At 65.2% G+C, this 113,483-nt stretch carries 118 protein-coding genes and 3 pseudogenes (2 of these 121 cut by a window edge); 33 read left to right on the forward strand and 88 right to left on the reverse strand.

The window, feature by feature from the left end; all coding sequences use genetic code 11:
- From B4383_RS13855 to B4383_RS13965, 23 genes are all read right to left on the reverse strand, one after another.
- Positions 1–308, reverse strand: the 5' portion of a protein-coding gene (locus tag B4383_RS13855; RefSeq protein WP_078291261.1) for a glycine--tRNA ligase. Its footprint begins 1,099 nt before the window's first position; only the first 308 of its 1,407 coding nucleotides appear in the window; the start codon lies at positions 306–308; its stop codon lies beyond the left edge, outside the window.
- 94 nt (positions 309–402) lie between these two features.
- On the reverse strand, positions 403–1,299 hold the full coding sequence (locus tag B4383_RS13860; RefSeq protein ID WP_078290986.1) for a metal-dependent hydrolase: 897 nt from the start codon (positions 1,297–1,299) through the stop codon (positions 403–405).
- 3 nt (positions 1,300–1,302) lie between these two features.
- Positions 1,303–2,502: an MlaD family protein gene (locus B4383_RS13865; RefSeq protein WP_078290989.1), complete on the reverse strand. Its 1,200-nt coding sequence runs from the start codon at positions 2,500–2,502 to the stop codon at positions 1,303–1,305.
- Positions 2,499–3,617 carry an MCE family protein gene (locus B4383_RS13870; protein WP_078290991.1) on the reverse strand — a complete coding sequence of 373 codons (1,119 nt, stop codon included), beginning with the start codon at positions 3,615–3,617 and terminating at the stop codon, positions 2,499–2,501. The genes B4383_RS13865 and B4383_RS13870 overlap by 4 nt, the downstream gene beginning before the upstream one ends.
- Positions 3,617–4,729: an MCE family protein gene (locus B4383_RS13875; RefSeq protein WP_078290993.1), complete on the reverse strand. Its 1,113-nt coding sequence runs from the start codon at positions 4,727–4,729 to the stop codon at positions 3,617–3,619. The genes B4383_RS13870 and B4383_RS13875 overlap by 1 nt, the downstream gene beginning before the upstream one ends.
- On the reverse strand, positions 4,726–5,766 hold the full coding sequence (locus tag B4383_RS13880) for an MlaD family protein (RefSeq protein WP_139360780.1): 1,041 nt from the start codon (positions 5,764–5,766) through the stop codon (positions 4,726–4,728). Before B4383_RS13880 ends, B4383_RS13875 begins: the two co-directional genes overlap by 4 nt.
- Before the next feature lie 4 nt (positions 5,767–5,770).
- Positions 5,771–6,847 carry an MCE family protein gene (locus B4383_RS13885; RefSeq protein WP_078290996.1) on the reverse strand — a complete coding sequence of 359 codons (1,077 nt, stop codon included), beginning with the start codon at positions 6,845–6,847 and terminating at the stop codon, positions 5,771–5,773.
- Positions 6,844–8,286 carry an MCE family protein gene (locus B4383_RS13890; protein ID WP_139360782.1) on the reverse strand — a complete coding sequence of 481 codons (1,443 nt, stop codon included), beginning with the start codon at positions 8,284–8,286 and terminating at the stop codon, positions 6,844–6,846. Before B4383_RS13890 ends, B4383_RS13885 begins: the two co-directional genes overlap by 4 nt.
- A gap of 67 nt (positions 8,287–8,353) precedes the next feature.
- A complete protein-coding gene (locus B4383_RS13895; RefSeq protein ID WP_078291001.1) occupies positions 8,354–9,214 on the reverse strand; it encodes an ABC transporter permease in 861 nt (286 codons plus the stop codon).
- A complete protein-coding gene (locus B4383_RS13900; RefSeq protein WP_134063798.1) occupies positions 9,211–10,080 on the reverse strand; it encodes an ABC transporter permease in 870 nt (289 codons plus the stop codon). Before B4383_RS13900 ends, B4383_RS13895 begins: the two co-directional genes overlap by 4 nt.
- Entirely contained in the window at positions 10,077–11,759 is a 1,683-nt protein-coding gene (locus tag B4383_RS13905) for a fatty acyl-AMP ligase (RefSeq protein WP_176138400.1), read from the reverse strand. Before B4383_RS13905 ends, B4383_RS13900 begins: the two co-directional genes overlap by 4 nt.
- Positions 11,756–11,998, reverse strand: a complete 243-nt coding sequence (locus tag B4383_RS13910; RefSeq protein ID WP_030095215.1) for a phosphopantetheine-binding protein — start codon at positions 11,996–11,998, stop codon at positions 11,756–11,758. Before B4383_RS13910 ends, B4383_RS13905 begins: the two co-directional genes overlap by 4 nt.
- Positions 11,999–12,014: 16 nt before the next feature.
- On the reverse strand, positions 12,015–12,785 hold the full coding sequence (locus tag B4383_RS13915; protein ID WP_078291007.1) for an ABC transporter permease: 771 nt from the start codon (positions 12,783–12,785) through the stop codon (positions 12,015–12,017).
- Positions 12,782–13,720: an ABC transporter ATP-binding protein gene (locus B4383_RS13920; RefSeq protein ID WP_078291010.1), complete on the reverse strand. Its 939-nt coding sequence runs from the start codon at positions 13,718–13,720 to the stop codon at positions 12,782–12,784. Before B4383_RS13920 ends, B4383_RS13915 begins: the two co-directional genes overlap by 4 nt.
- 2 nt (positions 13,721–13,722) lie before the next feature.
- Positions 13,723–14,475 (reverse strand): hypothetical protein, encoded by a 753-nt coding sequence (locus tag B4383_RS13925; protein WP_078291012.1) that lies wholly within the window; start codon positions 14,473–14,475, stop codon positions 13,723–13,725.
- A complete protein-coding gene (locus tag B4383_RS13930; RefSeq protein ID WP_078291014.1) occupies positions 14,472–14,990 on the reverse strand; it encodes a hypothetical protein in 519 nt (172 codons plus the stop codon). The genes B4383_RS13925 and B4383_RS13930 overlap by 4 nt, the downstream gene beginning before the upstream one ends.
- A complete protein-coding gene (locus tag B4383_RS13935) occupies positions 14,987–15,697 on the reverse strand; it encodes a hypothetical protein (protein WP_078291017.1) in 711 nt (236 codons plus the stop codon). The genes B4383_RS13930 and B4383_RS13935 overlap by 4 nt, the downstream gene beginning before the upstream one ends.
- Entirely contained in the window at positions 15,694–17,202 is a 1,509-nt protein-coding gene (locus tag B4383_RS13940; protein WP_078291019.1) for a pyridoxal-dependent decarboxylase, read from the reverse strand. Before B4383_RS13940 ends, B4383_RS13935 begins: the two co-directional genes overlap by 4 nt.
- Positions 17,199–18,554: an aminotransferase class III-fold pyridoxal phosphate-dependent enzyme gene (locus tag B4383_RS13945; protein WP_078291022.1), complete on the reverse strand. Its 1,356-nt coding sequence runs from the start codon at positions 18,552–18,554 to the stop codon at positions 17,199–17,201. Before B4383_RS13945 ends, B4383_RS13940 begins: the two co-directional genes overlap by 4 nt.
- Positions 18,551–19,609 (reverse strand): fatty acid desaturase, encoded by a 1,059-nt coding sequence (locus B4383_RS13950; protein WP_078291024.1) that lies wholly within the window; start codon positions 19,607–19,609, stop codon positions 18,551–18,553. Before B4383_RS13950 ends, B4383_RS13945 begins: the two co-directional genes overlap by 4 nt.
- Entirely contained in the window at positions 19,606–20,586 is a 981-nt protein-coding gene (locus tag B4383_RS13955) for an SDR family NAD(P)-dependent oxidoreductase (protein WP_078291027.1), read from the reverse strand. The genes B4383_RS13950 and B4383_RS13955 overlap by 4 nt, the downstream gene beginning before the upstream one ends.
- Positions 20,586–21,752, reverse strand: coding sequence for an N-acetyltransferase (locus B4383_RS13960; RefSeq protein WP_353615627.1), 1,167 nt, complete (start codon positions 21,750–21,752; stop codon positions 20,586–20,588). The genes B4383_RS13955 and B4383_RS13960 overlap by 1 nt, the downstream gene beginning before the upstream one ends.
- The gene (locus tag B4383_RS13965) at positions 21,742–22,824 is read right to left on the reverse strand and encodes a hypothetical protein (protein WP_078291266.1); all 1,083 of its coding nucleotides are present in this window, start codon (positions 22,822–22,824) and stop codon (positions 21,742–21,744) included. Before B4383_RS13965 ends, B4383_RS13960 begins: the two co-directional genes overlap by 11 nt.
- Before the next feature lie 501 nt (positions 22,825–23,325).
- On the opposite strand from B4383_RS13965, the gene B4383_RS13970 reads away from it, so the two are divergent.
- Entirely contained in the window at positions 23,326–23,673 is a 348-nt protein-coding gene (locus B4383_RS13970; RefSeq protein WP_043075889.1) for a metalloregulator ArsR/SmtB family transcription factor, read from the forward strand.
- A 35-nt stretch (positions 23,674–23,708) separates the two neighbouring features.
- Entirely contained in the window at positions 23,709–24,101 is a 393-nt protein-coding gene (locus B4383_RS13975) for a Fur family transcriptional regulator (RefSeq protein ID WP_286144012.1), read from the forward strand.
- Here the strand turns inward: B4383_RS13975 and B4383_RS13980 are convergent.
- The 3 genes from B4383_RS13980 to recO form a co-directional block, all read right to left on the reverse strand.
- Complete coding sequence (locus B4383_RS13980) at positions 24,098–24,505, reverse strand: hypothetical protein (protein ID WP_078291033.1); 408 nt, start codon at positions 24,503–24,505, stop codon at positions 24,098–24,100. The two genes, B4383_RS13975 and B4383_RS13980, sit on opposite strands and share 4 nt — an antisense overlap.
- Positions 24,505–25,290, reverse strand: coding sequence for an isoprenyl transferase (locus B4383_RS13985; RefSeq protein ID WP_353615629.1), 786 nt, complete (start codon positions 25,288–25,290; stop codon positions 24,505–24,507). Before B4383_RS13985 ends, B4383_RS13980 begins: the two co-directional genes overlap by 1 nt.
- Before the next feature lie 85 nt (positions 25,291–25,375).
- Positions 25,376–26,161, reverse strand: coding sequence for a DNA repair protein RecO (gene recO / locus B4383_RS13990; protein ID WP_078291039.1), 786 nt, complete (start codon positions 26,159–26,161; stop codon positions 25,376–25,378).
- A 73-nt stretch (positions 26,162–26,234) separates the two neighbouring features.
- On the opposite strand from recO, the gene B4383_RS13995 reads away from it, so the two are divergent.
- A complete protein-coding gene (locus tag B4383_RS13995) occupies positions 26,235–27,635 on the forward strand; it encodes an amidase (RefSeq protein ID WP_078291041.1) in 1,401 nt (466 codons plus the stop codon).
- Positions 27,636–27,711: 76 nt separating this feature from the next.
- On the opposite strand, the gene B4383_RS14000 is transcribed toward B4383_RS13995, so the two are convergent.
- From B4383_RS14000 to hrcA, 9 genes are all read right to left on the reverse strand, one after another.
- Positions 27,712–28,560, reverse strand: a complete 849-nt coding sequence (locus B4383_RS14000; RefSeq protein ID WP_078291044.1) for a DUF559 domain-containing protein — start codon at positions 28,558–28,560, stop codon at positions 27,712–27,714.
- A gap of 127 nt (positions 28,561–28,687) precedes the next feature.
- Positions 28,688–29,608, reverse strand: coding sequence for a GTPase Era (era, locus tag B4383_RS14005; protein WP_078291046.1), 921 nt, complete (start codon positions 29,606–29,608; stop codon positions 28,688–28,690).
- Complete coding sequence (locus tag B4383_RS14010) at positions 29,605–29,943, reverse strand: cytidine deaminase (RefSeq protein WP_078291048.1); 339 nt, start codon at positions 29,941–29,943, stop codon at positions 29,605–29,607. The genes era and B4383_RS14010 overlap by 4 nt, the downstream gene beginning before the upstream one ends.
- Positions 29,936–31,252 carry a hemolysin family protein gene (locus B4383_RS14015; RefSeq protein ID WP_078291051.1) on the reverse strand — a complete coding sequence of 439 codons (1,317 nt, stop codon included), beginning with the start codon at positions 31,250–31,252 and terminating at the stop codon, positions 29,936–29,938. The genes B4383_RS14010 and B4383_RS14015 overlap by 8 nt, the downstream gene beginning before the upstream one ends.
- Complete coding sequence (ybeY, locus tag B4383_RS14020) at positions 31,252–31,764, reverse strand: rRNA maturation RNase YbeY (RefSeq protein WP_078291054.1); 513 nt, start codon at positions 31,762–31,764, stop codon at positions 31,252–31,254. Before ybeY ends, B4383_RS14015 begins: the two co-directional genes overlap by 1 nt.
- On the reverse strand, positions 31,761–32,726 hold the full coding sequence (locus B4383_RS14025) for a PhoH family protein (protein WP_286144011.1): 966 nt from the start codon (positions 32,724–32,726) through the stop codon (positions 31,761–31,763). The genes ybeY and B4383_RS14025 overlap by 4 nt, the downstream gene beginning before the upstream one ends.
- 184 nt (positions 32,727–32,910) lie before the next feature.
- Positions 32,911–33,699 carry a 16S rRNA (uracil(1498)-N(3))-methyltransferase gene (locus B4383_RS14030; RefSeq protein WP_078291059.1) on the reverse strand — a complete coding sequence of 263 codons (789 nt, stop codon included), beginning with the start codon at positions 33,697–33,699 and terminating at the stop codon, positions 32,911–32,913.
- Between the two features lie 6 nt (positions 33,700–33,705).
- Positions 33,706–34,854 (reverse strand): molecular chaperone DnaJ, encoded by a 1,149-nt coding sequence (gene dnaJ, locus B4383_RS14035; RefSeq protein WP_078291061.1) that lies wholly within the window; start codon positions 34,852–34,854, stop codon positions 33,706–33,708.
- A 45-nt stretch (positions 34,855–34,899) separates the two neighbouring features.
- Complete coding sequence (hrcA, locus tag B4383_RS14040; RefSeq protein WP_078291063.1) at positions 34,900–35,925, reverse strand: heat-inducible transcriptional repressor HrcA; 1,026 nt, start codon at positions 35,923–35,925, stop codon at positions 34,900–34,902.
- A 121-nt stretch (positions 35,926–36,046) separates the two neighbouring features.
- Between hrcA and B4383_RS14045 the strand changes: the two genes are divergently transcribed.
- A complete protein-coding gene (locus B4383_RS14045) occupies positions 36,047–36,355 on the forward strand; it encodes a type II toxin-antitoxin system VapB family antitoxin (protein WP_078291065.1) in 309 nt (102 codons plus the stop codon).
- 6 nt (positions 36,356–36,361) lie between these two features.
- Here the strand turns inward: B4383_RS14045 and hemW are convergent, their stop codons facing one another.
- Positions 36,362–37,537 (reverse strand): radical SAM family heme chaperone HemW, encoded by a 1,176-nt coding sequence (gene hemW / locus B4383_RS14050; protein WP_078291067.1) that lies wholly within the window; start codon positions 37,535–37,537, stop codon positions 36,362–36,364.
- A gap of 89 nt (positions 37,538–37,626) precedes the next feature.
- Between hemW and B4383_RS27420 the strand changes: the two genes are divergently transcribed.
- The 7 genes from B4383_RS27420 (at position 37,627) to B4383_RS14080 (ending at position 43,403) form a co-directional block, all read left to right on the forward strand.
- Positions 37,627–37,770 (forward strand): Ms4527A family Cys-rich leader peptide, encoded by a 144-nt coding sequence (locus B4383_RS27420; protein WP_353615241.1) that lies wholly within the window; start codon positions 37,627–37,629, stop codon positions 37,768–37,770.
- A gap of 103 nt (positions 37,771–37,873) precedes the next feature.
- Positions 37,874–39,556, forward strand: coding sequence for a nitrite/sulfite reductase (locus B4383_RS14055; RefSeq protein WP_078291069.1), 1,683 nt, complete (start codon positions 37,874–37,876; stop codon positions 39,554–39,556).
- On the forward strand, positions 39,553–40,275 hold the full coding sequence (locus B4383_RS14060) for a phosphoadenylyl-sulfate reductase (RefSeq protein ID WP_078291071.1): 723 nt from the start codon (positions 39,553–39,555) through the stop codon (positions 40,273–40,275). The genes B4383_RS14055 and B4383_RS14060 overlap by 4 nt, the downstream gene beginning before the upstream one ends.
- Positions 40,272–41,210, forward strand: a complete 939-nt coding sequence (gene cysD / locus B4383_RS14065) for a sulfate adenylyltransferase subunit CysD (protein ID WP_078291073.1) — start codon at positions 40,272–40,274, stop codon at positions 41,208–41,210. Before B4383_RS14060 ends, cysD begins: the two co-directional genes overlap by 4 nt.
- Positions 41,211–41,212: 2 nt before the next feature.
- Entirely contained in the window at positions 41,213–42,493 is a 1,281-nt protein-coding gene (locus B4383_RS14070; protein ID WP_078291076.1) for a GTP-binding protein, read from the forward strand.
- Positions 42,486–43,175, forward strand: a complete 690-nt coding sequence (locus tag B4383_RS14075) for a sirohydrochlorin chelatase (RefSeq protein ID WP_078291079.1) — start codon at positions 42,486–42,488, stop codon at positions 43,173–43,175. The genes B4383_RS14070 and B4383_RS14075 overlap by 8 nt, the downstream gene beginning before the upstream one ends.
- A gap of 75 nt (positions 43,176–43,250) precedes the next feature.
- Complete coding sequence (locus B4383_RS14080; RefSeq protein WP_078291081.1) at positions 43,251–43,403, forward strand: zinc transporter permease; 153 nt, start codon at positions 43,251–43,253, stop codon at positions 43,401–43,403.
- 57 nt (positions 43,404–43,460) lie between these two features.
- Here the strand turns inward: B4383_RS14080 and B4383_RS27425 are convergent.
- From B4383_RS27425 to B4383_RS14110, 7 genes and pseudogenes are all read right to left on the reverse strand, one after another.
- Positions 43,461–43,743 (reverse strand): annotated as a pseudogene (locus B4383_RS27425) (hypothetical protein).
- Between the two features lie 91 nt (positions 43,744–43,834).
- On the reverse strand, positions 43,835–44,854 hold the full coding sequence (locus B4383_RS14090) for a TOBE-like domain-containing protein (protein ID WP_078291083.1): 1,020 nt from the start codon (positions 44,852–44,854) through the stop codon (positions 43,835–43,837).
- A 14-nt stretch (positions 44,855–44,868) separates the two neighbouring features.
- A complete protein-coding gene (gene cysW / locus B4383_RS14095) occupies positions 44,869–45,684 on the reverse strand; it encodes a sulfate ABC transporter permease subunit CysW (RefSeq protein WP_078291086.1) in 816 nt (271 codons plus the stop codon).
- Positions 45,681–46,580 (reverse strand): sulfate ABC transporter permease subunit CysT, encoded by a 900-nt coding sequence (gene cysT / locus B4383_RS14100; protein WP_078291089.1) that lies wholly within the window; start codon positions 46,578–46,580, stop codon positions 45,681–45,683. Before cysT ends, cysW begins: the two co-directional genes overlap by 4 nt.
- Positions 46,577–47,632 (reverse strand): sulfate ABC transporter substrate-binding protein, encoded by a 1,056-nt coding sequence (locus B4383_RS14105; RefSeq protein ID WP_078291091.1) that lies wholly within the window; start codon positions 47,630–47,632, stop codon positions 46,577–46,579. Before B4383_RS14105 ends, cysT begins: the two co-directional genes overlap by 4 nt.
- Before the next feature lie 133 nt (positions 47,633–47,765).
- Complete coding sequence (locus B4383_RS27430; protein WP_353615242.1) at positions 47,766–47,924, reverse strand: Ms4533A family Cys-rich leader peptide; 159 nt, start codon at positions 47,922–47,924, stop codon at positions 47,766–47,768.
- Positions 47,925–48,028: 104 nt separating this feature from the next.
- The gene (locus B4383_RS14110; protein ID WP_353615628.1) at positions 48,029–48,310 is read right to left on the reverse strand and encodes a hypothetical protein; all 282 of its coding nucleotides are present in this window, start codon (positions 48,308–48,310) and stop codon (positions 48,029–48,031) included.
- Between the two features lie 37 nt (positions 48,311–48,347).
- On the opposite strand from B4383_RS14110, the gene B4383_RS14115 reads away from it, so the two are divergent.
- The 5 genes from B4383_RS14115 (at position 48,348) to B4383_RS14135 (ending at position 53,224) form a co-directional block, all read left to right on the forward strand.
- Complete coding sequence (locus tag B4383_RS14115; protein ID WP_078291093.1) at positions 48,348–49,898, forward strand: hypothetical protein; 1,551 nt, start codon at positions 48,348–48,350, stop codon at positions 49,896–49,898.
- Complete coding sequence (locus B4383_RS14120) at positions 49,895–50,308, forward strand: hypothetical protein (RefSeq protein WP_078291096.1); 414 nt, start codon at positions 49,895–49,897, stop codon at positions 50,306–50,308. The genes B4383_RS14115 and B4383_RS14120 overlap by 4 nt, the downstream gene beginning before the upstream one ends.
- A 99-nt stretch (positions 50,309–50,407) precedes the next feature.
- On the forward strand, positions 50,408–51,466 hold the full coding sequence (locus tag B4383_RS14125; RefSeq protein WP_139360768.1) for a hypothetical protein: 1,059 nt from the start codon (positions 50,408–50,410) through the stop codon (positions 51,464–51,466).
- Positions 51,463–51,984 (forward strand): hypothetical protein, encoded by a 522-nt coding sequence (locus B4383_RS14130; protein ID WP_139360769.1) that lies wholly within the window; start codon positions 51,463–51,465, stop codon positions 51,982–51,984. The genes B4383_RS14125 and B4383_RS14130 overlap by 4 nt, the downstream gene beginning before the upstream one ends.
- Positions 51,971–53,224 carry an FAD-dependent oxidoreductase gene (locus B4383_RS14135; protein ID WP_078291098.1) on the forward strand — a complete coding sequence of 418 codons (1,254 nt, stop codon included), beginning with the start codon at positions 51,971–51,973 and terminating at the stop codon, positions 53,222–53,224. Before B4383_RS14130 ends, B4383_RS14135 begins: the two co-directional genes overlap by 14 nt.
- Here the strand turns inward: B4383_RS14135 and B4383_RS14140 are convergent.
- The 5 genes from B4383_RS14140 to B4383_RS14160 form a co-directional block, all read right to left on the reverse strand.
- Positions 53,214–54,002: a hypothetical protein gene (locus tag B4383_RS14140; RefSeq protein WP_078291275.1), complete on the reverse strand. Its 789-nt coding sequence runs from the start codon at positions 54,000–54,002 to the stop codon at positions 53,214–53,216. The genes B4383_RS14135 and B4383_RS14140 overlap by 11 nt on opposite strands.
- A 15-nt stretch (positions 54,003–54,017) precedes the next feature.
- Positions 54,018–54,785, reverse strand: a complete 768-nt coding sequence (locus B4383_RS14145) for a hypothetical protein (protein ID WP_139360771.1) — start codon at positions 54,783–54,785, stop codon at positions 54,018–54,020.
- The gene (locus B4383_RS14150) at positions 54,782–56,710 is read right to left on the reverse strand and encodes a glycoside hydrolase family 15 protein (protein WP_176126599.1); all 1,929 of its coding nucleotides are present in this window, start codon (positions 56,708–56,710) and stop codon (positions 54,782–54,784) included. The genes B4383_RS14145 and B4383_RS14150 overlap by 4 nt, the downstream gene beginning before the upstream one ends.
- 81 nt (positions 56,711–56,791) lie before the next feature.
- Positions 56,792–56,974 (reverse strand): hypothetical protein, encoded by a 183-nt coding sequence (locus B4383_RS14155; RefSeq protein ID WP_078291103.1) that lies wholly within the window; start codon positions 56,972–56,974, stop codon positions 56,792–56,794.
- A complete protein-coding gene (locus tag B4383_RS14160; protein WP_078291106.1) occupies positions 56,971–57,981 on the reverse strand; it encodes a nitronate monooxygenase in 1,011 nt (336 codons plus the stop codon). The genes B4383_RS14155 and B4383_RS14160 overlap by 4 nt, the downstream gene beginning before the upstream one ends.
- A 55-nt stretch (positions 57,982–58,036) precedes the next feature.
- Here B4383_RS14160 and B4383_RS14165 point away from each other — a divergent pair, with 55 nt between their 5' ends.
- Entirely contained in the window at positions 58,037–58,801 is a 765-nt protein-coding gene (locus B4383_RS14165; protein WP_286150630.1) for a DUF899 domain-containing protein, read from the forward strand.
- Positions 58,802–58,900: 99 nt separating this feature from the next.
- On the opposite strand, the gene lepA is transcribed toward B4383_RS14165, so the two are convergent.
- Entirely contained in the window at positions 58,901–60,811 is a 1,911-nt protein-coding gene (lepA, locus tag B4383_RS14170; protein WP_176126592.1) for a translation elongation factor 4, read from the reverse strand.
- Between the two features lie 32 nt (positions 60,812–60,843).
- On the opposite strand from lepA, the gene B4383_RS14175 reads away from it, so the two are divergent.
- On the forward strand, positions 60,844–61,431 hold the full coding sequence (locus tag B4383_RS14175) for a type II toxin-antitoxin system PemK/MazF family toxin (protein ID WP_078291111.1): 588 nt from the start codon (positions 60,844–60,846) through the stop codon (positions 61,429–61,431).
- A gap of 20 nt (positions 61,432–61,451) precedes the next feature.
- Here the strand turns inward: B4383_RS14175 and B4383_RS14180 are convergent, their stop codons facing one another.
- The 4 genes from B4383_RS14180 to B4383_RS14195 all read right to left on the reverse strand — a co-directional run bounded on the left by B4383_RS14180 (position 61,452) and on the right by B4383_RS14195 (position 65,729).
- Complete coding sequence (locus B4383_RS14180) at positions 61,452–62,117, reverse strand: TetR/AcrR family transcriptional regulator (protein WP_078291113.1); 666 nt, start codon at positions 62,115–62,117, stop codon at positions 61,452–61,454.
- Positions 62,118–62,179: 62 nt separating this feature from the next.
- Positions 62,180–63,019: a transglutaminase family protein gene (locus tag B4383_RS14185; RefSeq protein ID WP_078291115.1), complete on the reverse strand. Its 840-nt coding sequence runs from the start codon at positions 63,017–63,019 to the stop codon at positions 62,180–62,182.
- A 56-nt stretch (positions 63,020–63,075) separates the two neighbouring features.
- Complete coding sequence (locus B4383_RS14190) at positions 63,076–64,053, reverse strand: alpha-E domain-containing protein (RefSeq protein WP_078291117.1); 978 nt, start codon at positions 64,051–64,053, stop codon at positions 63,076–63,078.
- A complete protein-coding gene (locus B4383_RS14195; protein ID WP_078291119.1) occupies positions 64,053–65,729 on the reverse strand; it encodes a circularly permuted type 2 ATP-grasp protein in 1,677 nt (558 codons plus the stop codon). Before B4383_RS14195 ends, B4383_RS14190 begins: the two co-directional genes overlap by 1 nt.
- A 247-nt stretch (positions 65,730–65,976) precedes the next feature.
- Here B4383_RS14195 and rpsT point away from each other — a divergent pair, with 247 nt between their 5' ends.
- Complete coding sequence (gene rpsT, locus B4383_RS14200) at positions 65,977–66,237, forward strand: 30S ribosomal protein S20 (RefSeq protein ID WP_078291125.1); 261 nt, start codon at positions 65,977–65,979, stop codon at positions 66,235–66,237.
- Between the two features lie 73 nt (positions 66,238–66,310).
- Here the strand turns inward: rpsT and holA are convergent, their stop codons facing one another.
- Entirely contained in the window at positions 66,311–67,261 is a 951-nt protein-coding gene (gene holA / locus B4383_RS14205; RefSeq protein ID WP_078291127.1) for a DNA polymerase III subunit delta, read from the reverse strand.
- Positions 67,262–67,414: 153 nt separating this feature from the next.
- Between holA and B4383_RS14210 the strand changes: the two are divergent.
- From B4383_RS14210 to B4383_RS14220, 3 genes and pseudogenes are all read left to right on the forward strand, one after another.
- Positions 67,415–67,951, forward strand: a pseudogene (locus B4383_RS14210) (hypothetical protein); the annotation flags it as partial.
- 75 nt (positions 67,952–68,026) lie between these two features.
- Positions 68,027–69,442: an FAD-dependent monooxygenase gene (locus B4383_RS14215; protein WP_078291128.1), complete on the forward strand. Its 1,416-nt coding sequence runs from the start codon at positions 68,027–68,029 to the stop codon at positions 69,440–69,442.
- Positions 69,443–69,448: 6 nt separating this feature from the next.
- The gene (locus B4383_RS14220; protein ID WP_078291130.1) at positions 69,449–70,183 is read left to right on the forward strand and encodes a maleylpyruvate isomerase N-terminal domain-containing protein; all 735 of its coding nucleotides are present in this window, start codon (positions 69,449–69,451) and stop codon (positions 70,181–70,183) included.
- Positions 70,184–70,190: 7 nt separating this feature from the next.
- Here the strand turns inward: B4383_RS14220 and B4383_RS14225 are convergent, their stop codons facing one another.
- The 10 genes from B4383_RS14225 to B4383_RS14270 all read right to left on the reverse strand — a co-directional run bounded on the left by B4383_RS14225 (position 70,191) and on the right by B4383_RS14270 (position 79,543).
- Positions 70,191–71,708, reverse strand: coding sequence for a ComEC/Rec2 family competence protein (locus tag B4383_RS14225; protein ID WP_078291281.1), 1,518 nt, complete (start codon positions 71,706–71,708; stop codon positions 70,191–70,193).
- 14 nt (positions 71,709–71,722) lie between these two features.
- Positions 71,723–72,517 (reverse strand): ComEA family DNA-binding protein, encoded by a 795-nt coding sequence (locus tag B4383_RS14230; protein WP_078291133.1) that lies wholly within the window; start codon positions 72,515–72,517, stop codon positions 71,723–71,725.
- Positions 72,518–72,611: 94 nt separating this feature from the next.
- On the reverse strand, positions 72,612–73,448 hold the full coding sequence (locus tag B4383_RS14235; protein WP_078291135.1) for a DegV family protein: 837 nt from the start codon (positions 73,446–73,448) through the stop codon (positions 72,612–72,614).
- A 3-nt stretch (positions 73,449–73,451) separates the two neighbouring features.
- Positions 73,452–74,195: a diglucosylglycerate octanoyltransferase gene (octT, locus tag B4383_RS14240; RefSeq protein WP_078291137.1), complete on the reverse strand. Its 744-nt coding sequence runs from the start codon at positions 74,193–74,195 to the stop codon at positions 73,452–73,454.
- Positions 74,182–74,847, reverse strand: a complete 666-nt coding sequence (gene gpgP / locus B4383_RS14245; RefSeq protein ID WP_078291139.1) for a glucosyl-3-phosphoglycerate phosphatase — start codon at positions 74,845–74,847, stop codon at positions 74,182–74,184. The genes octT and gpgP overlap by 14 nt, the downstream gene beginning before the upstream one ends.
- Complete coding sequence (rsfS, locus tag B4383_RS14250; protein WP_078291141.1) at positions 74,844–75,245, reverse strand: ribosome silencing factor; 402 nt, start codon at positions 75,243–75,245, stop codon at positions 74,844–74,846. The genes gpgP and rsfS overlap by 4 nt, the downstream gene beginning before the upstream one ends.
- Positions 75,242–75,901, reverse strand: coding sequence for a nicotinate-nucleotide adenylyltransferase (nadD, locus tag B4383_RS14255; RefSeq protein WP_170914941.1), 660 nt, complete (start codon positions 75,899–75,901; stop codon positions 75,242–75,244). The genes rsfS and nadD overlap by 4 nt, the downstream gene beginning before the upstream one ends.
- Positions 75,902–75,933: 32 nt before the next feature.
- Positions 75,934–77,352 (reverse strand): VWA domain-containing protein, encoded by a 1,419-nt coding sequence (locus B4383_RS14260; protein WP_078291146.1) that lies wholly within the window; start codon positions 77,350–77,352, stop codon positions 75,934–75,936.
- Positions 77,352–78,200: a MoxR family ATPase gene (locus B4383_RS14265; protein WP_078291282.1), complete on the reverse strand. Its 849-nt coding sequence runs from the start codon at positions 78,198–78,200 to the stop codon at positions 77,352–77,354. Before B4383_RS14265 ends, B4383_RS14260 begins: the two co-directional genes overlap by 1 nt.
- A gap of 38 nt (positions 78,201–78,238) precedes the next feature.
- On the reverse strand, positions 78,239–79,543 hold the full coding sequence (locus tag B4383_RS14270; RefSeq protein ID WP_078291148.1) for a glutamate-5-semialdehyde dehydrogenase: 1,305 nt from the start codon (positions 79,541–79,543) through the stop codon (positions 78,239–78,241).
- A gap of 56 nt (positions 79,544–79,599) precedes the next feature.
- On the opposite strand from B4383_RS14270, the gene B4383_RS14275 reads away from it, so the two are divergent.
- The gene (locus B4383_RS14275; RefSeq protein ID WP_078291150.1) at positions 79,600–80,466 is read left to right on the forward strand and encodes a ribokinase; all 867 of its coding nucleotides are present in this window, start codon (positions 79,600–79,602) and stop codon (positions 80,464–80,466) included.
- A gap of 1 nt (position 80,467) precedes the next feature.
- Here B4383_RS14275 and B4383_RS14280 read toward each other — a convergent pair whose 3' ends face one another.
- The 8 genes from B4383_RS14280 to rplU form a co-directional block, all read right to left on the reverse strand.
- Entirely contained in the window at positions 80,468–80,971 is a 504-nt protein-coding gene (locus B4383_RS14280) for a hypothetical protein (RefSeq protein WP_286144061.1), read from the reverse strand.
- Positions 80,972–81,078: 107 nt separating this feature from the next.
- Entirely contained in the window at positions 81,079–81,672 is a 594-nt protein-coding gene (locus B4383_RS14285) for a hypothetical protein (protein WP_078291154.1), read from the reverse strand.
- A gap of 172 nt (positions 81,673–81,844) precedes the next feature.
- Positions 81,845–82,462: a hypothetical protein gene (locus tag B4383_RS14290; protein WP_139360772.1), complete on the reverse strand. Its 618-nt coding sequence runs from the start codon at positions 82,460–82,462 to the stop codon at positions 81,845–81,847.
- A gap of 34 nt (positions 82,463–82,496) precedes the next feature.
- Positions 82,497–83,135, reverse strand: coding sequence for a hypothetical protein (locus B4383_RS14295; RefSeq protein ID WP_139360773.1), 639 nt, complete (start codon positions 83,133–83,135; stop codon positions 82,497–82,499).
- Between the two features lie 139 nt (positions 83,136–83,274).
- Positions 83,275–84,381: a glutamate 5-kinase gene (gene proB / locus B4383_RS14300; protein WP_078291163.1), complete on the reverse strand. Its 1,107-nt coding sequence runs from the start codon at positions 84,379–84,381 to the stop codon at positions 83,275–83,277.
- A complete protein-coding gene (gene obgE, locus B4383_RS14305; protein WP_078291165.1) occupies positions 84,378–85,826 on the reverse strand; it encodes a GTPase ObgE in 1,449 nt (482 codons plus the stop codon). Before obgE ends, proB begins: the two co-directional genes overlap by 4 nt.
- Positions 85,827–85,879: 53 nt before the next feature.
- The gene (gene rpmA / locus B4383_RS14310) at positions 85,880–86,137 is read right to left on the reverse strand and encodes a 50S ribosomal protein L27 (protein ID WP_030095129.1); all 258 of its coding nucleotides are present in this window, start codon (positions 86,135–86,137) and stop codon (positions 85,880–85,882) included.
- A gap of 13 nt (positions 86,138–86,150) precedes the next feature.
- A complete protein-coding gene (gene rplU / locus B4383_RS14315; protein ID WP_078291167.1) occupies positions 86,151–86,462 on the reverse strand; it encodes a 50S ribosomal protein L21 in 312 nt (103 codons plus the stop codon).
- A 310-nt stretch (positions 86,463–86,772) separates the two neighbouring features.
- Between rplU and B4383_RS14320 the strand changes: the two genes are divergently transcribed.
- Both B4383_RS14320 and B4383_RS14325 read left to right on the forward strand, forming a co-directional pair.
- Positions 86,773–87,114 carry a hypothetical protein gene (locus B4383_RS14320; protein ID WP_078291169.1) on the forward strand — a complete coding sequence of 114 codons (342 nt, stop codon included), beginning with the start codon at positions 86,773–86,775 and terminating at the stop codon, positions 87,112–87,114.
- Between the two features lie 46 nt (positions 87,115–87,160).
- Positions 87,161–87,493 carry a heme-binding protein gene (locus B4383_RS14325; RefSeq protein WP_078291285.1) on the forward strand — a complete coding sequence of 111 codons (333 nt, stop codon included), beginning with the start codon at positions 87,161–87,163 and terminating at the stop codon, positions 87,491–87,493.
- A gap of 7 nt (positions 87,494–87,500) precedes the next feature.
- Here the strand turns inward: B4383_RS14325 and B4383_RS14330 are convergent, their stop codons facing one another.
- The 6 genes from B4383_RS14330 to B4383_RS14355 all read right to left on the reverse strand — a co-directional run bounded on the left by B4383_RS14330 (position 87,501) and on the right by B4383_RS14355 (position 96,464).
- Positions 87,501–90,203 carry an Rne/Rng family ribonuclease gene (locus B4383_RS14330; protein WP_286150631.1) on the reverse strand — a complete coding sequence of 901 codons (2,703 nt, stop codon included), beginning with the start codon at positions 90,201–90,203 and terminating at the stop codon, positions 87,501–87,503.
- A gap of 531 nt (positions 90,204–90,734) precedes the next feature.
- A complete protein-coding gene (ndk, locus tag B4383_RS14335; protein ID WP_078291174.1) occupies positions 90,735–91,145 on the reverse strand; it encodes a nucleoside-diphosphate kinase in 411 nt (136 codons plus the stop codon).
- Between the two features lie 10 nt (positions 91,146–91,155).
- A complete protein-coding gene (locus B4383_RS14340; RefSeq protein ID WP_078291177.1) occupies positions 91,156–91,596 on the reverse strand; it encodes a DUF4233 domain-containing protein in 441 nt (146 codons plus the stop codon).
- The gene (locus B4383_RS14345; RefSeq protein ID WP_078291180.1) at positions 91,593–93,029 is read right to left on the reverse strand and encodes a folylpolyglutamate synthase/dihydrofolate synthase family protein; all 1,437 of its coding nucleotides are present in this window, start codon (positions 93,027–93,029) and stop codon (positions 91,593–91,595) included. The genes B4383_RS14340 and B4383_RS14345 overlap by 4 nt, the downstream gene beginning before the upstream one ends.
- Positions 93,026–95,674, reverse strand: a complete 2,649-nt coding sequence (locus B4383_RS14350) for a valine--tRNA ligase (protein WP_078291183.1) — start codon at positions 95,672–95,674, stop codon at positions 93,026–93,028. Before B4383_RS14350 ends, B4383_RS14345 begins: the two co-directional genes overlap by 4 nt.
- 175 nt (positions 95,675–95,849) lie before the next feature.
- Positions 95,850–96,464 carry a DUF937 domain-containing protein gene (locus B4383_RS14355; protein WP_078291187.1) on the reverse strand — a complete coding sequence of 205 codons (615 nt, stop codon included), beginning with the start codon at positions 96,462–96,464 and terminating at the stop codon, positions 95,850–95,852.
- A 127-nt stretch (positions 96,465–96,591) separates the two neighbouring features.
- Between B4383_RS14355 and B4383_RS14360 the strand changes: the two genes are divergently transcribed.
- Together B4383_RS14360 and B4383_RS14365 are read left to right on the forward strand one after the other, a co-directional pair.
- Positions 96,592–97,746, forward strand: coding sequence for an FAD-dependent monooxygenase (locus tag B4383_RS14360; RefSeq protein WP_078291190.1), 1,155 nt, complete (start codon positions 96,592–96,594; stop codon positions 97,744–97,746).
- A gap of 9 nt (positions 97,747–97,755) precedes the next feature.
- Positions 97,756–98,448, forward strand: coding sequence for a VOC family protein (locus tag B4383_RS14365; protein WP_078291193.1), 693 nt, complete (start codon positions 97,756–97,758; stop codon positions 98,446–98,448).
- Here the strand turns inward: B4383_RS14365 and B4383_RS14370 are convergent.
- The 6 genes and pseudogenes from B4383_RS14370 to B4383_RS14395 all read right to left on the reverse strand — a co-directional run bounded on the left by B4383_RS14370 (position 98,445) and on the right by B4383_RS14395 (position 104,953).
- Positions 98,445–99,704 (reverse strand): YibE/F family protein, encoded by a 1,260-nt coding sequence (locus B4383_RS14370; protein WP_176126594.1) that lies wholly within the window; start codon positions 99,702–99,704, stop codon positions 98,445–98,447. The two genes, B4383_RS14365 and B4383_RS14370, sit on opposite strands and share 4 nt — an antisense overlap.
- A gap of 5 nt (positions 99,705–99,709) precedes the next feature.
- Positions 99,710–100,276: a molybdenum cofactor guanylyltransferase gene (gene mobA / locus B4383_RS14375; protein WP_078291198.1), complete on the reverse strand. Its 567-nt coding sequence runs from the start codon at positions 100,274–100,276 to the stop codon at positions 99,710–99,712.
- 93 nt (positions 100,277–100,369) lie between these two features.
- Positions 100,370–100,594, reverse strand: a pseudogene (locus tag B4383_RS14380) (transglycosylase family protein); the annotation flags it as partial.
- 860 nt (positions 100,595–101,454) lie between these two features.
- Positions 101,455–101,763, reverse strand: coding sequence for a hypothetical protein (locus B4383_RS14385; protein ID WP_078291203.1), 309 nt, complete (start codon positions 101,761–101,763; stop codon positions 101,455–101,457).
- A 143-nt stretch (positions 101,764–101,906) separates the two neighbouring features.
- Positions 101,907–102,995, reverse strand: a complete 1,089-nt coding sequence (locus B4383_RS14390; RefSeq protein WP_078291205.1) for a 2-oxoacid:ferredoxin oxidoreductase subunit beta — start codon at positions 102,993–102,995, stop codon at positions 101,907–101,909.
- A complete protein-coding gene (locus B4383_RS14395) occupies positions 102,992–104,953 on the reverse strand; it encodes a 2-oxoacid:acceptor oxidoreductase subunit alpha (RefSeq protein WP_078291208.1) in 1,962 nt (653 codons plus the stop codon). Before B4383_RS14395 ends, B4383_RS14390 begins: the two co-directional genes overlap by 4 nt.
- Before the next feature lie 275 nt (positions 104,954–105,228).
- Between B4383_RS14395 and B4383_RS14400 the strand changes: the two genes are divergently transcribed.
- Positions 105,229–107,565, forward strand: a complete 2,337-nt coding sequence (locus B4383_RS14400) for an FdhF/YdeP family oxidoreductase (protein ID WP_078291210.1) — start codon at positions 105,229–105,231, stop codon at positions 107,563–107,565.
- Positions 107,558–108,379, forward strand: a complete 822-nt coding sequence (fdhD, locus tag B4383_RS14405) for a formate dehydrogenase accessory sulfurtransferase FdhD (RefSeq protein ID WP_078291212.1) — start codon at positions 107,558–107,560, stop codon at positions 108,377–108,379. The genes B4383_RS14400 and fdhD overlap by 8 nt, the downstream gene beginning before the upstream one ends.
- Here the strand turns inward: fdhD and B4383_RS14410 are convergent.
- A complete protein-coding gene (locus B4383_RS14410) occupies positions 108,376–109,062 on the reverse strand; it encodes a guanylate cyclase (RefSeq protein ID WP_176126601.1) in 687 nt (228 codons plus the stop codon). The two genes, fdhD and B4383_RS14410, sit on opposite strands and share 4 nt — an antisense overlap.
- Before the next feature lie 52 nt (positions 109,063–109,114).
- Between B4383_RS14410 and B4383_RS26345 the strand changes: the two genes are divergently transcribed.
- Positions 109,115–109,276 (forward strand): hypothetical protein, encoded by a 162-nt coding sequence (locus tag B4383_RS26345; RefSeq protein WP_139360775.1) that lies wholly within the window; start codon positions 109,115–109,117, stop codon positions 109,274–109,276.
- A 7-nt stretch (positions 109,277–109,283) separates the two neighbouring features.
- Here the strand turns inward: B4383_RS26345 and B4383_RS14415 are convergent, their stop codons facing one another.
- Positions 109,284–109,940, reverse strand: a complete 657-nt coding sequence (locus B4383_RS14415) for a TetR family transcriptional regulator (RefSeq protein WP_176126595.1) — start codon at positions 109,938–109,940, stop codon at positions 109,284–109,286.
- A 104-nt stretch (positions 109,941–110,044) separates the two neighbouring features.
- On the opposite strand from B4383_RS14415, the gene B4383_RS14420 reads away from it, so the two are divergent.
- The 3 genes from B4383_RS14420 to B4383_RS14430 are packed head-to-tail and all read left to right on the forward strand — an operon-like array spanning position 110,045 to position 112,558.
- Positions 110,045–111,136 (forward strand): ferredoxin reductase, encoded by a 1,092-nt coding sequence (locus B4383_RS14420; RefSeq protein WP_078291217.1) that lies wholly within the window; start codon positions 110,045–110,047, stop codon positions 111,134–111,136.
- A gap of 23 nt (positions 111,137–111,159) precedes the next feature.
- Positions 111,160–112,317, forward strand: a complete 1,158-nt coding sequence (locus B4383_RS14425) for an acyl-CoA desaturase (protein WP_078291219.1) — start codon at positions 111,160–111,162, stop codon at positions 112,315–112,317.
- 10 nt (positions 112,318–112,327) lie between these two features.
- The gene (locus B4383_RS14430) at positions 112,328–112,558 is read left to right on the forward strand and encodes a hypothetical protein (RefSeq protein WP_078291221.1); all 231 of its coding nucleotides are present in this window, start codon (positions 112,328–112,330) and stop codon (positions 112,556–112,558) included.
- A 48-nt stretch (positions 112,559–112,606) separates the two neighbouring features.
- On the opposite strand, the gene B4383_RS14435 is transcribed toward B4383_RS14430, so the two are convergent.
- Positions 112,607–113,146 (reverse strand): GNAT family protein, encoded by a 540-nt coding sequence (locus B4383_RS14435; protein ID WP_078291223.1) that lies wholly within the window; start codon positions 113,144–113,146, stop codon positions 112,607–112,609.
- A gap of 20 nt (positions 113,147–113,166) precedes the next feature.
- A protein-coding gene (locus B4383_RS14440; protein WP_078291225.1) for a maleylpyruvate isomerase family mycothiol-dependent enzyme crosses the window boundary here: on the reverse strand, positions 113,167–113,483 show its 3' portion. It continues 304 nt past the right edge of the window; only the last 317 of its 621 coding nucleotides appear in the window; the start codon falls outside the window, past its right edge — the gene reads right to left on this strand; the stop codon is at positions 113,167–113,169.

Below are 113,483 nucleotides of genomic sequence, written 5' to 3' on the forward strand. Positions count from 1 at the left end.
CGCTTGTGACAGTTCAGGCATTCGACCAGCGGGTCGTTGAACACCTCGACGTGACCGGAGGCGACCCAGACCTGACGGGGCAGAATCACCGAGGAGTCCAGGCCCACGACGTCGTCGCGGCTGGTGACGACGGAGCGCCACCACTGCTTCTTGATGTTCTCCTTGAGCTCCACACCGAGCGGCCCGTAATCCCACGCCGACTTGGTGCCGCCGTAGATCTCGCCGCACGGGTACACCAGTCCCCGGCGCTTGGCGAGGTTGACGACAGCCTCGATCTTCTTACCGGCGGCGTTCGGCTTGGCGGCCACGATCTGCTCAGGCTCCTCTTGCAAGACTGCAGTAATTGACCTGAACAGCCTAAGGGCCGCGCAAAGCGCCTTTTACCTCGGTGGCTGCTAGCAGCTACTTCAGATGGTCCAGCAGGATGCCTTCGGGACCGAAGTACTCGTCGCGCCACTTCTCCAGCAAGGGGCCGTGGTCGATGTCATCGGGATGAAAGCCGGAGCGCAGGTAGCACCGGATCTTGGCCCCGAGCCCGGCGAACAGCGGTGTGCGCGGCAGCGTAACGATGCTGCGCAGGGTCGCCGCGGGATGGCGCCATGCCCACGGGTCGGTGAGGATCGAGGCCAGCAGGATCAGCGTCCGGCTCAGGAAAAGAGCCAGCGTGAGGGCCATCGCCGCGATCCTCATGCGCTCGGTGCCCCCTACGTGGCGGTACACATCGAAGGCGACGGACTTGTGTTCCATCTCCTCGATGGCATGCCAGTTGAGCATCGCGCGCACCTCCGGATCGGTCAGCTGTTGCTGTATCCACGGGACGCTGAGCACCTGCTCCCCGAGGATGGCCGTGAGATGTTCGACCGCGGCCGTCACCGCGAGTGCGGACCTGGCCACCCGATCCGGTAGCCGGTCTCTGTTCTGCTTCATCCGCTTGACCAGCCGCGTGCCCACCCGGTCCATGAGCCCGGTGGCCCAGTAGCCGCGCTGAACCAGCTGTGTGTTGAGCTCGCGGTGCTGGATGCCGTGCGTCATCTCCTGCCCGATGAACCCGGCGACCTGCTTCCTGAGCACGGGATCAACGATCTGACCGTCGTAGCGCCGCACCGACTGGATGAAGAACTCCTCCCCCGAGGGGAAGAAGCCGGACAGCAGGGCGACCAGGTGACTCATCGCGATATCGCCGGCCACGAAATGCCGCCGCGCCGGTGAGGCCCCGTCAAAGGTGAACGCGATCCGGCGGGTGTTCACCGCCCGCGTAGCCGCGGACTGTGGACGGTCGTGCGCACTGTTGGCCGGCATCGGTTACCTCGGTGGCTCGATGGGCAGCGCGGGGCCGCCGTAGGGCGTCGGGATGGTGTACCGCCCCGGCGGCGTCGGGTCGGAGGTGGCGCCCAGATCCGCACCCGCGGGCGGGCCCGCCGTGTCGTCGCCCGCCGGGCGCGGAGCGTTCCTGGCGCCGCGTATCAAGACCGCGGGATCGTCGTCGTGGCAATAGGTGTGCAGGAACGGCTCCGGGTAGTCGGCCGAGGAAGGCGGATGCCGCGGGACTCCGTAATCGCAGGCGTAGCGCGGATACAGATCGGCGGTCACCCATAGCCCGTGCTCGTGCATGGTGGTGCTGAACGCCTCCAGCGCCGAACCGCGGTAGTCGGGGAACAGCGCGTTGAGCGCCGGTACCCGCACATACGACAACCGGGCGTTGGCGGCCAGGTTGGCCAGCAGCTGCACCATGGTGTCCGAGTTGTCGGTGAACAGATTGTCCGTGGCCCCCAACACGCGTGGCGATTGATCGATGAGTTTCCGGTAGCCGCCGTCCATCCTGTTGATGCCCGCCAGGGTGCCGCGCAGATTGCGCGCGGTGGCCGCGATACCGCCGTTGACGTCGATCGCCGCCGACAGCACCGTCCGGCTGTCTCTTATGGCGCTGACCGTCTCGGGCAACACCGAGTCGAGGGTGGCGAGCAGGAACACCCCGCCGTCAACGATCGCCGTAAGCTTCTGTGGCCCTTCGGCACTCAGGCTCAGTTCCCTCTTGATGCGTTCGATCTTGGACGGATCCACCTGGGCGAGCACACCATCGGCGTGAACCAGCAGCTGTGCCGGAGTGACCGGGATGGCGGTACGGTCCCGGGTGATCACGGCCCCGGCGGACAGGAACGGACCCGCGTCCGATCCCGCCGAGAAGTCCAGGTACTGCTCACCGGCCGGGGACAGCCCGGACACCCGCACCGAGGCGGAGGCGGGAACGCGCACACCGCCGTCCACCCTGACCGTCGCGTTCACACCCTGGCCGGTGAAGGTCAGCGAATCGACCGCACCGATGCGCACCCCATGCAGCGTCACGTCTTGATTGGGCAGCAGGCCACCGGATTCGGCGAGCTCGATGGTCACCGGGTAGCTCGACGCCAGCGGCCGCACGTGCAGCACCCCGACAAGCAAATAGGTCACCGAGACCGTCAACATGAGCAGCAGTGACAGGCCGCTGACCCAGGCGCGGGTCATCGGGGGGCCTCCTGCGCGGCGGGTCCCTGACCTACCACGCGCTCCTGCAGTCGCCATAGCGTGTATTTGAAGGTCCCGACGAGCTTGGCCCAGTCGTACCGCTTGGGTCCGTGAAAACCCTGGTCTCCCCCGAATCCGGCATCCGGTATCGCCCCCAACACGAGGCGATCGATACCGGCGCTGCCGGAAATGGCCGAGCCCGCAGTGATTTTGATGAACGGTGCGTACAACCGGTTCAGCGCGAGCAGGCTCGTCTCGGGATCCAGCACCACGTCATTCCAGGACCGGGAGATGGCGTTCGCGTCGGCGACGACGCTGCGCCCGCTGGCGTCGGTACCCGCGATGGACGGGAACTTGCCCAGCTCGCTGGCGGTATCGCCCAGCAACAGCAACAGATTCGAGATCTGGTCGGCATTGTCGCGCAAAGTCGCGGTCGCTGGGCCGGCCGCGTGCAGCACCTCGGCGAGTTTGTCGCTCTTGCCGTCGAGCGCCTCGGCCAGCTGAGCCGTCTCGGTCATCGCGGCGTCCAGCTGTCCCGAGCGCGCGTTGAGCTTGCCCAGCAGCTCATTCGACTTCCCGATCATGCGCCCGAAGGCCTGACCGTCCGGCCCGGCGGCCCTGCCGGTGCCGTTGATGACGTTGGTGAGGTTATGCACCGCACCGCCGTTCACGAGGATGGCCGCCGAGCTGAGCACCGATTCCACGGTGGCGGCCGCCCCGGTCCGGTCGATCGGGATGGTGTCTCCGTCGGCCAGCATGCCGCCGGCGGATTGCTCCGGGGGCGCAATGGCCACGAACACATCGCCCAGCGGTGTGGCCGTGCGCAACTGCGCCGTGCTGCCCACGGGAAGCGTGACGTCATGCCGGATGCGCAGGGTGGTCACCGCGCTGAAATCACGGGCCGCCATGGATTCCACCTCGCCGATATCGGCACCGGCGAGTTTCACCTTGGCGCGCTCGGGCAGATTCAGCGCATTCGCGAAGATGGCTGTCAGCCGGTATCCCCCGGCGCCCAATCCGGGCGCCGGCAGCGGCAGGTCGGCCAGGCCGCTGGTGGAACATCCTGCGCACAGAAACACCACCGTCAGGGCTACCGCCGACAGCCTGCGCCTCATCACTTCTGCCCCATCGCCGCGAGACCGTCGAGCATGTATGTCAATCCGAAGTCGGGACCGTAGTCCTGCAATGTCCCTGTGCTGCAGCCAAGCTGGCGCAGACCCAGCAGATTGCAGATCTCCTTGGCCATCTGACCGTCGAAGACCATGCGGTCGGCCAGGAAGTGCGCGCGGATCGCGCCGTTGCGCTGGTCGATGGCGTTGTACAAGTTGTCGGCCATCAGGGGCAGCACGTCGAAGAACTCAGCCAGTTCGCGCTGGCGGTCGTACACCGTCTGGATGCTCTTGTTGCCGTTGGCAATACCTCGGCCAATGGCGTCCCGGTTGGACTGCAGGATGTTCCCGGTCTGCTCGATCACCTCATTGAACTGCCGGCCAGTGCTCCCCGAACCGAAGCTCTCGCGGGCGAGGATGTCGCTGAGCTGACGCACCGTGGAACCGAACTGCCGCAGGCTCGTATCGTTGCGGGCTGCCGCATCCAGCAATCCGCTGACATTCTTGACGATGGCGGTCATCTGCTCACGGGTGCGCGCCCCACCATCGGCACCGAGACGCAATGCCCGGGACAGCTCGTCCAACGCCGTCTTGATGCGATCGCCGTTCCCCGCCGCGACGCCGTCACCGGCATTGAGCACCGCGGCGATGGGACCGCCGCCGGCGCCATCGCCATGCAGGGAACCGGATAGCTTGTCGAGCATGCCAAGCACCCGGTCGAATTCGACGGGAGTCTTGGTCCGGTTCAGGCCGATGGTGTCGCGATCATGCAGCACCGGCCCGCCGCGGTATGGCGGCGACAGCTCGATCTGGCGGTCGGTCAGAATCGACGTCGAAAGGGTGACCGCCTGGACATCGGCCGGGATCTTGACCTGCCTGTCGACGGTGAACTCCACCTCCGCATATCCGCCCCTCGCGGTGATCTTAGAGACCTGTCCCACCGGCATACCGAGCACGGCGACCACATTTCCGGGATAAAGACCAGCGGCACTGTCGAATTGAGCCGTCACGGTGATGGTCCTACCGCCTCCTGCGACGGACCAGGCCGCGCCCACCGTGGTCGCGGTGACGACTATCAGCCCCAGCCCGACCAGGAGCAGATGGCGAATCTTGGTCATTGGCAGTCCTTCAAGTACTCGATCATCCCGAATTGCTTGGCGCGCCCACTGATCGCGCACATCCACGAGTCAATGAGGGCGCCCCCGGGCGGGTTGCCCTCGACCGCGTTGCCAAATCCGGTGGCGTTGGCGATCTCCCGGACAGTCACGGGCGCGATTTGGAGCAGATTGCGCAACAAGGCGTCCTGCTCAGCGAGCTTGCCGCTGAGCTCGTCCATGGTGTGGATGACGCCGTCGAGTACCCGGTGGTCATCGACCACGATGCTGCGCAGCGAGTCCACGATGCTCTGCAGTGAGCGCATCATCGCGTGGAAGGCCGCCGAGCGTGCCACGAACTCCCCCACCAGCTCGTGTCCCTGGCGGATGAACGTCCCGATATCGGACTGCTGGCGGCGCAGCATGCCGGTGACCTTCTCGGTACTGGCCAGCAGCGTGCCCAGCTGATCACGCCGCTGCGCGATGACCGAAGACAACGCACGTACGTTCTCCATGGCCTGTGGCACCACATTCGGCAGTCCGTCGAGTTGCGTGCCCAGGACGTTCAGCGAGGAGGCGATGCGGTCGGCATCCACTTGTTCGAAGGTGCGGGTGGAGTCGGCCAGGGCCGCCTGCAGGTCATACGGAACCTCGGTGTGCTGCAAGCTGATCTGCCGCCCCGCCGGTGTACCGGTGCCCGCGGGGTGCAGGTCGAGATACCGGGAACCGAACAGCGTGGTGATCTTGATCGCCGCTCGCGTATCGCTGCCCACCGGGATGTGGTCACGGACCCGGAAGGTGGCCTCGACGCGGTCTCCAGCCAGCCTGACACCGGTTACCGACCCGACCTGTACCCCCGCGACGGTGACGATGTTTCCCGGCCGCAGCGCGGCGGCCTGCAGGAACTCGGCGGTGAACTGCCGGTATCCGATCCCCAGCTCCTTCACCAGCAGCAGTGCGGCGATGAGCACCGCGATAACCGCCACAGCGATGACACCGAGCCAGGTCTTGTTGTAGGAGTCCAGCGGCCTGCGAAGAGAGGAAAGCCCGTGCGGCCTCATCGTGTCAGCCGCCATCGCCGGCATTCCTGCATCGCGCTGTGTGCTTGGCCTTGCCGCCCGGAGTGGCCGCGTTGACGATGATCGGGACGACATCGTTGAGACCGGGGAAGAATCCGTATGCGTTCACGTCACAGGCATAGGCGTTCATGTACGCGCCCTCCCCGAACATGCGCGCCAGGCCCTTGAGAAACAGTGGTGTGTTGAGACCCGTGTAGGCGATCTGCGGCTCGATATCGAGCATGTGCCGGGTGTAACCGGGCTCGCGCGTGAGTAATTCATGCAGCGGCGGGTCCACGTCATGGGCAATCCGCGACAGGTTTTTGACCACCGCGTTCATCTTGCCCACGGAGGACACCAGCTCGGGTCTGCGGCCGTCGAACTGACCGACCACCGCACGGGTCGCGGCGATCGCCTCCTCGAAGTCCCGGTTCTGCGCCGCCAGACTGCCCACCACCCGGTCCAGGCTCCCGATCACATGATCCAGGGCGTCATCGCGCCCCGTGAATGTCTTGGTCAACGTCGATGTCTGGTCCACGAGCGTCGCGAACGCGCCGGTGTCCCCCTGCAGGGAGCCGATGACCGCCTGCGTGAGGTTGTTCACCTGGGCGGGGTCCAGCACCGCGAAAAGAGGCTCGTACCCATTGAGCAGAATGCCGATATCGAAGGAGGGCTCGGTGCGTTCGACGGGGATGACGCCGCCCGGGGCCAGCAGGCCGCCGCGCCCCGAGTGTCCCTGCGCCAGTGCGAGATACCGCTGGCCGACGATGTTCTGGTAAGTCACCGACGCGGTGGTGCTGTCGGGAAGCCGCTGGCCGTCCTGGACCTCGAAGCTCACCTTCGCAAGTGTCCCGTTGAGCTCGATGCCCTGGACTCTGCCCACGCGGACCCCCGCGATCCGCACATCGTCGCCCTCGCGCAGCCCGAAGACATCGGTGAACATCGCGCCGTAGGAGACTGTCGTGCCCTTGACGTCGCGCCGCAACGTGACGTAGACCAGCCAGGTCAGTACGGTCGCGATCACCAGGAAGATGACGAGGCCAATCACGGGGCCACGCACGCTCCCGGCTGCCGAGCGCCTCATCGTGTGCCTTCCTCGTTGTGTGCGTCCTGGTTTCGGGTCACCGCGGTGCCGCGGGCAATGGGCCCGAGCATGAGCTGATCGGCTGCCGTCGCGGGCTGTCCGAGGATTCGGTCCAGCTGACCCCGTTCCTCGGCACTGCCGACGGGTCCCACATTCCCACCGAATGATGCTGGTGCGATGGCTGTTTCGCCCGGTACTGCGCTTCCGGGTACCGGTGGAGCCGGACTGAGCCACGACGGCACCGGCGGGTTGGGATCACGTAGATCTGGGTTGGGGTTGACCAGTGGCGGCCCGACCGCGACGAGGTTGCCATTGGGGCCCACCACCGTGCCGCGCGGCGGAGCCAGGTTGGCCGGGGGGTGGTAATTCTGCGGCAGCAGCACCTCGGGAAGATCGGGCCGTACCGCGATCTGCGGAGCGGTAAAACAGCTGGGCGCCTTCAGTTCTCCGTATCGGGGACAGTCGGCGCGGGTGTATGTGTACGACGGGGTGAACGACAGATTGACCCGTCCGCGGGCGGTGGCAAGTTCCGGGTCCCACACCTCCTGGAAGAAGGTGTCCGAGAACTTGGTGATGCGCCGGGTGATCGGCACGAAGTGCTCGGCGTTATCGGCCAGCACGCCCAGCACCGGCGTCAGATCGGTGGTGATCTGGATGAGCTGATCGGTGTGGTTGCGCAGCGACTCCACGGTGGTGCCGGTGGTGTGCACCCCGGCGCCGATGAACGTGCGCAACTGGTCCCGTTTCTCGGCGAGGGTGCGCATGGGCCCCACGGCTTGGTGCAGGGCATCCACCAGGTCGGGTGCGGTCTGCGAGAGCCCACGCGCCGCATCCACCAGTACCGACACCGTAGAGGGCCCCTGGTCCGTCGCCACGATGGCGTTCAGCTGGTCCAGGATACGGTCGAGTTGTGCTGCGCTGGTGAGTAGTTCGGCGCGGCGGTGATCGGTGGCCGCACCAACCGCCGCCAGGACGCCGACGGTGTTGTCCTCGCGGCCGCGGCCCGTCGCGGAGAGGATCTGGCGCAGCTTGTTCACCGTGGTCTGGAACAGGACGGTCGGTAGCCGGGTGTCCTCGGCAATACGCCCGCCGTTGCGAACCGGTGCACCGGCACCGTGGTCGACGAGTTGCAGGGCCGAGACCGCGAAGACATTGCTGGGCACCACGCGCGCGGTGACAGTCCCCGGGATTGAGTTGGCGTACAAAGGCTTGAGCCGCAGATGCACCCGATTGGGTTGTGCGCCGGCGGCGGGGGTGACGCTGTCCACGACTCCGACGAGCACACCCCGGTACTTCACATCCGAGCGCGGCGGCAGCCCGTCGCCGACGTTGTGCAGCTCGGCGACCACGTTGACGTACCTGTCCAGCACCCCCGTCGATTTGATCAACAACGCCGATGTGATGAGGGCGACCGCGACCAACGCGGCACTCCCGCGCATCAGCAGCTGCCGACGGGAGAAGCGCGCGCCGTCCAGGTCGTAATGAATGCCAAGCTGATTCGTCACCTCATCCCCCGAACCTGGCGCCGGAGTCGACGCTCCACAGCGCCATGGTGAGCAGCATGTTGACGACGATCACTGCGGTGATGCTGGCACGCATCGCGTGCCCCGCCGCGATACCGACACCCTCCGGACCGCCGTCGGCGCAGAACCCGTAATAGCACTGCACGGCCGAGGCTATCCAGACGAAGACGATGGCCTTGAGGATCGAGTAGAGGATATCTGTGCCGCTGGACAGCAGCGTGAAGTAGTGCAGGTAGGGGCCCTGCGAGCCGCCGCTGACAATGCCGACCATGACCTGGCAGGACAGATAGCTGATCGTCAGACATGCCACGTACAGCGGGACGATGGCGACCACAGAGGCCAGCAGGCGTGTCGTCACGAGGTAGGGAATCGGCCGGATGGCAAGGGAATCCATCGCGTCCACTTCTTCGGAGATGCGCATCGATCCGAGCTGGGTGGTGAAGCGGCATCCCGCCTGCACGGCGAAGGCCAGCGCGGCCATGATCGGGGCGAGCTCGCGGGTGGTCACCAACGAAGAGATGACGCCCGTCGCCGGGCCCAGGCCCATCAGTTCCAGGAAGTTGTAGCCCTCGATCGCCACCAGCGCACCGGTGGTAACGCCGAGCACCAGCACCACACCTGCGGTCCCCCCACCGACCACGATCGACCCGTTGCCCCAGGTGATATCGGAAAGCAGCCGCAGGAACTCACGCCGATACCGGCGCAGCACGATCGGGATCGCCAGGAAAGCATGCAGGAAGAAGGTGACCATATGACCGAACCGCGCCAATGGCCTCATCGCGGCGTCGGCCCGGAATACCCTGGGCTGCAGCAGCACCCGACGCGCCGGAAGTATGGCGGTCATAGCACCCCCCGCGGGAACAACATGGTATAGACCTGGCTGACCACGACATTGACGACCATCAGCAGCAGCACAGATTCCACGACGGCCGCGTTGACCGAATTGGCCACCCCGGTCGGTCCGCCGTGCGCGGCCAGCCCCTTCTGGCAGGCGATCACCGCCACGATGGCTCCGTACACCGCGGCCTTCAACAAGGCCAGCAGCAGGTCTCCCGTCGTCGCAAACGATGCGAAGGTGGCGACGAAACTTCCTGGGGCACCGCCCTGTACATATACGTTGAACAGATAACTCGCCAGGAACCCGACAAAGCAGACCACACCGGTCAGGGCGATACCGACGACGATGGCCGCCGCGAAGCGCGGCACCACCAGACGCCGCACCACCGACACCCCCATGACCTCCATGGCCGCGGTCTCCTCCCGCATGGTCCGGCAGCCCAGATCGGCGGTCATCGCCGAGCCCACCGCCGAGGCGAGCAATATGGCCGCCACCAACGAGGCGGCCTGCCGCACCACGGCCAGTCCACTGGCCGCACCGGCCAGTGAGGTAGCACCGACCTGACCTGACAGCAGCGCGAACTGGATGGAGAGCGTTACCCCGATGGGCAGTGCCACCAGCACCGTCGGCATCACGGCGGTTCCTGCCATGAACGCCGCCTGCCGCACGAACTCCGCCCACTGGAACCTGCCCGTCACCAGATCGGTCGCGAAGTACCGCAGCGTGTGCGCACCGAGGACGAACTGTTCGCCGACGGTGGTGAGCGCGGCGATCGGATGGTGCCGCAGATAGCGTGCACCGCGATCACCAAGTGTGCGAAGCCCTTCGGGCATCCAGGTGCGGACACGGAGAAGTTGTTCCCGTGTCGTCATCGGGTCGGTTCACACCTCTTCAGCCGGTCACTGGTCGCTCTCCTGCGCAGCTTTCCCGAGGATGTCTTGGGAATCCACCCGGCGGGGACCACGTGGACATCGCGTGGACTCACCCCCAGGCTGCGGTAGACACGGTCCGCCACCTCGGCACGGATGCGTGCACTCTCAGCGCTATCGGCATGCAGCGCCGATTCGGCCACCATCGCGAACCCCTCGCCTGCCGCAGCGGTGGACAGACGTACCGCGGCGATACCGCCCGACTTCACTCCCGAGACGCCCGCGACCGACCGCTCGATGTCCTCGGGGTGCACGTTGCGACCCGAGATGATCAAGATGTCCTTCTTGCGGCCGCAGATCACCGGCTGCCCGTCCTCGGTGAGGTACCCGATATCGCCGGTGGACAGCCAGCCCTGCGCGTCGAGCATCGACTCGAACCCCGCCGCCGTGCGGTATCCGGCGGTGACGTTCTCCCCACGGATCTCGAGCTCGCCGATCGCCTCCGCGGGCAGCACCGAGCGGTCCTCGGACACCACCCGCACCTCGCAGCCGGGCAAGGGAAGGCCCAGTGCCACACGGGAACTGGCCTCTTCTCCCTGGGCGGCGACGAGATCAGGATGCGGCGGGCACACCCGGTAGCCCTCACCGCGCCGCACAAACGAGACCGCCAAGGTGGCCTCGGCCATGCCATAGGCGGGAACGACGGCGTCGGCGCGCATCCCGAACCGGGCGCCCTCGGTGACGAATCGTTCCAGGGTCGCCACATCGATGGCCTCGGCGCCGCTGAGCGCGAACCGCAGCGAGGACAGGTCGTAGGCACCGTCGGGTGCCTTGCGCAGCCGACGGGCCAGCAGTGAGTACGCGAAATTGGGACCCGCCGTCATACTGCCGCGGTACCTGCTGATCAGCTCCGCCCACAGCAGCGGATCACCGAGGAAGTCCATCGGGGTCACGCTGACGGTGTTCATCCCCCGGCACATCGGGACGATCAGGTAACCCATCATGCCCATGTCGTGGAACAGTGGCAGCCAGCTCACCACCACATCGGATTCGGGATCGGCACCCGAAGCGCTCACCATTGCCCGCAGATTGGCCTCGATATTGCGATAAGTGATGCTGACCGCCTTCGGTGTCCCGGTGGACCCGGAGGTCAACTGCAGGAAGGCGATAGCGTCTTGGTCGGTATCGACGATCTCCCCCGGCGCGCCGGTCAGCAGGCCCGGGAGCTCCAGGGCGCGGGCACCGACCGATGCGAACTGCCCGGCGGCCGCGAGGAAAGGATCCCCCACCACCACCGTCGAGGAACCCACCGCAGCCAGTGCCTTGCGGGTGTCCTCGATCCACACCTGCATATCGGACCGGTGCGTGGGCTGGTGCAGCATGGTCACGGAGGCACCGGACATCCAGATGCCCTGCACCAACGGCGCGATTTCACCGGGGGTACCGGCCAATACGGTCACCGCCTCACCAGGGCGCACACCCGCCGCCTGCAGGGCGCCCGCGATACGCAGACCCTGCTGGTGCACATCGGCCCATGGTGTGGTGTGCAGCTCGGTCAACCGTGATGTGCCGTCGGCTCCCATCGGCGCCGAGGTGAGGCCACGGTCGGTGACGGCGCTGCCGCGCAGTCTGTCGAGCACCGGGTTCATCAACGGACGTTCTTCGCGCAAGCGGCTCATCACAAACGGCTCTCGACCAGTTCGATCAACGCTCCGAGCGTCTTGCACTCGAAGACATCATCCTTGGTCAGCTGAATACCGAAGCGGCCCTTAATTTCCGAGACCCCGACCGCGAACGACAGTGAATCGAATCCCAGATCACCCACCAGTTCGGAGAAGTCGTTGACATCTCCGGTGGGCATCTCGAGTTCCTCGGCGATGAACTCGATGAGGAACTCGCGAACTTCTGAAGTAGTTTCCATTTTCTTTGTAAGCCTTCTACTTGCCTATTTTTCGGCGGATCACCAGATGGATGGGGATTTGCAGCAGCGCGAACATGCCGATGGCCACCAGGGCACCCTTGACAACGAGCATCACATCGAACTCGCCGTACATGATCGTCGAGGCGGCGGACACAATGTGTGAGAAGGGGTTCGCGTTGATGCTGATCCTGAGCCAGTCGGACAGGAAGACCGAGGGCATGAGCGCCTGGCTGACGAACAGCACCGGCAACGCTAGCGGCAACATCGCCACCGGCGCTTGTGGATTGAGAGTGCGCAGCGCCACCAGGTAGAACAGCGAGCTGTAGGCCGCCGACCACAGGAACATCACCAGCACAAGAAACACCCCGGTCAACAAGCCCGCCCGCAGTGGTGCGTCGAGGAAGGCAAGCAGCCCGATGACGATGACCGCGGCGGGCAGGATGCGGAACATCTCGAAGCCGATCTTGGCCGCCATGATCTGCCCGGTGGAGACGCCGTACAGCCGCAGCCGATCGGTGAATCCCGATCTGATCTCGTCGATGAGCGTCCCGGCCCCGTACCCCGCGCCAAGCATCGGAATGAGCATGATCAGCCCGGGCGCGATGTACGCGGTGTACGAGGAGAGCGGGAATCCGGGTAGATCGGCCACGCGCTGGAACATCGACCGCACGAAGATCACGAGCACGACGGGGAACACGATCGGGAAGATGAATCCGAAGACCGGCTGCCGCAGGCCCACCACGACGTAGCGACGGAACAACCGTGCGGTATTGGACAAGGCGGTCACTGGGTTACCTCCAGGAATGCGTCGCGCAGCGAGGTGGATCGCACTTCGATACTGGCCGTGCCCAAGCCGACCCGGCCCAGTTCGGCGCTCAGCGCCCTCAGATCCGATGCCGACGCGGAATCCAAAGTCCCGGATAAGGTCCCGGTCTCCGTGCGTTGTACGGCGTAACCCGCCGCCACCAACTCCTTGGCCGTATCTTCCGATACGCCACCGTCGGCCGCGATTTCGACCGCATAACCGTGGCTGCGGGTGAACTCCTGAGTGGAGCCCGAGGCGACAAGTTGACCGCTCTTGACGATGCCGACCTCGTCGGCAAGCGACACCGCCTCGTCCATATCGTGAGTCGTCAGCACGACGGTGCGTCCTTCGGAGCGCAGCAGCCGGATGGCATTCCATACCTCCTGTTTGCCTTCGATATCCAGCCCGCTGGACGGCTCATCGAGGAACAACATCTGTGGGTTGTGGGCGACCGCCAGCGCGACATCGACGCGGCGGCGCATGCCGCCGGAGAGTGCACCCACCTTCCGGTTCAGGTAGCTGCCCAGCCCGAACTGCTCGACGAGCTCTTCCTCACGCGCCTTGCGCTGTCCCTTGGGCCAGCCGGCGATGGCCAGGCTCATCCGGATCTGCTCGACCGGTGACATCCACAGATCCAGCGCCACCTCTTGCAGGGCCACGCCGATCAGAGGGCGCAATTCCTTGGTCTTGTCGACGGGAATTCCGAGCACCTCAAGCTCCCCGCTGGTGGGGGCCAGCAGCGTCGTCGCCATCCGGATGGTGGTGGTCTTCCCGGCACCGTTCCGGCCGAGCAGGCAGTAGACAATGCCTTGCGGAATAGTCAGATTCAGTCCGTCGACGGCGCGAGTCTCCGCGCCCGGGTAGGCCTTGACCAGATCTGCCGCACGCAATGCCGGGGTCTTCTCATCGGTGGTCATGCTCAGCCCTTCACTTTCGGGAGGACGTGGCGTTCCAGCTTCTCGGCCAGGCTGATGCCCTGTGCCGTCATGTTCACGTCGATCGATGTGAACAGGGGGAAGCTGCCGACCGTGCTGTCCCTGGGTACCTCGTTGATCTGATGGATCTGGCCACTGCTGGCTCCGGTGACGGTGAGATCCATGACGGTGCGCACCAGCTCGACGGGTTTGTCGCGCCAGGTCGCCTTGCGACTGCCGTCGGGCCTGATGTGACCGTGCGCCTTGGCTCCGCCGCCACACGTGCCGTTGAGTTCACGCTCACTGTCGATGTCCGCCAGGGATATTCCGCCGTCGATGGTGCACTGCAGCGTCACCCGCGAGTCCAGCGGGTTGACGATGGTGATGGCATCCAGGGTGCTGGGCTTGCCCTCGCCGCCGGAGACGATCCCGGTCTCGTACGGGAATCGGTCTCCCTGGTAGTACTGCTCGATCTTCAGCTCGCCGCGTCGGGGGCCGGGGCCGATCGTCATGACACCGGCACCAGGTAGCGCGCTGGTCTCCCCGAGGTAGGTCACCGAGCCGGAGACCTCCTGGGCATAGTCCCCGAAGGGCGATTTTCCTTGCGGCTCGGAGGCCGGTTCCCCTTGTGCTGCTGGGTACTTCAAGAGCGCGAAGGCATGACCGACGGGCTTCCCGGCCTCCTCGTTCACCGGTGCGCAGGCCGCTGCCGCCACGACCGAGAGCACCGCGGCGGCACCCGCACCGAGACGTCTCATCGCGGAGCTCCGGTGACGGACAGGGTCCGGCTCAGCCGCCGGTGTCGATGCGCGAAGAAGGCCGCCAAAATCCTGCTCATCAGCCTGCCCCACCCGGGGATGAGACCCAGCGGCGCCTGCGGGGCCAACGTGATCTCGTCGGTCACCCTGGTCTTTTCGCCCGTCTCGGACGCCACCGGCTCCAGGGTGCGGTGGTGTACCCACACCCGCATACCAGTCATAAGCGACTCCTCGCGGAACATCCGGCCGGGCTCGAGCCGCGCCACCGTGATGTCGTCGAACCCGAACGGCAGGACACCGAACAACAGCAGGAAGCTCTTGCCGATCCGGGTGCCCGGAGTGACGTCAGCGATGGACCTGCCACGGAACTGCTTGGGCATGGTCATCTTCATGTAGGGGCCCATCTCGTCGTTGATGCCCTCTTGCGAAGTGACTCGCTCCCACACTTTGTCTACGGGACAGTCGATCTCGCTGACCTTGCGGAACACATGCTCTTCGGTGTGAATCGATCTCATCTGGTTCTTTCCTTATCGGGGGACGGAAGTGCGGTGGTGGCGGTCAGCAGCGAGCCGTCACGCACGGCCTCGGCGGCGTCGGGGACGAAGGAGCCGCTGATGTCGAGGACGGCCGGCACGCTGTCCGCACCGATGTAGTTGGGCAGGATGTCGCCGATCTGATGCAGCCGCAGTGGCAGCAGGTGGTGATACCAGTCGAACAACGGCACCACCAGTGCCACCGTCACGAACTGGACGCCGTCGGCGGCCAGGCTGCCGAAGAATGCCTGCCAGATCTGCTCGATCATTCCGGCGCGCCGGTACTTCTTGCGCACCCCTTGGGTGGCGAGCTCGGCGACGCGCTCCGGCGCCACCTCGCCGAAGAACGAATCCCAGCGCGGATAGAGATAATTGCGCGCCGGTCCACCGCCTTCCCGGAAGTTCCGCGCGTCTCGCAGGGTGCTGAAACTGTCGAACCCAAGCTCGGGATCGTGTCGCAGGGAACGCAATACGCCCACGGGATGCTCACGCGACTCTTCGGTAAACCCGACGTAGATCTCCGACGACCGTTCCCAGGGGCGGTAGTGCACCATCTCCCCCGCCGCAATATCCACGTCGTCGGCGAAATCGTTCTCCAGGCCGAAAATCGTGAACTCGACATTTTTCGCCCAGGCAAAACGGGCGTCGGAGGCCGGAACGCGTTCGACGCGCACTACGGGATTGTTCATACGGCACTGCCCTCCGGGATACGGGCACACCAGATCCGGTTGCCGTGGGCCGCTATCTCGGAGACCATCGCGGCCGCCATCGACGCCGTCACCAAGGGGTTGACGAAGGTGAGCTTGATCACCTGTCCCCCAGCCGCACTGGACCGGCCCACAATCGCCCTGCCGGAGTGAGCCAGCTCGGCGCGAACCGTGTCGTTGATCCCGTCGCACGCCTCGGCCGCCAACCCCGGCCGCCGCCAGCGCAACACCACGGTGTTGGTGCATACCGGCGCCGCCAGTTCCAGGTCCGGGTGTTCGGCCGCTGCGTGGCCCGCTGAGTGCGCCGCCGCACAGGTGGCATCGATCATCGCCGCGACATGACGCTGGCCCACCGCCCGCAGCGTGACCAGTACCTTGAGCGCATCGAAACGGCGTGTGGTCTGTAGCGATTTGCCCACCAGATTGAGTACGTCGTGCTCCGAGTCACTCTCCGGGTTGAGGTAATCGGCATGTGCGGCAAGCACATCGAAGCTCGCACGACTGCGGACCAGCAGCGCGCTGCAACTGATCGCCTGGAACAGCAGCTTGTGGAAGTCGAGGGCAACCGAGTCCGCCAGCTCGATACCGTGCAGTAGGTTCCGGTGCTGCTCGCTGAACATCAGGCACCCACCCGCACAGGCATCCACATGGCTCCAGATCCCGCGCGCACGGGCCATCGCGATGGATGCTTCCAGCGGGTCGATCGCCCCGAAATCTGTGGTCCCGGCGGTAAGCACAAGCGCGAATACGGGCGTCCCCACGCGGTCCGCCTCGTCCAGGATTCCCGCGAGCTCCTCGACGCGCAGGCGCCCGGCCTCATCGGTGGGTGCTTCGATGACGGCGGCAGTCCCCAGCCCGAGCAGCCGGAGTGCCTGTTGCACCGAAAAATGCGTCTGCCGGGTGCACAGCACACGCCACGAACTGGCCTGCGGCGGCAAGCCCCGTGCCGCGATATCCCAGCCGTAGGTGTTGTGGGCGAACAGGTCCCGTGCGAGCAGCAGTGCCTGCAGGTTCGACTGAGTGCCCCCACTGGTGAAGGTCCCATCCGAGCCGGGTGCGTACCCCATTCTGGCGCAAAGATATTCGACAACCTGCTGCTCGATCGCGGTGGCGGCCGGCGCCTGATCGAAGGAGTCCATCGACTGATTGAACGCACTGATCAGCACCTCGGCAGCCAGCGACGGCAGCGCCGGCGGGCAGTGCAGATGTGCCAGATATGCCGGGTGGGTGACCACCACGGATTTCTCCGCGAGCAGCCCGGCCGCTTCGTCCAAGGCCCGGCTCAGTCCGACGCCCTCGGGATCGTCGAGATCGAGCCGCCCGGCGTCACTCTTCAGCGCCGCGTAACCATCCACCAGGCCCGGCCTGGTGGCGCCACCCAGCGCAGCGCTCGCTCGGTCCGCCGCCAGCCCGACGGCTTCGCGATACGCGGTTGTGCTTTGCCCCGTGAGGAAGTCACTCACGAAGGGACTCGGGTTGGGCGTCACCAGGATTCTGCCCCTGCGCGCTCGCTGGTGGACCGCGTGCGCTCCACCGCCACGAGAGCCGATTCGAATGCGTTGAGCGCCGCGGCGATATCGGGTTCCTCGATAGTCAACGGTGGCAAGAATCGCACCACGTTGCCGTACTGGCCGCCGGTCTCGACGATGAGGCCGTAGTGCAGGCACGCACGCTGAATGTCGGCGGCGAGTTCGGGCGCAGGCGCTCCGGCATCATGCGGCCACGGCAGATCGGGGTCCACGATCTCCACGCCCAGCATGAGCCCGACCCCGCGCACATCACCGATCAGATTCGAGCGGGATGCGATGGCGTTCAAGCCATCCAGGAAAACCTTGCCGCGGGCGGTAACCTGCCCGCGCAGTCCGTTCTCGCGCGCGAAGCGCATCACGGCGCTGGCGGCGGCGAAGGCCATGGCGTTCCCGCGGAAGGTCCCGGTGAACGCGCCGGGCTCCCACACGTCGAATTCCTTGCGCACCACCAGGACTGCGATGGGGATGCCGGAGCCGAGCCCCTTGGAGATCACCACCATGTCGGGTTCGATGCCGCAGTGCTGAAACGCCCATGCCGGGCCCGTGCGGTACATACCGGCCTGCACTTCGTCGGCGATCAGCGGTATCCCGAGCGTCGATGCGGTCCGGCGCAATGCCTGTCCCCAGCGCGGCGGAGCGGCAATCACCCCGCCCTCACCCAGCACAAACTCGGCGATCAGTGATGCCGGCGCCGTCACGCCGCTATGTGGGCGCGCAAGCCCGTCGGCCGCTGCGATCGCCAGGTCGATACCCTCTTCCCCGCCCACCCCAAACGGGCTGCGGTACTCCTGCGGGTATGGCAGGAAGCTCGCGTGCGGAGCCAGCACCACCGGCTGCTGGCGCAGGCCACCTCCGGAGCTCGCCGCGCGTGCGGCCCGCGTGCAGCCGTGGAATCCGCCTTGCACGCCCACGTGTTCGCGTCCGCCGGTGGCCACCTCGGCGAGCATGAGCGCCGCCTCCACCGCGCTCGCCCCACTCGGTGAACACAAGTGAATGCTGGCGTCGGCGGCAAGCCGCACCGGCAGGATGGCGAGCAGCTCCTCGACGAAACGGTCCCGGGACGGCGTGTGGAAGTCCAGTGACAGCAATGGCTCTCCGGAGGAAACCGTCTTCATGACGGCCTCACTGACGACGGGGTGATTCCAGCCCAAGGACATGGCCCCGGCAGCGGCCAGGCAGTCGACATACCAGCGGCCGTCATCGGCGCGCACCCGCGCACCCCGCGCCTCCACCGGCCGTATCGGCAGGCGGCGGGAGTAGGTGGCGGCTCCGGATTCTCTTGCCATGGCGGTCAATTGGGTGGTGTTCATACCGTGTCCTTACGCGGGTGGGCGAGTAGACGCCGCAGCGATGAGGCGAGTGAACGGTCTTCGGTGCACCAGTACCCGGCATCGGGCGGGATCGCCGCCATGAGCCGGCGGCGCGCCTCACCTAGCTGGTGGTAGGGCAATTGGGGAAAGAAGTGGTGCACCGCATGGAAACGCAACCCCACCGGCGCCCATAGTGAACCCAGTACCGGGACCGACGGATGGTCGATGGAATCGAGAACTTGTTCCGGGAAGGTCATCCGCTCGGTCGTGCCCTCGTACCGGTGCGCCGCGAGCACCCGCAGCCAGTTCACGAACAACGCCATGGCGACCACCAGGTGCGCCTCCAGCAGCCGGTACGGCGAGTAGGCGCCCAGGAGCAGCAGCACCAGCAGGGCCAATGTGTAGGCGAAACAAGCGATTTCCTGCACCAGCCAGGAGCGGGGCGTGCCTTCCGGCGGCAACGGCCGCTCAAAATCGGCGTCGATCATGAGCGATGACGCACGGGTGAGCACGACGGGCCTGATCGCGGGAATCAGCCAGCTCAGCGGGGCCAGCACCAGGAACCGGAAGACAAATGCCAACGGCCCGCCTAGCGCGGTGAACGGCAAGAGGATGATGCGCCAGCGCGGCTCATTGCTGTAGGCCACATACTCGCCGTCCTCGGCGGTGCCATAGGTGCGCGAAGCGTGGTGTTCATGATGGAACTCGAAGGTGAACTTCGGTGTCAACAGCGGGATCCCGCAGATCGCGTGCCACACCATCGAGAACCAGCGCAGGTCGCGCTCGGCGTGCACGAGCTCGTGGACGAACAACACGGCGCGATAGAACGCGAAGGCCGCCACCACCATGCAGGCCGCCGCGGGCACCGACAGCAGATCATCGGCCGGGCACAACAGGAATGCCGTGTATCCGATTGCCACGCAGGCGGCCAGGTCCAGCCAGTAGATCCATTGGCGGCGTGCGGTCAGGTCTGCCACCAGTGCCCGCGCATCGGCCATCGAGATGCCGAGCGCTTCCTTGGAGCCACCCTGCGTCTGCCGCGCCTCGACCGTCATCGCACAAACTCCGCTATCAATTCGTGGGTAGACACCTGGGGAATTCCCAGCTCTCGCACTGCTCTATCGGGCGAGTAATACACCTCACGGGCCATCAGTTCCACGTTCTCGGGAATCAGCGCATCGTCGGGGTCGAAGCGCATGGAGACATCACGCACCAGCCTGTTGCCCTTGCCCACCGCGCGGAACAGCCCCATGGGCGCGGACCGCACCGGGTGATCGCGCCCCACCGCAGCCACGAGCAGCTCCCCGATCTGCCGGTAGGACAGATTCACGGTGCTCAGGATGTACCGGCGCCCGGTGTCGCCCTTGGCCATCGCCGCGGTGATACCCACGACGAAATCCCGCGCCGAGCACACCGCGGTGCCGCCGGGCGGCACCACGCGCAGCAGACCCTTGCGGGCAGCGACCAACAGCCCCTGCCAGGACCGGGCGGGCCCCGCGCCCGGCGCGAATACGGCGGCGGGGTTCACGACGACAACGTCCAGGCCACGCTCGGCGAAGTCCAGCATCAGCCGCTCCCCCGCGCGCTTGGACTCCGAATACACGTTGTCCAGCACCGAATCCCGCAGATCAAAGTCTTCGTCGGCCACCACACCGTTGGGCGGGTAGCCGACGGCAGCGGTAGATGAAACGTGTACCACGCGCTGGACATCGTGCTTCAGGGCGGCACGCGCCACCTGGTAGGTACCGAGCACATTGGTCTGCCAAATCTTGTGCCCAAGCCGGGTATTCGGTGACGCGATACCGGCGAGGTGATACACGTGGGAGACACCGCGCATCGCGTCATCGATACTCTGCGCATCGGTGATGTCGGCGCAGACCGTGTCGACGTGCGCACGCAGCTCGCCGCCGAGAACGGCGGAGTCGTGCGGGTTCGTCAGGACGGTGACCCGCTCGCCCGCCTGTACCAAAGACGCGACGAGGGTGGAACCCAGGTACCCGGTGGCCCCGGTGACCAGTATCCGGCTGCCCATCACAGCGCCTTCTGGTAGACCCGATGGATTTTCTCCGGGTCCGTCTTCATTTGGGAGGTAAGCGAATTCGACCACACGTTGTCCTCATGCACCCAGGTGGTGGCAACCGAGGAGTAGCCGCTGCCAGTGATCGTCCGGACGATCTCCCCCGCCAGGATCCTTCCGATCCCTGCACCGAACTGGGTCTGCACCGCGCCGATGAGCACCACGACGGCGGTGTCGATTCCGCGGATGCGCCCGTCGCGCCGGGCCGCGAGCCGTGCCAGCAGCGCCGGCGTGAGTCGGCCCGAGCGTCCGACGACCTCGTGGACGTCGGGGAGCATCAACAGGAATCCCACTGGGTTGCCAGCGGATTCGACTATGCGGACGATGTTCGGGTCGATCAGGGGCCGCATCTCCGCGGCCATCCCCGAGAACACCTCACGGCTGAGCGGGACATTCTCGGGGTGGTGTGCAAAGGAGTCGTTGTAGAGCCCGCGCAACATCTCCAGCTCGTCGCCGTAGTCGCGCATCCGCACCGAGCGCACCGTCACCCCCTGGTCGCGCATGACCGCGTCAGCCCGCTTGAGCAGGCGCTGCTGGACCTCCCGGCTGCCGTCGACATGCCAGCGGAAGGAGGCGGTATCGAACTTCTTGCGATATCCGGCCGCCTCTACCAGCGCCGGGTAGTACCGGGGGTTGTAGGGCTGCATGACCGCCGGCGGCCTGTCGTACCCGGCGATCAGGAGGCCGACTTCCTCGCGAGAGGTATAGCTGAACGGGCCGACCATCTTGGTGATGCCCCGGCGTACGGCCCATTGCTCGGCCGCCCCGAGCAGGGCGCCCGCGACCGCGTCGTCATCCTCGCTCTCGAAGAACCCGAAGAATGCGCACTCGCCGTAGCGCTGCACGTATGCCGAGTCGATGCTGGCGGAGATGCGGCCCACGGGGCAGTCGCCGCGGTAGGCGACAAAGTTCTCGATCTGCACCTCGCGGTGCAGCGGGTTGTGCTTGGAGTTCATCTTCGCGTGTATGACGCGGCGCAGCGTGGGACGCCAGTTGGGGTCGTCACCATAGATGCGCCAGGGCATCGCGACGAATTGCTTGGCCTCGCGGTGCGACTCGACGCGCCGCACCGACACCGGCAGGCGAGCCTGTCGCTGCTCGATCAGTCCGCTATCCAGCACGAACGATTCCCAGGTCGTAGGCCAGTTCGGGATTGCCCTTACTCTTCCACAGCGCACCGTCCATGTAGAAGTGGTGCAGCACGAAGGTCAGCGGGACCGCGAAGATGACCGTGTCGAGCTGCCCCGCGAGGATGCCCAGCCCCCCGAAGAATGCGATGTACAGCGGCAGCGCCTTACGCGTCGAGAGCCGTGCCAGCAGCAGCTTCTTCTCGCCCGGGTCCTCGGTGCGCGCGAAGCGGGTGTTGTTCCGCGTCCAGTTGATCAGGTGGTACTGCAGGCTGTGCGTTGTCGTCGCGATCAGGATGAGCGCGAAAAGGTCCGAGACCAGCAGATAGGACAGGTTGTAGGACAGCGCCGCGATGACGAAGGTTGCCACCGACATGGCCGGCAGTGTGCGCTGCCCGGCTCGCTTCAGCTGTACCTGCTCCCAGACGGCGATACCCAACATGACTGCGGCGCAGACGAATCCGCCGATAACCAAGAATCCGGGAATGGGCGGCACCGGCACGCTCAGGTTCGAGAAGGGCAGTCGGTGACCGAAGACCACGTACTCGGAGAAGTTCAGGCCCTGGCTCGCCCGGTACAGCACCGGGGCCAGGCAGACGGCGTACAGCGCGTACTTGATCCGGTTACGCGGGCCCTTGTAACCATTCTTCGCGGCGTAGATGTTGATGATGCCGAAGTGCTGTTTGAGAACGTGGAACACCTGCCAATAGGCCCAGACGGCCAGCAGCGGCACCATCCAGCCGCCGAACCACAGCGTGCCGACGATCGCGGCGACCACGGCGAAGCTGATCATGTAGTGCGCCCAGAACCGGGACCGCTCGCGAGGATCCATCCACACGCGCGCCGTGGTGGTCAGCACATGCGGGAGGTCGGAAAGCAGGGAGAAGGCCACCGCACCGACGAGGAATACCCCCTTGTGCCCGTCGGCCGCGAAGAGCACTGCCGACAACAACGCGCCCAAACCGAAGACGAAGAGGACGTCGACGCGTCTGCTGACAAACCACCCCGGCCGGTTCACACCGTCGGTGTTCTTCAGCTCGTCGGTGCCGGTAGCAAAGGTGGCCATGGCGATCATCCTCAAGTAGACGTCACAACTTTAATTGATAATGATTATCGTTTTCATAACGTAGAGACGTAGCGGCCGCGTGTCAACGCCGGGACCTGTGAGCAGGCTGTGACGCTTCTCACCCACAATTGGCCGGTTAAGGTGCATAAATTACGATGCGGCAGATCAGAAACTCGACTGCGCCAACATCGAGTGAACACCGGGCCACCATGGTCAAGTCACCGATTGTGGCCAGACTTGCAGGCCCTTCCACTCCACTCGCCACCCACCACGTCGGCAAATCGAGGCACTACAGCAAACTTTCTGAGCGCCGGGGGTGGCGCCCTTCCGTGACCCGAGTCCACACTGATCCCCAGCCGCCACAACAACACCCTGATAACCAGATCGGCAATCGGCCACTACCCTCAAGAGATGGGCCCGGTTTGTCGCCGGACCGTATGTTGGGTCTCCGGACAGGCCGGGGCGTGATTCAGGTTGAGGTGAAGCGCCGTGGTGAACACCGTGCTTAGTTCCGCACATGACGAACCACCGCATGCTCCACTCACGCCGCCCGGCCCGCTGCCCCCGCGCGAGATCCTCGAACAGTCCGGTGAGCTGCTCCGTGCACTTGCCGCTCCGGTGCGCATCGCCATCGTGCTACAGCTGCGCGAATCGCAACGCTGCGTCCACGAGTTGGTCGACGCGGTCGGTGTCGCCCAGCCGCTCATCAGTCAGCACCTACGGGTGCTCAAGGCTGCCGGCGTGGTTTCCGGAGAGCGCCAGGGGCGCGAGGTGATGTACCGCCTCGTCGACGATCACCTTTCTCATATCGTCGTCGACGCCGTTGCGCACACCGAGGAACAGCGATGAGCGTCCGCGAGGAGCGGCCGGTCTTGCCGGGAACCGTGCGTTCCACCCGCCAGCGCGCGGCCATTACCGCCCTGCTGAAACGGACCGACGAATTCAGGTCCGCACAAGAACTGCATGACGAACTCAAGCGCACCGGGGAAGGCATTGGCCTGACCACCGTTTATCGGACCCTGCAGTCGATGTCGACCTCGGGCGAGGTCGATGTGCTGCGCAATGACACGGGCGAGTCGGTTTACCGGCGCTGTTCGGACGGCCACCACCACCACTTGGTCTGCCAGAGTTGCGGTTTCGCGGTCGAGGTACAGGCAGGTGCGGTCGAGGCGTGGGCCGCCGACATCGCCGTGGAGCATGGCTTCACCGAAGTCCACCACACGGTGGAAGTCTTCGGTCTGTGCAGTCGCTGCAGCGCCGCCAACCCGCTCCCCTAGTTACCCAACGCCTTTCTCGCGTCAGCGCCCGTCGAAAACACCATCAGCAGCAGTGTCACCAATGCCTCATCCGTTATTTCGGTGGCGGGAAAGTTGTAACGCAACAACACATCCGCCTTGCGCCCCTTGGCGATCAACAGAATGTTCCCAAACAGGGACTTCTGCGCGAGCCCGTCGACCAGATGCCGCGATTTCGCATTGACGGCCACGTCCCAGGCCAGCACCTGCGACAGCGACACCACATCCAGACCCGGTGCGATGGTGACAGCGCGGATCGAGGTGAGCGTGCCCTCGTAATCGGCGGTCAGCGCACCATCGGCTTCCCTGGTGACCGGCAGCACCGGGTGCAGCACACGGTGCACCCGGTCCAGAATCTCGTCGGCTCCGTTATCGGGGTCGGTCACTACGCCGTACCGAATCGCCGGTCGCGCTGCGCATACTCCAGGCAAGCCGCCCAGAGGTCGCGGCGATCGAAATCGGGGTACATCTTTTCCTGGAACACGAACTCGGCGTATGCCGACTGCCACATCATGAAGTTGCTAGACCGAAACTCACCCGAGGGCCGCAGAAACAGATCGACGTCAGGCATATCCGGCTCGTCGAGGTATTTGGCAACGGTCTCCTCGGTGATGCGGTCCGGCTTGAGCTGCCCGGACTCCACCAGCCGCGCGATTCTCCTTGTCGCTTCGGCGATTTCGGCCCGGCCACCGTAGTTGATGCATGTGGTCAATGTCAGCGTGCTGTTGTTCTTGGTAAGCTCCTCGGTGATCTCGAGCTCCTTGTAGACGCTGCTCCACAACCGCGTCTTCTGCCCGGCCCAGCGGAACCGCACCCCCATGTTGTTCAGGTCGTGGCGGCGCCGTTTGACCACGTCGCGGTTGAAGCCCATGAGAAATCGAACCTCGTCCGCGGGCCTTCTCCAGTTCTCCGTCGAGAACGCGTAGGTGGTGAGCCACGGGATGCCCATCTCGATGGCACCGCAGACCATGTCCATCATGGTGGCCTCGCCCATCTTGTGCCCCTCGGTGCGTGGCAACCCGCGGGCGCGCGCCCAGCGCCCGTTGCCGTCCATCACCACCGCGACGTGCCGGGGAATCAGCTCCTTGGGGATCACCGGCGGTATCGCCCCCGACGGATGCTTCGGCGCGGGATGTGGACGGGTGCCATCAGGGCCCGAACCGGGCAGCAGCTTGGGGAAAACGGCAGGAAAAACCGTCTTGTCCGGGAACGTCGGGGCGTAGCCGGGCGGGACGTCGGCCCAATCCGTGAAGTACTTATCCTGCTGCGGATCGGGCTGGCTGCTCTTCACCATGGGTCATATTTAACCTGGTCCCGCGTTCGACCAGCGGGAGTGTCCGCAGCTTGCGCTCCAGATGCCACTGCAAATGCGCCGCGATCAATCCGCTGGCCTGGGTGCGCTGGGTCTGCGGCACGTCATCGGTGGCCGCCCAGTCGCCGTCATGAAGTGCGGCCATCAGCTCCAGCACACCCGGTGGTGGAGTCGCCGCACCCGCGGGACGGCAGTGCACACAAACGCTGCCACCCGCCCCCACATGGAAGGCCCGGTGCGGGCCCGGGGTGGCGCAGCGCGCGCACTCGTTGATGGCGGGTGCCCACCCGGCAATGCTCATGGCGCGCAACAGATACGCATCCAGAACCAACTCGCGGGAGCGCTGCTGATCGGCGATGGCCCTGAGCGCACCAACGGTGAGGCGGTGCAGAGCGAGGGCCGGGGCGCGCTCTTCACCGGCGATCCGCTCAGCGGTCTCCAGGACGGCGCAGGCGGTGGTGTACCGGCCGTAATCGCTGACGATGTCCGACGCGAAGGCGTCGATGGCCTGCACCTGCGTGACGATGTCGAGATTGCGTCCCGGATGCAGCTGCACATCGATATGCGCGAACGGTTCCAGCCGCGACCCAAACTTACTGCGGGTGCGGCGCACCCCCTTGGCTACCGCGCGGACCAAGCCATGCTGGCGGGTCAACAGGGTCACGATGCGGTCGGCCTCACCGAGCTTGTGCTGCCGCAGCACGACAGCACGATCCCGATAAAGCCGCATGCGAACAGTTTTCCATCTGGTACCGACGAATCCCCGCATTGACGCACTATTTCGACGGCCTACCCTTCTGGTCATGTCGGGCTTTCCTACGCTCACCTCGCAGGCCTCCGCACTGGTAGAGGGTTCGGCCAGCTCCATTTCGCTGACCCTCGCGGCGCTCAACGCGATCAAATCCAGCCAGTCGACCCTCAACGCGTTCCGGGTGGTGTGCACCAAGAGCGCCCTCGCCGATGCCGCCGAGGCCGACAAGCGATTAGCCGCCGGTGAGCGGCTGCCGTTGCTCGGGGTTCCCATTGCCATCAAGGACGACACCGACTTGGCGGGCACCCCCACCGCCTTCGGTACCGCCGGGGCGGTTGGCTCAGAATCCGAGGACGCCGAACTGGTGCGACGGCTTCGGGCAGCGGGCGCGATCATCGTCGGCAAGACCAATACCTGTGAGCTCGGTCAGTGGGGCTTCACCAGCGGTCCCGGCTTCGGACACACCCGCAACCCGTGGAGCCGTGCTCACACCCCCGGCGGATCGTCGGGAGGTAGCGCGGCCGCGGTGGCGGCCGGCCTCGTCGCCGGGGCAATCGGTTCGGATGGGGCCGGGAGCATCCGGATTCCGGCCGCATGGACGCACCTGGTCGGCATCAAGCCGCAGCGTGGACGGATCTCCACCTGGCCACTGGCGGAGGCGTTCAACGGGATAACGGTGCACGGGCCCCTGGCGCGCACCGTCGCCGATGCCGCGCTGTTGTTGGACGCCGTCTCAGGGAACGCCCCCGGGGATCTGCACAAGCCACCCCATGTGCGGGTGTTCGACGCCGTCCAGGAGGACCCGGGGCAGCTGCGTATCGCGCTGTCGCTCAAGGTTCCGTTCTCAGGGTTTCCCGCGCACATTCATCCGACGATCGAAGCCGCGACCCGCTATGTGGGCCATCAGCTGCGTTCCCTCGGGCACATGGTGTCCGAGGGCGATCCGGATTACGGCGTCGGGCTCGGCCTGAACTTCCTGCCGCGGGCGACCGCCGGGCTGCTGCCCTGGCAGGACCGGCTCGATGCCGGCGCGCATTGGGATCACCGCACAGTGACCAACATGCGCACGGGCCGACGCCTGGCGGGCTGGGCGCTGCGGCGTGCGCGTGCCGCGGAGCCGAGGTTGCAGGCACGCGTCGGCAAAATCTTCGGCAGCTTCAACGTCGTGCTGGCGCCAACGACAGCCCAACCGCCAACGGGTATCTACGATTTCGACGATATCGGCAGCATCGCAACGGATCGCGGACAAATCGGCGCCTGCCCCATGACCTGGCCATGGAATGTACTCGGGTGGCCATCGGTCAACGTCCCCGCCGGTTTCACCGAAGACGGGTTGCCGGTCGGCGTACAGCTGATGGGTCCGGCAAACAGCGAGCCACTGCTGATTTCCCTTGCGGCACAGCTCGAATCGATCAACAATTGGGCATCGGAGACCCCCGATCCCTGGTGGTGACGGTCCCTTTGCATCGACACGCCCCCTTACGGCGTATTCGTATCGCACGTTCTCGCCACTAACGGGCGTGTCGAGATTAGGCTGCCTGTGCTCTGACCCGGTAGGCGGACCTGACCCGTGCGACAACCGAACCCGGGTCATTGACCAGCTGGTCGCGGCTGACGCGGATGAGCTTCCAGCCCATCGCCGAGATGAACTCCTGTCGCTCGATGTCCCGACGATGCTGAGCGGAATCGCCCCAGTGCTGTGCACCATCGAACTCAGCAGCCAACCGCTCAGTTCGCCAGCCCATGTCGAGGCGTACCACCCGCCCACTCGGCCCCTTGAGCTCAATCTGTGTCTCAGGACGCGGCAGCCCACCACCGACAAGACAGAGTCGCAACCTGGTCTCCTGCACCGATTCGGCGCCCGGGTCTGCCAGCAAGAGCACGTTCTGTAGACGGCGCAGGCCGCGAGCGCCGGGATGTCGTGCGATTAGCGAATCCACCTCGGTGACATCGCAATCACGGAGCAGCACATCCGTCAGCTCAATAGCCCTCCCCGACTGCACTCGTCGACCGATATCAAATATCGTCCTCGCCGGGGTAGTCACCGCAACGTCACCGACGATCGTGCATTCGTCAGTTACGAGGCGATCGCCGCGAATGACGATTCCCTCCGGGGCATTTCGTCGCGATCGATTCAGCTCCACCACACGTTCGGCGGAGATGTACGGATTGCCCAGTAATGCCGCCGCCGACACCCCGCACACCACCGCCTGGCGGCCCGCCCACAGGTACGCCGCCTTCGCCCGCACGCTCGCCGTGAGTTCAGCGCCCGCCGGGAGGTACACATCACGGAAGACCGCGTCGTAGTGCTGACGAAGCTCATGTCGTGTGAGCACACCCGCAGCGATGGCCTCGCTGCCCACAATGAGTTTGTCCATGGCCGGACCTTGCCACGCACCACCGACAAAGCGAACGCTGTTACCGACACGCCTGTTAGTGGCGAGAACGTGCGATACGAATACGCCACAACACGGCGTGTCGGCGCAGAGGGGCGCGAGGGGCGAGCTAGAACCCCAGCTTGCCGAGCTGCTTGGGGTCGCGCTGCCAGTTCTTGGCTACCTTGACCCGCAAATCCAGGAAAACCTTAGTGCCAAGTAGCTTTTCGATCTGCTTGCGCGCGTTGGTCCCGACTTCGCGCAGCCGTGATCCACCCTTGCCGATGACGATGCCCTTTTGGCTGTCCCGCTCGACGTAGAGGATCGCGTGCACATCGATCAGCTCTGAGCCCTCGGGCCGACCCTCGCGTTCGTTCACCTCGTCGATCACCACCGCCAGCGAGTGCGGCAGCTCATCACGCACACCTTCGAGCGCCGCCTCACGGATCAGCTCTGCCATGAGCACCTCTTCGGGCTCATCGGTCAGCTCACCATCAGGGTAGAACGCGGGCCCGGGCTGCAGCTTGGACGCCAAAACCTCTGTCAGCACCTCAACTTGGGATCCTGAGACCGCAGACACCGGAACAATATCCGCATCCGGCCCGACGAGCTCGGACACCGACAGCAGCTGCTCGGCCACCCGCTCCTTGCTCACCTTGTCGATCTTGGTGACGATCGCGATCAGCGTGGTGCGCGGCGCGATGAGCTTGATCTGCTCGTAGATCCACTTGTCGCCCGGCCCGATGCCCTCATCGGCCGGAATGCAGAGGCCGATCACGTCAACCTCGGAATACGTATCGCGCACAAGGTCGTTGAGCCGTTGCCCAAGAAGCGTGCGCGGCCGGTGCAGCCCCGGAGTGTCGACGAGGACGATCTGGTAATTCTCGCGGTGCACGATCCCGCGAATCGTGTGCCGCGTGGTCTGCGGCCGGTTTGAGGTGATGGCGACCTTCTGCCCCACCAGCGCATTGGTCAGCGTCGACTTACCGGTGTTCGGCCGCCCGACGAAACAGACGAAGCCAGAACGGAACTCCTCATCGGATCCGCTCACAACTGCCCCGCAGGCACACCGGTGCGGTCGGTCACGACGACCGTCGCCGACGGCGACAGCTCTCGCACCGCGGCGATACCCGGATCCTCATGGGAGCCACCGGCCAGCACCGCAGCCTCGATGGCCGACGCTCCACTGGAGACCGCCGCTGCCACCGCCGCCTGCAGCGCCGTCAGCGACAGTGCCGAAAGCGACACCGGCGCACCCGCATAGGTGCGGCCGTCGCCATCGCGCACCGCCGCTCCCGATTTCGCCTCGGCACGCCCCATCGCTCCACGGGCCAACACGACGAGCTTGTTATCTTCATCGTTCAGACTGGCGTCTGATTCACTCATCTCTTTCCTCCGCTTTCTCGTCATCTGCCACCGCGGCCCCTTCGGGGTCGGGTTGCACCAGGATCGTGCCGATGCGCACCCGGCCCCGCGTGTCCGGGCCACCCTCAGCCTGCAACAAAAGTCCGTGCGAGGCGGCCGTGGACCCCGGCAGCGGAACGCGCCCCAGCTCCAGCGCCAGTAGTCCGCCGACGGTCTCGACGTCCAGGTCCTCGTCGAATTCAACGCCGTACAGCTCCCCCAGGGCCTCGATGGGCAACCTGGCAGAGACACGAAATGTCTTGTGCTTCAAGTCCTCCACCGGAGCGACCTCGTCGTGGTCGTACTCGTCGGCGATCTCCCCGACAATCTCCTCCAGTACGTCCTCGATGGTCACCAACCCGGCGATCGCTCCATACTCGTCGACGAGCAGCGCCATGTGCTTGCGGTGCTGCTGCATCTCACGCAGCAGCGCATCCAGCGGCTTGGAGTCCGGAACGAACACCGCCGGCCTCATCACCTGCGCCACGGTGACATCGCGGCCACCGTTCACCGAGTAGTAGGTCTGCTGCACAAGGTCCTTGAGAAAGACCACCCCGACGACGTCGTCGACGTTCTCCCCGACTACCGGGATGCGGGAGTGCCCGCTGCGCACCGCCAACGAGGTGGCTTGCCCGGCCGTCTTGTCAGATTCGATCCACACCATCTCGGTGCGCGGCACCATCACCTCGCGGGCGGGCGTATCGCCCAGCTCGAACACCGACTGGATCATTCGACGTTCGTCGTCGGCCACCACGCCGCGCTGCTGCGCCATGTCGACCACCTCGCGCAGCTCGATCTCGGAGGCAAACGGGCCGTTGCGGAAACCGCGCCCGGGCGTCACCGCGTTACCGAGCAGGATGAGCAGCCGCGAAATGGGGCCCAGCAGAACCGAAATCACCTGCAGCGGAACGGCGGCACCCAGCGCTATCGAGTACGCGTGTTGGCGCCCCAACGTACGCGGGCCCACCCCGATCGCCACGAAGCTCGTCACCACCATGACGATCGCCGAGATCGTCAGCGCGGCACCGAGGCTCATCCGTGCGGTCAGATATCCGGCCAGGCACACCGTCGACAAGATCTCGCACGTGGTACGCAGCAGCACAACCAGATTCACATAGCGTGGACGGTCTCGGATCACCACGGAAAGCCTTACCGCGCCCGGCCTTTCCTCACGAACCAGCTCGTCGATGCGCGCCGACGACACGGTGTTGATGGCCGCATCGATGGCCGCGAACGCGCCCCCCAGGCCGACGAGGACGATCGCCGCCAGCAGCAGCCCTATGCCAGACATCACTCGTCGAAGTTGCGCGACTTGTCGAGCAGGCGACTATCCCGATACAGCTGGGCTTGCTGCTCGTACCAGTCCTTCAGCAGCTGGTTCTGCAGCGCGAACATCTCGCGCTCTTCCTCTGGTTCGGCGTGGTCATAGCCGAGCAGGTGCAGCACGCCATGCACGGTCAGCAGCGCCAGCTCGTGTGCCAACGAATGCCCCGCCGCCTCAGCCTGTTCGGCCGCGAACTGCGGGCACAGCACGATATCGCCGAGCATCGAGGGCCCGGGTTCGGGTGCGTCCGGGCGGCCCCCAGGCTCCAGCTCATCCATCGGGAAGGACATCACATCGGTGGGGCCGGGCAGATCCATCCACCGCATGTGCAGGTCTGCCATGGCCGCGAGATCGACGAGCATCATGGAAAGTTCCGCTGCCGGATGGACATCCATTGCCGCGATGGCAAATCGTGCGACGCTGACCAATTCGCCCTCGGCGACGTCGACACCCGACTCGTTGACGACCTCGATGCTCATCGGTGCCGGCTCCGGTTCCCCGATGCGCGCCGCTGCGCGCGGTTGTCTGTCAGATCGGAGTCCTCAAAACGTGCATAGGCATCCACGATCTCCGACACCAATCGGTGACGAACCACATCGGCACTAGTCAACTCCGAGAAGTGAATTCCCTCGATATTGTCAAGAATCTCGACCGCGGCACGCAGCCCGGAACGGGCGCCACCCGGTAGGTCGACCTGTGTCACGTCACCGGTGACCACGATCTTGGAACCGAACCCCAGCCGGGTGAGGAACATCTTCATCTGTTCGGCGGTGGTGTTCTGCGCCTCGTCGAGAATGATGAACGCGTCGTTGAGTGTCCGGCCCCGCATATATGCCAGCGGCGCAACCTCGATGACCCCGGCCGACATCAGCTTGGGGATGAGTTCGGGGTCCATCATGTCGTGCAGCGCGTCGTACAGCGGCCGCAGGTATGGGTCGATCTTCTCGCTCAGGGTGCCGGGCAGGAAGCCCAGCCGCTCCCCCGCCTCGACCGCCGGACGGGTCAGGATGATCCGGGTGACCTGCTTGCTCTGTAACGCGTTGACCGCCTTGGCCATCGCCAGATACGTCTTGCCCGTACCGGCCGGGCCGATACCGAAAACCACGGTGTTGGCATCGATCGCGTCCACATAGCGCTTCTGGTTCAGCGTCTTCGGGCGGATGGTCTTACCGCGCCGCGACAGGATGTCCAGACTCAGCACCTCGGCGGGCGACTCATCGTCGTCGCCGGTGAGCATGGCCCCGGTATGCCGCACTGTCGAGGGCGTCAGCTGCTGGCCCCGGCGAGCGATCACGATCAGCTCGGAGACCACACGCTCGGCCAGCGCCACGTCGCCGGGCTCGCCGGTAAAGGTGATGGTGTTTCCGCGGGCGTGGACATCGGCGGTCAACATGTCCTCAAGCTCGCGCAGGTTTTCATCAGCAGAACCCAGCAGGCCCATGATGAGATCGTTCGGAATCTCGACGCTGCTGCGTACTTCCCTGGACTGCACAGCGGCATCTTCTTCTCGGCTCGTCACGTGGTTAAGGTCGCCTGCTTTCTTGGGTTGTGAAGTTGCCTTGAGTTTACCGCTGGCAACCGTGCGCCTCCACGCGATTAGTGTCGTTGTCTCTGCACGCGAGCGCTCACCGGTGCGTCAGCGGACCGCCGGCCCATCGGTCGGTGAGCACCCCGAGGGCGCCCAGCGCGACGGCAGCGGCACTGGATGTGCGCAACACCGTTGGCCCCAAACGCACCGCGACCGCACCCGCGTCCGCCAAAACCCCCAGCTCGTCGTCCGCGACACCGCCCTCGGGCCCGACGATGAGCACCACCGACGACGCCGCGGACAGCCGCTCGCCCCGGGCGCTGAGCCCGGAGTCCGCCGATTCATGCAGCACCAGCACGACGGCCCCGTCGGCCGCCCGCTGACGGACCAGCTCGGCCAGCTGCGCCGTCGAATGCAGTGTCGACACTGTCGGGACGAAGGCCCGGCGGGACTGTCGTGACGCCGCCCGTGCCACCGCCTCCCAGCGCCGTCGTCCCTTCGCCGCCTTGTCCGGGTCGTTCGGTGCGTCCCAGCGCGACACACATCGCTGCGCCTGCCACGGAACGATCTCGTCGGCGCCCGCCTCCACCGCCAGATCGACGGCAAGCTCGGCGCGATCGGATTTCGGAAGTGCCTGCACCACAGTCACTGTGGGAACCGCGGCAGCGACGCTCCAGCGCGCGGTCACCTCGATCGACAGGCTGGTGCGGTCGACAGAGGCGACGACACCGTCGCCGACCTCTCCCGCCCCGTCGCACACCATGACGGGCTCACCGACACGCATGCGCAGCACCCGCGTGGCGTGGTGTCCCTCGTCACCCAGCAGACTCACCTGCTCCCCGACGGCGGGGACCTGGTCAACGTAGAAGATGGTGGCAGCCGCCATCTGGATCTACCGGCCCGTGAAGGCCTCGCGCAGCCGCGAGAACACCCCGCCGGACGCGGACTCGGCCCACACCACCTCGGCGGTTTCCTTGTTCCGGGTCTTGAAGTCCTTCAGCAGCTCACGTTCCTTAGCATCCATCCGGGTCGGCACCACCACGTCCAGATGGGCGTGCAGGTTTCCGCGGACACCGGTGCGCAGGTGCGGCATGCCCTTCCCGCGCATCGTCACCACCGAACCCGGCTGCGATCCCGGCTCGACCTTGACGACGGTCGGCCCGTCGATGATGGCGTCGACCGACACACTGGTGCCCAGCGCCGCCTCCACCATCGGGACCCGGACCGTGAAATGCAGGTCATCCCCGTCACGAATGAACACGTCGTGCGGCTTCTCGTGCACTTCGACGTACAGATCACCGGCCGGTCCACCTCCGGGACCGACCTCACCCTGGGCCGCCAGCCGCACCCTCATGCCGTCGCCCACACCTGCCGGGATCTTGACCGTGATGTCTCGACGCGCGCGCACCCGGCCGTCGCCGCCGCACTTGTGGCAGGGATCGGTGATGACCTCTCCGGCCCCCTGACACGTCGGACAGGGGCGCGACGTCAGCACCTGGCCAAGCAAGGAGCGCTGCACGGTCTGCACCTCGCCACGGCCACCACAGGTCTCGCAGGCGCTCGGCGCCGAGTTTCCGTGGGTGCCCTTACCGGTACATCCATCGCACAGAATCGCGGTGTCGACGGTCACCTGCTTGCTGACGCCGGTCGCACATTCCAGCAGTTCAAGCCGCATGCGCAGCAGAGAATCGGAACCGGGCTGCACCCGGCCGCGCGGACCACGCGAGCCGCCGGCCGATCCGCCGAAGAACGCCTCGAAGACGTCGCCCAGACCGCCGAAGCCCGAACCGAAGCCACCCCCGAACCCGTTGCCACCGCCGCCGTTCTCCAGCGGGTCTCCACCCAGGTCGACGATGCGCCGCTTCTCCGGATCGGTCAGCACCTCGTAGGCGATGCTGACCTCCTTGAACTGCGTCTGGGCCTGTTCATCGGGGTTGATGTCGGGGTGCAGCTCACGGGCGAGCTTGCGGTACGCCCGCTTGAGCTCGCTGTCGCTGGCACCCTTGCTGACCCCGAGGATGCCGTAATAATCACGCGCCACTGTGTTGATCTCGCTCCGTTGGTATCTGTCTAATTCACATAGCTGCTAGCGCTTGGCTAGCACTTCGCCGATATACATGGCAACCGCCGCGACGTTCGCGATGGTTCCCGGGTAGTCCATTCGTGTGGGCCCCAGCACACCCATACCGCCGAATACCGCTCCGCCCGCACCATACGGGGTGGAGACGACCGAGGTGCCGATCATCTGCTCAGCAGCGGTTTCGTGGCCGATGTGCACCGTGACCCGGCCGGCCTCCTGCTGTGCGGCGAGCAAGCGCAACACCACCACCTGCTCCTCCAGCGCCTCCAGCACGGTGCGCAGCTGACCACCGAAATCACCGACGTTGCGGGTCAGGTTGGCCGTGCCACCGAGCAGCAGGCGATCCTCATGATGCTCGACGAGCGTTTCCACCAGGACCGTCGCCGCACGGGTGAGTGGATAGCGCAGGTCGTCGTCGGACTGTTCGGCGAGCTCGGCGACGGCCACCGAGGCCGCCGACAGCTTCTTGCCATCCAGCGCCGCGCCCAGCAGGACGCGGAGTCTGCTCAGCTGGTCATCACTGATGACGTCGCCCAGCTCGACGATCCGCTGATCGACCCGCCCGGAGTCGGTGATGACCACCAGCAGCAGCCGGGCCGGGGTCAACAGCACCACCTCGAGGTGGCGCACGCTGGACGAGGACAGCGTCGGATACTGCACGACGGCGACCTGACGAGTCATCTGCGCCAGCAGCCGCACGGCACGTCGCAGCACGTCATCGAGGTCGACGCCGCCTTCCAGGAAATTCAGGATGGCCTTGCGCTCGGCACCCGAGAGCGGTTTGACGTCCTCAAGCCGATTGACGAATTCTCGGTAGCCCTTTTCCGTCGGAATGCGTCCGGAGCTGGTGTGCGGCTGGGCGATGTAACCCTCGGCCTCCAGGACCGCCATATCGTTGCGGACGGTGGCGCTGGAAACCCCGAGGCCGTGCCTGTCGACCAGGGCCTTGGAGCCGATCGGCTCCTTGGTGGTGACGTAGTCGGCGACGATGGCCCGCAGTACCTCGAAGCGCCGGTCATCGGCACTGGCCATGGTCACCTCCCTCACGCGTGATGTGCCCCTATTTTACGGGGCCACGCTGTGCCAACCCGCCACCATGGCAGTCCACGCTAACCTCAGGTGTTATGCAGGGATCATTACGGAGTGATTTGCAGTGATCTTTAAGGGTGTTCGCGAAGGGAAGCCGTACCCAGAACATGGGCTATCGACGAGGGATTGGTCGCGCATCCCGCCCCGGCAGATCCGTCTGGACGAACTCGTCACCACCACGACGGTGCTCGCCTTGGACCGCTTGCTCAGCGAGGACTCGACGTTCTACGGGGACCTGTTCCCGCACGCCGTGAAGTGGCAGGGCGTCACCTATCTGGAGGACGGACTGCACCGAGCCGTGCGAGCCGCGTTGCGTAATCGGGTTGTGCTGCACGCCAGGGTTTTCGATATGGATCAGCTGCGCGGGGTTTAGGCGGCGTCAATCCAGGATCGTGCGCACCACGCCGTCGGCCAGCAAGCGCCCCCGATCGGTGAGCACCAGCCGATCATCCACCAGCCGCCCCAGCCCCTCGGCCACCACGGCGGGCACCCGGCCGCGTTCCTCGACGGTCAAGTCCGCCAAGGCGATTCCCGTGTTCAGCCGCACCGCGAGCAGGACATCCTCGGTGTGCCGTTCGGCGGGACTGAGGATCTCGTGCCCGCCGACGGGCAGCTGCCCCTGCCCCAGCTGCTTGGCATAGGCGTTGGGGTGCTTGACGTTCCACCACCGCACGCCGTTGACATGTCCGTGCGCACCCGGTCCGGCACCCCACCAGTCACCGCCGGCCCAGTAGCCAAGATTGTGCCGGCACTGCCCGCCGGGGCGTGCCCAGTTGGACACCTCATACCAGTCCAGCCCCACCGCCGACAGCGCCGTATCCAGCAGCTGGTACCGGTCGGCCAGGGCGTCCTCGTCGGGATTCGGCAGTTCGCCGCGCCGGACACGCCGCGCCAGGGCGGTGCCCTCCTCGACGACCAGCGCGTACGCCGACACGTGGTCTACCCCGGCGTCGAGCACTGCATCGATGGAGCGACGCAGGTCGTCATCGGTCTCCCCCGGAGTGCCATAGATGAGGTCCAGGTTCACATGCTCGAGACCGGCCGCACGCGCCTCCCGCGCCGCCGCCACCGCCCGCCCGGGCGCGTGCACGCGATCCAGCGTGGCCAGCACATGTGCAGCCGCCGACTGCATCCCCAGCGAGACCCGGGTGTATCCGGCCGCACGAATCGTCTCGAAGAACTCCGGCGAGGTGGACTCCGGATTGGCCTCGGTGGTCACCTCGGCGCCAGGCGTCAGGGTGAAGTGTGCACTGATGGCGCCGAGCACCTCTGCGAGCCCGGAACCGCCCAGCAGGGAGGGTGTCCCGCCGCCGACGAATACGGTCTCCACCGGCGGTTTTCCGTCCAGAGTCCGCGCGGCCAGGTCCAGCTCGGCACGCAGCGCCTCGAGCCAGCCCGCCGGTGAGGTGCCGTCACCGAGCTCGTCGGCGGTGTAGGTATTGAAATCGCAGTATCCGCAGCGTGTGGCACAGAACGGAACATGTACGTAGATCCCGAACGGACGGCCCACCGCTGGCACCAGGGGCGGCAGGGCGGCGGTGGTTTCGGGTCTCACCGCTCAAGTGTGTGCCAGGGTCGACGGCAGAAAAAATCTGTCCGGTCAATAGCGGGAATCCCCCACACCGAATGGAGGTTTTGCTCACAATGAGCGGAATTACGACCCGGTCGTACGGGGTGCCAGTTTCGCATGGCACAATTGGCCGGGTGAGCACACATCAGGTCCCGCTTGTCGCGCGGCGACACATCGACCTGAAGCGTGTCTGTAGCGCGTGTTGTCTCCCTTACTGACGTAGTCCTACCCGTCTGCCACCCATACGGTCGTGAGGATCTGCGCCTCCGGTCAGCCCCCGGTGTGTCGCCCACGACTGTGTCTGCCTTTCTGAGGAGCACCATGACCACCAGCGAGACCCGGCCCGCTCGCCCGAAGCAACAGCGCAGCGAGGGCCAATGGGCACTCGGCCACCACGAACCCCTCAACGCCAACGAGCAGGCAAAGAAGGACGACCACCCGCTGAACGTGCGGGAGCGCATCGAAACCATCTACGCCCACAAGGGCTTCGAAAGCATCGACAAGACCGACCTGCGTGGCCGCTTCCGCTGGTGGGGTCTGTACACCCAGCGCAAGCCTGGTTTCGACGGCAGCTGGACCGGTGATGAGAACACCGACATGCTCGAAGACGAGCACTTCATGCTGCGCGTGCGTTCGGACGGTGGCGCGTTGTCGGTCGGTGCCCTGCGCACCCTGGGTGATCTGTCCACCACGTACGCGCGGGATACGGCCGATCTCTCCGACCGTGAAAATGTGCAGTATCACTGGATCCGGGTCGAGGACATGCCGGAGATCTGGCGCCGTCTCGACGAGGTCGGGCTGCACACGACACAAGCCTGCGGCGACTGCCCCCGCGTGATCCTCGGCTCGCCGCTCGCCGGTGAGTCCCTGGATGAAGTACTCGATCCGACACCGGCCATCGACGAGATCGTGCGCCGCTACATCGGAAAGAAGGAGTACGCGAACCTTCCCCGCAAGTTCAAGACGGCCATCTCCGGCCTGCAGGACGTGGTGCACGAGATCAACGACGTCGCCTTCATCGGCGTGGTGCATCCGGAGCACGGTCCGGGTCTGGACGTGTGGGTGGGCGGCGGTCTGTCGACCAACCCGATGCTGGCGCAGCGTCTCGGGGTGTGGGTGCCGCTCGACGAAGTGCCCGACGTCTGGGAAGGCGTCGTCAGCATCTTCCGCGATTACGGCTACCGCCGTCTGCGCGCCAAGGCACGGTTGAAGTTCCTGGTCAAGGATTGGGGCGTCGAGAAGTTTCGCGAAGTTCTCGAGACTGAATACCTGAAGCGGCCTCTCATCGACGGGCCTGCTCCGGTGCAGCCGCCGCGGCCGATCGACCACGTCGGTGTGCAACGACTCAAGAACGGGCTCAACGCTGTTGGCGTCTCGCCCATTGCCGGCCGGGTGTCCGGCACCATCTTGTCGGCGGTCGCCGACCTTGCCGAGAAGGCGGGCTCGGACCGTGTCAGGTTCACGCCGTATCAGAAGCTGATTATCCTCGACGTCCCCGACGAGAAACTCGGTGAGTTGACGGAGGGGCTGGATGCGCTCGGGCTGCCCTCGCGTCCGTCGCACTGGCGCAAGAATCTGATGGCCTGCACCGGCATCGAGTTCTGCAAGCTCTCATTCACCGAAACCCGCAAGCGCGCACAGGATCTGGTGCCGGAGCTGGACAAGCGGTTGGACGATCTCAACGCACAGCTGGACACTCCGGTCACCATCAACATCAATGGATGCCCCAACTCGTGCGCGCGTTCGCAGGTCGCAGACATCGGATTCAAGGGTCAGATGGTCGACGACGGCGACGGCAACAGCGTCGAGGGCTTCCAGGTGCACCTGGGCGGAAGCCTGGGCCTGGACAGCGGATTCGGCCGCAAGCTGCGTCAGCACAAGGTGACCAGCACCGAGCTCGGCGATTACATCGACCGGGTGGTGCGCAACTTCGTCAAGCAACGCACCGACGGAGAGCGCTTCGCGCAGTGGGCCGTTCGGGCCGAGGAGGCGGATCTGCGATGAGCGTTCTGGAGGGTCAAAGGAACGCCGACCAGCTGCGTGAATTAGCTGAGCGCGGCGCCGCCGAACTGCAGGACGCCTCTGCCGAGGAGCTGCTGCGGTGGACCGATGAGAACTTCGGCAACGACCCCAAGGGGTATGTCGTCGCCTCCAACATGCAGGACGCTGTGCTCATAGACCTCGCCGTACAGGTGCGTCCGGGTGTTGACGTGTTGTTCCTGGACACCGGTTATCACTTCGCCGAGACGATCGGCACCCGCGACGCCGTGGAATCGGTGTACGACATCCACATCGTCAACGTGGCCCCCGAGCAGACGGTGGCCCAGCAGAACGAGCTGGTGGGCAAGGACCTGTTCGCGAGCAATCCCGGCGAATGCTGCCGGCTTCGTAAGGTTGTGCCGCTGCGCAAGTCGCTGTCCGGATACTCCGCATGGGTGACCGGGTTGCGCCGCGTCGACGCACCGACCCGAGCCAACGCGCCGTTGATCAGCTTCGACGAGGCGTTCGGGCTGGTGAAGATCAATGCGATTGCCGCGTGGACCGACGAGGACATGCAGAAGTACATCGATGATCACGGGACCCTGGTGAATCCGCTTGTCGACGAGGGATATCCGTCGATCGGCTGCGCCCCGTGCACGGCCAAGCCTGCACTCGGCGCCGACGCACGCAGCGGACGCTGGCAGGGTATGGCCAAAACAGAATGCGGGTTGCACGCCTCATGACGACACAAATTGGACCGGAAATCAGAACGGACGCCGTGTTGAATCAGACCGAAACGCTCACCGACCTGGAATCCGAGTCGATTCACATCATCCGCGAGGTGGCCGGCGAGTTCGAGCGACCGGTGCTGCTGTTCTCCGGCGGCAAGGATTCGACGGTGCTCCTGCACACCGCGCTCAAGGCCTTTTGGCCCGCGCCGCTGCCCTTCGCGCTGCTGCATGTCGACACCGGGCACAACCTCCCCGAGGTGCTGGCCTTCCGCGACGAGATCGTCGAACGCCACAACTTGCGCCTGGTCGTCGCGAATGTCGAGGACTACCTGGCCGACGGCCGCCTGACCGAGCGGCCCGACGGTATCCGCAACCCGTTGCAGACCATCCCGCTGCTCGAAGCCATCACCGACAACAAGTTCGACGCGGTGCTGGGTGGTGGACGTCGCGATGAGGAGCGCTCCCGCGCCAAGGAGCGCATCTTCAGTCTGCGCAACGCGTTCGGCCAGTGGGATCCCAAGAAGCAGCGTCCCGAGCTCTGGAGTCTCTACAACGGCAGGCATGCCCCGGGTGAGCACGTTCGGGTGTTCCCTATCAGCAACTGGACCGAGTTGGACGTGTGGCGTTACATCGCTCGTGAGGATGTCCAGCTGGCCAACCTCTACTACGCGCATGAGCGCGAGGTGTTCAACCGTGACGGCATGCTGCTGACGCCGGGCCCGTGGGGCGGGCCGCGTGACGGTGAAGAACTGCAAACACTTTCGGTGCGATACCGCACCGTGGGCGACGGCTCCACCACGGGCGCCGTGCTCTCCGATGCCGCCGACGTCCACGCGGTACTCGCCGAGGTGGCCGCATCGCGGATCACCGAGCGGGGCGCGACCCGCGGCGACGACCGAGTGTCCGAGGCGGCGATGGAAGACCGCAAGCGAGAGGGCTATTTCTGATCATGAGCGATCTTCTGCGTATTGCCACCGCCGGCAGCGTCGACGACGGCAAGTCCACCCTGGTGGGCCGGCTGCTGTATGACACGAAGTCGGTGCTCATCGACCAATTTGATGCCGTGACAAAGGCTTCCGAGTCACGCGGGCTCGACACTCCCGACCTGTCGCTGCTCGTCGACGGACTGCGCGCCGAACGCGAGCAGGGCATCACCATTGACGTGGCGTATCGGTACTTCGCCACCCCGAAGCGTTCGTTCATCCTCGCCGACACCCCCGGGCATGTGCAGTACACCCGAAACACCGTGTCGGGGGCCTCGACGGCACAGCTGGTGATCCTTCTCGTCGACGCACGCAAGGGTGTCATCGAACAGACCCGTCGCCACGCGGCGGTGTTGGCACTGCTGGGCGTGCCACGGCTGGTGTTGGCGGTCAACAAGATCGACCTGGTGGCCGATAGCGCGCGCATCTTCGAGGCGATCAGCGCCGAGTTCAACGAGCTCACCAGCTCGCTGGGCTGGAAGCCGGAGAGCGTGGTGGAGATCCCCGTATCAGCACTGCACGGCGACAATATCGCCACCCGCAGCGAGCGAACTGGTTTCTACGGCGGGCCGACCCTCATCGAGCATTTGGAATCGATTCCGGCACATGAGGAGTCGAGCAATGTCGGCCTGCGCTTCCCGGTCCAGTACGTGATCCGGCCTCGCACCGCCGAATACCCCGACTACCGCGGCTACGCCGGGCAGGTTGCCGCCGGTGTCGTGCGGGTGGGCGACGAGGTGGTCATCTCCCCCGCCGGGCAGCGCACCACGGTGGCGGGCATCGACACCGCCGACGGGCCACTTGAGGTCGCCGAGGCGGGCCGCAGCGTGACGCTGATCCTGGCCGACGACGTGGATGCATCGCGTGGCGATCTGATCGCATCAACCGATGTGCCAGATCCGGTTTCGGAGATTGAAGGCACGGTGTGCTGGCTGGCCGACAAGCCGTTGAAGGCGGGCGCGCGCCTGCTACTCAAGCACGGCACTCGCACCGTTCCGGCGATCGTCAGCGAACTGGTGGAGCGCTTCGACGAGCAGAACCTGTCGGCCGATCCCGCGCCGGAATCGTTGGAACTCAATGACATCGGGCAGATTTACGTTCGCTTGGCCGAGGCGATCAGTGTGGATGAATACGTCGACGACCGGACGGCGGGAAGCTTCCTGCTGATCGATCCCTCGAGCGGTAACACGTTGGCGGCGGGGTTGGTGGGCGATGCCTTGCGCGCCGTCGAACTGAATCGTGCGTAGTCCAACGCTTCTCGCCGTCGCACATGGGAGCCGTGACCCACGGTTCGCGGAGAACGCGCGCCGATTGGTCGCGCAGGTACGGATGCTCCGGCCGGAGTTGGACGTCCGCCTGGCGTTCCTTGAGTTGTCCGAGCCGAATCTCGTGGACGTGCTGGGCGATCTGAGTGGTGATGCGGTTGTCGTGCCGCTGCTGCTGTCGGATGCCTACCACGCACGGATCGATCTGCCGACCGTACTGTCCTCGGCGCTCTCGGGATCGCGGGTGACGCAAGCACCCGTACTCGGTGCCGATGACCGCCTGCTGCGGCTGGCGCGGCGTCGCGTGGCCGAACTCGGCATCGACAATCCCGGCGTGATTCTCACCGCGGTCGGGTCCTCGGATTCCACGGCCAATGCCCGCACCCGGGCGCTGGCCGCGCAGTGGTCCATCTCGACGACGGTTTTCGCCACCGGAGAGTCGACCACCATTGCCGACGCGGCAGACGCGCTGCGGTCTCGCGGTGCCACGGAAGCCGTTGTTGCACCGTGGTTCCTGTCCCCCGGACTGCTGCTGGACCAGATCCGCGCCGAAGCCGTCCATGCCGGTATCCCGGTGGCAGCACCTTTGGGCGCGGACCGGCTGGTCGCCGAGGTAGTGGTCGAGCGCTACGAAGCCGCGGTCCCGGCGCCGGTGCCGCACTGACAGACCTCCACCCGCGGGCGCCCCTCCCACATCAATATATTGTTACATGCGCATGTCTGCGATAGTGTTGGCAGCGTGACCAGCACCGAGCACAAGACCCACGACCACCCCGACCACGTCCACGGCCCCGACTGCGGCCACGAGGCAGTCACTCACGAGGATCACGTGGATTACATCCACGATGGACACCGCCACGCCCCGCACGGCGATCACTACGACGAGCACTAGAACGCAACAACAAATGGCCCCCGGCGAACCGGGGGCCATTTTCTTGTCAGGCCCGTTTCAGAAACACTCTTCGTCGTGCCCGGCTATGAGCGACAAGAGGGCCTTCTCCCGAAGAAGCATGCGGTGCTCGGTCCCGCGGGAGCCGCTCCCCGAGGCCGTAACACCCCCGGTCAACATGACTGAGCCGACCTCTGCGGACCTCCCAACGCAACGCATCGGACACGGCCTTGGATGCACGCCCATCGGTGCTAAATCCTTTGTGGTCCAACATGTTCACCAGTTCCGACACAGTCGTCGTACCGAACCGATGCACGTACAACGTCAGCAGATACCGCGTCATGACCGCACGATGGCACACGCCACCGACACAACGACATTGGTCGCTCATAACCGGGCACTTGCAGGTGCGCTCCAAAAGCGCGGAAAACGGCTTAGGACGCGACCTCCGCGAGGTCACCCAGGTCAGGAACCCGCGTGACGCGCACGTATACCTGGTCGCCCTCGTGCAGCCCGAGCGCCTCGGCGTCACCCCGGGTGATCTGCGCGGTGAACTGCTCCCCGGTGGCGGCACTGGTCAACTCCACCCGCACCTCGAAACCGAGGTGCACGACCCGCCCCACCGTCGCCTTGGTCACCCCGGTGGTCTCACCGGTGCCCTCCACGGCAGCACGGGACAGGTCGGCGTTGCGTCCCACTCGAATATCGTGCGGACGCACCAGGATTCCATTCAGCTTGGCCACCGGACCCAGGAACGACATCACAAAGCTGTTCGCCGGGCGGTCGTAGAGGTCGTCGGGAGAACCTACCTGCTCGATGCGCCCCTTGTTGAGCACCGCGATCCGGTCGGCGACGTCGAGAGCCTCGGCCTGGTCGTGGGTCACCAGCACCGTGGTGACGTGCACCTCCTCGTGCAGTCGGCGCAGCCAGGCCCGCAGGTCCTCACGCACCTTCGCATCGAGCGCGCCGAAGGGCTCATCCAGGAGCAGCACTTCCGGGTCGACGGCGAGCGCCCGCGCCAGCGCCATGCGCTGACGTTGGCCACCGGAAAGCTGGTTGGGATAGCGCGTGTGAAAACCGCTCAGCCCCACTACTTCCAGCAGATTGTCAACCTTCTCTTTGATCTCGGCCTTCGGCTTCTTGCGAATCTTGAGTCCGAACCCGACATTTTCGCGCACGGTCAGGTGCTTGAAGGCGGCGTAATGCTGGAACACGAAACCGATACCGCGCCGCTGTGGCGGTACACCGGTGACATCACGCCCGTTGATGGTGATCGTGCCGGTATCGGGCTGGTCCAGCCCGGCGATGGCCCGCAACAAGGTCGACTTGCCCGAACCACTGGGGCCCAGTAGCGCGGTCAACGAGCCTGAGGGCACCTCGAAATCAATGTTGTCCAGCGCGGCGAAGTCGCCGTAATGCTTGTTCGCGCCGCGAACGGTAATCGCGTCAGTCATTCTGTGGCTCCTTGCTATTCGCTATTGGCTTTTGCTCGTCGCGCATCAATGACCACCTGGACCACCAGGACGATCACCGCAACAGCCATCAGCAACGCTGAGATGGCATAGGCGCCGTACTCGGCGCCACGCTGATGACGATCGGACACGAGCAGGGTCAGGGTCTGCGATACCCCGGGCAGGTTCGACGACACCATGATCACCGCGCCGTACTCACCCAGTGTGCGCGCGATGGTGAGCACGATGCCGTAGGTCAACCCCCAGCGGATGGACGGCAACGTGATACGCCAGAACGTCTGCCAGGCAGTGGCTCCCAGCGTCGCGGCCGCCTCTTCCTGCTCGGTGCCCAGTTCATGCAGCACTGGCTCGACCTCGCGGATGACGAACGGAATCGTGACGAAGATGCTCGCGAGCACGATGCCCGGGAACCCGAAGATGACCTTGAGCCCGAAATCGTTCTCGACGAACCCGAACACGCCCGCAGATCCCCATAACAGGATCAGCGCCACACCCACCACAACGGGCGAGACCGCGAACGGGAGGTCGATGATCGCCTGCAGCACGGCCTTGCCGCGGAACTTGTTCCGTGCCAGTACCAACGCCGTGGGAATGCCGAAGATGACGTTCAGCGGCACCACGATCGCGACCACCAGCAGCGACAGCTGCAGGGCCGACACCGCGGCCGGCGTGGCGATCGACTCGAAGAACGCGCCGACCCCGGGCTCGAACGTGCGCCACAGGATGAGGCCCACCGGAACGATCACCAGGATGCCGATGTAGAGCAGCGCCGCGTACCGCGCCACATACTTGACCAGCGGTGACGGCGTCACTGCGCCAGCTCCTCTCGCTTGGCCGCACGCGACCCGATGGTGCGCAAGACGAACAACACGACAAACGAAATAATCAGCAGCACAATCGAGATCGCCGCAGCGCCGGTGCGATCGTCGTTCTCGATGAGCGTCCTGATCCACTGCGAAGACACTTCTGTCTCGCCGGGCACCGCACCACCGATCAGCACCACCGAACCGTATTCACCGATCGCCCGAGAGAAGGCCAGGCCCGCACCCGATAACAGTGACGGAAGCAGCGCGGGAAGGATCACCGCGCGGAAGATCGTCCAGTTATCGGCTCCCAGTGAGGCGGCGGCCTCCTCGACGGACTGGTCGAGTTCCAACAGGACAGGCTGCACGGATCGCACCACGAACGGCAGGGTGACGAACAGCAGGGCAATCCCGATACCCCACCTGGTGTGCTGGATGTGAATGCCCACCGGGCTGCCCGGGCCGTACAGCGCGAGCATCACCAGACTCGCCACAATTGTCGGCAAGGCGAACGGCAGGTCGATGACGGCGTCGACCAACCGCTTTCCGGGGAAGTCGTCACGAGTCAGCACCCAGGCCACCAACAGCCCGAAAAACAGGTTGATGACGGCCACCCCGAACGAGACGCCCAGGGTCACCCGGAACGAGCTCACCGCGGCATTCGAGGTGATCGCGTTCCAGAACGCGGTCCACCCGCCACCGGCGGACTGCCAGATGATCGCGGCCAGCGGCAGCAGCACGATGATGCTGAGCCAGATCGATGCCGCGCCGACCCGCAGCGAGGTACTGCCATACCGGCGCCTCAACAGGCCCCCCGGCTGCCCGGCACCAACCTCGCGGTCGGGCCGGGCAGTCGATTTCGGCTCGGAAGCCGGTTCCGTCGACTGTTCCGCAGAGGCTGTCATCCGGTGGCCTTCTTGTAGATCTTGGTGATGCTGCCGTTTTCCTTGTCGAACAACGCCGGGTCAACTGTCTTCCAGCCGCCCAGTTCGGCAATGGTCCACAGCTTGTCAGGCGTCGGGAAGTCCTTGGCGAATTCTGCCGTAACGGCTGGATCGACGGGACGGAAACCGGCCTCAGCCCAGAGCTTCTGCGCCTCCGGGGTGTACAGGAAGTTCTTCAGGGCGTTCACCTTGTCCAGGTGCGCGCTGCCCTTGACGACGGCAACCGGGTTCTCGATCTTGAACGTCTGCGGCGGATTGACGTGCTCGACGTCCTTGCCCTGACGCTCGACGTTGATCGCCTCGTTCTCGTAGCTGATCAGCACGTCACCGCTGCCCTGCAGGAACACGTCAGTGGCCTCGCGCCCGGAACCGGGGCGCTGCTTGATGTGCTCGCCGACGAGCTTGCTGACGTAGTCGATACCCGCCTGCTCATCGCGGCCACCGTTGCTCTTGGCCGCATACGGCGCCAACAGGTTCCACTTGGCTGAGCCCGAGCTCAACGGGCTGGGGGTGATGACCGTGACTCCCGGCTGCAGCAGGTCGTCCCAGTCCTTGATGTTCTTGGGGTTGCCCTTGCGCACGACGAGCGAGACCACCGAACCGAAGGGCACGCCCTTCGTGGCATCGGCATTCCAATCCTCGGAAACCTTGCCCGCCTTGACCAAACGGCTCAGGTCGGGCTCCACCGAGAAGTTCACGATATCGGCCGGCTTGCCGTCGACGACGGCCCTGGACTGATCGCCGGACGCGCCGTAGGAGGTAGTGACCGCGACACCCTTGCCCTCGGCGGTGTTCGCGAATGCCGGGATGATCTTCTTCCAGCCGGGCTCCGGCACGGCGTAAGCGACGAGCGTCAAGGTGGTGTCGGCATCCGAATCTGACTCGCCACCGGCGACATCACTGGATCCCCCACCGCAGGCGGCGAGAACTGTTGCCGCTGTAGCAAGAACTCCGATGTGGCGCCACCGGCGGCCACCAACCGTCTTTGCGATGTTGATCCTGGAGCCGAGCATGCGATGCCTTTCGTGGGATGACGATTACCTGGGACGGATATCTCATGGAATCCCGTGACGACAGAAAGGCAGCGAAACAGCCAGTGGGCTTCGAACTAGCCGCTACCGACACCAAACCGCGGACGGGATGGGTCTAGCGACAACAGTGAACGTCTGCGACCGCGCATGTACCGACCGCAATGAGCGCCAGGATGTGGCGCACGCGGATAACCGGGGCGGCGGAATGCATGAGCGGAAGCGTAGCAGAGCTCTTTGATGCGGTCTTTACGGCCGAACCGGCAGGTAGAAGCATTATTACGTCAACAGACAGTAACTACCGGCTCAACAGCCAGGCGACTATCACCAGAATGGCCAGCGCAATCAGCGCCAACGTGACGCGCGACTGCGGCAAACCGCTCATGAAAGGTCCACCGGGGCGCCCGCGGCTGCCCGATTTTCCATGGAGTGGCGGCGCGCCGCCTGATAGAACCGGCCGAGCCGATTCACCATGCTGAGCAGCAGAAACAAGATCTTGTCACCGGCCACGGCCATCGCGTACGCCAATACCAATACAACCGGCATCACGATGATCGTTTGAAGGATGAAGCCGCGTCCGCTGAGCCACAGCTCCACGCCATCCCACCAACTCAGGAGGCCGATCACGCTGTCGCTGTTCACGCGGGCCAGTTTACGGACCATCCCGCGGCCCGTCCGGCGCAGGGCAGACTGGACACCGATGAGCCACTTGCGCGCGATGTGCCTGTTCCTGGTGCTCGTATTCTCCGCACTGTTCAGCGGGGCCCCCGTCGCGGCGGCGGATTCGGCCGCCGCGGGCGCCGACGTGCAGGTGGCGCTGAGCCTGGGCGAGCGTGAACTCACCGTGGTGGCCCGCCGGGTGACCAGTATTCCCGGCCCGCTGCGCGTCGATGTGATCACCCACCGCGGCACCGCGGCCGGCCCGCTCCGGGCGCAGATCGTGCCCACCGGCGCCAGCACCGATGACTATCAACCCGCTCCGGGGGTCCCCATCTCGACGGCGATGGTGGTCCTCGGTGAGAAGCCCGGCCCGTACGGTGCGACGCTCGATATCGACCGCGCCGGGCCGGCCGACCTGACGATCAGCGACGGTGCACACACCGCCCGGATCCCGCTGGTCCTCATGGGTCAGGCGATGTCACCATCCGAACGAGTGGCCTATCTGGGTCTGGCCGCCACGGGCCTGCTCCTGGTCGTCTCACTCGTGGTGGCGACCCGGGTCCGTCGTGGTGTGTGGATCGCGGTGCCGGTGACCGCCACGGCGACGGCCCTCGCGGTCGCCATCACCGGCGCGGTGCTGTCGATATCGGCGCCGCCACCACCCCAGCCCGGCCTACAACGGGACCCGACCGTCGAGAACACCGCCAACCCCTACCGGCTGGACCGTCCCGCGGTCACCGACTACTCCCGGCCTTCGGCCGCGCTCATCGCCGAACAGTCCGAGCTGGATTCGGATCGCGCGACGGACATCTACTTCTCACTCATCGACACGGCAACCGGCCTGCCCGCCGACGACCTGGTCATCCACGACAGCGCGTTGATCCACCTCCTGGTGGTGGCCCCGGACGGGCGGCTATCCCATCTGCATCCGATAAGGGTTGCACCGGGCCGCTATTCGGTACCTCTCTTGCCCGCGGTCGCGGGTCGGTACGCGGTCTCGGCCGAGTTCGTGCGACGTGGCGGCGGCGTACAGACAGCGCGCTTGCCGGGTGGACTCACAGCGCGTGGCGGGAAGCCTGCACCGTCGGCACCATTCGACGGACCCGGGATGCGCATGATCGACGGGCTGCACGTGCATGTGAGCGCCACCGGCTTGCGTGCGGGGCGGCCGACGACGCTCTCCGCCACGGTCGGGGCCGACCCAGTCCTGCAGCCGTGGCTGGGCATGCTCGGTCATCTGGTGATCGCCGGCCCGATTCCCCGTGACACCTCCGCGGGCGATCTCGGCGCTGCGGTGCAGGATTCAGCGGTCTGGGCCCACGCTCATTCCATGGGCGGCCACGGCGGCACCAATATGCCCGGCATGGAACATGGTACCGATCATCAGTCTGCGCAAAATGATTCGATGCCACCCATGGTTGGAGCCCCACCACTCAACGGTGACAGTCCACCCGACGAGACGGTGGCCGCCTTCGGGCCGGACGTACCGTTCACCTTCACATTCCCCAAGCCGGGCCGGTACCTCGCCTGGATTCAGGCACAGCGTGACTATCGAGTACTGACAATCCCGGTACGACTGGATATCTCATGACACGTCAGGTGTGGGCGGGGCTCGCGGTGATAGTTGCCGCGGTCTTGGGGTTGACGTGGATCGCCTGGCCCAGCGCACCCAAAGCCGTCACCCTTTATTCCGGCACCGAGCACTACGCCATCACGGTGACCGTCGATAATCCCCGCGTTGGGATCACCGCGCTGGAGCTCGCCGTCGCCAGCAGGGAAAATGGCAACCTTCCTGAATCCGAATCGGTGTCAGTCGAATTGGTGATGCCCCTGATGGGCCACGCCATGCCACCGCTGCGCGAGGTGGTGTCCTGCCGTACGACGTTCGACCAGGTGATGCTGTCTATGGCCGGGCCCTGGGACATCGTCGTGACTGTCACGCCACCGTCGGGTGATCCCGATGAACGCACGACAATGCCACTATGGGTGAGTGGTGGTTGAGGTGAGCCCCGAGACAAGTACCGTGAGCGTCGGTGCCCAGCAGGTGCCGCGAGTTACCCGCGCCACCGTCGAGAAGTACGCACGCTGGGGGCGTACGGAGTGCTGCTGGGCAGCGTCGTGGGTGCGGTGGGGACCACCTGGGACGTGGAATGGCATGACGATGTGGGCCCCGATACGTTCTTCACGTTGCCGCACCTGTTCCTGTACTCCGGCAGCGCGATCGGTGGAATCACCAGCCTCGTCATGGTTTTGATGGTCACTGCCGCTCAGCGCGCGGGCGAAGAGGTACCGCGCTGGGTGGGTGGTGTGCCCATTCGCGTGTTCGGCGGCAGATTCACCACCCCCCTGGGCTTCCTGCTCTCCGGCTGCGGCGCCGCATCATTTCTCACGTATGGGCTGTTGGATCTGTGGTGGCACACGGTCTACGGGTTCGACGCGGTCCTGGCCTCTCCCCCTCATTTCGCACTGTTCGTATCCGGGACGCTCACCGACCTCGGCAGTGTCATCACCTTCGCGGCAGCACGCCGATTCCGCTGGGGTGCGGTGGGTTTGATGGCGCAGGCGTCTCTGGTCGCGGCGATGACCGCCATCCCGTTCACGGCACTGTTCCTCTTCAAGTTCGACTTCAACCCGATTTCTCTGGGCTCGGCGTTCATCGTTCCGCTCGTGCTGCTGCTCATCGCGGGCGTCTTGCGGTCAACGCTGGCACCGCTCGGCGTCGCGGCGATCATGGGCGCCATTCAGGCCATCTTCTGGTGGTTCTCACCCTGGGCCGCACACGAATACGCCGCAGCGGTGGGATTGCCGCTACGCGATGGCCTATGGGCAGGCCCACCCACGATCCCGGGAATGATGCCGATGTTTCTCGCGATCTTCGCCGCGCTCGCCGCGGGGCTGCTGTATCTGGCACGCGATCGCACATGGCAACGGTGGCCGATGACCGCCATCGGTGCGATTCTGGGATCGGCCGCGGGCGCGGGATATCTGCTGCAGGGAGCGATGCTGTATCGCCAGGGCTCCGAAACCGTGAGCAGCTACGTCACCGTCGGCCTGGCGGGTCTAGTGCTGGGCGCGATCGCCGGATTCCTGGCACAACGCATCGCACTGATGTTGCGGATCCCCGGAAACGACGTCGACACCACGGAGGCCGTCGCGTGAGACACGCCCGAATCGTGTTGTCACTCTTAACCGTCATCGGCATATCCCTCGGACTCAGCGCTCCCGCCCATGCCTATGCGCCGGTGAATGTGGTGCACACCGAACAGGTGACGGCAGGCCCGTATCCGCTGACTGTCGGGTTCTCGACGTGGCCGCTGCGCGCCATGCAATCACTGGATTTCACGTTCATTCCCGTCGATGGGATCACCGGAAAGTCCGGCACCCTGACCATCGTGTCGCCCGACGGTCAGCAGGGGCGTGCCGAGCCGCTGGCGCGCCACCCACGCAAGCGTGAGGTCTGGGGCTTGGACGTCCGGGCGCTGCAGGAAGAGGGGCACTACCAGTTCATCTTCGACATCTCCGGACCGCAGGGCCCCGGGAAGGGCACACTCAACCTGGACGTGCTGCCCCAGCCCGGGCCGCCGCTGGCGTTGAGTTGGACGCTGTCGTTGATACCCGTGTTCGCGTTGGCCGGGGTCGTGATCGTGGCGTGGAGGAGGACTCGTGACCAAACCTGATCTGCCGCAAAGCACCACGTGCGCCGTCGCCGGCGGAGGGCCCGCCGGAATGATGCTGGCACTACTGCTCGCACGCGCCGGCGTCAATGTCACCGTGCTGGAGAAACATCCCGACTTCCTGCGGGACTTTCGCGGGGACACCGTGCATGCCAGCACGCTGAACCTGCTCGACGAACTGGGGCTCGGTGCGAAGTTCGCGGCCATGCCACACAACCTGGTTCAGCAGGTAACCGTGGACCTGGGCGAGCAGACGTATCGGCTGGGCGACCTCAATCGGCTTCCCGGACCGCACAAACACATCGCGATGGCACCCCAATGGGACTTCCTGGAAATGCTGGCGAGTGCCGCGGAGCTCGAACCCACCTTCCGGCTGCTGCGCAGCACGGAAGTCTCCGGGCTCCTACGAGCCGGCGACCGCATCACCGGTGTTGAATACCGCACCGCCGCGGGAGAAACCGGCCAGCTCAAGGCGGACCTCACAGTCGCCTGCGATGGCCGTGGCTCGGTGCTTCGTGCCGCGGCCGGAATGCGGCCGCGGCAGTTCGGTGTTCCGATCGATGTCTGGTGGTTCCGACTCCCCAAGCATCCCGATGACCCGCAGGGGCCGCGCGCACGGGTCGGCGCCAACCGATTCATGGTGATGCTCGATCGCGGCGACTACTTTCAATGCGGCTACCTCATCGGCAAGGGCACCGACTCGCAGATGCGCAGCGGCGATGTGCAGGTGCTACGGGACAGGATCGCCGAGATGGTGCCCTGGCTGGCCGACCGCACCGATGCCATCGCCAGCTGGGATGACGTGAAACTGCTTGATGTGCAGCTCAATAGGCTCCGCAAGTGGTACCGGGAGGGGCTACTGTTCATCGGCGATGCCGCGCACGCCATGTCTCCGGTCGGCGGCGTCGGCATCAACCTCGCCATCGCCGACGCCGTGGCCACCGCACGCATCCTCGCCGAGCCGTTGCGTCAGGGAACCCTCACCACCGCCGACCTACGCACGGTACAGGTGCGCCGATGGGGACCGACCGCCCTGATCCAGCGGGTACAGCGGGCCGTCCACCGACGGGTGTTCTCGGCGGTGGACTCCACGACCACCGTCACCCCGAGCACCAGGATCGCGTCAGTGCTGTCCGTTGCCACCAAGTACCCATGGTTACAAGCGATTCCGGCCTATGGCGTGGCGATCGGACCGCTACCCGAGCACGCGCCCGATTTCGCACGCCGCTTTCCTACTGGCTGAGCACCTGCTGCATCCCGGGCGCCACCCGGTCACGAATCTTCTCCCACGGCACGGTGACCGGCACAAAATCTCCCGCGACGTGCGGGACGGAGACATAGAAGGTCAGCCCGCTGGGCACGGGTAGCCAGTGCAGGAACTGCTCGGACTTCATGTCCTCCGCAGCCTTGATGCGATCAGGCGGACCAAGCTCCAGAGCCAATTTCCGCAACTGCACTCGGGCCGCCTCCTGATCGAGGAAAACCTCGTCGAACATCACTGGCTGGGCCGTATCGGTATTGATGGTGATGGTCGCCGCCGACTGGTTGGGGTGTGCACCGCCCCCATCCCAGAGAAATACCGCGAGGCCCGCCACCACATGCGGGCCGATGAAGGAGACCCGGCTCGATTCGCGTACGGCCAGCTGCCCGTCGCCTATCGTTGCCGGTTTCGTGAGCTTCGGATCATCCAAGTCGCGAATCACATCCTGAAGTGCCGCACGCATGCCTTCGTTGAATCTGTCCCGAGCGGCGGACTTATCCCCGGTCACCTGCGGCAGCTGGACCTTGTAAGTCACTCGCCCCTGCTTTCCGGCCTCCTGCTCCAGCGTTGGATTGAAGCCAAAGGCGGGCTTCGCGGTCGGCGGCGCTTGCGCCGGGGTAAGGGACACAGCCGGTTTGGCTGGTGTTGTGCTGGTGGACGGCGGGGCTTCAGAGGGCTGCGCGGGTTGTTCCGGTGGTTTGAGACATCCGGCGACAACACCACACATCAACACCAGCATCACCACAAGACGTGACTTCACAAGCACAGCCCCCAACTATTGACTCAGTATCGGCAGAATCTCAGGCGCCACCTGATCGCGGATCCTTTCCCACGGCACGGTAATCGGAACAAAATCACCGGCGGCATGCGACACGGGCACATAGAACCGCAACCCCGTCGGCGCCGGTACCCACTGCTCAAGTCGCCCGTTGACGTTCCCCTGGCGCACCCGTCCGGTCGGATCGAGATCGGGTAACACCTGCCTCAGCCGTTCGAGGGCCGCGTACTGGTTGGGGAACAGGTTGTCATAGGTGATGGGTTGGGCGGTATCGCCATTGATCACGGTGGTCGACACCGATTGGTTGGGGTGCGCGCCGCCGGCGTACCAGAGATACACCTGGATGCCGGCGACTACGTGCGGTCCGATCATGGCGACACCGGTGGCCTCCAGGCCAGGCCCGACATCACCGTCACCGATCGACACGTGCTGGCTGTTGCCGGGACCGGGCAATGCCTCGATCAATTCCCGTAGCGCGGCGCGCGTGCCTTCGTTGAATCGATCACGAACGGCGGGAACTCCACCGGACAGCTGCGGCACCTGCACGTCGTAGGTGACCAGCCCTTCGGCACCCGTGACCGTTTCCGATAGGGGTGTGTACCCAAAGGCCGGGGCGGTGTTCACCGCAGAGCCCGACGACGTTGTCCCCGAGGAGGACTCCCTCGTGGTGGACGTCTGCTCGGCGTGGTCGGTGGTGCGGCCGCAACCAGCTGCGATCACACACATCACCACCACGACCGCGGCGGTGCCGCCCCGGGCCCTCACGTGGGTGCGTTCGCCGGCTGGAAGGTGCCGCTCACGTCCGCCTCCTCCTCGGCCCGGATGACGTGCACGACAGCGTTGATCAATGCCAGATGGGTGAAGGCCTGCGGAAAGTTGCCCAGATGCCGACCGGTGCGCGGATCGATCTCCTCGGCGTAGAGCTGCAGCGGGCTGGCGAAGGAGAGCAGCCGCTCGCACAGGTGCCGTGCCCGGCGCACCTCGCCGATCTCTACCAATGCCGAGACCAACCAGAACGAGCAGATGGTGAAGGTGCCTTCCTCGCCGGTAAGCCCGTCGTCGGTCTCCTCCACCCGATAGCGCAGGACCAGACCGTCGTGGGTCAGCTCATCGGCGATCGCCAGCACCGTCGCACGGATCCGCGGGTCGTCGGGTGGCAGGAACCGGTTGAGCACCGCGAGGAGCAGCGAGGCATCCAAAGCGGTTGAACCGTAACGCTGCACCAGCACCCCGCGCTCGTCGACGCCGCGTTCGAGAATATCGTCTTTGATCTCGTCGGCGATATCGCGCCACTGCTGGGCATAGCTCTTCTCACCGTGCAGCTCAGCGAGTTTGGCGCCGCGATCCATCGCGACCCAACACATGATCTTGGAGGAGGTGAAGTGCTGCGGCTCGCCCCGGACCTCCCAGATTCCACGGTCGGGTTCGCGCCAGTGCCGCGCGGCCTCCTCTGCCTGATTCTTCAGAATCGGCCACAGTGTCGCCGGAATCTGTTCGCGCGATTTCGCGTGCACGTACACCGAATCGAGCATGGTGCCCCAAATGTCGTGCTGGACCTGATCGAACGCACCGTTACCTATCCGCACCGGCCGGGCCCCGTCGTACCCGGACAGATGCGGCAGCTCCCCCTCCGTCAGCGTGCGTTCTCCACCCACGCCGTACATCACCTGCAACGGATGCCGCTCCCCGTTGTTCGCACCGGACGCATCGGCGATGAAGGCGAAGAAGTCGTCGGCCTCGCGATCCAGCCCGAGCGTGTAGAGACCCCACAGCGCAAAGGTCGAGTCCCGCACCCAGGAATAACGATAGTCCCAGTTGCGCACTCCCCCAGGGGTTTCCGGCAGAGACGTGGTCGATGCCGCCAACAGCGCTCCGGTCGGCGAGTACGCCAGGCCTTTGAGGACCAGTGCACTGCTCTGCAGGTACGACCGCCATGGATGATCGGGGAATTCGCCGATGTTGATCCATTGCCGCCAGGCTTCGGCGGTCTTCCACATCTTGTCGGCGGCTTCCGCATAGGTCTGCGGGACAGGGTGTTTCGACCAGCTGAGCGCGACGAAGACACTGTCACCCTCGGTGAGCCGGGTACGGGCCCGAGCCTCGCGGCCCTCCAATCCCAGCCGAAGATTCGTGGTGAGCTTGAGGGTCGGGTTGGTCTCGGGATTCTTGGCCGCCCGGGCTATCGCCTCGCCATATCCGTCACCGGAGTACTCCCAGGTGAGCCCCTCGCGGTGGTAGTCGAAGGCGGGCTCGCAGTTCATGATCACTTCGACGGTGCCGCTGACGCAGCGCACGGTGCGCAGCAGGATGTGTTCGGCATCCCAGTCGGTCGGCGTGCGCTTGTGTGTCTTCGACCGCGAATCGACGTCATGCCATGGCCCCAGCACCAGCGCATCGCGGACTGTGAGCCAGCCCGTCTTGGTCTGCCACGTGGTTTCCACCATCAGGCTGCCCGGCAGGTAACGGCGCGCGGCCGGAACGTTGTGTCCGTACGGCCCGATCCGGAAGTGGCCGGCGCCGCGATCGAGGATGGCGCCGAAGATGCTCGGCGAGTCAGGCCGCGGGACGCACATCCACTCCACTGACCCGTTGGCGGCGATCAAGCAGGTGTTCTCCCAGTCCGAGAGGAACGCGTAGTCGGCGATCGGCGGGAAGGGACCGCGGCGCTGGACGGGAGACTGAGCGGACATCAGTCCTTCAAGCGACAACTCGGGATCAAGAGACGACACCATCGGACCATCGTAGGTGCGACCCCGGAACGCACCGGTTATTTAGCGTCGGCGGCGCAGATAGATACCGAGGCCGCCGAACAACAGCAGATTGAAGACCAAAAGGGCCACCAGGACACCGGTGGAGCCTCCGCTACGCGGCCCCGCCAGATAGATGACCAGGTCGAGGCCGATCAACACGCATGCGGCGATGACCATGGTCCAGATGAGAGCGGCCGGCTTCATGTCGTCACCTCACCGGCAGCCGAGCCCAGCTCGGCAGCCAATACGGACATCAATTCCGCCACCGGCAGGGCCCGCGCACGGTGATGTTCGGTACCCGCCCACAACGACATCACGTCCGGGTCCCCGCTCGCCCGAAGCTCCTTGGTCGCCGAGTTCAGCGCCGGGAAGCTCACCGGAGCAACCGATTCCATATCCCGCTGGAATGCGTTGGAGATGCTCCGCGCCGGGCGGCCCGAGAACACCCGTGTCACCACCGTCTCGGCCGGTTGCAGCAGAGCGTCCTTGTAGACCTGTTTGGCTCCCGACTCGTCGGTCACCACCAAAGCGGTACCCAGCTGTGCGGCCGAGGCTCCGGCGGCAAGCACCCGGGCGATGTCGGTGCCGTCCATGATTCCGCCCGCGGCAACCAGCGGTAACGCGGTGACCGCCCGCACGTTCGCGATCAGGTCCACCAGCGGCTCCTCGGGAGCCCCGGCGTCGAAACTGCTGCGATGACCGCCGGCCTCCGGGCCCTGCACCACCAGCGCGTCGGCGCCGATCCCCTCGGCGATCGTGGCCTCGGCGGCACTGGTGACCGTGATCCACACCTCGGATCCAGCGGCGCGCAGCCTGTGCGCATCCTGTGCGGACGGCACCCCAAAGGTGAACGACACCACCGGGACAGGCTTGGCGACCAGATATTCGATCTTGTCGGCATACGCGTCGTCATGCCAGACCGGGTCACCGGGAGCGACCTCGAACTTGTCGGCCCACACCTTCAGCTTGTCGAGATACTCCCGCAGGTCGACACCCTGGTCGGGTGTGGGGACGAAAACGTTGAAGCCAAAGGGCAGATCGCCCATCGCCTCGCGGTCCTGATCCAACTGCGCGATGGTGCGGTACCCCGCGGGCAGCAGGCCGAAACCGCCTGCCGCACTCACGCCGCCTGCCAACGCCGGGACGCTAATACCGCCGGCCATCGGGGCACCGACGATGGGAAGACGAAGCCCGGCAAGGACGCTACTCATGCTCCTCAGCGTATCGACGCGATGAGTTTTCCGGCCGGGGCGGGTCGGTATGGATATGACAAGCTCACCCGCCTACCCCGCCGCCGTCACCCGCGAGGAATGGCTGACGGCCCGCAAGCAACTGTTGGCCCGCGAGCGCGCGGCCACGCATCTCCGCGATGCCGTCAATGCCGAACGTCGACGGCTACCCATGGTGAAGGTCGAGAAGGACTACGTATTCGAGGGCCCCGACGGACAGGCGCGGCTCCTGGACATGTTCGAGGGACGGCACACGCTCTACGTCCACCACTTCATGTGGCTGGACGATATCGACCGCGGCTGCCCCAGTTGCACGGGGGCAGCCGACATGACGTTCACCGAACGAGACCGCACCTTGTTGGCCGACAAGGGCGTCACCTTCGCTTGCGTATCCCGCGCACCGTACGCAAGCATGGCGCGTTACCGCGACGAACACGGGTGGACATTCCCGTGGTATTCCACCAATGACGGCGATTTCAGCTACGACTTCCATGTGACGCTCGACCCGTCACGCGTTCCGGTCGAGTACAACTACAGGTCGCTCGACGAGTTGCGCGCCGACGGATTCAGCGACGAGGACCTCCACGGGGACTGGCCAGGCGCCAGTGTCTTTCTGCGTCGCGAAGATGAGGTCTTTCATACCTATTCGGCCTTCGCGCGCGGGCTGGACCATTCCGCGGTCGGGTATCCGTTCCTGGACCTGACGCCGTATGGACGTCAGGAACCCTGGGAGGACTCACCCGTCGGCTGGCCGCAGGGCGGGGCGATCGTCGGCATGCCCAGTCAGGAATGCCAGCACTGAACCCGAGTGTGCGGATTCGGTCGGAACTCAGCGAAATTTCGACACTATCCGCACGCTCGACGAGGTTGGGTCACCCGCCGCGCGAAGCCGCCGCTGGGACTACTTCTTGGGCTTGTCCGCCGCGGACTCGGTGGACAACGCCGCCACGAAGGCTTCCTGTGGCACCTCGACCCGTCCGATGGTCTTCATGCGCTTCTTGCCCTCCTTCTGCTTCTCCAGCAGCTTGCGCTTACGGGTGATGTCACCGCCGTAGCACTTGGAGAGCACATCCTTACGGATAGCCCGAATATTCTCGCGCGCAATGATTCTGGATCCGACGGCAGCCTGCACCGGCACCTCGAACTGCTGACGCGGAATGAGCTCCTTGAGCTTGGCGGTCATCTTGTTGCCATACGCCGAGGCGCCGTCCTTGTGCACGATGGCGCTGAACGCATCGACCGCCTCACCCTGGAGCAGGATGTCAACCTTCACCAGGTCGGCCTCCTGCTCGCCGGCCTCTTCGTAGTCCAGGCTGGCGTAGCCGCGGGTGCGTGATTTCAGCGAGTCGAAGAAGTCAAAGATGATCTCGCCCAACGGCATTGTGTAACGCAGCTCGACACGCTCCGGCGAGAGGTAGTCCATACCGCCGAGTTCGCCGCGCCGCGACTGGCACAGCTCCATGATCGAACCGATGAACTCACTCGGCGCGATCACGGTGGTTTTCACGACGGGCTCGAACACCGACCGGATCTTGCCCTCGGGCCAGATGGACGGGTTGGTCACCATCATTCCTGGATCACCGGGCGCCGTTCCTTCAGTTATCACCCGGTACACCACGTTCGGCGCGGTCGAGATGAGGTCGAGGTTGAATTCGCGTTCCAGCCGCTCACGGGTGATCTCCATGTGCAGCAATCCCAGGAAGCCACAACGGAATCCGAAGCCCAGCGCCACCGAGGTCTCCGGCTCGTAGGTGAGTGCGGCGTCGTTGAGCTGCAGCTTGTCCAGCGCCTCACGAAGATTCGGGTAGTCGGATCCGTCCACCGGGTAGAGCCCGGAGTACACCATCGGCCGGGGTTCGCGATAACCGGTGAGCGGTTCGGTCGCACCCTTGCGTGCGGAGGTGACGGTGTCACCGACCTTCGACTGGCGCACGTCCTTCACGCCGGTGATCAGGTAGCCGACCTCACCGACCCCAAGGCCCACAGAGGGTTTGGGATCCGGCGAGACGATGCCCACCTCCAGCAGTTCGTGGGTGGCGCCCGTCGACATCATCGCGATCTTCTCGCGCGGCGTGATCTTGCCGTCGACGACGCGGACGTAGGTGACGACACCGCGGTAGATGTCGTACACGGAGTCGAAGATCATCGCGCGCGCCGGGGCGTCCGGATCGCCTTGCGGCGCAGGAATCAGCCGCACCACCTCATTGAGCAGCGCCTCGACGCCCTCACCGGTCTTGCCGGATACCCGAAGCACATCGGAGGGCTCGCAGCCGATGATGTGCGCGATCTCTTGCGCGTAGCGGTCCGGGTCGGCGGCGGGCAAATCGATCTTGTTGAGGACCGGGATGATCGTCAGGTCTTTGTCGAGCGCCAGGTACAGGTTGGCCAGTGTCTGCGCCTCGATGCCCTGCGCGGCATCGACCAGCAGCACGGCGCCCTCACAGGCCTCCAGGGCGCGCGACACCTCGTAGGTGAAGTCGACGTGCCCGGGGGTGTCGATGAGATGCAGCACGTACTCGGCGGAGTCGGCGGCGGTGCTGATTTTCCAGGGCAGCCGCACGTTCTGTGCCTTGATGGTGATGCCGCGTTCGCGTTCGATATCCATCCGGTCCAGGTACTGGGCGCGCATGGACCGCGCGTCGACCACACCGGTCAGCTGCAGCATCCGGTCGGCCAGCGTCGACTTCCCGTGGTCGATGTGGGCGATGATGCAGAAGTTACGGATACGCGCCGGGTCCGTGAACGTCGTGTCGGCAAAACTTGGCACCGCACCATGCTCCCATGCCGACAGACGTGCTCCTGACACACACATCGCCGAGGGCTACCGGTCAGTATGCTCGCTGCATGGCGTCACAGTGGCAGACGCTCGGGCGGAGGCTCGGGAAGATCGCGGAAACCATCGTGTTCCGCGAAGGCCCGAAGGTGCTGCGGCAACTACAGGGGTCCGAACTTGTCCAGCGTGGACTACAGCGTGGACTCGAGGCGATCGGTGTCGTAGAAACCGAGCCGCAGACCGCCATTCCGGGCCGTCCGGTGACCAACCGCAGTGTGCCCACGGCCCATCGCGCCCGGCGCATCGAATACGCACCCGACCTGGACGGTCGCGCCGATCCCGGCGAGATCGTGTGGACGTGGGTGGTCTACGAGGATGACCCCTCACAGGGAAAGGACCGTCCGGTGCTTGTCGTGGGACGGGACGGGGCGGTCCTGCTGGGCCTGATGCTGTCGAGCCAGGAGCGCCACGAAAGCGATCTGGATTGGGTGGGGCTCGGCAGTGGTAGCTGGGATTACGACGGACGCCCCAGCTGGGTGCGCCTCGATCGAGTGCTTGACGTTCCCGAAGAGGGAATTCGGCGCGAGGGCGCCATTCTGGACGTGGAGCGATTCAACATTGTCGCCATGCATCTGCGCGCGCGGTTCTCCTGGAGCTGATCCAATCGCTCCGCGCGGCCTCAGTGTTCGACTGAGTTGCGCAGTTCGACGGAGTTACGCACCGGCGACGGCGTGAACATGGCCTGATTGATGAACTGGGCGGTGTACTCGGCCAGCTCCTCACGCTCCAGACGCAGCCGTCCGTCGAGCCAGGCCAAGACGGTGCCGGCGACACCCGCAGCCAGGGCTTCGGCCTGCACCGCGGTGTAGTTCGGATCGGCATCCGGATCGAACTCGGCGCGAGCGGCACCGAGCATCAACGCCATGTAGTGCGTCAACCGCATGCGACGACGAGTCAGTCGCTGGCTTCCCATCGCCTCGGTGGCGATCACACGGGCGCGCCGGGGGTCGGCGGTCAGTGCGGTCACCGCACCCACAACGCCGGCATGCACCTGCGAGCGTGAGTCCTTGTCAGCGGCGGCCATCGCCGAACCTGCCGTGGCGATGCTGTCTTCGATGATCCAGTCGAAGACAGCGACGAGCAGCTCGTCGAGGCCGTCGAAGCACTCGTAGAAGTAACGCGTGTTCAGTCCGGCGGTCTTGCAGATCTCCCGAACCGTTGTCGCTGCCCAGCCTGAGCTGGCCATAACCTCGAGCCCCGCCTCAAGGAGGCGTCGCCGCCGCTCCGCGCGGCGCTCGTCTGCCGTTCGTCCGCCGTATAGCCCGGTAGCTTGTTTGGTCACCATGGTCTACGCATTATTACTCTTCTTGCCAGACACCTGTGCAATAACCGGCTTTTCTGCGGTGTTTAGGCGAGTCGTGTGACTTCGACCACGACGTCCAGATCGGTCGAGCCGCCCCCCGAATAGATGCCCTTGAGCGGGCTGACGTCCGAGTAGTCCCGGCCGACGCCGATGGTGATGTACTGCTCGTTGATCTCGCTGTCATTGGTGGGGTCGTAATCCCACCAACTGCCGGCCCAGCCCTGGATCCACGCGTGACTCTGTCCATCCACCGTCTCGCCCACGGCCGCGTCACCCTTGGGGTGCAAATAGCCCGACACGTAGCGCGCCGGGATCCCCATACTGCGCAGCAGAACCAGGGTGAGATGCGCGTAGTCCTGGCATACGCCCTTTCTTTCGCGCAGCGCGTCCAGCGCCGACGAGTGCACGCCGGTGGTTCCGGGTACATAGTCGAGCTCCGAATGCACCCATTTCGATGCCGCGACAATAGCTTCGGCGGGAGTGGCCGCCCTGCTGATCCGCTTGCCCACTGACTGCACTTTCTTGCTGTGTGGGACGTATGCACTGGGCGACAGATACTCGTCGAATCGGTCGATGACGGCCGTGGCGTGGATGTCATCCCAGCCCACGGATTCCTCCGGCCTTTCCGCGATGTCGGTCTCCACCACCGACAGCCCCGTCACCTCCAGCTCGGTATGCGGTGCGTGTAGGTCGAATGTCGTGACGGCAGTACCCCAGTAGTCGACATACCGGTACGAGCGGGTGGCCGGGACCGTCTCCACACGGTTGAGGATGACGTTCTGGCGACCGTCACTACGCGGCGTCAACCGCGCCTCGTTGTAGGAAGCGGTCACCGGCGTCTTGTAGGCGTAACCGGTCGCGTGGACGACTCGCAGGCGCCACATCTACTTCTCCTCTTCGCGCAAGCTGGGGGTACCTCCCGCTGGTGGGGGCCTCATCGTCAGATCTCGCCTTCCTCGATGGGATCCACATCGTGGCGACCACCGGCATCGCTCCACGCCACCCATGGTGCGGCGTGGAAATACTGCAGCGCCACCGCCTCGCCCAATTCCCGGCAGGTCTGTTGCAGGCCGGCCAGACGGGTCGGCAGGTCCTCCAGCAGCACCCCTGGGCGCATGAACTCCAACTCACTGCGGGCCCGCCCCAAGAGCCGCTGCGCCTCGGCACGCGCACCAACCCGGCTATGCGGCTGGTGATCCAGTTCCTCAAGGCTCAGCTCGGCCTGGCGCAGTGAGTGGAACACCGAACGCGGGAACAGCCGGTCCAGCAGCATGAACTCAACGACCCGGCTGGCATCCAACACCCCACGGTAGGTACGCAGGTATGTGTCGTGGGCGCCCGCGCTGCGCAATAGGGTCACCCAGGCTGGCGAGGACGCACGGTCACCAACGCGCGAAAGCAGCAGCCGCACCGTCATATCCACCCGCTCGATGGACCGTCCCAACACCAGGAATCGGTAACCGTCATCACGGCTGAGCGTGGAGTCGGCGAGCCCCGCGAATTGCGCGGCACGCCCCTCCACATAGGTGAAAAACTCGTGCGGGCCGAGTCTGCGGGCGGCGCGCTCACGATCGGCCAGCGCGTTGTAGGTGGTGTTGAGGCACTCCCACATCTCGGTAGATGTCACTTCGCGTGCGCCGCGGGCATTCTCACGCGCTTCAGAAATGGAGTCGACGATCGACCCGCCCTGCACTCCCCGGCTGAATGCGACAAGTTCGGTGAGTGACCACACGTCGAGCACGATGTCCGGTGCGTCGATGCCCAGCACGCGCAGCAGCACGCGGGAGGCGTGGTCGGGATCGACACTCGCGTCCTCGAGCAGCTGGTGCACCGTGACATCCAGGATGCGCGCCGTGTCATCGGCCCGTTCGACGTATCGGCCGATCCAGTAGAGCGACTCCGCGTTTCGCGCCAGCATTAGGACATCACCTGCTGTTGTTGCTGTTGTTGCTGTTGTTGCTGTTGTTGCTGTTGCACCTGCAGACCTGCGGTGGCTGCCTCAGGTCCTTGTTCGACCTCCGCCGCCTGCGGCAGTTCGGGGACCACTTCAGCCCCCGACAGCTCACGATCGGCGACAGAGGCCCGCGAGGCCAGTACCCAGGTGTCCTTGGATCCGCCACCCTGGCTCGAGTTCACCACCAGCGAGCCCTCCGGCAGCGCCACCCGGGTGAGGCCACCGGGCAGCACCCACACGTCATCACCGTCGTTGACCGCAAACGGGCGCAGATCCACATGCCGAGGCACCAGCTGATCGCCGACTTTCGTGGGCACCGTGGACAACTGGACCACGGGCTGAGCCACCCACCCCCGCGGGTCCGCTTTGATCTTCTTAGCGATCGCGGAACGTTCCTTCTCGGAGGCGTCGGGCCCGAACACAATGCCGTACCCGCCGGACCCCTCCACCGGCTTGATGACGAGCGCGTCGATGCGGTCCAGCACTTCCTCACGCTCGTCGTCGAGCCAACATCGGTAGGTGTCCACGTTCGCGACGATGGGTTTCTCACCGAGGTAGTACTCGATGATCGTCGGCACGTAGGTATAGACGAGCTTGTCGTCGCCCACTCCATTGCCGACGGCGCTGGAGATGACGACGTTCCCGGCGCGTGCGGCGTTCAGCAGCCCCGCGACCCCGAGTACCGAATCGGGACGGAACTGCATGGGGTCCAGGTAGGTGTCGTCGATGCGGCGGTAAATGACGTCGACCTGACGTTCACCTTCGGTGGTGCGCATATAAACCTGGTTGTCGCGGCAGAACAGGTCGCGGCCCTCGACGAGTTCGACACCCATCTGGCGGGCCAGTAGTGAGTGCTCGAAGTAGGCGGAGTTCGCGACACCAGGTGTGAGAACCACCACGGTCGGATCGGCCTCATTGGTGGCCGCCGATTTACGCAGGGCCCGCAACAGATGCGAGGCGTAGTCGTCCACCGCGCGCACTCGGTGCGAGGTGAACAGGTCCGGGAAGACCCGCGCCATGGTGCGGCGGTTCTCCATCACGTACGACACCCCGGACGGAGAGCGCAGGTTGTCCTCGAGCACCCGGAAGGTCCCCTGCGCATCGCGCACCAGGTCGATACCCGCGACGTGGATGCGCACCCCGTTGGGTGGGTTGATCCCGGCGGCCTCCCGGTGGAAGTGCTCGCAGGAGGTGATCAAGGCACGCGGGATTACCCCGTCGCGCAGGATCTCCTGATCGCCATAGATATCGGCGAGGTACATCTCGAGTGCCTTGACCCGCTGGGCGATGCCCCGCTCCAGCCGCGACCACTCGGCCGCGGCGATGACGCGCGGCACCAGATCCAGCGGAAACGGCCGCTCCTGACCCGACAGCGAGAAGGTGATTCCCTGATCGACGAATGCCCTGCCCAGCGCGTCGGCGCGCGCGGCCAGGTCGGCGGCGTCGGTGGGCGCGAGCTCGGCGTAGATCCCCTTATAGGGTCCGCGCACGTTGCCCTCCGCATCGAACATTTCATCGAAGGCCTTGGAGTAAGCGCCCTTCTCGGACACCAGTGCGCGGTATCCGCCAAAGATCTGGTCATCACGCCGGGTTAGCCGTGGCGTAGCCGCCGCGCGTGTGGGTCGCCCCGAGTTCGGCATCACTGTTCGCAGGCTCACCTTGCCTATGCTGCACCAACTCGCCGGATTCGGCAGTGCGTGCGCGCGTATCACCGATACTTGCTGGCTACCTGGACGCAATCTGACGTTGTTGGCTCACCCGCCGGTTTCAGGTTTCGGCCGTACCCCTGGTAGTCTCTTCCCTTGCGGCGCTGATCAGCTGCCCTGGATCCAATGATCTGGAGGCCCGCCGCCCTACCAGACGATATTTACCGAAGGATTTAGACGCGTGGCCAATATCAAGTCGCAGGAAAAGCGCATCCGGACCAACGAGCGTGCCCGGTTGCGCAACCAGGCGACCAAGTCGTCTCTGCGCACGGCAGTCCGCGGTTTCCGCGATGCCATCGCCGAAGGTGACAAGGACAAGGCGGGCGAGCTGCTCGTTGCGACCAGCCGCAAGCTGGACAAGGCCGTCACCAAGGGTGTCATCCACAAGAACCAGGCCGCCAACAAGAAGTCGGCGCTGGCCCTGGCTCTGAATAAGCTCTGATCTAGTTTTCCGATCAACGCCGAGCGCGCGAGCGTGCTCGGCGTTTTTCGCGTCTCCAGGTAGCTCCGGTGCGTTAGGTATTCACCAATTCGGCCACCTTGCGCACCGCCGATTCCAGGGCGTAGTCGGCGTCGGCCGCCGCCCCCTTCACATCGGCGTTGAGCGCGGCCACTACCCGGATGGCCTCGGCCACCGCATCACGCGACCACCGCCGCGCCTGTTTCTGCGCCTTTTCGATACGCCACGGCGGCATCCCGAGCTCGGAGGCTGCCGCGTAGGCGTTCTGTTTGATAGGCCCCACCCGCGCGATGGTGTGCACCGCCTCGGCGAGCGCATCGGCCAACAACACATGCGGGACACCCCGCTGCATCGCCCAGCGCAGTGCCTCCGTCGAGCCGGCGATGTCACCCACCACCGCCTTGTCGGCGATATCGAATCCGGACACCTCCGCACGTCCGGAGTGGTAGCGGCGCACCGCGGCCTCGTCGACGTTGCCGTCGGTGTCCGACACCAACTGCGAACACGCTGCCGCCAGTTCCCGAATGTCGGAGCCGACGGCGTCGATCACGATGGCGACCACATCGGCGTCCACCTTCTGGCCCAGGCGGCGGAACTCCTTGTGCACGAAGTCGGCGCGCTCGGCAGCCTTGGCGATCCGTGCGCAGTTGTGCACCACGGCGCCGAGATTCTGCAATGTGGTGGCCAGCGCCTTCGCGCGGCCACCACCGGAATGTTGCACAGCCAGAAAGGTTCCCGGCGGCAGGTCGGAGGCCGCCTGCTCGATGAGGGCGACGGAGTCCTTCCCCGCTTCGGCGGCAGCCTCGACGATGATGACTCTTTCGTCGGAGAACAGCGAGGGGCTCAGCAGCTCGGCCAGCTCCGCCACGTCGACCTGCCCTGCCCGCAGCCGATTGACGGGGATGTCCGCACCCGCCTTGCCGCGCACCCTGTGGAGCACCGACGTCACCGCACGCTCGACCAGTAGTTCTTCATCCCCCAGGATCAGGTGCAGCGCATCGGTCACCCGACGATCGTCCCATGCCGCGCGGACAGCGAGTTTCCACCGTCGACCGGGTGAGTGATTAGCACGTACCCCTGTTTGAGCCGCAAGATTCTGGAATCACTACCGACCAGTAGCACTGTTGCTCCCCCACTCAGCGGACAAGATGGCCGGCCAATGACAACGGAGTCTTTGCACATCATCGCTGCTGCCGACGAGGGCGGTGGCGCCGCGCTCGACCAGGTGATCGGTATGTCGGTGGTCGCCGCGATCGTCTCGGGTGGCCTGCTCTGGATCGGCTACCTGCACCGCCAGCGACGCATCACCTGGCTACAGAACCTGGCGGACCGGGTGGGTAACAAATTCAACCGGCCGCCCTGGGTGGCGCTGCAGATCTGCCTCTTCGTCTCGACGATCGTCGCCGCGCTGTTTGGTTTCATCTGGGATGTCAGCCTGCACATCGGCAAGGGCCGCGACGCGGGCCCGCTGGCCAATCCCGCGCATTACTTCATTCTGTTCGGGTTGTTCCTGCTGTTCATCGCGGGCACGCTCGCGATCGTTTTGCCCTATGACAGGCCCGGTTCGGCGGCGGTGCGGATCACCCGCACCTGGTACGCGCCGGTCGGCGGTCTGCTGATGGCGGTACGTGGTCTCTATGCGTTGATCGGGTTCCCGCTGGACGACATCTGGCACCGCATCTTCGGCCAGGACGTCGCCCCAAATCTAAGGCTTTTCTAAGAAATTAAGAGAGCAGTAAGAGTAGGGTGCATCGAGACGAAAGGATCGGCGATGACACCTGAAAAGCGGGAACACAGAGATCACGCGGTAGTCCTCGGGGCTGGGATGGCCGGGCTACTGGCAGCCAGGGTGCTGTCCGAGTCCTACGAATCGGTCACGGTGGTCGAACGCGACGAATTGGGCGTGGGCGCTACCCCGCGCACCGGCGTGCGGCAGGGTCAGCACATTCACATGTTCATGAGCTCGGGCACCGAAGCGCTGGAACAACTGTTCCCCGGCATTCTCGGAGAACTCCGGGCGGACGGAGCCACCGTCTGCGACGAGGGTGACCTCTCGCGCGTCAGGATGCTGATCGGACCGCATGAGATGTTCAACCGATCGGACAAATTCCGTGACCCAGGAACGTTCAAGCTCTATCTCACAACCCGCCCCTTCCTGGAGTCCCATGTACGACAACATGTTCGACTGATCGACAATGTCAGGTTCCTCGATGGGCACGATGTCATCGAACCGATGACCGAGGAACACCGCGTCACCGGCGTTCGCGTAGCGCGACGATCTACGGGGCTGGTCACGACACTCATCGCAGACCTGGTGGTTGACGCCACCGGACGGACTCCACGGACGCAAACATTCTTGGATCGGCTCGGATGCGAAAGGCCTGCCGAGGTCCGCATGGCATCGCCCGTGACGTATGCCAGCCAGCTCGTGCACGTGTCCGATGACGTCGCGATGGACAAGCTGACCTTCTTCAACCCGGCACCGGAGCACCCGCATGGTGGAGCGATCGCCCGCTGCGAGAACGGCACCGTCATGGTGACGCTGGGCAAGTTCGACATGGAGGAACCGCCCACCACCTTCGACGAAATGATGTCATTCGCAGAACAATTCGCACCCACCGAGTTGGTGGAGACCATCCGGTCCGGGGTGCCGATCGACGACGTACACACCTACCGCTATCACGACGCCGTGTGGCGACGCTATGACCACATTCAGCAGTTCCCCGAGGGGCTGCTGGTGATCGGCGACGCGATCTGCAGTCTGGATCCCATCAAGGGCCAGGGGATGACCATGGCCCTGACGGAGGCACTGATACTGAGGGACTGCCTCATCGCCGGCGATGCCGAGCTCGCCCGCAGGTACTTCGACGCCGTCGGCCGACGCATCAACGCGGTGTGGCAACAGAACAAGTTGGCGGCACCACTATTCACCGGAGCACCGGCGAATGCTTCTGTCATGCAATGCATCGCCTGGAGGTTGTTGGCGTGGTGGGCTCTTGCGATGATGACCGCGGCGCGTGAGGACATTCGCATCACTGAAACGATCCTGCGCGTCAACCACCTGCACGACTCCCCATCCCAGATGCGACGGCCCGCATTCCTGCTGCGGGTGCTGCGCCACTGCTGGCGACCGCACGAAGCACCCGTGCAATCACCTCGCCGCCAGCGCACCGTTTCCAGGGCGTAGCCCCTAGTGCCCGGCTACGAGCGACAGCCGGTACTACGGCCGGGTCATGAGGCCGTGGCGGCGTACCGCCTTGTCTACCAACGTATTGACGCACTTCTTCGCGATCGTGACCAGATCGCCGAATTACCTGTGCCCGCGTGCCCCGCCTGGACCGTACGCAAGACGCTCGCTCATCTGACCGGACTCGCGCAAGACATCGTGTCGTTCACTCTGAAAGGCATAGGTACCGAGGCGTGGACCCGCGCGCAGGTTGATCGCCTGGCAGAAAGGACTGTCGATGAGTTGCTCGACCTTTGGAGCGAGGCGATCGGCACGGTGATCGAGCGGGTGGGCCAGGACGGCCTCGAAGCGCCGGCCGCCCAACTCGTCTTCGATTCCCTCACACATGAACACGACATTCGCGGCGCACTCGGCGAACCTGGCACGCGCACGGATGATCCGGCCTTCGCAGTCGCCGTGGAGTTCTTGATGACGAGACTTGACGGGATGGCTCGACAGGACGGCTTACTGGCGCTCATGCTGAACACCCCTACCACCGGTTCCGTCCAGCTCGGTGAACCCGCCACGGCGACACATCGCCTCGTCCTCTCGATTTCGGACTTTGAGACGCTGCGCGCCTTTGGCGGACGACGTAGTGTGCGACAACTGTCGGCCCTCCCGTGGCATGGAGATCCGGCCGATCTGCTGCCCACCCTCGGTAACGAGTCCATCCGACCACCGCAGAACGATCTGATCGAATGACGACAACTTAACCCACCAGTCTCGCCGAGATAACCAACGCAAGCACGCACAGCGCCGCGAACCAGATCACTCCGCGGAACCACCGCCGGCGCCACCACCACACCGAAAGCCCCAGCGCGACAGCCACAATCAAAAATCCGATGGCACCCGAGGGCACAGGAATCGCTGTCGATCCACCTGCGGCCGCGTAGTCGGCGACGTGGAGCAACCACCACAGTTCCGGGCCACAGAACCGCACCAGCAGACCCGCGGTCAGCGGTGAGATCATGGCAAGCCCCGCAGCCGCCGTACCCAGGATGGTGATGGGCGCGATGACGACGCCAGCGACCATGTTCGCGGCGACGGATGCCACGCTGACGCTTCCGGAGATCGCGGCAATCAGCGGAGCGGTGACCACCTGTGCCGCCACCGCGACGCATAGGGCATCGGCCAGTGGCTTTGGCCAGCCCCGGGCGGTCAGGCGCATTGACCATCGCGGCGCCAGCACCACCAGGGCCGCCGTGGCGACCACCGACAACGCAAACCCGATGTCCACGGCAAGACCCGGTGATATGGCGAGCAGCACCAAAGCCGTTGCCGCCAAGGCTGGTACCGCCTGCCGACGCCTCGCGGTCAGCACACCAAGTAGCCCGATCGCACCCATCACTGCCGCTCTCAACACGCTCGGTGAGGGCCTGACGAGGATGACGAAGCCGACCAGAACGAGCCCCGCCAACATCACCGAGGCCCGTAGGCCAATCAGTCGCCCCAGGAGCAGCACGGCCCCGCACACGATGGATACGTTGGCCCCCGATACCGCCATCAAGTGGGTGAGTCCCGATGTTCGAAACATCGCGATGGTGCCCTCATCGAGCGCACTGGTGTCCCCCAGCACCAACGCCGGCAGCAGCGCGGCTTGGTCGGCAGGCAGCGTACTTCGTGCGATCTCGACAAATCGATCACGAATGCCATTGGCCGCGCGATGAATTGGCGAGTGGCCGATGACCGTGGGTTCTCCCACGGCGGCGAGCATGGCGGCGGTCAGATCATGCCGCGCGGAACGGGTGACCACCGCACGCGTCGTCACCGTGTCGCCGACAGCAACGGCGTCGAGCAAGGACGACGACCCGAAGACGATGACGGAGCCACCACGTGACTGTGCGGTATCACCCATCGCGACGAGGTCGGCGCGCACCATCGCGCGCCCTCCGGTGATCGATCGCGGGTCCTCCGTTACCCGCAGCTGCACCGCAACAACGTGTCCCACGCGGGAACGCAAGGGATGACTCTGCACCCCGTCACGTCGCATGGCCGCGGCGACCGAGAATCCAACACCGGCAATCAGGACGACGAGCACCGCGGTGCCGAAGGCCCTGTTCAGCCGACGACGAGACAGGTGCACGGTCAGCGCTCCTAGCGCCAGCACCGCCGCCAGGAAATAGCCTATCGGCCAAAGGATTCCCGTTGCGGTAGCGGCCCAGGCGGCAAGCGCGGGCGGTACCAGACGCAGATCCAGAAGGGACTCATCGTCGCGGACGGCATTCACGAGATCGGCATGAGTCACAACACGACAAGGGCGCGCAGCTTGTCCAGCCGCGCGGGGCCGACCCCGTCGACCTCCGAGAGCTGATCGATGCTGGTGAACTTGCCATGGTCAGAGCGCCACCGCACAATCGACGCTGCCATGACCGGCCCTACGCCGGGCAGCGTATCCAGTTCGGATTCGGTTGCCGTGTTGAGGTTTATCCGCCCCGGCGGTATCGGCCCCCTGGCGTCCGCATTGACGGAAGGTGGCCGCCCGGCGGCGATAATCGAGCTCGTCATCCCCACGGGCTGCCCGGGCGCCGGAGCCAGACCGACCACTATCTGATCGCCATCGACAACCGGCCGAGCCATGTTGAGCGTCACGACGTCGGCGCCCTCGACCGCACCCCCGGCCGCCGTCACCGCGTCGGCGACCCGGGCACCACTGGACAAGGTGACCAGACCTGGTCGCTTCACCAGGCCGGCCACACTGATGACCAAGGCACTCGGCGCGGACGTTGTGCTCGATGAAACCGGTTGCACCGGAGGAAGTTGTGCACTCACAGGCGGTGCAGGCTGCCTCATCACGGTGAAGATCGTGACCAATACCGCCAGCACGCCAATAGCGCCCAGAGCAACAATCCCGGCACGACCGGGGTCGGTGCGGACGGACTCCAGCCACCCGCGCGGACCGCCGGGCGTCAGTGAATCCGGGAGCCAACGCAAGGCCGAATCCGGCTCAGCACCGGCCGCCCCCGCGACGTCGTCGTCATCGTCATCACTCTCACGCCCGGGCGGCGCAAGGCGTCGGTGCAGCAGCTCGGATTCCATATCCCGACGCTAGAAAGCGCCGGACCATCCCGCCAGAGGTGGCGGGGCATCTGTGGATCAATGCAGAGCTGTGGAGAACTCCGAACGCCCTACCTCACTCCACGGGTTCGGCGCACACCCCGACAGCACCAGGCCCCACGTGCACTGCCAGCACCGGCCCCATCTCCGAGATCACCGGATCATGCGCGGTATTCAGCCGCGAGCACACCAGCTCGTTGACCTTCTCGGCGGTTTCGGTGTTGTCAACGTGGTGGATCGTCACCGAGACGCGACGCTCCCCCACGAAGTCGACGATGTTGTCGACCATCGCCCCGATCGCCTTGGTGGCGGTGCGGACGCGCTGCGCGAGAACCAGCTTTCCGTCATCATCGATCTGCAACACCGGCTTGAGGGCCAGCGCGGTGCCGAGCCAGGACGAGGTGGCACTGATACGTCCGCTGCGCCGCAGATGGTCCAATTTGTGCACCACCATGACACATCGACTGCGCCCCACAGCATCCCGCGCGGCCTGGTACGCCGCACTCAGATCTGCACCGGCGGCTGCAGCCCGGGCCGCGGCCAGCGCGACGAAGCCGCTGCCCATCGCGGCCGACCGTGAATCAACGACATGCAGCCGATCGCCGTATTCACGGGCCGCCTGTCCTGCGGCTTCGAAAGTGCTCGACAATCTGCCGGACAGATGGACCGCGACCACGCCGTCGCCGCCGCTGTCGATCAGGGCCTGCCGATACACCTCGGCCAGCTCGGCCGGCGACGCACCGGCGGTGGTGGCGCGGCCCTTCTCGTACACCGAGGGGGGGATGGGGTCCACGCCGTCACGCAGGTCCAGATCGCCAGTCAGCACATGCAACGGCACCAGCCGGATGCCCAGCATCTCGGCGTCGTGCGGTTGCAGCCGCGCCCCAGTGTCCGTCACCACCACAACCGGCATGAGTCACCGAACCCCGAGCTCGGGCAGCACGGTCCGCAGCGCGTTGATCATCAATTCGGCAACGCGCTCATGCGCGACAAAGTTCCAGTGGATTCCGTCGGGGTTCCCGCGGCCCGAGAAGATCTCCTCGCCGACGGCTTCCTTCAGATCCACCACCGGCATCTTGTGTTCCGACGCCCAGGTCTGGATGGCGGACGCGGTGGCTTCCCTGCCCGAGTGCACGCGGCCATATGACTCGGCGATGTGCACCGACGGCAACGAGGCGATCATGGGCAGTCCGGGACGGTTGAAATCCAGTGCGCCGCGAGTCTTTTCAAGGTATTCCACGGTGAGCTTGGGGGGCAGTGCCACCCGCGCGATGGGCGAAAGCCGGGGCTGCAACCAGCCGTACCCGTCGCGGATCCAGCTGCGCAATCTCGGCGGACGAATCAGCCTGATCGACTCCCGCAACGCCGTCGGAAGCGGCGAAGGCAGCGAATCCATGCCGCTCGTCGCGAAGATGACGGCTCCGGCGTGCGGTACCGCTGCCCACGCCCGCGGGTCCTGGATGGCCGCCCACCACACGTCCCGACAGGTCCAGCCGATTCGGGCGATCAGTTCGACATCCCAACCGAGATGCTGCCCAACGATATTGGGCCAAATCCTGGGGTCGTCGGCGGGCAGACCGCCGGTTGGCCCGTAGTAGGACAACGAGTCCGCAAAGATCAGCAGCTTCTTGCGCTCTGAGCCTCCCTCAGAGGACGTCATTGGTCACCTGCGCCGAGGCGTTCCAGACATCCAGGCGCCACCGGATGTCATTGAATCCGGCACCGTCCGCCGAATGTCCGCCCAGCTGAACCCAGCTCGCATTGCCCATCCCGCCGAGCACCGGCCAGTTGCTGACATCCAGACGCAGCAGGGCGGCAGTGAGCGCGGCGATCAGACCGCCGTGGGCAACAAGGACCACCGGGTGATCGCGCTCATCGGTTCCCCATTCCGTCACCGAGTCAACGAGTTCGGCGACGAGGGGCACGCTGCGATTAGCGACGTCGATGCGGCTCTCTCCGCCATGAGGCGCCAGCGTCGCATCATCGCGCCAGGCGGCCCGGGCGCCGGGGGCAATGGCGTCGACCTCGTGATGGGTCAACCCCTGCCAATCGCCGAGATGGGTCTCCCGCAGCCGCTCATCGACCGACACCCCGACGTGGCAGCGATCCGCCAGCGCCGTCGCGGTGTCATATGCCCGCTGCAGATCCGAGGACACAATCACCAGTGGCAGCCGCTTGGCCAGCACTTCGGCGGCCGCGACCGCCTGCGCCCGGCCCAGATCCGACAGTCCGGTGTCCAGCTGTCCCTGCATCCGGCTGTCGGCGTTGAAGGTCGTCTGCCCATGCCGCAGCAGCACCAACCGACGGATCATGCGCCGTCCTCCGTGTCGGCCGGGGCATCGACCGGCGCAGCGTCCAGATCCACCGGAATGGTCGGGCAGTCACGCCAAAGCCGTTCCAGCGCATAGTAATTACGCTCGTCTTCGTGCTGGACGTGGACAACCACGTCCACGTAGTCCAGGAGCGTCCAGCGTCCCTCGCGGCCGCCTTCGCGGCGCACCGGCTTGTGACCGCCCCGGCGCAGCTGCTCTTCCACCGCGTCGACAATGGCGTTCACCTGGCGCTCGTTAGAGGCCGAGGCGATCACGAAGCAGTCGGTGATGACCAGCTGTTCGGAGACGTCGATGACGACGACATCGGTGGCGAGCTTGGCTGCGGCTGCCTGTGCGGCCAGCGTCGCTAGCTCGACGGCATCTGCGGTGGCGGTCATGCGGCGTCCCCTCGGTTCTGACTGTAAAGCTGATGTTTTGCGACGTACTGCACGACCCCGTCCGGTACCAGGTACCAAATCGGCCGCTCCTGGCCCGCCCGAATCCGGCAGTCGGTCGACGAGATGGCGAGCGCGGGCACTTCGACAAGCGAGAGCCCGTCGGGAGGCAGCTCGGCATGGGCGATGTGATCGGAACTCAGTTCGTATCCGGGTCGGCTGACCCCTATGAACTTGGCCAAGGTGAACAGCTGCTCCCAGTTCTCCCACGACAGGATCGAGGCCAGCGCGTCTGCGCCGGTAATGAAGTACAGGTCCGCGTCGGGATGCGCGTCGCGTAGGTCGACGAGGGTGTCGACGGTGTAGGTCGCCCCGCCACGGTCAATATCGGCCCGGCTAACGGTGAACCGCGGATTTGATGCGGTCGCGATGACGGTCATCAGGTACCGATGCTCGGCGGGGCTGACCTTGCGCCCCTGCTTCTGCCACGGCTCTCCCGTCGGGACGAAAATGACCTCGTCGAGTTCAAACCGGTCGGCAACCTCGCTGGCGGCAACCAAGTGACCATTGTGGATGGGGTCGAACGTCCCGCCCATCACGCCAAGTCGGCGGCGCTGCGCTGAACCGCTTGCGCGAAGAGTGTCAGGGACAGATTGCACGAATTGCCAGCTTACTGGAGTGATGACCGGCGCTAGACGGGCAGCAGGTTGTCGATCACCGTGGCCAGCTGTTTCGCCGATCGGCATTCGTGCATGGTGATGGCGTCCTGGTACCGGGTGGCGGCCGAATCACCGGTTCCCCAGTGGTTCTTGGGCTCGGGATTGAGCCAGTGCGCGTGCCTGCTGGAGGACACCATCGAGGTGAGCACCTCGATGGCAGGATTGCGGTAGTTGGTGCGTGCGTCACCCAGGATGAGCAGCGCACTACGGGGGGAAAGGACCGTCGGGAACTTCTCGACGAACGTCTTGAACGCGTGCCCGTAGTCGCTGTGTCCGTCGCCGGTGAACACCTCCGCCTCCCGGGTGATCCGCACGATGGCCTCGGCAAGATCGGTGTCGGGCGTGAACAGGTGGGTCACCTCGTCGGTGCTGTCGATGAACGCGAAGACACGCACCCGCGAGAATTGCTGACGCAGTGCGTGCACCAGCAGCAACGTGAAATGCGAGAACCCTGCCACCGATCCCGACACATCACAGAGCACCACCAGCTCGGGGCGGGCCGGACGGGGCTTCTTCTGTACGACGTCGATGGGCACACCTCCGGTGGACATGGACTTACGCAGGGTGCGGCGCAGATCGATCTGACCGGTGTGGGCACGGCGGCGCCGGGCCGCCAGACGGCTGGCCAACATTCGCGCCAACGGGTGCACCACCCGTTGCATGTTGCGCAACTGCTCCCCCGAAGCTCGCAGGAACTCCACGTTCTCGGCCAATTGCGGCACACCGTACGCGGTCACGCGTTCGCGCCCCAGCTGTTCGGCCGTGCGGCGTTTGGTCTCCGCCTCGACGAGCTGGCGCACCTTCGAGATGCGCTGTTTGGCAATCGCTTTCGCGACGGCCTGGTCCGTTGGTGACGCATCGTCGCCACCGCCGAGCAGGCCCATCAGCAGTTTGGCCTCGATCTGGTCCAGGGACAGCGATTTCATGGCCTGGTAGGCCGAGTAGGAGGTTCCCCGGGTGGAGTTGTACTTCCCGTATGCCTCCACGATCTGCGCGATCAACGAATTCAGGGGCAGATCTCCGGCGTCGGAGGCAAGCAGGTCTATCAGCTGCTCACGCACCTGCTCGATATCCTCGATATCAAGGGCTGTCGATTCCTCGTCGACTTCGACGAAACGGGCGCCCAGCGCGGGCGGGAACCACAGGTCGAACAGCACGTCGAAGGTCGGCCGATGATCGGCGCGACGCAAGACCGCGCAAGCCAGACCTTCACGAAGTTCGGTGCGGCTCTGCAGCCCCAGCACCGTCATCACTCGACCCGCGTCCACCGTCTCCGACGGACCCACCGAGATGCCCTGTTCGCGTAGTGCTTCCACGAAACCCACCAGATGGCCTGGCAGACCATGCGGCGCCAGGGGCAGGGTCGGCTTGGGAGGCTTACGCGCGGGCATTAGTTCAGCCTCAGCTCTCCTGCGGCCCGCTGCTGGTCGGAGTGATGTTTGAGGATCACGCCAAGTGTCGACGCGATGACGGCGTCGTCGAGAGTATCCAGGCCCAGCGCCAAAATGGTGCGCCCCCAGTCGATGGTCTCGGCGACCGAGGGAACCTTCTTGAGCTGCATGTTGCGCAGCACTCCGATGATGCGCACCAGCTCCTCTGCGAGGGCGGCGGGCAGCTCCGGCACCCGTTTGAGCAGAATGCGCCGTTCCAGCTCGGCATCGGGGAAATCGATGTGCAGGAACAAGCAGCGCCGCTTGAGCGCCTCGGACAGCTCACGGGTGGCGTTGGAGGTCAGGAGAACGAACGGCTTGCGGCTCGCCTGGATGGTGCCCAGCTCGGGGACGGTGACCGCGAAATCACTGAGCACCTCCAGCAGCAGGCCCTCGATCTCGATATCGGCCTTATCGGTCTCGTCGATGAGCAGAACCGTCGGATCCTCGCGGCGGATCGCGGTGAGCAGCGGTCGCGACAGCAGAAATTCCTCGGCGAAGACGTCGGTCTTGGTCTCGTCCCAGTTGCCCGACCCGGCCTGGATACGCAAGATCTGCTTGGCGTGGTTCCACTCGTACAGCGCACGCGCCTCGTCAACACCTTCATAGCACTGCAGACGCACCAGGCCCGAGCCCGTGGTTTGTGCTACCGCCCTGGCCAATTCGGTCTTACCGACGCCCGCAGGACCTTCCACCAGTAGCGGCTTGCCCAGCCGATCGGCAAGAAATACCGCTGTCGCCGTGGCGGTGTCAGCGAGGTATCCGGTCTCGGCCAGCCGGGCGATGACGTCATCGATGCTCGTGAACATCGGCGCGGTCTCGGTTCGGTCCACTCGTTCTCCAGGTGTTAGGCGGGACGGATCTGACCGTCTCCGAAGACGATCCACTTGGTTGTGGTCAGTTCGGGCAGCCCCATGGGGCCGCGGGCGTGCAGCTTCTGTGTCGAGATGCCGATCTCCGCGCCGAAGCCGAACTGCTCGCCGTCGGTGAACGCGGTGGAGGCGTTGACCATCACGGCCGCACTGTCCACACGATCGGTAAATTCCTGGGCTGCACCAAGATTCGCAGTAACGATGGCATCGGTGTGCCCACTGGAGTACTGCTCGATGTGGCGAACTGCGGCGTCGAGATCGTCGACGACGGCGGCCGCGATATCCAATGACAGGTATTCGGTGCCGAAGTCCGCCTCGGTCAGCGGAACAACGCCGGGCACTGCCAGGTCACCGTGCACGGTGACCCCGGCGGCCTGCAGCGCGCCGATGAGCCGCGGCACCGCGGCCTCCGCGATCTCACGGTCGATGAGGAGCGTCTCGGCGGCATTGCACACGCTCGGGCGACGGGTCTTGGAGTTCAACAGGATCCGCTCGGCCAGCTCGAGGTCGGCATCGGCATGCACATACACATGACAATTGCCGACCCCGGTTTCGATGGTAGGCACCTGCGCGTCGCGGACCACGGCGTCGATGAGGCCGGCGCCGCCACGCGGAATCACGACATCGACGAGGCCGCGCGCCTGGATGAGATGGGTCACCGTCACCCGGTCCTGGCTGTCGAGCAGCTGGACGGCATCGGCGGGCAGCCCGCTGGCGAGCAGCGATTCACGCAGCACCCGCACGAGTTCGGTATTGGAGGTTGCAGCCGACGAGCTGCCGCGCAGCAGCACCGCGTTGCCCGACTTGAGAGTCAACCCGAATGCGTCGACCGTGACGTTCGGCCGCCCCTCGTACACCATGCCGACCACGCCGAGCGGCACCCTGAGCTGACGCAACCGCAGTCCGTTGGGCCGGGTTGAGCCGCGCAATACCTCCCCGACGGGGTCCGGCAGACCTGCGACCTGACGCAGTCCATCAGCTATCCCGGCGATCCGGCGCGCGTCCAGCGCAAGACGATCGAGCATGGCCACACCGATACCGGCGTCTCGGGCTCGCTGCAGGTCATCGGAGTTGGCCGTGATGATCGAATCGGTGGCGGCGACAATCGCATCGGCCGCCGCGCGAAGCGCGATGTTCTTCGTGTCGGCGGTGAGCCGGGCCAGATCGCGGGCCGCGACCCGCGCCCGCCGGGCGGCATCATGAACGTCTGCGCGCAGATCTGCGGCGGCACCGGAGACGTCCGCCGTGGGTGCGGCCAACTCGTTGGTTGAAACGCTCATCGTGTCAGGGTATCCGGGTGCCCGAAATGTAGCTGCGCCAGGACTAGCCTAGGCGGGTGACCGAGTTAGCCACAGTATGTGTCCTCGGCAGCGTCAACATGGATTTGACGTTGCGGGTGGAGGAGCTGCCCGCCCCAGGTGCGACGGTGCTGGCGACGTCGGCCCTGCCCTCGCCTGGAGGCAAGGGCGCCAATCAGGCCGTCGCCGCAGCGCGTGCGGGCACCTCGGTGCAGTTCATCGGAGCGGTGGGATCCGATGGCGCCGCACCGATGCTGCGATCTCACTTGGCAGACAACAACATTGGCCTCGACGGACTCGTCGAGGTGGACGGGCCCAGTGGAATGGCCACCATCACCGTGGACGATTCCGGCGAGAACTCCATCGTGGTGGCTCCCGGCGCCAACAGTGCCTTCACCTTGGACGAGAAGGTGCACAAGGACATCATCTGCTCGCACGATGTGTTGCTGTGCCAGTTGGAGATCCCGGTTCCGGTCGCTCTGGTAGCGGCGCGGTGGGCCGCCGAGGCCGGTAAGCAATTCGTACTCAACGCTTCCCCGGGACCCGAGCGCTCACCCGACCTGGCGGAGCTGGCCTTTCGCGCGAGCGTGGTCATCGTGAACGAGACCGAGGCCAAATCCTGGTTGTATCCGTCGCGGCACCTGGTGACCACGCTGGGCGACGAGGGATCGCGTTACCGCAGCCCTCACGGGGAGATCACGGTTCCGTCGTATCCAGTGCGGCCGATCGACACCACCGGCGCCGGTGATGTGTTCGCCGGCGTGCTGGCGGCGTGGTGGCCGTACGGAGCCGAGACGGCACTGCGGCGGGCGAATGTGGCCGGTGCGCTCGCCACACTGCGCACAGGCGCCGGGAACTGTGCTCCGTCGGCGGCCAGGATCGAGCTGTCGCTCAAGGGGGCCTGAGTCAGCGGACCGTCAGGACCGGGTTGCAGTACCGCCAGGCATCACGCTCGTAGGTCAGGTACCAATCGGACGTGGTGGTCTTGGGCGAATCGTTGCCCCACACCGACGACGTGGTCACCGTGGCCGTCGCGTTCTTGGCCTCGATGACATTGACCTTGTCGATGTTGGTGACCGTCAGATGCGCGTTCTCCCGTACTACCTGCACCGAGGCCTGCCGGAAGGCGGCGGCGTCCTTGCGTTTGGCGGCGTCAAGCAGCCTGTCCAGCGTTTCCTGGGTGAGTTTGGGGAACTTGGCATACAGATCCGAGGGCTTGACGAAGTCGTCCCATGTCGGGATCCGCGACTCGTTGTTCGCCAGTTCGCGGTCGCGATACTTATCGCAGGTCAGGTCGCCGATCTTGTTGGTGTCGACATCGTTGTATGCCTTTTCCCAGGCCCGCACATGTTCTGTCACCGCGTCACGGTTGGGCGCCGCACCCGCACCGGGCGCCCCGAGTGTGGCCAGCGTGGCGAGCGCTGCGACGACTGCGAACGCTCGCTTCACGGTTCCCTCCCCTGGTTGGCAGTGCTTTATCACGTTATCGCCGCAGGACACCGTCCGTTACGTTCGGGCTAGGCCCCGCCGCCCGGCGGCGCGCAGTCCAGCCACTTTCCGTCTTCCTTGACGTACTTGACGGTCTGCTTCTCCTCCGAGGGGGTCTTGTTCCCCGACGTGGTGGTGATCGTGATATCCGCTGTGGCCTGGTCACCCTTGATTTCGATGTTCTGCACATCGGTGACCTTGACGGTGATGAGCGATTTCAGCAGATTGCGCATCGCCGTCTGGTACGCCTGCTCGTCCTGAGCGACAAGACTGTCGACCACAGCATTGATGACGTCTTGCGGCACCGTGGGGAACTTCTGGGCCAACAACCCCCGCAGCGCGTCACCGGCGCCTGGCACCGTGGCGATCTCGGGCGGCGCGATTTCACTCATCGGTGGAATGGGCGGTCCGCTCTGGGCGGTGGCATCCCGATACTTCGCACACTTGGTCTCGGCCAGCTTCGCGAAATCAAAGCTCGAGGTGTACGTGTTCTGCTTCTCGATCAGGGCCTTGATCTGTTTCTCGTCGCGCGCCGTCGCGAGCGCCTCAGCGTTGGGCTGACCGTCACCCTCCACGGTTTGCGTGCAACCCACCCCACCGAACAGCAGCGCCCCCAGCAGCACCGCCCCGGCCCATCTCCGGCAAACCATGACAACCCTCGCTCGTATCGACCACTCGTCTCCGAGCTAATTTCTATCAGTCCAGATCAGCTCGTGCACCCTGACCGAGCAAACCTACCAGCCAACAGGCGTGCGGAGATCGCGCTCGTGATGGCGCCGCCAGCCGCCAGATCCGTTAGGCCCCGGCGCCGGTCAGGGCCTCCAGCAGCGGCTCATCGTTGCCGATCGCAGTTTCAGTTTGCGTGGCTTCGGGCGTGCAGTCCTTCCAGACGCCGTCCTCGCGCACGAACTTTCGCGGCTCGTTTCCACGTCCGCCGGTGTTGCGAAACGCGATGGTCCCGTTGGCCGTATCGCCGGTCACCGTCACCTTGCTGACCTTGAAGGTCAGGTGCGCGAAGGTTTCCACCCAGAAACGATGCCACGCCGACGACAACGCGTCCTGGTCTTGGTTGTCCACGGCGGTCACGAAGTCCTCAACGGCAGCGTTTGAAGCCAGGGGAAACACCTCGCGAACCTTCGCACGCAGCTTCTTCAGGTTCGCGCCCTCCAAACGGCTGACCTCGGGCGGGGAGAACGACTGCCCCCAATCCGATTCGATCTTGTCCCGAACGTCACCGCAGAAGAACGACGCGTACTGCACGGCGTCCACAGCCTGCAGCGCCGACAGCCGTCCCGCGGTGACATCCCGGATCTCGGCCTCATCTGCCCCGGTGGCGCTTGCGACAGCGGTCTGCGCAAGCAGCCCGATGGCCACGAAAAGCGCTGCCAACCAAGCGAAGACATTCTTTGACACGGTCATTCTCCTTCGATCCAGATTTTCATCGTCGCTATCCCGTTGCACGCACGTCACCGATGTCACCGAGAAGTCCTTGGGGCGCTTCACCCTTCAGGGAGGGCGCCGCGGAATCGGATGCGGCCGGAGGAGCCGTGCAGTCCGTCCAGTCGCCGCTCTCGCGGAGGAACTGCCATTGGACAGTGCCCGACGCCTTGCCCAGTGTGGCCTGCACGGTCACATCGGCCTGGTCACCGGTGACCTGCACCTGCCGCACTCGATATGAGTAGTGGGAGAACTCCTCCCGCAGAATCCCGAGCCACGCCTGGTGATACGCATCCCGATCACCTTCGGTGGCGGCATTGACGAAATCCTGGATCGCGATAGCCGACACCGTGGGGAAGTTCTTGCGCAGCACCGAAGTCAGTCGCTTCGGATTGGCTCCCTCAAGATCCTCGAAGGGCGGCGGCGTGATGTTGCGCTGCACCCACGCCTCGTAGGCATCGCGATACTCAGCACAGAAGTTCTGTGCATAGGCAGTGGGATCGAGCGCCCGCAGTGCGGTCAGCTCGGCGGCAACCACCTGCCGGATCTGGCTTTCGTCGGTAGATGTCGCCGCGGCGACGGCTGACGATGTCACCGCCCCCAACGCAATCACCACCGCACTCACGAGCCCGGTCAACCGCCCTGCCATCGATACCCCTCCGTGCCTGACCAGCGCAGAGCACACGCCGCGTCGAAATTGGGGAACCTACCCCAAGCTGTGAACCAGCTGACAATTTCTATCAGGCGCCGTTGCGATGCGCCACTCTTTCGAGCAAGGCACGAAGCGCTCAGGTGACGAGGTCGTCGGCATGCACCGCGGGGCGCCGCAGATCCTCGGGAAGCTCGCTGGTGGAACGGCCCAGCATGGTCGCCAATTCGGCGGCGTCATAGGCCACCACGCCACGACCGACCATGGCGCCCTCGGCATCGCGAAGTTCGACGACATCGCCGCCGTGGAAGCGCCCGGACACCTCGGTGATTCCGGCGGGCAGCAATGAACGGCGCGACGCCACCACCGCGCGCACGGCACCCGCGTCGAGGCTCAGCGAGCCGGTCGCCTCGGCCGCGTAGCGCACCCAGAACTTGCGGGCCGACATGCGTTGCGGTCGCGCGGCGAAGACAGTTCCGCAGGAGCCGTCCCCCAAGGCTGCCTCGGCCTCGGTTGCCGAGGCCAGCAGCACCGGGACACCGGCGTCCGCGGCCAACAGCGCCGACGAGAGTTTCGATGCCATTCCCCCGGTGCCGCGGGAACCACCCGGCCCGGCGATCACACCTTCCAGATCCTCCGGTCCACCGACCGCGGAAATGAAGCGTGCGTTTCCCTTTCGGGGGTCAGAGTCGTAGAGCCCATCGATGTCGGAAAGCAACACCAGTGCATCGGCACCCACGAGATGAGCGACGAGCGCCGACAGGCGGTCGTTATCTCCGAAGCGAATCTCGTTGGTGGCCACGGTGTCGTTCTCGTTCACGACGGCCACCGCGTGCAGTGCCCGTAGCCTGTCGAGAGTGCGCTGGGCGTTGGTGTGATGCACGCGCATGGAGATGTCGTGGGCAGTCAACAGCACCTGGCCCACGGTGCGTTGATAGCGCGCGAAGGCTGCGCTCCAGGCACTGATGAGCGCAACCTGGCCTGCGCTGGCGGCCGCCTGCTTGGTCGCCAAATCCGTGGGGCGCTTGGTCAATCCGAGCGGAACCATGCCGGCCGCGATCGCTCCCGACGACACGATCACCACATCGGACCCGGCCTTCATCCGGCCCTCGATGGCCTCGACGAGGTACTCCATCCGGTCGGCACTGAATGTTCCGGTCGCATCAGTGAGGGCAGCGGTGCCGACCTTCACAACGACGGTGCGTGCCGCCTGAATTGCGTGGCGTGCCTGCGCACCCGTGTTCACTCCGGCTCCACCTGCCCGCGGCGCACCCGCCGGGCCTGGCGACGCTCGGACGCACCCACTCGATCGACCTTGTCGATACGTGAATCGGTGCCGCGCCCGCTGAGGGTCACATCGACACCCGCCGGAGTCTGCGGTTCCCAATCGAAAGTCATATCGCCGATGGTGACCGCGCAGCCGGGTTGTGCACCCAGCTTGAGCAGCTGATCTTCGACACCGAGGCGTGCCAGCCGGTCGCCGAGATAGCCCACGGCCTCGTCGTTTTCGAAGTTGGTCTGGCGAATCCAGCGTTCGGGGCGCACTCCGCGCACCACGAATCCACCGGGGTTCTCCGCGTCGGGGATCACGGTGAAGCCACTCTCGTCGACCGGGATAGGCCGAATCACCGCGCGGGTCTTCACCTGTGCGGGCTGTGCTGCGCGGGCCGCCTGGATCATCTCCCACAGCGCGAAGGTCAACGGCCGTAACCCATCCCGGGTCAGCGTCGACACCTTGAAGACCGGCCAGCCGCGCTTGGAGACCTCTTCGGTGACAAAGTCGGCAAGCTCGGCGGCCTCGGGCACGTCGACCTTGTTGAGCACCACCGCACGAGGCCGGTCGGCCAGATCACCCAACACAGAATCAGCTTGCAACGTCGGTTGATACCGCGCCAACTCATTTTCCAGGGCGTCGATATCGGAAACGGGGTCGCGGCCGGGTTCCAGCGTCGCGCAGTCGACAACGTGGACCAGCACCGCGCAGCGCTCGATATGCCGCAGAAACTCCAGACCCAACCCGCGCCCGTCGGCCGCACCGGGGATCAGACCGGGGACATCGGCCATCACAAAGGAGTGCTCTCCGGTGGTCACCACGCCCAGGTTGGGTACCAATGTCGTGAACGGATAGTCGGCGATCTTCGGCTTTGCGGCCGAAAGCACCGAGACCAGAGACGATTTACCTGCCGACGGGAACCCGACCAGCCCAACATCGGCGACGGTTTTCAGTTCCAGGGTGAGGTCGGCTTCGGCTCCGGCCTCACCGAGCAAGGCGAATCCGGGGGCCTTACGGGCACGAGACGCCAACGCGGCATTACCCAGTCCGCCCCGGCCACCGGCGGCGGCGTCGAAACGCGTACCGGCGCCGACCAAGTCGGCAAGGATCCGGCCGTCTCCGTCGAGCACGACGGTGCCGTCGGGCACCCTGAGAATCAGGTCGTCACCGTTGGAACCGCTGCGATGGCCACCCATGCCCTGCGTACCGTTGGGTGCCTGCAGGTAGGGATGGAAGTGGAAGTCCAGCAAGGTATGCACCTGCGGGTCCACTTCGAGAATCACGCTGCCGCCACGACCGCCATTGCCGCCATCGGGGCCGCCGAGTGGTTTGAACTTCTCGCGATGCACCGAAGCGCAGCCATGACCGCCGGTACCTGCCTTGGCATGGATGACAACACGGTCAACAAAACGAGGCATTAAGCCTCCTTCACACTGTTCTGTGCTCGGTCACACCGAACACAGAACACCAATTAAGCGTCGACCGGGAGGATGTTGACGACCCGGCGACCACGGCGAGCGCCGAACTCGACGGTGCCCGCGGAGGTCGCGAACAGAGTGTCGTCGCCGCCACGCCCGACGTTCACGCCGGGGTGGAAGTGAGTGCCGCGCTGACGGACCAGGATCTCGCCGGCCTTGACGAGCTGGCCACCGAACCGCTTGACGCCGAGCCGCTGCGCGGCGGAGTCACGACCGTTGCGCGAGCTAGACGCGCCCTTCTTGTGTGCCATGAAGTCAAATCCTCTACTTGATCCCGGTGACCTTGAGCACGGTCAACGGCTGACGGTGACCCTGCCGCTTGTGGTAGCCGGTCTTGTTCTTGAACTTGTGGATGCGAATCTTCGGACCCTTGGTGTGCTCGAGGATCTCCCCGGTCACTGCCACCTTGGCCAGCTTGTCTGCGTCAGTAGTGACGGTGGCACCGTCCACGACCAGAGCGACGGGCAGCTGCACCGAGGAGCCGGGCTCCGATTCGATCTTCTCGACCTTCAACACGTCACCGACGGCAACCTTGTACTGCTTGCCACCGGTCTTGACGATTGCGTACGTCGCCATCGTTGCGCTACCTCTGCTCTGCTCTTCGGACGCGCGCAACCAGGTCGGCTGGCGCATCTGGATCGTGGGTGGGCCCGCTCAGTTCTTCCGCTAGCCCGCATGCCGCGGGCCGGAAGCCTCGTGACAACTGCTCAAGGCTACGTGACCAGCGGGCAAAGGGTCAAACCGGCACCCCCCTGTTCGGCGATGCCGGAACCCCAATCGCACTCGCGCCGGGAGTGATCGGAAGTACACTCGCCTCACTGAGCCTGGACCACCGCAGATAACCGTACAGATCGGCGGGCGATCCTCGACGTGCGGAGGTACGGCGGTGCGAACGATTCGGTGCTTCCTTTCTGCCAGCGTGGCGATCCTGCTACCGGCGCTCGGCGTAATCGCCGCCCCGCCATCGGCGGCCGAATGCGTCAACGCCAACGGAACCACCCTGTGCGCGCAAGGTGATGTCCGCGGAGGCGGGAGTACTACGTCCTCGACGCCGTATGTCCCGTACCCCTGCGAGAACGACTGGTACTGCGACAACTGGGGAATGGACGTCATCCTCGGATCTAGTCACGACTCGCCGCCACCACCCACCATCAACCCGTCGCCACCGCCCGATTTCGGGCGTCCGGGTCGTCCAGGTGGCGGAGGCGGCATCGGTGGGCCACGCTGATCAATACCGTTCCAGCAGTGATCAATTCGAGTACAGAGGAGTGATGATGACAGCTTGGGCCACTCGCGGAATGGCCGGTGGACTGCTCGGTGTCGCCGCCGCGCTGGTACTGAACGGAGCCGTCACGGCCGCCGCCGATCCCCCGCCCAACTGCACGGCCGCGGATATGGCGGGTGTCGCGACAGGTGTCTCCGCCGCCACATCGACGTACCTGTTCACGCATCCGGAGGTGAACGACTTCTTTACGAGTCTCAAGGGCCAGCCCAAAGACCAGGTACGCGAGAAGGCCCGGCAGTACCTGGACGAGAATCCCCAGGTGAAGGCCGATCTACAGGAGATTCGCCGACCGCTTGGGGATTTCCGGGAACGCTGCAACTAGCAGCGGCCTAATGGTCGACCGGAGGCCCCGCGGCGCGCGCGGCCGACCGCCTCCGCCGGGGACGCGTGGGCGCCTTGGCGGGCGGTTCAGGGTCGGCGACCGGTGCTACGGGCTCGTCTGACTCTTCGGCGGCAACCTCGGGCACGTTTTCGGCCTCGAATTCCGGCGTGACATCACCGTCGGCGGGCTCGGGTTCACCATTTGGGATATCCGGAGTCTCCGCGCTCTGGACAGCCTCGACAATCTCGTCGACCTCATCGATCGCGTCGTTGTCCAGCACGTCCTCGGCCGCGTCGCCGTCTTCCCCATCTTCGTGGTGGCCATTGGCGGCCGCCATCGCCCTGAACATCGGGTGTTCACCCTGCGGGTGGGGTGGGGTGCGGACGACCACCACTTCGGGCTCATCCGCCTTGCCCTTGCGGGAACGCTTGGTACGGCGGCCGGTTTCGGCCTTCTTGGTTCCCCCGGCTGCCGCGCCCGCGTTATCGACGGGGTCGACATGCAGCACGATGCCCCGGCCCGCGCAATGGGCACAGGTCGACGAGAACGCCTCAATCAGGCCCGTGCCGAGCTTCTTGCGGGTCAGCTGCACCAGCCCCAGCGAGGTCACCTCGGATACCTGGTGGCGCGTGCGATCGCGTCCCAATGCCTCGGTGAGGCGCCGCAGCACCAGGTCCCGGTTGGATTCGAGCACCATGTCGATGAAGTCGATGACGACGATTCCGCCGACATCGCGCAGGCGCAACTGCCGGACGGTTTCCTCGGCGGCTTCCAGGTTGTTGCGGGTGACCGTCTCCTCCAGGTTGCCGCCGGCACCGGTGAACTTTCCGGTGTTGACGTCGACAACCGTCATGGCCTCGGTGCGATCGATGACCAGAGTGCCGCCGGAGGGCAGCCACACCTTGCGGTCAAGCGCCTTGGCCAACTGTTCGTCGATGCGATGTACCGCGAAGACGTCCGGACCGTCAGTCGGCTCATATCGATTGATGCGCGAAAGAAGATCGGGGGCAACGCTTTTCACATAATCGTCGATGGTGCCCCAGGCCACATCACCCTCGATGATGAGCGTGGAGAAGTCCTCGTTGAACAGGTCACGAACCACCTTGACCAGCACGTCGGGCTCCTCGTAGAGCGCCATGGCGGCCCCGGATGCCTTCGAGGTGAGTTCGGTGGAACGCTGCTCAATGTCCTGCCACTGCTCCTGCAGGCGCTGCACATCGGCACGAATGTCGTCTTCTCGCACACCTTCTGACGCGGTGCGAATGATGACACCGGCATCCGAGGGGACGATATCCCGCAGAATCTCTTTGAGACGCTGCCGCTCGGTGTCGGGGAGCTTGCGGCTGATTCCGGTCGACGACGCACCCGGCACGTACACCAGATAACGACCCGCCAGCGAGATCTGCGTGGTCAGTCGGGCACCCTTATGCCCCACCGGGTCCTTGCTGACCTGGACCAGGACGTAGTCGCCCGACTTGAGTGCCTGCTCGATCTTGCGGTTGGAGCCGCCAAGACCGGCAGCCTCCCAGTTGACCTCACCGGCATACAGCACACCGTTGCGACCACGACCGATGTCGACGAAGGCGGCCTCCATCGAAGGCAGCACGTTCTGCACGACACCGAGGTAGATGTTGCCCACCAGCGAGGCCGACGCGGCTGACGTCACGAAATGCTCGACGAGCACACCGTCCTCCAGGACGGCGATCTGCGTGTACCGGGCGCCCTCGTGCGGCGGTTCTGTACGGGTCTTGTCCCGAACCACCATCACCCGGTCGACGGCCTCACGCCGGGCCAAGAACTCCGCCTCGGTCAGGATCGGCGGGCGGCGCCGTCCGGCATCACGTCCGTCACGGCGGCGCTGACGCTTGGCCTCCAGACGGGTAGATCCGGAAATACCCTGAATCTCGTCGCCGCGCTCGGCGCGCTCAGCGCGTGGTTTGCGCTCGTGCACAACGGTGTTCGGCGGATCGTCATCCGAGGCGCTATCGCCGTCGTCACCAGTTCCGGCCTTGCGCCGGCGCCGGCGGCGCCGACGGCGGCTGGCACCCTCGGGCGTGTCGCCATCCTCAGCGTTCGACTCGTCACCCTCAGCGGCGGCGGAATCAGCGTCGGCGTCCTCGGCAGCATCCTCACCATCGGTGGCCTCGCCACCCTCGGTATCGGATTCCTCTGCATCGGCACCCGCCTGCTCGCCGCGACCGCGTCCGCGACCACGACGTCCCCGTCGCCTGCGACGCGCCGCGGGACGGTCACCGTCATCCTCGGCGTCTGAATCGTCCCCGTCGCCGGAGTCCTCATCGGGGTCCTCAGCGCTGTCCGTCACGACGGGCGCGGGGCGTTCCTGCGGCTCGGGAGCCTGTGGTGCCACGAAGAGCGGTCCGTAGTCATACGCGGTGGGTCCCGCGGCCGCGGGAGTCGGCACCGCGGCGGCCTCGATGATGGTCGGCTCCGCGACGAGGATGGGCCCGGTCGGCGGGGCGTCAGGGTCCTCGGCGACTACCTCGGCGGGCTCCTCGGCAACTACCGGCGCGGGGTCCTCACTCGCTGCCGGGGTGGCGGGCTCTGCCTCTCCGGCGAGCACTTCACGTACCTTCGCGGCGTCCTGCTTGTCGACATTCGAATGGGGGCTACGGGCGCGCCCATCCAGCTTGGACAGCGCGTCGAGTACGCGACGGGTGGAGGTCCCGAGGACACGCGCGAGGCTGTGCACCCGCAGCTTCTCGGGTAGTTCTCCCTGCTCAGCAGGGAGTTGCGGAGTGTCCGGCGCTAACGCGGCGGAGTCCCCTTCTGGAGTGCTGGTGTGTAGGTCTTCTGGTAGCTCATAGTCGGCCACTTATTCTCCTCAAGCCCCCGGGCGCGTCCTTCGGACGCGGCCACGCGAGGGCTTTCTCTCTATGTACCCGGGGATGTCCGGGTTTGTGGTGGTCTTGCTCCGAGCGATCCGTAGCTGCGATACCGCAGTTCCGAACCCACCCGGTGCCTGGCTGGAATGATGGCTTGACGTGCTGCAATGGTAATCGCGCTCGCCGTGTCGTCATTCGGGTTTCCGGCCGGCCCCTATTGGAGTCGAAGTGCCGTGGCCCACATTCAGTATCCCATACGAATCAGACGACGGGCACCAAGCCGTAAACCCGCGCGATCCGCAGGGCCGCAAAACCAAGCGAGTGTGCGGTTTACGTCGAGATTTCGTGGGAAATCGACGCGAACCGCACACTCGCGATGTCAGATCAGGTGGATTGGGTCAGAGGGCCGGGAACCAGAGCGCGATCTCGCGCACCGCCGATTCGGGCGAGTCGGATCCGTGCACCAGATTCTCCTGGGTTTCCAGGGCGAAATCACCGCGGATGCTGCCGGTCGCGGCCTTCTCGACGGGATCGGTGCCGCCGGCGAGCTGACGGAAGGCGGCGATAGCACGCGGCCCCTCCAGCACAGCCGCCACCACGGGCCCCGAGGTAATGAATTCCAACAGCGAGCCGAAGAACGGCTTCTCCTTGTGCTCGGCATAGTGCGCGCTTGCCAGCGACTCGTCGACATTCTTGAGCTCAAGGGCAGCCAGCGTCAGGCCCTTCCGCTCAATACGGTTCAGCACCTCACCGACAAGTCCCCGCCGCACACCATCGGGCTTGATCAAAACCAACGTCCGCTCAGTCACGGGCGACAGCCTACTGGTCGGTAGTACGCCCCTGCTGACCCGGCAGCTCACCGCGGCTCTGACGGTCACGGACCTGGTTGCGCATGTACCAGATCAGCAACCAGACACCGAGAAACAACAGCCCGACGAAGCCGATCGCGGCGTTCACCAAGAATCCCGCCACCAGGACCACCTGGAGTGCCAGATTGGCCCGGAGCGCCCACGACCGACCCTGCATGCCGGTGAGTAGGACCATCGCCACGGCGACCCCGATGAGGTACGTCAGCGATAACGGCGAGAGGCCGCCGCCCACCATCTTCACCACCGGGATGGCCAGCAGCACCACGATCGTCTCCAGGATCAGCGTGCCCGCCATCACCCCGCGAAAACCCCGCCAAGGATCTGGCGGAGCCGCACCGCCGGCGACATTCAGGTCCGCGCCGGGTTCGATTCCATCCTCCGGACTGCTCACTGCGGGTCCTTTCCGAACAGTGTCCGTGCGGCGCCCGCGGTGACAACCGATCCAGTGATCACGATGCCGGTACCCAAAAAGCCTTCCGCTCCGCCATCTTCGGCGGCCTCCTCCACCATTGCCGTGGCGGTTTCGATGGCGTCGAGCAAAGTGGGTGCGACGACGACACGGTCCTCGCCGAAGAACTCGAGGGCGATGGCCGCCAATGCGTCCGTCTCCAATGCGCGGGGCGAGCCGTTATGCGTCACCACGATCTCGTCGAATGCCGGCTCGAGCGCGGCGAGGATTCCGGCGACGTCCTTGTCCCCCATCACGCTGATGACACCGACCAGACGCCGGAAGTCGAACTCTGATTGCAGAGTGTCCGCTAACGCGGCGGCGCCATGGGGGTTGTGGGCGGCATCGAGGAAGACGGCGGGGGCGCTCCGGACGCGTTCCAGCCGCCCGGGAACGATCACCGACGCGAATCCCGCTCGTATCGCATCGATATCGAGCTGACGTTCGGCACCCGCACCAAAGAACGCCTCCACCGCGGCCAGCGCGACCGCCGCGTTATGGGCCTGATGCTCACCGTGCAGGGGCAGGAATATCTCCGGGTACACCCCGCCCAGCCCCTGCAGCTCGAGCACCTGGCCGCCGACCGCTACCTGACGGGACAGGACCGAGAACTCCGAACCTTCCCGTGCCACGGCCGCATCCGCTTCCACGGTTTGGCTCAGCAGCACCTCCATCGCCTCGGGGGCCTGCTGGGCGATGACGGCGACCGTATCGGGGCCTGCCTCACCGGTCATCTCATCAAGCTTGTGCCGCTTGATGATTCCGGCCTTTTCGTTGGCGATAGATGCGAGGTCCGGGCCCAGGAACTCCACATGATCGATACCTATCGGGGTGATCACGGCGACCGGAGCGTCGACGATGTTGGTGGCATCCCAACGCCCACCCAGCCCGACCTCCACCACGCCGATATCGACGGGTGCGTCCGCGAAGGCCACAAAGGCCATGGCGACCAGCACCTCGAACTTGCTCATCGCGGGCCCGCCCTGCTCCTGCGACCGCTTGTCCACCAACTCCACGAACGGTTCGATCTCGGAGTAGATCTCCACGTACTTCGCCGGCGAGATCGGTTGACCGTCAATGGCGATGCGCTCGACCGCCGACTGCAGGTGCGGGCTGGTAGTACGGCCGGTGCGCCGGTGCAGTGCCGTCAACAGCGCGTCGATCATCCGCGTCACCGAGGTCTTGCCGTTGGTACCGGCGACGTGGATGCACGGATACGCACGCTGGGGCGAACCCAGTAATTCCATCAACGCGATGATGCGGTCGGTCGACGGCTCGATCTTCGTTTCGGGCCAACGCTGGTCGAGCAGATACTCGATCTGCAACAGCGCCGCGATCTCGTCGGGCGACGGTTCCGGAAGCAATGACTCGCTCACGCCAGCCCCGCCAAACGGGCGGTGATCCGCTCGACCTCCTCGGTGGCCACCTGCTGGCGGGCACGAATCTTCTCGACCACAGCGTCAGGCGCCTTCGCCAGGAACGCGTCGTTGCCGAGTTTGCTTGTGGTGCCCTCGAGTTCCTTACGCGCGGCGGCGAGATCCTTCTCCAGCCGCCGGCGCTCCGCCTCAAGGTCGACGGTGCCTGAGGTGTCCACCTCGACGGTCACGGTGGCACCGGACAACCGCACCTCCACCGAGGCCGTCGGGCTGAAATCGTCCTCGGCGGGGGTCAGCCAGGCCAGCGATGTCACGGCGGCCAGCTGTCCCTCCAGGCCGGCCTCAGGGATACCCGCTAGACGGGCCGCGACCTTCTGCCGATCACCCAGACCCTGATCGCTGCGGAACCGCCGCACCTCGGTCACCAGCTTCTGCATATCGGCAATGCGCTGCACGGCAACGTCATAGGAGCCGTCCAGGGCAACACCGGAGCCTGTCGGCCAGGCCGCGATCACCACCGACTCCTGACCGGTGACCGTCTTCCACAGCACCTCGGTGACAAACGGGATCACCGGATGCAACAGCCGCAGCAGGGTGTCCAACACGGTCGCCAGCACAGTGCGGGTTCCCTCGGCGCGGTCGGTCATCTGAACCTTCGCCAACTCCAGGTACCAGTCGCAGAACTCGTCCCACGCGAAGTGATACAGCCCCTCGCAGGCAACGCTGAACTCGTAACGATCCAGCGCGGCATCCACCTCGGCCCGCACCTGCTCGAGGCGACCCAAGATCCAACGGTCGGCATCGGTGAGATCGTCGGCGGCGGGCAGCTCGCCCAGTACCGCTCCGTTGATCAGAGCGAATCGCGTGGCGTTGAACAGCTTTGTGGTGAAGTTGCGCGAGGCGCGCGCGGCGTCCTCCCCGACGGACAGATCACCACCGGGGCTGGCACCCCGGGCCAGGGTGAAGCGCAGTGCGTCGGCGCCGAAACCTTCCACCCAATCCAGTGGATCGATGCCGTTGCCCTTGGACTTGCTCATCTTCTGACCGAATTGATCGCGGATCAGGCCGTGCAGGAAGACGTTCTCGAAGGGCACCTTGCCGCCGTGTAGCGCGGGATCGCCGGACACGAAGGTGCCGAACATCATCATCCGCGCCACCCAGAAGAACAGGATGTCGTATCCGGTGACGAGAACGCTTGTGGGATAGAACTTCTCCAGTTCCGGAGTGGCGTCGGGCCACCCCATCGTGGAGAACGGCCACAGCGCCGACGAGAACCAGGTGTCGAGCACATCGGGGTCCTGCTCATAACCCTCGGGCGCCGTCTCGTCCGGTCCCAGACACACGATCTCGCCGTTTGGACCGTGCCAGATGGGGATGCGGTGGCCCCACCACAGCTGACGAGAGATACACCAGTCGTGCATGTCGTCAACCCAGGCGAACCAGCGCGGCTCCAAGCTGGCCGGGTGAATCACGGTGTCACCGTTACGGACCGCATCGCCCGCGGCCTTGGCCAGTGGCTCGACCTTGACCCACCACTGCATCGAAAGCCGTGGCTCGATGGGCTCACCCGAGCGCTCGGAGTGTCCGACGCTGTGCAGGTAGGGGCGCTTCTCGGCGACAATGCGACCCTGCTCGGCCAGCGCCTCACGCACCTTCACCCGCGCCTCGAACCGATCCATTCCGTCGAATTGCGTTCCGCTGTCTGCGATCCTGCCGTGGGTGTCCATAATGGTGGGCATCGGCAGGTTATGCCGCAGCCCGATCTCGAAGTCATTCGGGTCGTGGGCGGGAGTGACCTTGACGGCTCCGGTGCCGAATTCGGGGTCGACATGCGTGTCCGCGACGACCGGTATCGATCGGTCCTGGAACGGATGCGCCAGTTCGGTGCCAACGAGGTGCCGGTAGCGCTCGTCATCGGGATGCACCGCGATGGCGGTGTCACCCAACATCGTTTCCAGACGAGTCGTCGCGACCACCAGGTGCGGCTGGTTGTCGTCGAGGGAGCCGTACCGGAAGGAGACCAGCTCGCCCTCGATCTCCTTGTGGTTCACCTCGATATCGGACAACGCCGTTTGCAGCTCGGGTGACCAGTTGACCAGCCGTTCGGCACGGTAGATCAGCCCGGCGTCGAACAGCTTCTTGAAAATGGTGCGCACCGCGCGGGACAGACCCTCGTCCATGGTGAAACGGTCGCGGCTCCAGTCGACACCGTCGCCGAGGCGACGCATCTGTGCGCCGATGGTGCCGCCGGACTCGCGTTTCCAGTCCCACACCTTGTCGATGAACAGCTCGCGACCGAAGTCCTCTTTGGTCTTGCCGTCGACGGCCAGCTGCTTTTCCACCACGCTCTGGGTGGCGATACCGGCATGATCCATACCAGGTAACCACAGCACCTCATAGCCCTGCATCCGTTTGCGGCGGGTCAGTGCGTCCATGAGGGTGTGGTCGAGCGCATGGCCCATGTGCAGGCTGCCGGTGACGTTCGGGGGCGGCAGCACAATCGAGTAGCCAGGCTTGTCACTGGCGGGATCGGCGGTGAAGTATCCGGCGTCCACCCAGCCCTGATAGAGGTCCGCCTCTACCGCTCCCGGGTCCCATGAAGTGGGCAGGGAGCTGGCGGCGTTCGTATCAGGGCTTTGGGTCACCCATCAGATTCTAGGGTTGCCGGTCCACGGCTTTTCACGCGCCGAGCGTGACGCCACCGCACGATTGGGGGCCGCGCGCCACACCGAGGGCATATCCGTCAGACAAGGCGGGCCCTGATGCGACAAAACCACCCGGTCCGTGAGGCGCCGGGTGGTTTTGTCTTCTGCTGTGTGGCTACTTCTTGCCGCCGAGCAGCCCGCCGAGGATGCTGCCGAGGGCGTCGCTGCCGCCCTTGCTGCCGAGCACGCTGCCCAGGATGCTGCCGAGCGGGTTGTTCCCGCCCGAGGCAGCCCCGCCGCCGACGGCGCTTCCGAGGATGTTGCCCAGGATGTCACCGATACCGCCCCCACTGGCCGCGGGCGCCTCTGCGGGCGCGGCCTGCGCGCCACCGCCGGTGAGCTTCTTGGCGACGAAGGCCAGAACGATCGGGGCAAGGATCGGCAGCAGCTGCTTGATCAGGTCGCTGCTCCCCGCGCCCGCCCCGGCCAGCTTCGCGGCGACATCGTCGGCGTTGTTGTCGCCGAACAGCGAAGCGACAACCGCGTTGCCTGCGTTCTGATCGACATCCTCGACGTTCACTCCGCCGTCGAGAAGGGTGCTCGGGGCGCTGCTGACATTGGCCTGCAGATCAGCGGCCTTATCCGGGTCGTCGGCATTAGCCTGGAATCCGCCCACAAGCAGCGGCACCACGGACTTGATCGCCTTGTCGGCGGTCTCGCTGTCGACCCCAAGCTTCGCTGCGATCTGGTCGGTGGGAATCTCGTTGAACAGCTCGTCGAGTGTGGCCATGGGTCTCCTCCTAGATAACTGGGGTTTGGTAAACCTTAGCCAAGCAGATCAGCCCCGAGTGAACGAATGCCGAACATCACAACCTCAGACCCTTTACCCCTGTGGGGTCCACCCATAACGTCAAGCTATGAGCGGCCACATCGTCGTGGTTGGTGCCGGTATCGCCGGCCTGGCCACCGCAGTCGCGTTACAACAGTCAGGACGTGATGCCGTCGTTCTCGACGACCGGGACGGCACTTCCGCTGGCTACGCGATTACCTTGTGGCCCAATGCATTAGCGGCATGCGACGCTCTCGGTGTCGGCGACGATGTGCGTGACGCCAGCGCACGTGTGGAGGCCGGCATGGTGCGCTGGCACGACGGGCGAATACTGCGGGAACCGCCGAACGGACAACTCACCAAGGTAGTGGGCGAACCTGTCGCGGTCACCGAACGCAATCAACTCCTGGCGATTCTGGTCGCCCGGCTCGCACCGGGAACCGTGCGCTACGGCGCCCGAGTGAGCAACGTCCGAGATGGGCTGCACGGCACCTCCGTCGAGCTGTCCGACGGTGTGTCGCTCACCGCCGCCGCGGTCATCGGAGCGGACGGGATCGGATCGCTGGCCGCCCAGTATCTCAATGGACCGCTCTCGTTCCGATACTCCGGATATACCGCGTGGCGCGGGATATCCAACGTTGCGATTCCGGATGAGCTGGCCGGGGTCACCGTGGGACCGGGGATCGAATTCGGCCACCTGCCCATGTCTGGCGGCCGCACCTACTGGTTCGCCGGCGAGCGGTCCCACGAGGCACAACGCGCATCTGACGGCGAAATCGACTACTTGGCAAGGAAGTTCAGCGAGTGGGCGGAACCCATACCCGACCTGTTGAGCCAGAGCGACGAGTCATCGGTGCTCCGCGGCGATATCTACGACCGCGGACGTCTGCGCCGGATCACCGGCGGTCGGGTGGTACTGGTCGGTGACGCCGCGCATCCGATGCGGCCACACCTGGGCCAGGGCGGATGTCAGTCGCTCGAGGATGCCGCGGTACTGGGCGCCACGATATCCGAACGTTCCTCTCTGCCAAGCGCTTTCCGCGAGTACGCGCGCCGCCGAAAGCCCCGCACCCGGGTGGTGGTCCATCGAAGTCGCCAGATCGGGCACGCGACCTTTGCACGGCCTGCGGCGTTGGGCGGGCTGCTGGTACGCGCTTCGGGCCGACTACCGGCCTCGTTGTTCTGGCGGCAGCTCCGGGGCATTGCCGGATACGACGCGTGCGACATAGCGGTTCACCCCTAGGATCTCCTCGTGTCCCTTCCCGGGCCGGAGCCCGCGCCCAGCGCCAGTCTCAAGGACTTCTGCGTCGACGCGATACTGCCGGTGCCCGTGGCCAAGTTCTGGGCCTCGGCCATCGGCGGCGAGATCGATATCGACGAGGCCGGCGAGGCCCTGATCCGGCGCGGCAAGGATGTCGACATCTGGGTCAATCGCGTCCCGGAGGCCAAGTCCGTCAAGAACCGTGTGCACTTCGACCTCTATGCGCGTACCCCAGAGGACCTCACCGCGCTGGGCGCGACGGTACTGACAGCCGAACCTGATTGGGTCGTGATGGCCGACGTCGAGGGCAACGAGTTTTGCGCGTTCCTCGATCCCCATCTCGAAAGCGACACGCCCGCAAGCCTCTTCGCAGTGTGCACCGATAGCGATAGACCGGTGGAAATCGCCCGGTGGTGGCAGGGTCTCGTCGGCGGCACACTTACTCGCGGCCCCGACGGCACCCTGCGGTGGCTGCGCGATGGCGCCGGATGGGGTGACCTGATCTGGAAATTCGTCCGGGTTGGCGACGAGCGCGTGGTGAAGAACCGCTGGCACTGGGATGTGCGCGCCGACGCCGCCGAATTGGTACACGACGGTGCCCGCGCACTCCGCGGCCCCGATACCGATATCCGCTGGACCGTGCTGACCGACCCAGACGGAAACGAGTTCTGCGCCTTCGGCTAGGCCGCGTGCCCGCCTTCGGCGACACGCGCTTGACGGGGTGTCGCCAGGGCCGCCGCGATGGCCGTCGTCAGGGGAACCGAGAGCACCAGTGCGATACCGCCCACCGCGGACCGGGCGATCTCGATCGCCACACCTTCGCTTGTCAGCACGTCACCGAGGGAGCGGTTGGCGACGCTGAACAGCAGCATGAGCGGTAGCGAGTTCCCCGCGTACGCCAGCACGAGCGTGTAGACCGTGCTGGCGATGTGATCGCGCCCTACCCGCATGGCGCCCAGGAACACGTCCTTACGCGTGGAGCCATCGCCCAGCTCTGCCAGTTCGAACACCGTTGACGCCTGCGTGACGGTCACATCGTTGAGAACACCGAGCGATCCGATGATGAACCCGGCCAGCAGCAGCCCGGATATCGACACTCCCCCCATGTACGCGGCGACTTCATTGTTCTGCTCGTCGGACAGGCCCGTCAGGTGCGTCACCTCGATGACCGCCCAGGACAGTCCCGCGGCGAAAAGCATCGCCGTGAGCGTGCCCAGCAGCGCCGCGCTGGTGCGCATGCTGACCCCGTGGGCAAGGTAGATGACGACGAACAGGATCGTGGCCGACGCGATCAGTGCCAGCGGTAGCGCGGGGCCGCCGTCGCGTAGTGCCGGAAGCAGGAAGACCGCCAGCACCAGGAAGGCCACCAAAATACCCACTAGTGCACGCAATCCACGCCAGCGCGCCACCAGACAGATGACTATCGCGAACGCCGCGGCGACCGCGACCAACGGCCAGGTGCGTTCGTAGTCGTAGAAGCTGTAGGTGGTGGCGCCCTGCGTATCGACCTGTCTGGTGATCCGGATGTGTTCTCCGGCAGCGAGAGTCGGTTGCCCGCCACCGGAAGTGAACTCCAGCTGAGTCTTGGCCCCCGAGTTGGGGCCGGAGGTAATGGCGATGAGGTCAAGCGCACAGGACGATTCGGGGGTCTGCCCCGCCGCGGGATCGGCGGTGAGCACCTGCCCGGTCGACGGGCTGCCGCATTCGCCGAGGCGCGTCGACAGCACCGTGCCCGACTCCGTGGTTACCGCGCCACCGTGGGCGTTTTGGTACGGCAGCGGAATGTCCGCGGTGCGGTGCTCGGGCCACAACGTCACCAGCCCGATAAGGACAGCGACCCCCATCGCGGCGAGCAGACCCACCACGATCCGGGCGGCGTTGGATCCAAGAGGTGCCGGACCCGTCGGCATCGCGTGGGAATGACTATGAGAATGCGACACGCCTGTCAGGGTAGAGGTGGCAAGGCGTTCAGATCCGCCTCTGTGTTCACGTTCACGACCCATGTCGGGTCGGATATCGAAATTCGTTGCGCACCAACGCGCTCAATCAGTGCGCCGATCCGACGTTCCCCCGCTGAGGTCAACTCATCAATGGCTTCGCATAGGCCTACGTCATAGAGTGCGGCCAGGTAGTGATCCCGGCCGGCGACGTTGGCCAAGACGATGCGGCCGCTGCTGGTCGCGAGTTCCTCGATAAGTGCCGCACAGGCCAGGGGCATGTCGACGGCGCAGACGAAGGCTCTGCCAGCCCCCCGGTCCCCGGCGGCCCGTAGCCCCTGCCCCAGCGCCACCAGTGGCCCCTGGCCGGGTTCACGGTCATCCACGATGACCGCCTGCAGATCCCCGATGTCCTGCCCGGGCGCGCGCACCACGATCACCGGTGCGCACCGTGAGCTCGCCGTCCGCACCATGCGTTGGACCAATGTCTGCCCGCCCCAGCGGATGGCCGCCTTATCGCGCCCCATGCGGCGCGACGCACCGCCGGTGAGCACGACTGCCGCGAGTTGGTCCATGAAAGAAAGGTACGCACAGAAACCACACAAGCCACCAAGGGGAACGTCATCGCCCCTGGTGGCTTGTCTGAGGTAGAGCCGTGGTTCTCGGGTCTAGCCGCGCCGTCCGCAGACGGGCCATGCGCCGATACCCTGCCGGGCCAGCACGTTCTCGGCGATCCGGATCTGCTCCTCGCGCGAGGCAAGGTGCGGGGAGCCGGAGCCGCCGTTGGAGCGCCAGGTGCCCATGTTGAACTGCAGACCGCCGTAATAGCCGTTTCCGGTGTTGATTCCCCAGTTGCCACCGGACTCGCAGTTCGCGATGGCATCCCAGTTGACCGGATCCGCACTCGCTGTTCCAGCCAGCGCCATCGGAGCCGCGACAAGCGCGCCGGTGATGGCTGCTGCGGTAAGCGTTTTGCGGATGTAATTCATGTCGTTCCTCTCGCCGGGCACGCACCGAACACCACCCGCTTGCGGATACCGCGGCGGGTTCAGGCACACCTCCAGGCGAGGTGGACATCGTCGTCGGATCGCGCCGTCTCGGTCGGGCGCGACAAGGGAGGCGGCTGCCGCCTCACCGGCTTGTGGTGGCCGGCGGCCAGACCGCCTCGCAGCGTTCCTGGCCCCATTTGCACACAGGGTTCACGGTTCGGAGTTTTGCTCCGATTTGTTGACGTGTCGGACCGTACGGAACCACTCAGCGAAAGTCATCTCGCGACACGCACATTCCAAACCAATAACGAAACGATTACAGAGCTAATCTTCAGCGACTAACCCCAGGTCACTTAGGAAATTCTCAGGTTCTCTTAAAGTTGGCCCTACCTGTGATAAGTGAGTTAGATCACGCTGAATTTGTGAGCCCGGCCACGATTGCGGCAAATCACTCAAGTAACAATAGGAACTTCAATAACGCACGGCGCGGCGAATTGACAAGTTCACTCTATTAACTCTGACATCAGACGCAACACTATTTGCCAATTATCAGTCGCGACACATTATTGACGGAGAAACAATGTGACCATTCCGCGTCGCCTTAAGCATTTCGAGCGAAAAAAGTTGGTACACAGACCGATTCGCCGATCACACACGGAAAGGGCAGCGCGCGAGCGCCGTACGCGATACAAGGGGCGCACCGATGACGTTTTCCGGTTGCCGCACAGAACTTATTTGCGGTAGAAGGCTCTTCAGAACTTCGGTCAGCAGCGCAGTGCGACTACCGCGATCTTGCGTGAGGTCACCGGGACGGTAGTCGGATAGTTCTGCGCATCGCGCCCCGCACCCACATCCGTCACCGGGGACTGCTTTTCCACCGAGGTGACCGTGCACTTGCTCATGTCGCCACCCCCGCTCTTGGTGATGATCACCCGATACCCATTGGCCTTGAGCTCGTTGATGACATCGTTGGCGTTGTCGGCCCCCGGGGCAGCCGCAGCCGTATCTGCACCACCCAACGAGACACCGATCATCGCCACAACTGTTGCTACCGCAATCAGCGACTGCCTCACGGCCTTCTCACCTCGTATCTAGGGCATGAAGGTTGTGTCCCGCACCGGCTGTGGCCCGGAAGCATCAACGTCCCTGCATCCTACGAGAGCGACCGCACATCGCGCGCGAGGAGACGCCGAAGCGTCCGAATACCCGGCTCGGCCTAGCTGACGGTCCAGGTGTCCCGGCCGGTCAGCAGCGCCTGTAACGCTGCGGTGTCACTCGGCTTAGCGGCCGCGGCAGCGGTCAACTGCTCACGGGCCAGATCGTCATAGGTCGCACGCTGCACGCTGCGGAACACGCCCATCACGGTGTGCTCAAGGTCCTGCTCGGACAACCGCGACAGCGCGAAGGCGTAAGCGGGATCATCCGTATGCGCGTCGTGCACCACGATGTCCTCTGCCTTCACATCCACGGTCTTGGCCACTTCAAGACCGAAACCCGAACGGACGACGCAGAGTTCGCCCTCGGCGCCGAAGGTGATCGGCTGGCCGTGGCTCACGTTGATGACGCGCTGCTCGGCGCCTTCCTTGCGCAATAGGTCGAAAGACCCGTCGTTGAAGATCGGGCAGTCCTGCAAGATCTCCACGAGTGCCGAACCGCGGTGGGCGGCTGCGGCGCGCAGCACCTCCGAGAGGCCTTTCTTGTCCGAGTCCAGGGCTCGCCCAACGAACGTGGCCTCGGCACCCAGCGCCAGAGACACTGGGTTGAACGGGTAGTCCAGCGACCCCATCGGGGTCGACTTAGTGACCTTGCCGGTCTCGGAGGTCGGCGAGTACTGCCCCTTGGTGAGGCCGTAGATCCGGTTGTTGAACAACAGGATTGTCAGGTTCACGTTGCGGCGCAGGGTGTGGATCAGGTGGTTACCACCGATGGAGAGGGCGTCACCGTCACCGGTCACCACCCACACCGAAAGGTCCTCGCGAGCTAGCGCCAGGCCGGTCGCGATGGCCGGTGCGCGCCCATGGATCGAGTGCATGCCGTAGGTGTCCAGGTAGTACGGGAACCGGCTGGAGCAGCCGATACCACTGATGAACACGATGTTCTCACGCTTGAGGCCAAGCTCGGGCAGGAAGCCGCGGATGGTGTTGAGGATGACGTAGTCACCGCAACCCGGGCACCAGCGCACCTCTTGATCGGAGGTGAAGTCCTTCGACTTCTGCTCCACATCGGTGGTCGGTACCAGAGCATTGGCAGTCAGGCCAAGCTCCAAACCGTTGAGGCTGCCAGTTCCATTGAGTACGTCGGTCATGCTCGATCCCCTACGGCCACCGCGGATTCACGCGCGAGAATAGCCTTCTGACTTTCCATTTCGGCGAGCGACCCATCCAGGGCCGCATCGATGATTTCTTCCACCTCATCGGCGAGGAAGGCCATGCCCTGCACCTTCGTCACCGACTGCACATCCACCAGGAACTTGCCGCGCAGCAGCAGCGACAGCTGTCCGAGGTTCATCTCCGGCGCAACGACCTTCGGGTACTTGCGCAACACCTCACCCAGGTTCGTCGGGAACGGGTTGAGATGGCGCAGGTGGGCGTGAGCCACCTTGAGTCCCTTACGGCGGGCGCGACGGCATGCCTCACCGATGGGGCCGTAGGAGCTGCCCCACCCGATCATCAGCAGTTGCGCATCACCGGTCGGATCGTCGACCTCCAAGTCCGGCACGGTGATTCCATCGATCTTGAGCTGGCGCAACCGCACCATGAGGTCGTGGTTGGCCGGGTCGTAGGAGATGTTGCCCGAACCATTGGCCTTCTCCAGACCACCGATGCGGTGCTCCAAACCGGGGGTACCCGGAACGGCGAACTGACGGGCCAGCGTCTCCGGATCGCGGTTATACGGCGCGAAGTCCTGATCGGGTGTGGCGAAGGTGTGCTCGATCGCCGGGTAGCTCGCGATATCCGGGATGGCCCACGGCTCAGAACCGTTGGCGATCGCGCCATCGGACAGAATCATCACCGGGGTCCGGTAGGTGAGCGCGATGCGCACCGCCTCGACGGCGATATCGAAGCAGTCCGAGGGCGAACGCGGGGCCAGCACCGCGATGGGTGACTCGCCGTTGCGGCCGTACAGGGCCTGCAGCAGGTCCGCCTGCTCGGTCTTGGTCGGCAGACCTGTCGACGGTCCGCCGCGCTGCACGTCGATCACCAGCAGCGGCAGTTCCGTCATCACCGCAAGCCCCACCGCCTCGCTCTTGAGCGCCACACCGGGGCCGGAGGTGCTGGTGACACCCAGCGCGCCGCCAAACGAGGCGCCCAGGGCCGCACCAATTCCCGCGATTTCGTCCTCGGCCTGGAAGGTCAGCACACCGAAGTTCTTGAGCTTGCTCAGCTCATGCAGGATGTCGGATGCCGGGGTGATCGGGTAGGTGCCCAGCACCACCTGAGTATTTGCAAGCTGGCCCGCGGCGACAACGCCATAGGCCAACGCCGTGTTACCCGAGACCTGACGGTACTCACCGGCAGGAAGCGATGCCTTGGCCACCTCGTAGGTGGTTCCGAAGGCCTCGGTGGTTTCGCCGTAGTTCCAGCCCGCCCGGAACGCCAGGATGTTGGCCTCGGCCACATCGGGCTTCTTCGCGAACTTCTCACGCAGGAACTGCTCGGTGCCCTCGAGCGGACGGTGGTACATCCAGGACAACAGCCCCAACGCGAACATGTTCTTGGTGCGCGCGCCGTCTTTCTTCGAGACCCCGGCGGGCTCGACAGCGCCCAGCGCCAACGTGGTCATCGGAACCTGATAGACCACGTAGTCCGACATGTCGTCGTGCTCCAGCGGATCGGACTGGTAGCCCACCTTGGCCAGATTGCGCTTGGTGAACTCGTCCGAGTTGGCGATCACCATGCCACCGCGCGGCAGATCGCCGATATTGGCCTTGAATGCGGCCGGGTTCATCGCCACCAGCACATCGGGCCGGTCGCCCGCGGTGAGGATGTCGTAGTCGGCAATCTGGATCTGGAAGGACGAAACACCGGGGAGCGTGCCCTGAGGGGCCCGGATCTCGGCGGGGTAGTTCGGCTGGGTTGCGAGGTCATTGCCGAAGACGGCAGCCTCGGAAGTGAATCGGTCTCCGGTGAGCTGCATACCGTCGCCAGAATCTCCAGCAAACCGGATGACGACCTTTTCCAGCTTCTCCGATACGGCTCCGTCGCCCACCGGTGACCTACCTTTCACGACGAACTCTGGCGGTGACGGTACGTACGCCACCATTCAGCAGAGTTTTCTGTCACTCTCGGTACCGATTATTGCACTTTCACACCGCTGACCTTGACGAGGGCATACCCGCGGGCGTGAAACTTGACACGTGTCGAGTCGCCACCTGCGGCCTGGCCTGTGCCGTTACCTCACTACCCGCCAGTAGACGTGAGGCAAATCACAAGGATGGGCCAAGCATCTGCTTGGTTGCCTCTCTAAGCCGCCACCCCAGGACCAGCATTCGGGGGTTGTGGCACCCAGACGCCCCCCACAGGGCCAGAATGAGAACTATGACCGGACACCGGATACCGACGGTTGTTCAACGCACAGAACACGAACCGGGCGAGAACGGCGAACCCCACATTGACGTCACCGGAGCCAAGGACGTTGCCGCGGGGATGACCGCTGTCGGCGTTTCCCTGCAACGCGGTTTCGAGCAAATGGGGCCATTGCGCACCGCCGCGACGCTGGCCAAGCTGAATCAACGCCACGGTTTTGACTGCCCAGGTTGCGCATGGCCCGAAACCCCGGGTCACCGCAAACTTGCTGAGTTCTGCGAGAACGGGGCCAAAGCGGTTGCGGAAGAGGCGACTAAGCGCACAGTCACCCCGGCATTTTTTGCCCAGCACTCCGTGGAGGAACTCCGCGAGCTGCCCGAATACTGGCTCAGCCAGCAAGGTCGGCTGACCCACCCGATGGTGCTGCGCCCGGGCGAATCGCACTACCGGCCGATTGATTGGGACGACGCGTACGAGCTCATCGCCAACGAGATCAAGGCCACCACCGACCCGGATCGCCTAGTTTTCTACACTTCGGGGCGCACCAGCAACGAGGCCGCATTCTGCTACCAGCTACTGGTCCGCAGCCTGGGCACCAACAACTTGCCCGACTGTTCCAACATGTGCCACGAGTCGTCGGGCACCGCGCTGACGGACTCCATCGGCATCGGTAAGGGCTCGGTATCGGTGCCCGATATCGAGCACGCCGACGTCATTCTCATCGCCGGCCAGAATCCCGGTACCAACCATCCCCGCATGCTTTCGGTGTTGGAGAAGGCTAAAGCCAACGGCGCCAAGATCATTGCCGTCAACCCACTCCCCGAGGCCGGGCTGCTCCGATTCAAGGACCCGCAGAAGGTCAACGGCGTGATCGGCCACGGCGTGGCGATCGCCGACGAGTTCGTGCAGATTCGGCTCGGTGGCGATATGGCGCTCTTCGCAGGGCTGGGCCGGCTGCTACTGGAGGCCGAAGACGCCAACCCCGGGAGCATCGTCGACCGGCAGTTCATCGATGAGCATTGCGCGGGCTACGAGGAATGGGCCGCGCGGACGCGGACGGTCGACTGGGAAACCGTCACGCGGGCAACGGGTATCGACATGGCCCAGTTGAAGACGGTTGCCACACTCTTAGCCGAATCGAAGCGCACCATCTTCTGCTGGGCCATGGGCCTCACCCAGCATCGGCACGCGGTTGCCACCATCGGCGAAGCGACGAATCTGCTGCTGATGCGCGGCATGATCGGCAAGCCCGGTGCGGGAGTGTGCCCTGTGCGCGGTCACTCAAACGTCCAGGGCGACCGCACCATGGGCATCTGGGAAAAGATGCCCGAAACCTTCCTGGCCGCACTGGATTCCGAGTTCGGAATCACCACCCCCCGCAAGCACGGATTCGACACGGTTGACGCGATCCGGGCCATGCGGGACGGCAAGGTCTCGGTGTTCATCGGCATGGGCGGCAACTTCGCGTCGGCCACCCCCGACACTGCCGTCACCGAGGCCGCACTACGCAATTGCGCACTGACCGTTCAGATCTCCACCAAACTTAACCGCAGTCACCTCGTGAATGGACGCACTGCAATCATCCTGCCCACCCTCGGACGCACCGACAGGGACATCCAAGAATCCGGTAAACAGCTTGTTTCCGTGGAGGATTCGATGTCCATGGTGCATCTGTCGCGCGGCAGCCTGCATCCACCGAGCACGGTGCTGCGCAGCGAGGTCGCCATCGTCTGCCAACTGGCTGGCGCCATCCTGGGGCCCCGGCACCCCGTGCCGTGGGGGCGGTTTATCGACGACTACGACACCATCCGCGATGCCATCTCACGGGTGGTGCCCGGATGCGCCGATTACAACACCAAGGTCCGCCAGCCGGATGGGTTCGCGCTGCCGCACCCGCCTCGCGACGAGCGCCAGTTCCCAACCAACACAGGTAAGGCCAACTTCTCGGTGGCACCGTTGGAGTGGGTGCCGGTGCCCCCGGGGCGGTTGGTGCTGCAGACACTGCGCAGCCATGACCAGTACAACACCACCATCTACGGCCTGGACGACCGTTACCGAGGCGTCAAGGGCGGCCGCCGGGTGGTTTTCGTCAACCCGGAAGATCTTGCGGCATTCGGGTTGACCGAGGGCGCGCGGGTTGATCTGGTATCTGAGTACCCGGGCGCTAACGGGGGGCTTGAAGAGCGCCGAGCCGAGGACTTTCTCCTGGTGCCGTACTCCACCCCGCGAGGCAACGCCGCCGCCTACTATCCGGAGACCAATCCGCTTGTGCCCCTTGACCATGTCGCCGAAAGATCCAACACCCCGGTGTCGAAGGCGATCGTGATTCGATTGGTGGCCCGTGGGTAGGGTCACCGACAACCGCAAGATCCGGCGTATCGAGGGTGTCGGACGAGGCGATCGCAGCGAGACGCTCGTCGTCGAGGAACCCCTGGAAATTCGGGTGAATGGGCGCGCGGTGGCCGTCACCATGCGCACCCCCGGATCGGATGTCGAACTCACCCAAGGGTTCCTGCTCACCGAGGGTGTCATCTCCAGCCGCGATGACCTGCTGACCGTGCGCTACTGCCAGGGCAACGGACCCGGCGGCCTGAACACCTACAACGTGCTGGATGTCACCCTGGCACCCGGGGTTCCCGCACCCGACCCGGCGGTGACGAGGAACTTCTACACCACCTCCTCCTGCGGCGTCTGCGGTAAGGGCTCACTGGAGGCGGTGCGCACCATCAGCCGCTTCTCCCCCGGCGACGACCCCTCCACCATCGACTCGCACACCCTGGTGGGCCTGCCCGACAAACTTCGTTCAGCACAAAAGGTTTTCGCCACGACCGGTGGGCTTCATGCCGCCGCACTGTTCACCGTGGACGGAACCGTGCTGGCGGTGCGCGAAGACATCGGCCGGCATAACGCGGTGGACAAGGTGATCGGGTGGGCTCTCGAGAGCGGCCGTGTGCCTCTCACCGCGACCGTGCTGCTGGTCAGTGGGCGGGCCTCCTTCGAGCTGGCTCAGAAGGCAACCATGGCAGGTATTCCCATCCTGGCCGCGGTGTCGGCGCCGTCCTCGTTGGCCGTGGACCTGGCAGCGCAGTCGGGAATGACGCTCGTCGCCTTCCTGCGCGAAGACAGCATGAACGTCTACACCCGGATGGATCGAGTCATCTAACCCTCCGGCACCTCAACAGCGATCTCCCTGCCCAGGGAGTAACCCACCGCCATCGGCAAGTCGTCGCCACTCCAGAACGATCCCGGGTCGAAGTAGTTCGAGCGCTTCTCGGTGACGAGCAACCCCATCTCCTCGAGCGTGATCGCCACCGCCTCGGCGCAGAACGCTGTCTCCAACCCGGCCTGCCGTTGCTTTGTGATGTCCCTCTCGGCCACCTCGCGAACCTTCTTATGCACAAAGGGCAGTCCGCGGGTGAGGTCGCTGACCGTGGGAAGCCGTCCCCGCATCCAGCGACCGGTCAGTCGTGCGGTGGCCGGAAACGGCGTCCCGTCCATCCTGGCCACCACGCGTAGTGCGGCGTTCTCCTGCTCACGGGTTACCCGCGGGCTCAGCTGCCGCAGCCAGCACCGTTGTCCATACACGTGTGCCCATCGCTCGATCGCCGCGCGCGCATCGTGCAGTTGCACTCCCCGGTGGTTATCGCCAGTCCATACGTCGGTGAGTTTGTTGCCCAGTTCGGCATGCCACATGAGCGGCGGCAGATCGTCGATCGCCACCGTCATGCCGACGTGGTTGACCGGGCTGTTCGACAACGTCTGGATGAGTCGATCGGGGCCCGAACGTCCGCGGAACACCCAGATGTCACCGGTGCGCGTCGCATCGAGTGCCTCATCGATCGACACGGCCCGACCATCATCACGCAAGCGGCTCATCCCCGCACCGTAACCTGGAGCGATGGCCAACATGTGGAAGTGGCTCGGGCTCGCCGGGGCCGTCGGGGTGGCAGCAGGGGGCGTGCTGGTCGTGCGCGATCAACGCAAACGCGAGGCGTACACGGTGGATGAGATCCGCGACCGGCTGCATCAGCGACTCGGCGACGCGGAGCGCCGCGACTAGCGAGCTCTTACTGGGAGCGCCAGTTCTGCAGGCCTACAAAGGCCATCGTCAGCGCGCTGGTGGCGTTCTCGACCACGTCGTCGGTCTCGGCGTCGGGCTGCACCAACTCGGCGACCGCGTTGGCGGCGATCGACAAAATCAGGTTGGCCGCCGTCGTGAGGTCGGCGGAATCCCACAGGCGCATCTGGTCGCGGCGCGCCAGATCAATCGCCAGCTCCCCCGCGAGCAGCCGCATCTCGATGTTCACCGCCCGCCGCACCTCGGTGGGTGCGGTGTACCGCTCGGTGACAACAAACCGCAGCTGATCGGGGTTTTCCTGCACCTGCTCGGCAAGGATCCGCATGGCCTCCGCCAATGACGCCGGTTCACGTCGCCGGATTTCCCGCGCGATACCCCGCGCTATGCGCATCCCTTCCTCGGCCAACGCGACGCCCAGGTCATCCAGCGACGAGAAGTGGCGATAGAAGGCCGTCGGCGAGATCCCCGCTCTACGGGCCACATCGCGCAGGCTGAGCCCTGAGAAGGCCTGGGTTCGTGAAAGTTCGAGAGCCGCCTCAATCAGCGAGGTGCGGGTGCGCAGTTTCTGCTCACCCCGAACCGATTCGCGCCGCGTGGAGACACCCGAATGCGGTCCCCGCTCACGACGACTGGTCATAGCGGTCACTGTATCGCTGTGATGACCGACACGGTGATTACGGCTTGACTGAGAGGGGGCATATTGGTTCACACTTTCAGTGTACATTCGTTAACCTAACGGAGGGAGTTCGAATGACATTTCTAACCAAAGCCACCCGACGCATCCTGACCCCCGAGTCATCCCTGGGCCGGCTGCTGACAGCCGCACTCACCCCGCACGCGGTCGACCGGTATCTCGAGCTCGTCGACCCGATGATCACCTGGGAAGAGGCTCGCGCCCGTGTCGTTCGCGTGCAGCGCCGCACCACCCGATCGGTGACCTTGACACTACGCACAACCCGCCAGTTCAAGGGCTTTCGAGCAGGTCAGTTCGTCCAGCTGGGGGTCGTGATCGACGGCGTTCGTCATGTCCGGTGCTTCTCGCCGTCCTGTGCCGACGACGCCCGCGGCATCATCGAGCTGACCATCGCCCGACGGCCCGACGGCCTGGTCTCGAACCATCTGTACAAGCACGCCGCAGTCGGCGATGTGTACAGCATCACCCCGGCCACGGGCAGCTTCACCCTGCCCGAGCCGCGCCCGGCGCAGACGCTGCTCATCGCGGGCGGTAGTGGGATTACACCTGTGCTCTCAATGGCACGAAGCCTTGTCGGCAATGGGTATCCGGGCACCCTCGCGGTCCTCTACTACGCCCCACATGCCGACGAGAACCCGTATGCGCGCGAGCTGTCCGAGCTGGGCGAGCTGCCCTCGGTCACGGTCCACATGGAGTACACACGTGAAGGCGGCGAATACTTCAGCGCAGAGAAGCTACAGGCAGTCGCTCCGTGGCACGCCGATGGCCAGACTTTCCTGTGTGGCCCGCCTTCCCTGCACGAAGCGGTGGGCGCGCTGTACGCCGAGCGTGGAATCTCCGATCGCCTGCACACCGAGGAGTTCACTCTCACCACGTCGGGCACCACCGGAGAGGCCGGGGGCGTGCTGCGATTCGCCACCTCCGACATCACCGCCGAAAACGACGGCCGATCCATCCTCGAACAGGCCGAAGCGGCCGGTCTTCAGCCCGAGTTCGGCTGCCGGATGGGTATCTGCTTCTCCTGCTCGGCGGTGAAGACATCCGGATGCACCCGGAACCTGCGCACCGGCGACGAGAACGACGACCCCGACCAGCACATCCAGCTCTGCATCACCGCCCCCGTCGGCGACGTCTCGATCAACCTCTAATAGACCTCAAGGAGAGCAGCCAGATGCCAAGCAACGAAATCACCATCAACGCAGCAGATGTCGAGGCACTCGGCAAGGAGTTGGACGAACTGCGCTCCCGCGTGGTCGCCGATCTGGGCGACCGCGACCGCGAGTACATCTACTCCATCATCAAGACCCAGCGCGGCTGCGAGCTCGCCGGGCGCGGCCTGATGTACCTAGGGTTCATCCCGCCGGTCTGGCTCGCGGCGGTGGGCGCGTTGTCAGTGTCGAAGATCCTCGACAACATGGAGATCGGGCACAACGTCATGCACGGCCAGTACGACTGGATGCGCGAAAAGGGCCTCAATTCAAGGGAATTCGAGTGGGACACGGTGTGCCCCGCCGATCAGTGGCGACATTCGCACAACTACATGCACCACACCTTCACCAATGTCGTCGATATGGATCGCGATATCGGCTACGGCATCCTGCGGATGGCGCCCGAGCAGAAGTGGAACCCGTACTACCTGGGGAACATCGCCTGGGCAACGGCATTGATGCTGCTGTTCGAGTGGGGTGTCATGGTGCACGACCTGGAGGTCGAGAACATCCTCAAGGGCAAGCGCAAGTGGTACGACGTCAAGACACTCGTCAAGGGCATGTGGCGTAAGGCGGGAAAACAGGTCCTCAAGGACTACGTGGTTTACCCGGCGCTGACCGGCCCGCTGTTCCCGATCACCTTCCTCGGTAATGCATCCGCCAACCTGATACGCAATATCTGGACGTTCTCGATCATCTTCTGCGGGCACTTTCCGTCCGGCGTACAGACATTCAGCAAGGAGGAGACCGCGGACGAAACGCGCGGCGAGTGGTACGTCCGCCAGCTGCTCGGCTCCGCGAACATCGAGGGCAGCAGGCTGTTCCACATCATGAGCGGCAACCTGTCGCACCAGATCGAACACCACCTGTTCCCCGACCTACCCGCCAACCGCTACCCAGAGATCGCACCCGAGGTCCGGGAGCTGTGCCAGAAGTACGGACTGCCGTACAACTCCGGTGGCTTCTTCCAACAGATCTCCTCGACGTGGAAGAAGATCGCGCGCCTGTCCCTGCCCAACGGCTGGTTCGGTGGCGAGCCGGAACTCGTCGTGCGCATCGATCGAGAGAAGCGGCCCGAGGTCGTGGTGGTTGACGAGCGCGGCGAGCTGGTAGACGCGTAGGTTAGGTGTCGTGGTGAGCAAGTTCGAACGCAATAAGGACCTGGCCCAAGAGGTCGTGTCGTCGACCGCTGAGCACGTGGGTGAGATCGCCAAGATCATCACCAACGCGGTGGTGGATGTCACCCGACAGCTCGGCGAGATCGCCACGGACGCCTTCGAGATGCGTGAGGCGGCCCAGCGCGCTGAGCAGGACAGCGCTCGGTCCGTTGCGGACGCCGACGAGGATCCGGCTACACGCTGATTGGTCGACGACTGGGCGCCACGTTCTGCTCTGCGGAGAACGTGGCGCTCAGTCGGAGGCTTCTCGCCAGTCGGCGGCAGTGATGGTGAAGTAGACGTAATCCTCCAGCGCGCCGTTGATCTCCCGCTTCTGGCGGTGATGCTCGTGGGCACCGATCTTGGCGAGCGCACGCTGCGACCGCAGATTGTCCGCGGCCACATGGAACCACACCAGGTCGGCGTTGATGAACGCGTAATCCAGCATGAGCGTCTTGAGCTCAGCGTTCACCGTGCCGCCCCAGTATTCACGGGTGATGAACGTGTACCCGATCGCGACCTCGCGCTTGTCCGGATCCCACTCGTAAAACCGAGAAGAGCCGATCATCTCCCCGGTGGAATGATCGATGATGACAAGCGATTTCGCGGCGAGGGCCTCCACAAACCACTTCTCGAAGACCGGCCGCTGGTGACGGTCCGCGCTTGGGTGTTGCGCCCAAATGAGCCGATCGCTGGCAGCCCGGTACAGCGGCTCAAGGTCGTCGTCTTCCAACGGACGCAGGGTGAGCGTTGGCCCCTCTAGCGTCGGTTGGCTCATGAACTCGGTGGACATCACTACAAGCTTACGAGGGTTTACGAAATATGTTGCGCCAGGGTCGATTTACCCGAGCCATCGAGATCTGCGAGAGCGCAGGGACGTGCGGCCATCGCCATCAGCAGCGCCTCGGCGGGTCCGGTGACCTCGGGCCCGCTCCCCCGTGACCAGTCGAGGTCGGTAGCCACGAGCCGCACGCCACGGGCGCGCAGCGCGCCCCGTACCGGCGGTGCCCACCGCGCGAAATCCATGGCGACGCGCATCCGTTCCCCCGGAATCTCGCGCGGGATCCCCAGCGGGCGACGGATGTCCTGTTGATGGACGATGCCGTCCAATAGGGCAATCCGGCAGCCAA

Origin of the sequence: Mycobacterium sp. D16R24 (assembly GCF_002013385.1) — a bacterium.
Lineage (GTDB): Bacteria > Actinomycetota > Actinomycetes > Mycobacteriales > Mycobacteriaceae > Mycobacterium.

What these genes read in the sequence shown, in the direction of transcription:
- B4383_RS13860 (WP_078290986.1), bottom strand. Translation starts at nt 1,299, where the DNA reads ATGCCGGCCAACAGTGCGCACGACCGTCCACAGTCCGCGGCTACGCGG.
- B4383_RS13865 (WP_078290989.1), bottom strand. Translation starts at nt 2,502, where the DNA reads ATGACCCGCGCCTGGGTCAGCGGCCTGTCACTGCTGCTCATGTTGACG.
- B4383_RS13870 (WP_078290991.1), bottom strand. Translation starts at nt 3,617, where the DNA reads ATGAGGCGCAGGCTGTCGGCGGTAGCCCTGACGGTGGTGTTTCTGTGC.
- B4383_RS13875 (WP_078290993.1), bottom strand. Translation starts at nt 4,729, where the DNA reads ATGACCAAGATTCGCCATCTGCTCCTGGTCGGGCTGGGGCTGATAGTC.
- B4383_RS13880 (WP_139360780.1), bottom strand. Translation starts at nt 5,766, where the DNA reads ATGAGGCCGCACGGGCTTTCCTCTCTTCGCAGGCCGCTGGACTCCTAC.
- B4383_RS13885 (WP_078290996.1), bottom strand. Translation starts at nt 6,847, where the DNA reads ATGAGGCGCTCGGCAGCCGGGAGCGTGCGTGGCCCCGTGATTGGCCTC.
- B4383_RS13890 (WP_139360782.1), bottom strand. Translation starts at nt 8,286, where the DNA reads ATGCGCGGGAGTGCCGCGTTGGTCGCGGTCGCCCTCATCACATCGGCG.
- B4383_RS13895 (WP_078291001.1), bottom strand. Translation starts at nt 9,214, where the DNA reads ATGACCGCCATACTTCCGGCGCGTCGGGTGCTGCTGCAGCCCAGGGTA.
- B4383_RS13900 (WP_134063798.1), bottom strand. Translation starts at nt 10,080, where the DNA reads ATGACGACACGGGAACAACTTCTCCGTGTCCGCACCTGGATGCCCGAA.
- B4383_RS13910 (WP_030095215.1), bottom strand. Translation starts at nt 11,998, where the DNA reads ATGGAAACTACTTCAGAAGTTCGCGAGTTCCTCATCGAGTTCATCGCC.
- B4383_RS13920 (WP_078291010.1), bottom strand. Translation starts at nt 13,720, where the DNA reads ATGACCACCGATGAGAAGACCCCGGCATTGCGTGCGGCAGATCTGGTC.
- B4383_RS13925 (WP_078291012.1), bottom strand. Translation starts at nt 14,475, where the DNA reads ATGAGACGTCTCGGTGCGGGTGCCGCCGCGGTGCTCTCGGTCGTGGCG.
- B4383_RS13930 (WP_078291014.1), bottom strand. Translation starts at nt 14,990, where the DNA reads ATGAGATCGATTCACACCGAAGAGCATGTGTTCCGCAAGGTCAGCGAG.
- B4383_RS13935 (WP_078291017.1), bottom strand. Translation starts at nt 15,697, where the DNA reads ATGAACAATCCCGTAGTGCGCGTCGAACGCGTTCCGGCCTCCGACGCC.
- B4383_RS13945 (WP_078291022.1), bottom strand. Translation starts at nt 18,554, where the DNA reads ATGAACACCACCCAATTGACCGCCATGGCAAGAGAATCCGGAGCCGCC.
- B4383_RS13950 (WP_078291024.1), bottom strand. Translation starts at nt 19,609, where the DNA reads ATGACGGTCGAGGCGCGGCAGACGCAGGGTGGCTCCAAGGAAGCGCTC.
- B4383_RS13955 (WP_078291027.1), bottom strand. Translation starts at nt 20,586, where the DNA reads ATGGGCAGCCGGATACTGGTCACCGGGGCCACCGGGTACCTGGGTTCC.
- B4383_RS13965 (WP_078291266.1), bottom strand. Translation starts at nt 22,824, where the DNA reads ATGGCCACCTTTGCTACCGGCACCGACGAGCTGAAGAACACCGACGGT.
- recO (WP_078291039.1), bottom strand. Translation starts at nt 26,161, where the DNA reads ATGCGGCTTTATCGGGATCGTGCTGTCGTGCTGCGGCAGCACAAGCTC.
- B4383_RS13995 (WP_078291041.1), top strand. Translation starts at nt 26,235, where the DNA reads ATGTCGGGCTTTCCTACGCTCACCTCGCAGGCCTCCGCACTGGTAGAG.
- B4383_RS14000 (WP_078291044.1), bottom strand. Translation starts at nt 28,560, where the DNA reads ATGGACAAACTCATTGTGGGCAGCGAGGCCATCGCTGCGGGTGTGCTC.
- B4383_RS14010 (WP_078291048.1), bottom strand. Translation starts at nt 29,943, where the DNA reads ATGAGTGAATCAGACGCCAGTCTGAACGATGAAGATAACAAGCTCGTC.
- B4383_RS14015 (WP_078291051.1), bottom strand. Translation starts at nt 31,252, where the DNA reads ATGTCTGGCATAGGGCTGCTGCTGGCGGCGATCGTCCTCGTCGGCCTG.
- ybeY (WP_078291054.1), bottom strand. Translation starts at nt 31,764, where the DNA reads ATGAGCATCGAGGTCGTCAACGAGTCGGGTGTCGACGTCGCCGAGGGC.
- B4383_RS14025 (WP_286144011.1), bottom strand. Translation starts at nt 32,726, where the DNA reads ATGGGCCTGCTGGGTTCTGCTGATGAAAACCTGCGCGAGCTTGAGGAC.
- B4383_RS14030 (WP_078291059.1), bottom strand. Translation starts at nt 33,699, where the DNA reads ATGGCGGCTGCCACCATCTTCTACGTTGACCAGGTCCCCGCCGTCGGG.
- hrcA (WP_078291063.1), bottom strand. Translation starts at nt 35,925, where the DNA reads ATGGCCAGTGCCGATGACCGGCGCTTCGAGGTACTGCGGGCCATCGTC.
- B4383_RS27420 (WP_353615241.1), top strand. Translation starts at nt 37,627, where the DNA reads ATGAGCGGAATTACGACCCGGTCGTACGGGGTGCCAGTTTCGCATGGC.
- B4383_RS14055 (WP_078291069.1), top strand. Translation starts at nt 37,874, where the DNA reads ATGACCACCAGCGAGACCCGGCCCGCTCGCCCGAAGCAACAGCGCAGC.
- B4383_RS14060 (WP_078291071.1), top strand. Translation starts at nt 39,553, where the DNA reads ATGAGCGTTCTGGAGGGTCAAAGGAACGCCGACCAGCTGCGTGAATTA.
- cysD (WP_078291073.1), top strand. Translation starts at nt 40,272, where the DNA reads ATGACGACACAAATTGGACCGGAAATCAGAACGGACGCCGTGTTGAAT.
- B4383_RS14070 (WP_078291076.1), top strand. Translation starts at nt 41,213, where the DNA reads ATGAGCGATCTTCTGCGTATTGCCACCGCCGGCAGCGTCGACGACGGC.
- B4383_RS14090 (WP_078291083.1), bottom strand. Translation starts at nt 44,854, where the DNA reads ATGACTGACGCGATTACCGTTCGCGGCGCGAACAAGCATTACGGCGAC.
- cysT (WP_078291089.1), bottom strand. Translation starts at nt 46,580, where the DNA reads ATGACAGCCTCTGCGGAACAGTCGACGGAACCGGCTTCCGAGCCGAAA.
- B4383_RS14105 (WP_078291091.1), bottom strand. Translation starts at nt 47,632, where the DNA reads ATGCTCGGCTCCAGGATCAACATCGCAAAGACGGTTGGTGGCCGCCGG.
- B4383_RS27430 (WP_353615242.1), bottom strand. Translation starts at nt 47,924, where the DNA reads ATGCTTCTACCTGCCGGTTCGGCCGTAAAGACCGCATCAAAGAGCTCT.
- B4383_RS14110 (WP_353615628.1), bottom strand. Translation starts at nt 48,310, where the DNA reads ATGGTCCGTAAACTGGCCCGCGTGAACAGCGACAGCGTGATCGGCCTC.
- B4383_RS14115 (WP_078291093.1), top strand. Translation starts at nt 48,348, where the DNA reads ATGAGCCACTTGCGCGCGATGTGCCTGTTCCTGGTGCTCGTATTCTCC.
- B4383_RS14120 (WP_078291096.1), top strand. Translation starts at nt 49,895, where the DNA reads ATGACACGTCAGGTGTGGGCGGGGCTCGCGGTGATAGTTGCCGCGGTC.
- B4383_RS14150 (WP_176126599.1), bottom strand. Translation starts at nt 56,710, where the DNA reads ATGTCCGCTCAGTCTCCCGTCCAGCGCCGCGGTCCCTTCCCGCCGATC.
- B4383_RS14155 (WP_078291103.1), bottom strand. Translation starts at nt 56,974, where the DNA reads ATGAAGCCGGCCGCTCTCATCTGGACCATGGTCATCGCCGCATGCGTG.
- B4383_RS14160 (WP_078291106.1), bottom strand. Translation starts at nt 57,981, where the DNA reads ATGAGTAGCGTCCTTGCCGGGCTTCGTCTTCCCATCGTCGGTGCCCCG.
- B4383_RS14165 (WP_286150630.1), top strand. Translation starts at nt 58,037, where the DNA reads ATGACAAGCTCACCCGCCTACCCCGCCGCCGTCACCCGCGAGGAATGG.
- lepA (WP_176126592.1), bottom strand. Translation starts at nt 60,811, where the DNA reads ATGTGTGTGTCAGGAGCACGTCTGTCGGCATGGGAGCATGGTGCGGTG.
- B4383_RS14175 (WP_078291111.1), top strand. Translation starts at nt 60,844, where the DNA reads ATGGCGTCACAGTGGCAGACGCTCGGGCGGAGGCTCGGGAAGATCGCG.
- B4383_RS14180 (WP_078291113.1), bottom strand. Translation starts at nt 62,117, where the DNA reads ATGGTGACCAAACAAGCTACCGGGCTATACGGCGGACGAACGGCAGAC.
- B4383_RS14185 (WP_078291115.1), bottom strand. Translation starts at nt 63,019, where the DNA reads ATGTGGCGCCTGCGAGTCGTCCACGCGACCGGTTACGCCTACAAGACG.
- B4383_RS14190 (WP_078291117.1), bottom strand. Translation starts at nt 64,053, where the DNA reads ATGCTGGCGCGAAACGCGGAGTCGCTCTACTGGATCGGCCGATACGTC.
- B4383_RS14195 (WP_078291119.1), bottom strand. Translation starts at nt 65,729, where the DNA reads ATGCCGAACTCGGGGCGACCCACACGCGCGGCGGCTACGCCACGGCTA.
- B4383_RS14215 (WP_078291128.1), top strand. Translation starts at nt 68,027, where the DNA reads ATGACACCTGAAAAGCGGGAACACAGAGATCACGCGGTAGTCCTCGGG.
- B4383_RS14230 (WP_078291133.1), bottom strand. Translation starts at nt 72,517, where the DNA reads ATGGAATCCGAGCTGCTGCACCGACGCCTTGCGCCGCCCGGGCGTGAG.
- B4383_RS14235 (WP_078291135.1), bottom strand. Translation starts at nt 73,448, where the DNA reads ATGCCGGTTGTGGTGGTGACGGACACTGGGGCGCGGCTGCAACCGCAC.
- octT (WP_078291137.1), bottom strand. Translation starts at nt 74,195, where the DNA reads ATGACGTCCTCTGAGGGAGGCTCAGAGCGCAAGAAGCTGCTGATCTTT.
- gpgP (WP_078291139.1), bottom strand. Translation starts at nt 74,847, where the DNA reads ATGATCCGTCGGTTGGTGCTGCTGCGGCATGGGCAGACGACCTTCAAC.
- rsfS (WP_078291141.1), bottom strand. Translation starts at nt 75,245, where the DNA reads ATGACCGCCACCGCAGATGCCGTCGAGCTAGCGACGCTGGCCGCACAG.
- B4383_RS14260 (WP_078291146.1), bottom strand. Translation starts at nt 77,352, where the DNA reads ATGCCCGCGCGTAAGCCTCCCAAGCCGACCCTGCCCCTGGCGCCGCAT.
- B4383_RS14265 (WP_078291282.1), bottom strand. Translation starts at nt 78,200, where the DNA reads ATGTTCACGAGCATCGATGACGTCATCGCCCGGCTGGCCGAGACCGGA.
- B4383_RS14270 (WP_078291148.1), bottom strand. Translation starts at nt 79,543, where the DNA reads ATGAGCGTTTCAACCAACGAGTTGGCCGCACCCACGGCGGACGTCTCC.
- B4383_RS14295 (WP_139360773.1), bottom strand. Translation starts at nt 83,135, where the DNA reads ATGGCAGGGCGGTTGACCGGGCTCGTGAGTGCGGTGGTGATTGCGTTG.
- obgE (WP_078291165.1), bottom strand. Translation starts at nt 85,826, where the DNA reads ATGCCTCGTTTTGTTGACCGTGTTGTCATCCATGCCAAGGCAGGTACC.
- rpmA (WP_030095129.1), bottom strand. Translation starts at nt 86,137, where the DNA reads ATGGCACACAAGAAGGGCGCGTCTAGCTCGCGCAACGGTCGTGACTCC.
- rplU (WP_078291167.1), bottom strand. Translation starts at nt 86,462, where the DNA reads ATGGCGACGTACGCAATCGTCAAGACCGGTGGCAAGCAGTACAAGGTT.
- B4383_RS14325 (WP_078291285.1), top strand. Translation starts at nt 87,161, where the DNA reads ATGACAGCTTGGGCCACTCGCGGAATGGCCGGTGGACTGCTCGGTGTC.
- B4383_RS14355 (WP_078291187.1), bottom strand. Translation starts at nt 96,464, where the DNA reads ATGGCCACACTCGACGAGCTGTTCAACGAGATTCCCACCGACCAGATC.
- B4383_RS14360 (WP_078291190.1), top strand. Translation starts at nt 96,592, where the DNA reads ATGAGCGGCCACATCGTCGTGGTTGGTGCCGGTATCGCCGGCCTGGCC.
- mobA (WP_078291198.1), bottom strand. Translation starts at nt 100,276, where the DNA reads ATGGACCAACTCGCGGCAGTCGTGCTCACCGGCGGTGCGTCGCGCCGC.
- B4383_RS14390 (WP_078291205.1), bottom strand. Translation starts at nt 102,995, where the DNA reads ATGACCGACGTACTCAATGGAACTGGCAGCCTCAACGGTTTGGAGCTT.
- B4383_RS14395 (WP_078291208.1), bottom strand. Translation starts at nt 104,953, where the DNA reads ATGGTGGCGTACGTACCGTCACCGCCAGAGTTCGTCGTGAAAGGTAGG.
- B4383_RS14400 (WP_078291210.1), top strand. Translation starts at nt 105,229, where the DNA reads ATGACCGGACACCGGATACCGACGGTTGTTCAACGCACAGAACACGAA.
- B4383_RS26345 (WP_139360775.1), top strand. Translation starts at nt 109,115, where the DNA reads ATGGCCAACATGTGGAAGTGGCTCGGGCTCGCCGGGGCCGTCGGGGTG.
- B4383_RS14420 (WP_078291217.1), top strand. Translation starts at nt 110,045, where the DNA reads ATGACATTTCTAACCAAAGCCACCCGACGCATCCTGACCCCCGAGTCA.
- B4383_RS14425 (WP_078291219.1), top strand. Translation starts at nt 111,160, where the DNA reads ATGCCAAGCAACGAAATCACCATCAACGCAGCAGATGTCGAGGCACTC.
- B4383_RS14435 (WP_078291223.1), bottom strand. Translation starts at nt 113,146, where the DNA reads ATGTCCACCGAGTTCATGAGCCAACCGACGCTAGAGGGGCCAACGCTC.